Annotated in this window: 101 protein-coding genes (1 of these 101 only partly in view); 51 read left to right on the top strand and 50 right to left on the bottom strand. The window is 72.3% G+C overall.

Going from position 1 to position 112,932, the window contains the following annotated elements:
- On the bottom strand, window positions 1-543 hold the beginning of the coding sequence (locus ACWCQK_RS04940; RefSeq protein ID WP_451151999.1) for a bifunctional 3'-5' exonuclease/DNA polymerase. Its footprint begins 1,152 nt before the window's first position; 543 of the gene's 1,695 nt are visible here — the first part of the coding sequence; its start codon is at window positions 541-543; the stop codon falls past the left edge of the window.
- Window positions 544-672: 129 nt separating this feature from the next.
- Entirely contained in the window at window positions 673-1,482 is an 810-nt protein-coding gene (locus tag ACWCQK_RS04935) for a Clp protease N-terminal domain-containing protein (protein WP_451151997.1), read from the bottom strand.
- A 107-nt stretch (window positions 1,483-1,589) separates the two neighbouring features.
- On the opposite strand from ACWCQK_RS04935, the gene ACWCQK_RS04930 reads away from it, so the two are divergent.
- Window positions 1,590-2,705: a DUF2786 domain-containing protein gene (locus tag ACWCQK_RS04930; protein ID WP_451151995.1), complete on the top strand. Its 1,116-nt coding sequence runs from the start codon at window positions 1,590-1,592 to the stop codon at window positions 2,703-2,705.
- Window positions 2,706-2,888: 183 nt separating this feature from the next.
- Here the strand turns inward: ACWCQK_RS04930 and ACWCQK_RS04925 are convergent, their stop codons facing one another.
- Window positions 2,889-3,416, bottom strand: coding sequence for a DUF4232 domain-containing protein (locus ACWCQK_RS04925; RefSeq protein WP_451151991.1), 528 nt, complete (start codon window positions 3,414-3,416; stop codon window positions 2,889-2,891).
- Between the two features lie 79 nt (window positions 3,417-3,495).
- Window positions 3,496-4,035: a hypothetical protein gene (locus ACWCQK_RS04920; protein ID WP_451151989.1), complete on the bottom strand. Its 540-nt coding sequence runs from the start codon at window positions 4,033-4,035 to the stop codon at window positions 3,496-3,498.
- A gap of 700 nt (window positions 4,036-4,735) precedes the next feature.
- Here ACWCQK_RS04920 and ACWCQK_RS04915 point away from each other — a divergent pair.
- The gene (locus tag ACWCQK_RS04915; protein WP_451151987.1) at window positions 4,736-4,996 is read left to right on the top strand and encodes a DUF397 domain-containing protein; all 261 of its coding nucleotides are present in this window, start codon (window positions 4,736-4,738) and stop codon (window positions 4,994-4,996) included.
- A 110-nt stretch (window positions 4,997-5,106) separates the two neighbouring features.
- Here ACWCQK_RS04915 and ACWCQK_RS04910 read toward each other — a convergent pair whose 3' ends face one another.
- Window positions 5,107-5,607 carry an ATP-binding protein gene (locus ACWCQK_RS04910; protein WP_451151985.1) on the bottom strand — a complete coding sequence of 167 codons (501 nt, stop codon included), beginning with the start codon at window positions 5,605-5,607 and terminating at the stop codon, window positions 5,107-5,109.
- A 343-nt stretch (window positions 5,608-5,950) separates the two neighbouring features.
- Between ACWCQK_RS04910 and ACWCQK_RS04905 the strand changes: the two genes are divergently transcribed.
- From ACWCQK_RS04905 to ACWCQK_RS04895, 3 genes are all read left to right on the top strand, one after another.
- Window positions 5,951-6,775 (top strand): helix-turn-helix domain-containing protein, encoded by an 825-nt coding sequence (locus ACWCQK_RS04905; RefSeq protein ID WP_451152946.1) that lies wholly within the window; start codon window positions 5,951-5,953, stop codon window positions 6,773-6,775.
- A gap of 165 nt (window positions 6,776-6,940) precedes the next feature.
- Complete coding sequence (locus ACWCQK_RS04900) at window positions 6,941-8,401, top strand: aldehyde dehydrogenase family protein (RefSeq protein WP_451151983.1); 1,461 nt, start codon at window positions 6,941-6,943, stop codon at window positions 8,399-8,401.
- A gap of 22 nt (window positions 8,402-8,423) precedes the next feature.
- Window positions 8,424-9,065 (top strand): PadR family transcriptional regulator, encoded by a 642-nt coding sequence (locus tag ACWCQK_RS04895; RefSeq protein ID WP_451151981.1) that lies wholly within the window; start codon window positions 8,424-8,426, stop codon window positions 9,063-9,065.
- 57 nt (window positions 9,066-9,122) lie between these two features.
- Here ACWCQK_RS04895 and ACWCQK_RS04890 read toward each other — a convergent pair whose 3' ends face one another.
- Window positions 9,123-10,529, bottom strand: a complete 1,407-nt coding sequence (locus tag ACWCQK_RS04890) for a glutamate decarboxylase (RefSeq protein ID WP_451151979.1) — start codon at window positions 10,527-10,529, stop codon at window positions 9,123-9,125.
- A gap of 33 nt (window positions 10,530-10,562) precedes the next feature.
- A complete protein-coding gene (locus ACWCQK_RS04885) occupies window positions 10,563-11,846 on the bottom strand; it encodes an ion channel protein (RefSeq protein ID WP_451151977.1) in 1,284 nt (427 codons plus the stop codon).
- A 108-nt stretch (window positions 11,847-11,954) separates the two neighbouring features.
- On the opposite strand from ACWCQK_RS04885, the gene ACWCQK_RS04880 reads away from it, so the two are divergent.
- Both ACWCQK_RS04880 and ACWCQK_RS04875 read left to right on the top strand, forming a co-directional pair.
- Complete coding sequence (locus ACWCQK_RS04880) at window positions 11,955-12,716, top strand: MerR family transcriptional regulator (RefSeq protein WP_451151975.1); 762 nt, start codon at window positions 11,955-11,957, stop codon at window positions 12,714-12,716.
- Between the two features lie 166 nt (window positions 12,717-12,882).
- Complete coding sequence (locus ACWCQK_RS04875) at window positions 12,883-13,857, top strand: DedA family protein (RefSeq protein ID WP_451151973.1); 975 nt, start codon at window positions 12,883-12,885, stop codon at window positions 13,855-13,857.
- Between the two features lie 58 nt (window positions 13,858-13,915).
- Here ACWCQK_RS04875 and ACWCQK_RS04870 read toward each other — a convergent pair whose 3' ends face one another.
- Together ACWCQK_RS04870 and ACWCQK_RS04865 are read right to left on the bottom strand one after the other, a co-directional pair.
- Window positions 13,916-15,583, bottom strand: coding sequence for a threonine/serine exporter family protein (locus tag ACWCQK_RS04870; protein ID WP_451151971.1), 1,668 nt, complete (start codon window positions 15,581-15,583; stop codon window positions 13,916-13,918).
- Between the two features lie 105 nt (window positions 15,584-15,688).
- Window positions 15,689-16,180: an inorganic diphosphatase gene (locus ACWCQK_RS04865; protein WP_351615513.1), complete on the bottom strand. Its 492-nt coding sequence runs from the start codon at window positions 16,178-16,180 to the stop codon at window positions 15,689-15,691.
- Window positions 16,181-16,259: 79 nt separating this feature from the next.
- Between ACWCQK_RS04865 and dacB the strand changes: the two genes are divergently transcribed.
- The 6 genes from dacB (at window position 16,260) to folE (ending at window position 24,078) form a co-directional block, all read left to right on the top strand.
- A complete protein-coding gene (gene dacB, locus ACWCQK_RS04860) occupies window positions 16,260-17,855 on the top strand; it encodes a D-alanyl-D-alanine carboxypeptidase/D-alanyl-D-alanine endopeptidase (protein WP_451151969.1) in 1,596 nt (531 codons plus the stop codon).
- A gap of 99 nt (window positions 17,856-17,954) precedes the next feature.
- Window positions 17,955-19,079, top strand: coding sequence for a zinc-dependent metalloprotease (locus tag ACWCQK_RS04855; protein ID WP_451151967.1), 1,125 nt, complete (start codon window positions 17,955-17,957; stop codon window positions 19,077-19,079).
- 260 nt (window positions 19,080-19,339) lie between these two features.
- Complete coding sequence (tilS, locus tag ACWCQK_RS04850) at window positions 19,340-20,467, top strand: tRNA lysidine(34) synthetase TilS (protein ID WP_451151965.1); 1,128 nt, start codon at window positions 19,340-19,342, stop codon at window positions 20,465-20,467.
- Window positions 20,468-20,545: 78 nt separating this feature from the next.
- Complete coding sequence (gene hpt, locus ACWCQK_RS04845; RefSeq protein WP_451152944.1) at window positions 20,546-21,106, top strand: hypoxanthine phosphoribosyltransferase; 561 nt, start codon at window positions 20,546-20,548, stop codon at window positions 21,104-21,106.
- 183 nt (window positions 21,107-21,289) lie between these two features.
- Complete coding sequence (gene ftsH / locus ACWCQK_RS04840) at window positions 21,290-23,329, top strand: ATP-dependent zinc metalloprotease FtsH (protein WP_451151963.1); 2,040 nt, start codon at window positions 21,290-21,292, stop codon at window positions 23,327-23,329.
- A 143-nt stretch (window positions 23,330-23,472) separates the two neighbouring features.
- On the top strand, window positions 23,473-24,078 hold the full coding sequence (gene folE, locus ACWCQK_RS04835; RefSeq protein WP_451151961.1) for a GTP cyclohydrolase I FolE: 606 nt from the start codon (window positions 23,473-23,475) through the stop codon (window positions 24,076-24,078).
- A 99-nt stretch (window positions 24,079-24,177) separates the two neighbouring features.
- On the opposite strand, the gene ACWCQK_RS04830 is transcribed toward folE, so the two are convergent.
- From ACWCQK_RS04830 to ACWCQK_RS04805, 6 genes are all read right to left on the bottom strand, one after another.
- On the bottom strand, window positions 24,178-24,663 hold the full coding sequence (locus tag ACWCQK_RS04830) for a DUF3180 domain-containing protein (RefSeq protein WP_451151959.1): 486 nt from the start codon (window positions 24,661-24,663) through the stop codon (window positions 24,178-24,180).
- 83 nt (window positions 24,664-24,746) lie between these two features.
- Window positions 24,747-25,358 carry a 2-amino-4-hydroxy-6-hydroxymethyldihydropteridine diphosphokinase gene (gene folK / locus ACWCQK_RS04825; protein ID WP_451151957.1) on the bottom strand — a complete coding sequence of 204 codons (612 nt, stop codon included), beginning with the start codon at window positions 25,356-25,358 and terminating at the stop codon, window positions 24,747-24,749.
- The gene (folB, locus tag ACWCQK_RS04820; RefSeq protein WP_385775804.1) at window positions 25,355-25,714 is read right to left on the bottom strand and encodes a dihydroneopterin aldolase; all 360 of its coding nucleotides are present in this window, start codon (window positions 25,712-25,714) and stop codon (window positions 25,355-25,357) included. The genes folK and folB overlap by 4 nt, the downstream gene beginning before the upstream one ends.
- Before the next feature lie 266 nt (window positions 25,715-25,980).
- Window positions 25,981-26,493, bottom strand: coding sequence for a nuclear transport factor 2 family protein (locus tag ACWCQK_RS04815; protein ID WP_451151955.1), 513 nt, complete (start codon window positions 26,491-26,493; stop codon window positions 25,981-25,983).
- Window positions 26,490-27,431 (bottom strand): dihydropteroate synthase, encoded by a 942-nt coding sequence (gene folP, locus ACWCQK_RS04810; RefSeq protein WP_451151953.1) that lies wholly within the window; start codon window positions 27,429-27,431, stop codon window positions 26,490-26,492. Before folP ends, ACWCQK_RS04815 begins: the two co-directional genes overlap by 4 nt.
- Before the next feature lie 110 nt (window positions 27,432-27,541).
- Complete coding sequence (locus ACWCQK_RS04805; RefSeq protein ID WP_451151951.1) at window positions 27,542-29,353, bottom strand: phosphatidylglycerol lysyltransferase domain-containing protein; 1,812 nt, start codon at window positions 29,351-29,353, stop codon at window positions 27,542-27,544.
- A 238-nt stretch (window positions 29,354-29,591) separates the two neighbouring features.
- Here ACWCQK_RS04805 and ACWCQK_RS04800 point away from each other — a divergent pair, with 238 nt between their 5' ends.
- Together ACWCQK_RS04800 and ACWCQK_RS04795 are read left to right on the top strand one after the other, a co-directional pair.
- Complete coding sequence (locus tag ACWCQK_RS04800) at window positions 29,592-30,719, top strand: alpha/beta hydrolase (RefSeq protein WP_451151949.1); 1,128 nt, start codon at window positions 29,592-29,594, stop codon at window positions 30,717-30,719.
- Window positions 30,720-30,793: 74 nt separating this feature from the next.
- Window positions 30,794-32,626 carry a hypothetical protein gene (locus ACWCQK_RS04795; protein ID WP_451151947.1) on the top strand — a complete coding sequence of 611 codons (1,833 nt, stop codon included), beginning with the start codon at window positions 30,794-30,796 and terminating at the stop codon, window positions 32,624-32,626.
- 6 nt (window positions 32,627-32,632) lie between these two features.
- On the opposite strand, the gene ACWCQK_RS04790 is transcribed toward ACWCQK_RS04795, so the two are convergent.
- Together ACWCQK_RS04790 and ACWCQK_RS04785 are read right to left on the bottom strand one after the other, a co-directional pair.
- Window positions 32,633-33,967, bottom strand: coding sequence for a PH domain-containing protein (locus ACWCQK_RS04790; RefSeq protein WP_451151945.1), 1,335 nt, complete (start codon window positions 33,965-33,967; stop codon window positions 32,633-32,635).
- Window positions 33,964-34,470, bottom strand: a complete 507-nt coding sequence (locus ACWCQK_RS04785; protein ID WP_451151943.1) for a PH domain-containing protein — start codon at window positions 34,468-34,470, stop codon at window positions 33,964-33,966. The genes ACWCQK_RS04790 and ACWCQK_RS04785 overlap by 4 nt, the downstream gene beginning before the upstream one ends.
- Before the next feature lie 31 nt (window positions 34,471-34,501).
- Between ACWCQK_RS04785 and ACWCQK_RS04780 the strand changes: the two genes are divergently transcribed.
- Window positions 34,502-35,650: an NADH-quinone oxidoreductase subunit D gene (locus ACWCQK_RS04780; protein WP_451151941.1), complete on the top strand. Its 1,149-nt coding sequence runs from the start codon at window positions 34,502-34,504 to the stop codon at window positions 35,648-35,650.
- On the opposite strand, the gene ACWCQK_RS04775 is transcribed toward ACWCQK_RS04780, so the two are convergent.
- On the bottom strand, window positions 35,615-36,685 hold the full coding sequence (locus ACWCQK_RS04775) for an SAM-dependent methyltransferase (protein WP_451151939.1): 1,071 nt from the start codon (window positions 36,683-36,685) through the stop codon (window positions 35,615-35,617). The two genes, ACWCQK_RS04780 and ACWCQK_RS04775, sit on opposite strands and share 36 nt — an antisense overlap.
- Before the next feature lie 118 nt (window positions 36,686-36,803).
- On the opposite strand from ACWCQK_RS04775, the gene ACWCQK_RS04770 reads away from it, so the two are divergent.
- The 3 genes from ACWCQK_RS04770 (at window position 36,804) to ACWCQK_RS04760 (ending at window position 39,672) form a co-directional block, all read left to right on the top strand.
- A complete protein-coding gene (locus ACWCQK_RS04770) occupies window positions 36,804-38,006 on the top strand; it encodes a sensor histidine kinase (RefSeq protein ID WP_451151937.1) in 1,203 nt (400 codons plus the stop codon).
- Between the two features lie 117 nt (window positions 38,007-38,123).
- Window positions 38,124-38,798, top strand: a complete 675-nt coding sequence (locus tag ACWCQK_RS04765; protein WP_451151935.1) for a response regulator — start codon at window positions 38,124-38,126, stop codon at window positions 38,796-38,798.
- Between the two features lie 241 nt (window positions 38,799-39,039).
- Window positions 39,040-39,672, top strand: a complete 633-nt coding sequence (locus ACWCQK_RS04760; RefSeq protein ID WP_451151933.1) for an AAA family ATPase — start codon at window positions 39,040-39,042, stop codon at window positions 39,670-39,672.
- 62 nt (window positions 39,673-39,734) lie between these two features.
- On the opposite strand, the gene ACWCQK_RS04755 is transcribed toward ACWCQK_RS04760, so the two are convergent.
- Window positions 39,735-40,841, bottom strand: a complete 1,107-nt coding sequence (locus ACWCQK_RS04755) for a DUF5937 family protein (RefSeq protein ID WP_451151931.1) — start codon at window positions 40,839-40,841, stop codon at window positions 39,735-39,737.
- 71 nt (window positions 40,842-40,912) lie between these two features.
- The gene (locus ACWCQK_RS04750; RefSeq protein WP_451151929.1) at window positions 40,913-42,229 is read right to left on the bottom strand and encodes a threonine aldolase family protein; all 1,317 of its coding nucleotides are present in this window, start codon (window positions 42,227-42,229) and stop codon (window positions 40,913-40,915) included.
- Between the two features lie 173 nt (window positions 42,230-42,402).
- Between ACWCQK_RS04750 and ACWCQK_RS04745 the strand changes: the two genes are divergently transcribed.
- The 10 genes from ACWCQK_RS04745 to ACWCQK_RS04700 all read left to right on the top strand — a co-directional run bounded on the left by ACWCQK_RS04745 (window position 42,403) and on the right by ACWCQK_RS04700 (window position 51,009).
- On the top strand, window positions 42,403-43,350 hold the full coding sequence (locus tag ACWCQK_RS04745) for a Rossmann-like and DUF2520 domain-containing protein (protein ID WP_451151927.1): 948 nt from the start codon (window positions 42,403-42,405) through the stop codon (window positions 43,348-43,350).
- Window positions 43,347-44,336, top strand: a complete 990-nt coding sequence (gene panC, locus ACWCQK_RS04740; RefSeq protein WP_451151925.1) for a pantoate--beta-alanine ligase — start codon at window positions 43,347-43,349, stop codon at window positions 44,334-44,336. Before ACWCQK_RS04745 ends, panC begins: the two co-directional genes overlap by 4 nt.
- The gene (locus tag ACWCQK_RS04735) at window positions 44,333-46,090 is read left to right on the top strand and encodes an L-aspartate oxidase (protein WP_451151923.1); all 1,758 of its coding nucleotides are present in this window, start codon (window positions 44,333-44,335) and stop codon (window positions 46,088-46,090) included. The genes panC and ACWCQK_RS04735 overlap by 4 nt, the downstream gene beginning before the upstream one ends.
- A 5-nt stretch (window positions 46,091-46,095) precedes the next feature.
- The gene (nadC, locus tag ACWCQK_RS04730; RefSeq protein WP_451151921.1) at window positions 46,096-47,073 is read left to right on the top strand and encodes a carboxylating nicotinate-nucleotide diphosphorylase; all 978 of its coding nucleotides are present in this window, start codon (window positions 46,096-46,098) and stop codon (window positions 47,071-47,073) included.
- Between the two features lie 16 nt (window positions 47,074-47,089).
- Window positions 47,090-47,887, top strand: coding sequence for a type III pantothenate kinase (locus ACWCQK_RS04725; protein WP_451151919.1), 798 nt, complete (start codon window positions 47,090-47,092; stop codon window positions 47,885-47,887).
- 191 nt (window positions 47,888-48,078) lie between these two features.
- Window positions 48,079-48,798 carry a hypothetical protein gene (locus ACWCQK_RS04720; protein WP_451152942.1) on the top strand — a complete coding sequence of 240 codons (720 nt, stop codon included), beginning with the start codon at window positions 48,079-48,081 and terminating at the stop codon, window positions 48,796-48,798.
- Between the two features lie 70 nt (window positions 48,799-48,868).
- Complete coding sequence (locus ACWCQK_RS04715) at window positions 48,869-49,051, top strand: hypothetical protein (RefSeq protein ID WP_451151917.1); 183 nt, start codon at window positions 48,869-48,871, stop codon at window positions 49,049-49,051.
- A 265-nt stretch (window positions 49,052-49,316) separates the two neighbouring features.
- Window positions 49,317-49,781, top strand: a complete 465-nt coding sequence (locus ACWCQK_RS04710) for a BlaI/MecI/CopY family transcriptional regulator (RefSeq protein ID WP_451151915.1) — start codon at window positions 49,317-49,319, stop codon at window positions 49,779-49,781.
- Window positions 49,782-49,790: 9 nt separating this feature from the next.
- Complete coding sequence (locus tag ACWCQK_RS04705) at window positions 49,791-50,321, top strand: amino-acid N-acetyltransferase (RefSeq protein ID WP_385775847.1); 531 nt, start codon at window positions 49,791-49,793, stop codon at window positions 50,319-50,321.
- A 352-nt stretch (window positions 50,322-50,673) separates the two neighbouring features.
- Window positions 50,674-51,009, top strand: coding sequence for a histone-like nucleoid-structuring protein Lsr2 (locus ACWCQK_RS04700; protein ID WP_451152940.1), 336 nt, complete (start codon window positions 50,674-50,676; stop codon window positions 51,007-51,009).
- Here ACWCQK_RS04700 and ACWCQK_RS04695 read toward each other — a convergent pair.
- The gene (locus ACWCQK_RS04695; RefSeq protein ID WP_451151913.1) at window positions 50,988-51,632 is read right to left on the bottom strand and encodes an SCO3374 family protein; all 645 of its coding nucleotides are present in this window, start codon (window positions 51,630-51,632) and stop codon (window positions 50,988-50,990) included. The genes ACWCQK_RS04700 and ACWCQK_RS04695 overlap by 22 nt on opposite strands.
- Window positions 51,633-52,073: 441 nt before the next feature.
- Between ACWCQK_RS04695 and ACWCQK_RS04690 the strand changes: the two genes are divergently transcribed.
- Window positions 52,074-54,599: an ATP-dependent Clp protease ATP-binding subunit gene (locus ACWCQK_RS04690; RefSeq protein WP_451151911.1), complete on the top strand. Its 2,526-nt coding sequence runs from the start codon at window positions 52,074-52,076 to the stop codon at window positions 54,597-54,599.
- Window positions 54,600-54,666: 67 nt separating this feature from the next.
- Here ACWCQK_RS04690 and ACWCQK_RS04685 read toward each other — a convergent pair whose 3' ends face one another.
- Entirely contained in the window at window positions 54,667-55,284 is a 618-nt protein-coding gene (locus tag ACWCQK_RS04685) for an HAD family acid phosphatase (protein WP_451151909.1), read from the bottom strand.
- A gap of 593 nt (window positions 55,285-55,877) precedes the next feature.
- Between ACWCQK_RS04685 and ACWCQK_RS04680 the strand changes: the two genes are divergently transcribed.
- The gene (locus ACWCQK_RS04680; protein WP_451151907.1) at window positions 55,878-56,471 is read left to right on the top strand and encodes a M23 family metallopeptidase; all 594 of its coding nucleotides are present in this window, start codon (window positions 55,878-55,880) and stop codon (window positions 56,469-56,471) included.
- 16 nt (window positions 56,472-56,487) lie between these two features.
- Here the strand turns inward: ACWCQK_RS04680 and ACWCQK_RS04675 are convergent, their stop codons facing one another.
- Window positions 56,488-57,075, bottom strand: coding sequence for a TetR/AcrR family transcriptional regulator (locus ACWCQK_RS04675; protein WP_451151905.1), 588 nt, complete (start codon window positions 57,073-57,075; stop codon window positions 56,488-56,490).
- 121 nt (window positions 57,076-57,196) lie between these two features.
- Between ACWCQK_RS04675 and ACWCQK_RS04670 the strand changes: the two genes are divergently transcribed.
- A complete protein-coding gene (locus ACWCQK_RS04670; protein WP_451151903.1) occupies window positions 57,197-58,783 on the top strand; it encodes an MDR family MFS transporter in 1,587 nt (528 codons plus the stop codon).
- 549 nt (window positions 58,784-59,332) lie between these two features.
- Here the strand turns inward: ACWCQK_RS04670 and cseC are convergent.
- From cseC to ACWCQK_RS04645, 5 genes are all read right to left on the bottom strand, one after another.
- Entirely contained in the window at window positions 59,333-60,682 is a 1,350-nt protein-coding gene (cseC, locus tag ACWCQK_RS04665) for a two-component system sensor histidine kinase CseC (protein WP_451151901.1), read from the bottom strand.
- An 11-nt stretch (window positions 60,683-60,693) separates the two neighbouring features.
- Window positions 60,694-61,398 (bottom strand): two-component system response regulator CseB, encoded by a 705-nt coding sequence (gene cseB / locus ACWCQK_RS04660; RefSeq protein WP_451151899.1) that lies wholly within the window; start codon window positions 61,396-61,398, stop codon window positions 60,694-60,696.
- A gap of 38 nt (window positions 61,399-61,436) precedes the next feature.
- Entirely contained in the window at window positions 61,437-62,093 is a 657-nt protein-coding gene (locus tag ACWCQK_RS04655; RefSeq protein WP_451151897.1) for a hypothetical protein, read from the bottom strand.
- Window positions 62,081-62,620 (bottom strand): SigE family RNA polymerase sigma factor, encoded by a 540-nt coding sequence (locus ACWCQK_RS04650; protein WP_385775869.1) that lies wholly within the window; start codon window positions 62,618-62,620, stop codon window positions 62,081-62,083. Before ACWCQK_RS04650 ends, ACWCQK_RS04655 begins: the two co-directional genes overlap by 13 nt.
- 285 nt (window positions 62,621-62,905) lie before the next feature.
- Window positions 62,906-63,841, bottom strand: coding sequence for an A/G-specific adenine glycosylase (locus ACWCQK_RS04645; protein WP_451151895.1), 936 nt, complete (start codon window positions 63,839-63,841; stop codon window positions 62,906-62,908).
- 195 nt (window positions 63,842-64,036) lie between these two features.
- Between ACWCQK_RS04645 and ACWCQK_RS04640 the strand changes: the two genes are divergently transcribed.
- Window positions 64,037-64,882 carry a hypothetical protein gene (locus ACWCQK_RS04640; protein ID WP_451151893.1) on the top strand — a complete coding sequence of 282 codons (846 nt, stop codon included), beginning with the start codon at window positions 64,037-64,039 and terminating at the stop codon, window positions 64,880-64,882.
- 499 nt (window positions 64,883-65,381) lie between these two features.
- Here the strand turns inward: ACWCQK_RS04640 and ACWCQK_RS04635 are convergent, their stop codons facing one another.
- The 6 genes from ACWCQK_RS04635 to ACWCQK_RS04610 all read right to left on the bottom strand — a co-directional run bounded on the left by ACWCQK_RS04635 (window position 65,382) and on the right by ACWCQK_RS04610 (window position 74,441).
- On the bottom strand, window positions 65,382-68,792 hold the full coding sequence (locus ACWCQK_RS04635; RefSeq protein WP_451151891.1) for an AfsR/SARP family transcriptional regulator: 3,411 nt from the start codon (window positions 68,790-68,792) through the stop codon (window positions 65,382-65,384).
- Window positions 68,793-68,912: 120 nt separating this feature from the next.
- Complete coding sequence (locus tag ACWCQK_RS04630; protein ID WP_451151889.1) at window positions 68,913-70,409, bottom strand: hypothetical protein; 1,497 nt, start codon at window positions 70,407-70,409, stop codon at window positions 68,913-68,915.
- A 101-nt stretch (window positions 70,410-70,510) separates the two neighbouring features.
- Window positions 70,511-70,912 (bottom strand): DUF4913 domain-containing protein, encoded by a 402-nt coding sequence (locus ACWCQK_RS04625; protein ID WP_451152938.1) that lies wholly within the window; start codon window positions 70,910-70,912, stop codon window positions 70,511-70,513.
- A 266-nt stretch (window positions 70,913-71,178) separates the two neighbouring features.
- Window positions 71,179-72,156 (bottom strand): hypothetical protein, encoded by a 978-nt coding sequence (locus ACWCQK_RS04620; RefSeq protein ID WP_451151887.1) that lies wholly within the window; start codon window positions 72,154-72,156, stop codon window positions 71,179-71,181.
- Window positions 72,157-72,288: 132 nt separating this feature from the next.
- A complete protein-coding gene (locus ACWCQK_RS04615) occupies window positions 72,289-73,173 on the bottom strand; it encodes a hypothetical protein (protein ID WP_451151885.1) in 885 nt (294 codons plus the stop codon).
- Between the two features lie 221 nt (window positions 73,174-73,394).
- Window positions 73,395-74,441, bottom strand: coding sequence for an NlpC/P60 family protein (locus tag ACWCQK_RS04610; RefSeq protein ID WP_451151883.1), 1,047 nt, complete (start codon window positions 74,439-74,441; stop codon window positions 73,395-73,397).
- Between the two features lie 202 nt (window positions 74,442-74,643).
- On the opposite strand from ACWCQK_RS04610, the gene ACWCQK_RS04605 reads away from it, so the two are divergent.
- Window positions 74,644-75,036, top strand: a complete 393-nt coding sequence (locus ACWCQK_RS04605) for a hypothetical protein (RefSeq protein WP_451151881.1) — start codon at window positions 74,644-74,646, stop codon at window positions 75,034-75,036.
- Window positions 75,033-76,241, top strand: a complete 1,209-nt coding sequence (locus ACWCQK_RS04600) for a DUF418 domain-containing protein (RefSeq protein ID WP_451151879.1) — start codon at window positions 75,033-75,035, stop codon at window positions 76,239-76,241. The genes ACWCQK_RS04605 and ACWCQK_RS04600 overlap by 4 nt, the downstream gene beginning before the upstream one ends.
- Here ACWCQK_RS04600 and ACWCQK_RS04595 read toward each other — a convergent pair.
- The 8 genes from ACWCQK_RS04595 to ACWCQK_RS04560 form a co-directional block, all read right to left on the bottom strand.
- Window positions 76,156-77,964 (bottom strand): type IV secretory system conjugative DNA transfer family protein, encoded by a 1,809-nt coding sequence (locus ACWCQK_RS04595; RefSeq protein WP_451151877.1) that lies wholly within the window; start codon window positions 77,962-77,964, stop codon window positions 76,156-76,158. The genes ACWCQK_RS04600 and ACWCQK_RS04595 overlap by 86 nt on opposite strands.
- Window positions 77,952-79,715, bottom strand: a complete 1,764-nt coding sequence (locus ACWCQK_RS04590; protein ID WP_451151875.1) for an ATP/GTP-binding protein — start codon at window positions 79,713-79,715, stop codon at window positions 77,952-77,954. Before ACWCQK_RS04590 ends, ACWCQK_RS04595 begins: the two co-directional genes overlap by 13 nt.
- Window positions 79,712-81,205: an SCO6880 family protein gene (locus ACWCQK_RS04585; protein ID WP_451151873.1), complete on the bottom strand. Its 1,494-nt coding sequence runs from the start codon at window positions 81,203-81,205 to the stop codon at window positions 79,712-79,714. The genes ACWCQK_RS04590 and ACWCQK_RS04585 overlap by 4 nt, the downstream gene beginning before the upstream one ends.
- Window positions 81,206-81,381: 176 nt before the next feature.
- The gene (locus ACWCQK_RS04580; protein ID WP_451151871.1) at window positions 81,382-82,599 is read right to left on the bottom strand and encodes a hypothetical protein; all 1,218 of its coding nucleotides are present in this window, start codon (window positions 82,597-82,599) and stop codon (window positions 81,382-81,384) included.
- 1 nt (window position 82,600) lies between these two features.
- Window positions 82,601-83,350, bottom strand: a complete 750-nt coding sequence (locus tag ACWCQK_RS04575; RefSeq protein WP_451151869.1) for a hypothetical protein — start codon at window positions 83,348-83,350, stop codon at window positions 82,601-82,603.
- Window positions 83,351-83,367: 17 nt separating this feature from the next.
- Window positions 83,368-83,673: a hypothetical protein gene (locus ACWCQK_RS04570; RefSeq protein WP_451151867.1), complete on the bottom strand. Its 306-nt coding sequence runs from the start codon at window positions 83,671-83,673 to the stop codon at window positions 83,368-83,370.
- Between the two features lie 103 nt (window positions 83,674-83,776).
- Window positions 83,777-84,064: a hypothetical protein gene (locus ACWCQK_RS04565; protein ID WP_451151865.1), complete on the bottom strand. Its 288-nt coding sequence runs from the start codon at window positions 84,062-84,064 to the stop codon at window positions 83,777-83,779.
- Window positions 84,061-84,675, bottom strand: a complete 615-nt coding sequence (locus tag ACWCQK_RS04560) for a hypothetical protein (protein ID WP_451151863.1) — start codon at window positions 84,673-84,675, stop codon at window positions 84,061-84,063. Before ACWCQK_RS04560 ends, ACWCQK_RS04565 begins: the two co-directional genes overlap by 4 nt.
- A gap of 350 nt (window positions 84,676-85,025) precedes the next feature.
- Here ACWCQK_RS04560 and ACWCQK_RS04555 point away from each other — a divergent pair, with 350 nt between their 5' ends.
- From ACWCQK_RS04555 to ACWCQK_RS04545, 3 genes are all read left to right on the top strand, one after another.
- Window positions 85,026-85,901, top strand: coding sequence for a lytic transglycosylase domain-containing protein (locus ACWCQK_RS04555; protein ID WP_451151861.1), 876 nt, complete (start codon window positions 85,026-85,028; stop codon window positions 85,899-85,901).
- 11 nt (window positions 85,902-85,912) lie between these two features.
- Window positions 85,913-86,839 carry a hypothetical protein gene (locus ACWCQK_RS04550; protein WP_451151859.1) on the top strand — a complete coding sequence of 309 codons (927 nt, stop codon included), beginning with the start codon at window positions 85,913-85,915 and terminating at the stop codon, window positions 86,837-86,839.
- 184 nt (window positions 86,840-87,023) lie between these two features.
- A complete protein-coding gene (locus ACWCQK_RS04545; protein WP_451151857.1) occupies window positions 87,024-87,569 on the top strand; it encodes a sigma-70 family RNA polymerase sigma factor in 546 nt (181 codons plus the stop codon).
- 9 nt (window positions 87,570-87,578) lie between these two features.
- Here ACWCQK_RS04545 and ACWCQK_RS04540 read toward each other — a convergent pair whose 3' ends face one another.
- From ACWCQK_RS04540 to radA, 3 genes are all read right to left on the bottom strand, one after another.
- Complete coding sequence (locus tag ACWCQK_RS04540; RefSeq protein ID WP_451151855.1) at window positions 87,579-90,566, bottom strand: AfsR/SARP family transcriptional regulator; 2,988 nt, start codon at window positions 90,564-90,566, stop codon at window positions 87,579-87,581.
- Between the two features lie 193 nt (window positions 90,567-90,759).
- Window positions 90,760-91,884 carry a DNA integrity scanning diadenylate cyclase DisA gene (gene disA / locus ACWCQK_RS04535; RefSeq protein ID WP_385775875.1) on the bottom strand — a complete coding sequence of 375 codons (1,125 nt, stop codon included), beginning with the start codon at window positions 91,882-91,884 and terminating at the stop codon, window positions 90,760-90,762.
- An 81-nt stretch (window positions 91,885-91,965) separates the two neighbouring features.
- Window positions 91,966-93,375, bottom strand: a complete 1,410-nt coding sequence (gene radA, locus ACWCQK_RS04530; protein ID WP_451151853.1) for a DNA repair protein RadA — start codon at window positions 93,373-93,375, stop codon at window positions 91,966-91,968.
- Window positions 93,376-93,593: 218 nt separating this feature from the next.
- Here radA and ACWCQK_RS04525 point away from each other — a divergent pair, with 218 nt between their 5' ends.
- On the top strand, window positions 93,594-95,303 hold the full coding sequence (locus ACWCQK_RS04525) for a BACON domain-containing protein (RefSeq protein WP_451151851.1): 1,710 nt from the start codon (window positions 93,594-93,596) through the stop codon (window positions 95,301-95,303).
- Between the two features lie 38 nt (window positions 95,304-95,341).
- Here ACWCQK_RS04525 and ACWCQK_RS04520 read toward each other — a convergent pair whose 3' ends face one another.
- Window positions 95,342-96,190: a hypothetical protein gene (locus tag ACWCQK_RS04520; protein WP_451151849.1), complete on the bottom strand. Its 849-nt coding sequence runs from the start codon at window positions 96,188-96,190 to the stop codon at window positions 95,342-95,344.
- A gap of 83 nt (window positions 96,191-96,273) precedes the next feature.
- Between ACWCQK_RS04520 and ACWCQK_RS04515 the strand changes: the two genes are divergently transcribed.
- From ACWCQK_RS04515 to ilvD, 4 genes are all read left to right on the top strand, one after another.
- Window positions 96,274-97,206: a Ppx/GppA phosphatase family protein gene (locus tag ACWCQK_RS04515; protein ID WP_451151847.1), complete on the top strand. Its 933-nt coding sequence runs from the start codon at window positions 96,274-96,276 to the stop codon at window positions 97,204-97,206.
- A 115-nt stretch (window positions 97,207-97,321) separates the two neighbouring features.
- Window positions 97,322-98,146 carry a sugar phosphate isomerase/epimerase family protein gene (locus ACWCQK_RS04510; protein WP_451151845.1) on the top strand — a complete coding sequence of 275 codons (825 nt, stop codon included), beginning with the start codon at window positions 97,322-97,324 and terminating at the stop codon, window positions 98,144-98,146.
- Window positions 98,143-98,748, top strand: a complete 606-nt coding sequence (locus tag ACWCQK_RS04505; protein WP_451151843.1) for a TetR/AcrR family transcriptional regulator — start codon at window positions 98,143-98,145, stop codon at window positions 98,746-98,748. The genes ACWCQK_RS04510 and ACWCQK_RS04505 overlap by 4 nt, the downstream gene beginning before the upstream one ends.
- Window positions 98,749-99,070: 322 nt before the next feature.
- Window positions 99,071-100,924, top strand: coding sequence for a dihydroxy-acid dehydratase (gene ilvD / locus ACWCQK_RS04500; protein WP_451151841.1), 1,854 nt, complete (start codon window positions 99,071-99,073; stop codon window positions 100,922-100,924).
- Between the two features lie 46 nt (window positions 100,925-100,970).
- On the opposite strand, the gene ACWCQK_RS04495 is transcribed toward ilvD, so the two are convergent.
- The gene (locus ACWCQK_RS04495; protein ID WP_451151839.1) at window positions 100,971-103,058 is read right to left on the bottom strand and encodes a protein kinase domain-containing protein; all 2,088 of its coding nucleotides are present in this window, start codon (window positions 103,056-103,058) and stop codon (window positions 100,971-100,973) included.
- Between the two features lie 179 nt (window positions 103,059-103,237).
- On the opposite strand from ACWCQK_RS04495, the gene ACWCQK_RS04490 reads away from it, so the two are divergent.
- From ACWCQK_RS04490 to ACWCQK_RS04475, 4 genes are all read left to right on the top strand, one after another.
- Window positions 103,238-103,549: an SH3 domain-containing protein gene (locus ACWCQK_RS04490; RefSeq protein WP_451151837.1), complete on the top strand. Its 312-nt coding sequence runs from the start codon at window positions 103,238-103,240 to the stop codon at window positions 103,547-103,549.
- A gap of 28 nt (window positions 103,550-103,577) precedes the next feature.
- The gene (locus ACWCQK_RS04485; RefSeq protein WP_451151835.1) at window positions 103,578-103,919 is read left to right on the top strand and encodes a hypothetical protein; all 342 of its coding nucleotides are present in this window, start codon (window positions 103,578-103,580) and stop codon (window positions 103,917-103,919) included.
- A 43-nt stretch (window positions 103,920-103,962) separates the two neighbouring features.
- A complete protein-coding gene (locus ACWCQK_RS04480) occupies window positions 103,963-104,481 on the top strand; it encodes an EamA/RhaT family transporter (protein WP_451151833.1) in 519 nt (172 codons plus the stop codon).
- A gap of 99 nt (window positions 104,482-104,580) precedes the next feature.
- Window positions 104,581-105,354, top strand: coding sequence for a class I SAM-dependent methyltransferase (locus tag ACWCQK_RS04475; RefSeq protein WP_451151831.1), 774 nt, complete (start codon window positions 104,581-104,583; stop codon window positions 105,352-105,354).
- Here ACWCQK_RS04475 and ACWCQK_RS04470 read toward each other — a convergent pair.
- On the bottom strand, window positions 105,321-106,757 hold the full coding sequence (locus tag ACWCQK_RS04470) for a SulP family inorganic anion transporter (protein ID WP_451151829.1): 1,437 nt from the start codon (window positions 106,755-106,757) through the stop codon (window positions 105,321-105,323). The genes ACWCQK_RS04475 and ACWCQK_RS04470 overlap by 34 nt on opposite strands.
- 237 nt (window positions 106,758-106,994) lie before the next feature.
- Between ACWCQK_RS04470 and ACWCQK_RS04465 the strand changes: the two genes are divergently transcribed.
- The 3 genes from ACWCQK_RS04465 (at window position 106,995) to proC (ending at window position 109,657) form a co-directional block, all read left to right on the top strand.
- Entirely contained in the window at window positions 106,995-107,831 is an 837-nt protein-coding gene (locus ACWCQK_RS04465; RefSeq protein ID WP_451151827.1) for an ABC transporter ATP-binding protein, read from the top strand.
- Window positions 107,828-108,598, top strand: coding sequence for an ABC transporter permease (locus ACWCQK_RS04460; protein WP_451151825.1), 771 nt, complete (start codon window positions 107,828-107,830; stop codon window positions 108,596-108,598). The genes ACWCQK_RS04465 and ACWCQK_RS04460 overlap by 4 nt, the downstream gene beginning before the upstream one ends.
- Before the next feature lie 249 nt (window positions 108,599-108,847).
- Window positions 108,848-109,657 (top strand): pyrroline-5-carboxylate reductase, encoded by an 810-nt coding sequence (proC, locus tag ACWCQK_RS04455; RefSeq protein WP_451151823.1) that lies wholly within the window; start codon window positions 108,848-108,850, stop codon window positions 109,655-109,657.
- Between the two features lie 53 nt (window positions 109,658-109,710).
- Here the strand turns inward: proC and ACWCQK_RS04450 are convergent, their stop codons facing one another.
- A complete protein-coding gene (locus ACWCQK_RS04450; protein WP_451151821.1) occupies window positions 109,711-110,295 on the bottom strand; it encodes a cysteine hydrolase family protein in 585 nt (194 codons plus the stop codon).
- 150 nt (window positions 110,296-110,445) lie between these two features.
- On the opposite strand from ACWCQK_RS04450, the gene ACWCQK_RS04445 reads away from it, so the two are divergent.
- Window positions 110,446-111,423 carry a GlxA family transcriptional regulator gene (locus tag ACWCQK_RS04445; protein WP_451152936.1) on the top strand — a complete coding sequence of 326 codons (978 nt, stop codon included), beginning with the start codon at window positions 110,446-110,448 and terminating at the stop codon, window positions 111,421-111,423.
- On the opposite strand, the gene trpS is transcribed toward ACWCQK_RS04445, so the two are convergent.
- Window positions 111,363-112,388: a tryptophan--tRNA ligase gene (gene trpS / locus ACWCQK_RS04440; RefSeq protein ID WP_451151819.1), complete on the bottom strand. Its 1,026-nt coding sequence runs from the start codon at window positions 112,386-112,388 to the stop codon at window positions 111,363-111,365. The genes ACWCQK_RS04445 and trpS overlap by 61 nt on opposite strands.
- Window positions 112,389-112,932: the final 544 nt, after the last annotated feature.

Below are 112,932 nucleotides of genomic sequence, written 5' to 3'. Positions count from 1 at the left end.
CCACGGCAGCCCCGCGCGGTTCATCTCGGCGGCCACCAGCATCCCCGCGGACTCGGAAGCCGTCAGCAGCCGGAGCCGGTCGGGGTGGGCGGCCCTGTCGTGCCGCCGCTGCTGCTCGGCGTAGACCTCGACGAGGTCCGTCAGCGGCAGGCGGCGGGAGCCCTGCGGTTCGAACAGCGGGGACTGCGCGCCGGGTTCGGCGGAGCGCTGGGGCGGGTCCGGTGGTACCGGGCCGCCGCGCAGCCGGGCCAGCGCGGCGGACGCCGACCGGGGTTCGCCGGAGCGGCCCTCGTGGCCGAGGAGGAGCGTCTCCGCGTCCTCCATGTCGTAGCACCGCTCTACTCGCACCCCCGTGGCGAGCAGCCGCGGATAGACCTCGGCGGTGGAACGCCACACCCAGCGGGTGACGTCCGGTCGGCGGCGCACGGCCTCGGCGAGGTCCGGCTCCCGCAGCACCGGCCCGGCGGGCAGCCCGTCCGGACCGAGGGGGGCGACCTCCGCGCCACCGTCCTCGGCCGGAGCGAGCGCCCATCGGTCGGCCATGTCGAGAGTGTGGCAGGGGGGTCTGACAATGGCCTTGACCTGCGGTTTCTCGCCTCGCTGCGGATGCCTGCCCCAGCCCCCGGTCCCTGCCCCAGCCCCCGGTCCCTACTCCTGCTCCTGCTCCTGCTTCTACTCCTGCTCCTGCTCCTGCTCCTGCTCCTGCTGCGGAGTCTGCCCCTGCCCCGGAGCCTGTCCCTGTTCCCGGTGTTCCTGGCGTTCCCGGGTGCGCAGCACCTCGTCCAGGACCTCCGCCACGAACTGCTCGGACCGGGCCTTGTCGATGCCGAGGCCGCTCAGTACGCCCTCGCCGTTCTCGAACTCCAGCAGGGCCAGCAGGATGTGCTCGGTGCCGATGTAGTTGTGGCCGAGGCGGAGGGCCTCGCGGAAGGTGAGTTCCAGGACCTTCTTGGCGGCCGGGCCGTACGGGACCAGTTCGGGGCCCTTCTCCGCGGCCGGCGGGAGCGCCGCGGCCGCGGCCCCGCGGACCGCCTCCAGGGAGACGCCCTGCGCGGTGAGGGCCTTGGCGGCGAGTCCCTCGGGCTCGGCGAGCAGGCCGAGGACGAGGTGCTCAGGGAGGCCCTCGGTGCCGCCGGCTGCCTTGGCCTCGCTGTGGGAGGCCATGATGACGTTGCGGGCCCGCGGGGTGTAGCGGCTGAAGCCCTGACTGGGGTCGAGGTCGGCCGACTCCTTCGGCACGAACCGCTTCTGCGCCGCCTGCCGGGTGACGCCCATGCTCTTGCCGATGTCCGTCCAGGAGGCGCCCGAGCGGCGCGCCTGGTCCACGAAGTGGCCGATCAGATGGTCGGCGACCTCGCCCAGGTGCTCGCCGGCGAGCACCGCGTCCTGGAGCTGTTCGAGGGGCTCCACGTGGACCTTCTTGATCGCGGAGATCAGGTCGTCGAGACGTACGGATGACGTGATGGTCGGTTGCGTCGACATGTGTCAACCGTAGGTTGACACCCGGATCGCGTCAACCCTCGGTTGACAGTACGGTCGCCGATCATCGGCAGTCGTGTGGGTCGACGACCTCGTGGCACGATCGACGGGTGAGCAGTACGACCAGCACCGTCGGGCGCGCCTTCGAGGCCGCTCTCTACGACGGCACCGACACCTCCCTCGACACCGGCGCCTCGCTTCTCGCGTCCGACCCGGCGGCCGACCCCGAACTCGACTCCCGGGGAAGGGAGTTCGTGGCCACGGCCTGGCGGCGCGGCTGGCAGCCCGCCGACCTGGTGCGCCTGGTGCGGCGCGACCTGGATGACGTACACGTACGTCTCATATCGGTGTTGGTTCGCGCGCAGGCGCCCGACGACGGGCCGCGCGGCCCCCGTTGGGCGGCACAGCTCGACGAGCTCGCCGCCGTCGAGGAGCCACCCCGCGCCGACCGGTTCTCGCACGCCACCGCCGTCCTGGAGCTGTACCGGCTGCTGCTGCGGCTGCCCACGCTGGAGCCCTTGGCGGAGCCCGCGCCACGCCAGCCCGGAGCCGGCTCCGACACCCGCATGCTCGGCCGGATCCGTGCGCTGCTCGCCAAGGCGGAGGCGACCGGGTTCCCGGAGGAGGCGGAGGCGCTGAGCGCCAAGGCGCAGGAGCTCATGGCCCGGCACAGCGTCGACGAGGCGCTGCTCGCCGCCCGCGCCCAGGCCCCCGACGCCCCCGGCGCCTGCCGGATCGGGGTCGAGCCGCCGTACGAGCAGGCCAAGGCGGTGCTGCTGAACGCGGTCGCTGACGCGAACCACTGCCGGGCCGTGTGGAACGAACCCCTCGGCTTCTCCACGGTCGTCGGATTCGAGGCCGACCTGGAGGCCGTCGAACTCCTCCACACCTCCCTGCTCGTGCAGGCCACGACGGCCATGACCCGGGCGGAGGCCGCCCAGCGGGCGGGCGGCCGCAAGCGGACCAAGACCTTCCGGCAGTCGTTCCTGGCGGCCTACGCCCACCGCATCGGCAGCCGCCTGGCGGCAGCGGCGGAGACCCAGGTGAGCGACGACCTGCTGCCCGTCCTCGCCTCCCGCGAGGTCGCGGTCACCGCGGCGACGGACCGGATGTTCCCGGCGACGACGACGACCCGCCTGCGCGGGGTGAGTGACGAAGCGGGCTGGACGGAGGGCGCCGAGGCGGCGGACCGTGCCCAGGTGCGATCCCGCCCCCGGCTGCCCTGACTGCCTTGGCCTGACCCGGCTGCCCTGACCTGGGCCGCCCGGCCGGTCTCCGCCCGTTCCCTTGTCCGCGGTACGCAGCCGGCCGCAGGTCTGCCCGCGAGAGCCGCGAGCCGTCCGCAGCCGTCAGCCGCCCGCGGCCGTCAGCCGCCCACCCGCTGGCCCCGTGGCCCGTCGGCCCGTCCGTCAGTCGCCCGCCTGCTGGAAGGCGCTGACCGAGGCGTCCGGCTGGTCCGTGCCGTTCTTCAGCGCGACATCGCCGTACGACCAGTCGAAGCCGTGGGTCGCGTCGGCGCCGGGCAGGGCGAACTTCACGGCCTCGACGGCGAGGCTCTTGGTGCCGCCCGCCGCGCCGCGCACGTAGGTGAGGGTGAAGGTGGCGGTCGCGTCCTTGGCGAGGGTCAGCTTCTGCGCCTGCGCGGCCTCGTCCTGCGCCACGGCGGAGGAGGTTCCGCCGGCCTGGAGGGTGACGGCCGGGAAGCCGTCCAAGGCGCACTCGGAGCCGGTGTTGGTGAGCGTGACGGAGACGTTGCCGCTGTCCCCGGCGGCCGGGGCGGCGTTGACCGGCCCGACCTCCACGCCGATCGCGTCGATCGCGCAGGCGCCGCCGCTGCCGGTGGTCTTCTCGTCGTTGGTGTCACCGCCGCCGCTGTCGCACGCGGTGAGAAGGAGGGCCGCGGCGAGGGCGGCGACGGTGATCGGCATGGCGCGCATGAGGGGTCCCCTGAGATCGTGACGGTGCTCATGGATCATCACGCATGAACCGGCCGTCCCGTTGCGCGCCCCCCGGGTGTCAGGACCCGAGACTCGCCGTGGGCAGCCCGGAGGGCAGCTGGCCGCCCTCGGACCGGGTGTAGGTCTCCTTGCCGAGATCACCCTCCCAGGTGACCTTCAGTGTTCCCTTGTTGACGGAGTCGACCATGCCGGTCGCCCGGTCGTCGCTGCCGTCCGTGCACTTGAGGCGGATCATCCGCATCCCGGCCTCCTCGCCCGCGGTACCGCTGCACACGGTGCCGTTCGTGGCGAACAGCCCCGCCTGCTTGCCGGTGATCACCAGCGCCACGGCGTGGCCGTCGGTCGTGGCGAGCCAGCTGCCTTCCAGGTCGGTGTCGGTCGTGGTGGTCCCACCGGTACCGCCGCCGGAGTCCGCCGTCGCGGTCGTGGCCGAACCGGGGCTCGTGGAGGACTCGTCCGCGGAATCGCCGCCACCGCCGCACGCGCTCAGCGCGAGGACACCCGCGAGCCCCGCACCCGCGGCCGCGAGCCGCACCCATCGGCGCGACGAGCCGCGTGCCGTGCCGCGTGAAGGTCGTGCGAAGGTCGCCGTAGTCACTGGAAGCTCCCAAGCAAGTAGCCGGCCGGCCCACGGACCGAGGGACCGCAGCAAGCTACCAGGACGGGTCCGGAGGACGGCCGTCCGTGGCACCGCCGATCCACGTACAGCCGACGTACACGGCCCACTCCATCCGACGTACGAGGATCACCCCATCCATATGAGAAGTTCCGGTCCGACCGCTCGAACAGCGTCCGTGAACTGCTCGACCGAGGGCCCGCCGAAGGGCTGATCCGGGCGCCGCACCGATTTCGAGGCCTGGCCCCGCATTCGGTGACGACTCCCCGGTCATCCGCGTGAATGAGTACTTCCGGCCGCCGACCCGCCGGGCCTGCGTCGAGGAGTTGCGGTTCCGGTGTCGTAGAAGGGGAACATTTGGCCTACGCCTAAGAGCGGATGCTGTCCGTCCGCCCGACCGAGCCCGCTCCGCCATCCTGCTGATCGGACGATCATGTGGACGGTGGAACACAAGGGGCCCGTCGCGCGTCTGTTCCTCATGCACGCGCGAATGCCGCGCGTGCCGCGGGGCACATGCTGGAGACGGCGTCGGTAAAGGGGTCGTCAAAGCTGTAATCGCGAGACCACCCCGCGTGCACGTGCATATGCCCATGCATCTGCACATGAACAGAGCTATGATCCGGGTCAGTTGACCACTGCATCAATGGCCACACCAGCCAAGTGCACCACCTGGGAGCGACCTGTGGACCACGACGTTGACGGGGGGTACGACGTGTACAACGGCATGGCGGCCACACAGTTGAGCGGGGTTGCCTGGCAGAAGAGCCGGCACAGCAACTCGCAGGGATCCTGCGTGGAGTTCGCCCGGCTGCCGGGCGGTGACGTGGCGGTGCGCAACTCGCGATTCCCCGACGGTCCCGCGCTCGTCTACACGCGGGCCGAGATCGAGGCGATGCTGCTGGGCATCAAGGACGGCGAGTTCGACCACCTGATCGTGGGCTGATCACCGGCTGCCCACGGCCCCCGTCCGGCCGGGGCGCCGTCGGAGGCGGAAACTGTCGGATATTTCGTTAACGCGCGTAGAACCGCGGCGCCAGGAAGCGCCGCGGTTCGTCATTCGGCGGGCGGCGGCAGATGGAACAGCGCCCAGACCACCTTTCCGTTGAGCGTGCCCGCCAGCGGATGCCAGCCCCAGCCGTCGCTGAAGGAGTCGACCAGGAACAGCCCGCGCCCCGACTCCGCGGAGAAGTCGTCCGTCTCGCGCGCCACGGGACTGTCGTGGCTGGGGTCGCGCACCGCGCACACCAGCCGCTCGGTCCAGCACATCAGATGCAGCCGCACGGACGGCTGCTGCTCCGGTACGCGCGCGGTGTCGTGCGGCAGCGCGTGGCGCAGGGCGTTGGTGACGAGTTCGGAGACGACCAGGCAGACGTCGTCGAAGCGCTCCTCCATGTCCCACTGGTCGAGCGTCGTGCGCGTGAACCGTCTTGCCTCGCGCACCGCTTCGTAGCGGGCGGGCAGGGCGCAGGAGGCGGCGCTGGACACGGCCGAGGGATCCAGTGGCGGAAGGCCCTGCCGTAACGGCTCGAGCATGGTCGATCCATTCGTCCCCATGCGAGGCACTCCCGGGAATTCGCGGTCGTTGCGATGCAGCGGTGGCGCGGGACCATGGTTTCGGATGCGCACAGCAGATGCAAGGGCAGATGCACGTGCACGTGACCGAATTGGACCCGCCCGTACCGCTTCTTGGCCATTTTTTCCGCCATCTTCATGCGCCCCCCTTGCCGCCCGTTCGTGCTCTCCTTGCTTCTTCCTGTGCACATCCTTTGGCTTCTTTCCATCTCTGTAATCGGACGAGTACTGCTCGGAGTGTTTTAGTGGCAGACTTCGGCCCCTGAAGACGTTGGGGAGGCTGGCGAACGTGAGCGCGGGAGAGCCAGGATCGGTGGTGCGGCGCATGCTGCTCGGCTCGCAACTCAGGCGACTGCGCGAGGCGCGCGGGATCACCCGCGAGGCGGCGGGGTACTCCATCCGTGCTTCCGAGTCGAAGATCAGCCGGATGGAGTTGGGCCGGGTGAGCTTCAAGACCAGGGATGTCGAGGACCTGCTGACGTTGTACGGCATCACCGACGAGGCGGAGCGCAACTCGCTCGTCGCCCTGGCCCGGGAGGCCAACGTCGCCGGCTGGTGGCACAGTTACTCGGACGTCCTGCCCAGCTGGTTCCCCACCTACGTGGGCCTGGAGGGCGCCGCGTCCGCGATCCGCGCCTACGAGGTGCAGTTCGTGCACGGCCTGCTCCAGACCGAGGCGTACGCCCGCGCGGTCGTGCGGCGCGGTATGAAGGGTGCGAGCGAGGCCGACGTCGAACGACGGGTGACACTGCGCCTGGAGCGGCAGAAGTACCTCGTCTCCGAGAACGCCCCCGACGTCCACATCGTCCTGGACGAGGCCGCCCTGCGCCGCCCCTACGGCGAGCGCGAGGTGATGCGCGAGCAGCTCCAGCACCTCATCGAGATCTCCGAGCGGCCCAACGTCCGGCTCCAGATCATGCCGTTCAGCCTCGGCGGGCACTCCGGTGAGTCCGGCGCCTTCACCGTCCTCAGCTTCCCGGAGTCCGATCTGTCGGACGTGGTCTATCTGGAGCAGCTGACCAGCGCGCTGTATCTGGACAAGCGTGAGGACGTCGCCCAGTACGAGCACGCGCTGAAGGAACTGCAGCAGGACAGCCCCGGCCCGGACGAGAGCCGGGATCTGCTGCGGGGGCTTTTGCAGCTGTCGTAGGGATAACCCTCGATATCGCCGCCAAGGGCTTGCGCATCCGCCTTACACCACTCCAACTCGCGTGCTTCGCCCGTACGATGACGTGTGATCAGACCGACAGTCGAACGGGGGTTGACCGGGGTGTCTGGCTCGACTGCTTCGGCGGCAAGGGGATTGAGGGATCACATGTCGTCCTGCTTCACCGAACTGGCCCTGCAGTACATCGACGGCGAGTGGCGTCCGGGCACCGGCTCCTGGGACATCATCGACTTCAATCCGTACGACGGCGAGAAGCTGGCCTCGATCACGATAGCCACCATCGACGAGGTCGATCAGGCCTATCGCGCGGCCGCGCGGGCCCAGAGAGCGTGGGCCGACGTCAACCCGTACGCCCGGCGCGACGTCTTCGACCGGGCGCTGCGGCTGGTCGAGGAGCGCGAGCGGGAGATCACCGAGGCGATCATCGCCGAGCTCGGCGGCACGCATGTGAAGGCACGCTTCGAGATCCACCTCGCCAAGGAGTTCCTGCGCGAGGCGGCCCAGCTGGCGCTGCGCTCCGAGGGCCGGCTGCTGCCCTCGCCGGTCGACGGCAAGGAGAACCGCCTCTACCGCGTCCCGGTCGGCGTCGTGGGCGTCATCAGCCCCTTCAACTTCCCCTTCCTGCTGTCCATCAAGCCGATCGCCGCCGCGCTCGCCCTCGGCAACGCCGTCGTCCTCAAGCCGCACCAGGACACGCCCATCGTCGGCGGCACGCTGATCGCGAAGATCTTCGAGGACGCGGGCCTGCCGGGCGGGCTGCTGAACGTCGTCCTCACGGACATCGCCGAGATCGGCGACGCGTTCATCGAGCACCCGGTGCCGAAGGTCATCTCCTTCACCGGCTCCGACAAGGTCGGCCGGCACATCGCCACCGTGTGCGCAGCCCAGCTCAAGCGCTCGGTCCTCGAACTGGGCGGGAACAGCGCCCTGGTGGTCCTCGACGACGCCGACATCGACTACGCGGTCGACGCGGCCGTCTTCAGCCGGTACGTCGACCAGGGCCAGGTCTGCATGGCCGCGAACCGGGTGCTGGTGGACCGCTCGGTCGCGGACGAGTTCACGAAGAAGTTCGTCGCCAAGGTGCGCACCCTGAAGACCGGCGATCCCAGTGACCCCCAGACGGTCATCGGACCGGTCATCAACTCCCTCCAGGCGAACGCGATCTCGGCAGCCGTCGACCAGGCCGTCGCCGAGGGCGCCACGGTCCTCGTGCGGGGCGCGACGACCGACAACCTGGTGGAGCCCTCCGTCCTGACGGACGTGCCCGCGGACTCCTCCCTCCTGCACAAGGAGATCTTCGGACCCGTCGCCCTCCTCGTCCCCTTCGACGGCGAGGAGGAGGCGATCCGCGTCGTCAACGACACGCCCTACGGGCTGAGCGGCGCCGTCCACACGGCGGACGTGGAGCGGGGGGTCGCCTTCGCCAAGCGGGTCGACACCGGCATGTTCCACGTGAACGACGGCACCATCCACGACGAGCCCCTCGTCCCGTTCGGCGGCGAGAAGCACTCCGGGATCGGCCGGCTGAACGGCGAGACCACGCTGGACGCCTTCACCACGCTGAAGTGGATCTCGGTCCAGCACGGCCGCAGCTCGTTCCCGTTCTGAGCCGGGTCCTAACCTGGGCCCCATGTCAGCGATCCGTCTCCTCGTGCTGGGCGCCGTCCGTCAGCACGGGCGGGCCCACGGCTACCAGGTGCGCAACGACCTGGAGTACTGGGGCGCGCACGAGTGGTCCAACGCCAAGCCCGGCTCGATCTACCACGCCCTCAAGCAGATGGCGAAGCAGGGACTGCTGCACGCGCACGAGGTGGCGCCGTCCACGGCGGGCGGCCCGCCGCGCACCGAGTACGAGATCACCGGCCAGGGCACCGAGGAGTACTTCAGGCTGCTCCGGGAGTCCCTGACGTCCTACGACCAGAAGATGGACGTCCAGTCGGCGGCCGTCGGCTTCCTCGTGGACCTGCCGAGGGCGGAGGCGGTGGCGCTGCTGAAGGAGCGGATCCGGCGGATCGAGGCCTGGCGGGCCGAGGTCACCGGGCACTACCTCCCGGAGGAGGGGCCCGGTGACCTCGGCCACATCGGCGAGATCATGAACCTCTGGGTCCACACCGCCGACTCCGACGCCGCCTGGACCCGGGGGCTGGTCGCCCGGCTGGAGGCGGGCGCGTACACCTTCGCCGGGGAGGGCGAGCCGTTCGTCGGCGTCCTGGCCGAGGGCCAGGAGAACCCGTACGCGACGGGGGAGCGGCATCCGGGGGACGCGCACTGACCGCACGCGCCCGCACGCGCGTGGGGGCATCCCCCAGGCCCCCCACGCGCGGGGGCCCTAGTGGTGGAACCCCGTCGCCGCCTGCTTGTCCCGGGTCAGCGGGTGCGGCAGGCTGCGCAGTTGCGGCAGGAGGCGGGTCAGGTCCTCCAGGAACAGTTCGGCCAGGTCGGAGGAGAAGCCGTTGCGGCAGACGACCCGGATCACCGACAGGTCCTCACGGTTCGGCGGGAAGGTGTAGGCGGGCACCAGCCAGCCGTGCTCGCGCAGCCGCCGGGAGACGTCGAAGACGTCGTACGCCGTGACGTCGTCGGCCGTCGTGAAGGCGAACACCGGCAACTGGTCGCCCCGGGTGAGCAGCCGGAAGTCGCCGAGCTCGGCCACCCGCGCGGCCAGGCCCGTGGCCACGTCCCGGGTGCTCTGCTGCACGGCCCGGTAGCCCTCGCGGCCCAGCCGCAGGAACGTGTAGTACTGCGCGACGACCTGGGCGCCGGGCCGGGAGAAGTTGAGGGCGAAGGTCGGCATGTCGCCGCCCAGGTAGTTGACCCGGAAGACGAGTTCTTCGGGGAGGGCCTCCTTGTCGCGCCACAGCGCCCAGCCGACTCCCGGGTACACCAGTCCGTACTTGTGCCCCGAGGTGTTGATCGAGGCCACGCGCGGGAGCCGGAAGTCCCAGACCAGGTCCTCGTCGAGGAAGGGCGCGACCATCCCGCCGGACGCGCCGTCGACGTGCACCGGGATGTCGAGGCCGGTGCGCTCCTGGAGGGCGTCCAGGGCCGCGCAGATCTCCGCGATGGGCTCGTAGGAGCCGTCGAAGGTGGAACCGAGGATGCCGACGACCCCGATGGTGTTCTCGTCGCACAGCTCGGCCGCGCCCTGCGCGTCGAGGTGGTAGCGGTCGCCCTCCATCGGGACCAGCCGGGCCTCGACCTCCCAGAAGTTACAGAACTTCTCCCAGCAGACCTGGACGTTGACGCCCATGACGAGGTTCGGGCGGGCTCCCGGATAGCGGTCGGCGTTGCGCCGCGTCCAGCGCCGCTTGAGCGCCATCCCGGCGAGCATGCACGCCTCGCTCGACCCGGTCGTCGAACAGCCGACGGCCGCCGAGGGATCGGGGGCGTGCCACAGGTCGGCGAGCATCGCCACACAGCGCCGCTCCAGTTCGGCGGTGCGCGGGTACTCGTCCTTGTCGATCATGTTCTTGTCCCGGCACTCGGACATCAGCACGTCGGCCTGCGGTTCCATCCACGTGGTGACGAACGTGGCGAGGTTCAGCCGGGAGTTGCCGTCCAGCATCAGCTCGTCGTGCACGACCTGGTACGCCGTCGCCGGCGACAGGGGCCTGTCCGGGAGCCGGTGCCGGGGCGGGGCCTCGGTCATGCCGGCGACCGGGTTCGCCTCCCCGAAGAACGGGTTCACGGACAGGGTGCGTTCCGCGTGCTTCGCGGGGCCTTTGTGCAGCGCCATCGGGATTCTCCTCGGAGGGGATCGGCGGACGGATCAGCGGACCGGGGTTCCGTCGTCGTGCAGTTGCATCTGCGGCCGTCCGGTCACCAGCAGCCAGGCGGCGAGCGAGGCGATGCAGAGCAGGGTGAGGATGGCCGGTGAGGTCACCAGGAGCGCGGCGGTGAACAGGCTCACCCAGCCCTGCCGGGTGATCGCCAGGAGCATGCCCAGCACCCCCGACGCCACGCCCAGCGCCGGCGGCACCGCGGGCACCAGGGCGTGGGCGCACAGGCCGAGCGCGGTGCCGACGAAGACGGCCGGGAAGATGCGCCCGCCCCGGAAGCCGCAGGACGCGGCGACGAGCAGCGCGGCCAGCTTCACCACCGTCATGGTGGCGAACTGTGCCGCCGTCCAGCCCTCGGGATCGCTCGCCAGTTCCCCGATCTCGTCCAGCCCCTTGAACAGCGTCAGATGGCCGCCCAGCGCGCCCAGCGCCCCGAGGACGACACCGCCGGCCGGAAGCATCAGCATCGGGTGCCGCAGCCGCCGGAAGGCGCCGTGGACGTAGGGGAAGGCGTAGACGGCGCACATGCCGAGCAGCGCGGCCACCGAGGCGATCACGACGGCCGCCAGGACGTCGCCCGCGCCGGGCGGGCCGAGCGGGGGCAGCGGGAGGTCGAAGGTCGGGTGGGCCACCAGGCTGGTCGTGACGGCTCCGGCCGCGGCCGCGAGCAGCGGCGCGAAGAGCTTGTCCCAGAGCCGCCCCCGCGCCGGGTGCCCGGTGAACGCCTCGGAGATGACCAGCGCCGCCGCCACCGGGGTGCCGAACAGCGCGCCGATGGTCGCCGCCTCCGCCAGCAGTCCCCACAGCTCTCCGGGCTGCCGGGGCAGGGCCAGATGGCCCAGCCAGCAGGCCAGGCCGACGTTCACGGCGATGATCGGGTTCTCCGGTCCGAGGCTCGGCCCGCCGGCCAGCATCAGCGCGGCCGCCAGCAGCAGGCCCGGCAGCACCACGGGCGGGAGCGTGGGGGCGTCCAGGCCGGTGGTGGCGGGGTCGGGCCCGGCGTGCCCCGGAACCTTCCACACCACCAGCCCGACCGCGATGCCGGTCGCGGTGAGCATGACGAACGTCCACAGTACGGAGTACCTGCCGATCCCCAGGGCGTCCGGCAGGTTGTTCCACAGCACGTCCTGGAATCTCTCGGCCGCGGCGCTCACACCGACGAACAGCAGGCTCGACCCCACGCCCACGACGACAGCGGGCAGGATCTGCGGCAGCAGCGCGCGTGCGGGGGTCGCCAGGGCGACGGGTTCCTGCTGCGCGGTGTCCTGAGCCACGCGCTCACCATAAGCGGACATAACGGACTCAACATCCCGAAGATCCGGGCTTGCACCTCACGTGGCGTGAGGGCTCAGCGTGGAGCGCGTACCGAGAAGGGAGCGGAAGTGGGCTACTCCGTGGGACAGGTCGCCGGATTCGCCGGAGTCACGGTGCGCACGCTGCACCACTACGACGACATCGGCCTGCTCGCCCCGGGCGGGCGCAGCCACGCGGGTCACCGGCGCTACAGCGACGCCGACCTCGACCGGCTGCAACAGATCCTGTTCTACCGAGAGCTCGGCTTCCCGCTCGAAGAGGTCGCCGCCCTGCTCGACGACCCGGCCGCGGACCCGCGCGCGCACCTGCGCCGCCAGCACGACCTGCTGACCGCCCGGATCGGGAAGCTCCAGCAGATGGCAGCGGCCGTCGAACACGCCATGGAGGCACGCGAGATGGGCATCAACCTCACACCCGAGGAACGGTTCGAGGTCTTCGGGGACAAGGACCCCGAGCAGTACGCCGACGAGGCGGAGCGGCGCTGGGGCGGCACGGAGGCGTACGCCGAGTCGCAGCGCAGGGTCGCCCGCTACACGAAGGACGACTGGCGGCGCATCCAGGACGAGTCGAAGGCCTGGGGCGAGCGCTACAGCGCCCTGATGGCCACCGGTGAGCCGCCCACCGGTGAGCCGGCCATGGACCTGGCCGAGGAGCACCGGCGGCACATCAGCACCTGGTACTACGCGTGCCCGTACGACATGCACCAGGGCCTCGCCGAGATGTACGTCGCCGACGAGCGCTTCAAGGCGTTCTACGACTCCATGCGGCCGGGTCTCGCCGAGCACCTCAGGGACGCGATCGTCGCCAACGCGGCGCGGCGGACGTCCTGACCCGGGCGATACCGGGGGTGCGGCTGTCCACGGCTTTGCCGCAGCGGGGGCACAGTGCATCCTGGGGGCAGCCCTGGGAACCTGGTCCCGTGGCGTCGCGTTGATAGCTTGGGCGGTCGCACCGCCGCACCGACCGCCCTCCCCCGTCCTCAGGAGCCCGGAACCCGTGACTATCGCCCTCGGCCCCGAGTGGTTTACCCCGGACTATCTGATCTCGACCTTCGGGCTGATCGGCATCCTGGTCATCGTCTTCGCCGAGTCGGGTCTGTTCGCCTTCCTGCCGGGCGACTCGCTGCTGTTCACGGCGGGTCTGCTGGTGGCCGACGGCAAGTGGATCCACCAGCCCCTGTGGCTGGTGTGCACGCTGATCGTGGCCGCCGCCGTCCTCGGTGACCAGGTCGGCTTCCTGATCGGGAAGTTCTTCGGGCCGAAACTCTTCAGCCGCCCCGACTCCAAGCTCTTCAAGCAGGAGAACCTGGACAAGGCCCACGAGTTCGTCGAGAACTACGGCCCCAAGGCCATCGTGCTCGCCCGCTTCGTGCCGATCGTGCGCACGTTCGCCCCGATCATCGCGGGCGCCGGCCGGATGAAGTACCGCACGTTCATCACGTACAACGTGATCGGCGGCATCCTGTGGGGCACGGGCGTGACGGTCGCGGGTTACTTCCTCGGCCAGATCGATCTCATCAAGAACAACGTCGAGGCCATCCTCGTCCTGATCGTCCTGGTCTCCGTGATCCCGGTGATCATCGAGGTGCTGAAGGCCCGCAAGGAGCGGCGCGAGGCCCCGCCCGCCACGCAGCCCCAGCAGCAGGCGTACCCGCAGCAGCCGCAGGCCATGGACGACGCGACGACCCAGCTGCGCCGCATCCCGTCGGCGGAGCAGCCCCAGAACCAGCCCCAGCACCGGAGCCAGCCCTACGACCAGGGCACGGACCAGGGCTACGACCAGGGATACGACAACCAGTACTACGGCCAGGAGTACGGCCAGGGCCAGGGGTACGGCCGGCCCCAGCAGCCGTACGCGCAGCAGTACCCGCAGGGCCAGGGACACGGCCACGGTCAGGGCTACGGGCAGCAGCCGTACGGCTCGCAGCAGGACTACCAGCAGGGCGGGCAGTACCCCTACAACCAGGGCTGAGCGACCCCCACGACCAGGGCGGAGCCGCGCACCGGGACCGGGGCGCGGCTCCCGACGCTCAGAAGCCCCGTGTCCGCTTGGCGGCCCGCCGTCCCCCGGTGGCGCCGCCCGGCACCCGCAGGAACAGCCGCGAGATCTCCGACCCGAGGTTGACCCCGATGGCGATGGCCATGGCGAGCGCCGCGGCCTTCGTCAGGGAGACCAGCCCCTTGTCGACCTCGTTCTGCGCGATCGACAGCAGCCCGAAGTAGGTGGCGGAACCGGGCAGCAGCGGCCCGATCGCCGCGGTGGTGTACGGCAGGGCCGACGCGAACCGGTAGCGCGACAGCAGCTGCCCGAACAGACCCACCAGGCCGGCCGCCACGGCCGTGGAGGCGACGGGGGAGATCCCGCCGGGGTAGTGCATCGCGCCGTACACCGACCAGGCGACGCCCCCGTTCAGGGTCACCGCCAGCACGGTGGACCGTTCCTGCTGGAGCAGCACCGCGAAGGTCAGCGACAGCAGCATGGACGCGGCGATCTGGAGCAGCGGCCGCTCCGCGATGCTCAGCGCCGCGTCCGGATTGAGCTGGGCGCCCAGCTTGACGCCGAAGTACAGCACCACGAGCACACCGACGACGATGCCGACGAACAGGTACAGCACCTCCAGCAGCCGCGCCGCCGCCGTGATGTAGAAGCCGGTCAGGCCGTCCTGGACCCCGGCGACCAGCGCCCGCCCGGGCAGCAGCGCGAACAGCCCACCGGTGATCACCGCGGACGCCTTCACATCGACGCTCGCCAGGGTCAGCGCGACCCCCATCGCGGCCGGGGGCATCGCGGCGACCGTGAACTGGTAGAACTCCGGCAGCCCGCGCCCGGCGCACAGCCACGCCAGCCGGTCGCCGAGCATGGCGCCGATCGCCGCGGCGACGAAGACCAGCAGGTCACCGCCGACGAGCACGGAGGCCGCGCCCGCGAGCAGCCCGCTGGCCGAGGTCAGCACCCAGGTGGGGTAGGGGTGCCGGTTGCGGCGGATCTCCGCGAGCCGCCGGTAGGCGTCCTCCAGCGAGAAGCTGCTCTCCGGGTCGCTGAGGTCGTCCACGAGCCGGAAGACGGCCGCCAGCCGGGTGTAGTCCGTGCCGCGGCGCCGCACCGTCCGCGAGGCCGTCAGCGGGTCGTCCACCAGCGACGGCTGGTACGAGATCGACAGCAGGGTGAAGGTGACGGTCGGCTCGCAGCGGTCGAGGCCGTAGGAACGGCACACCGCGAACATCGCCGCCTCCACGTCCTCGGCGCCCTCGCCGCCCGCCAGCAGCAGCTCCCCGATACGCAGGGTCAGGTCGAGCACGCGCGGTACGGCGGGCGCGACCTCCTCGGCCTTCTGCGCCACCTCCAGCGCCGGCCGCTCGGCCACCGGCATGCGCAGCATCGTGCGCATCCGGTCCTGCCAGGGGACGTCCTTGGTCAGACTGACCCGCGGGACACCTTCGGGCGGGGTGAAGGCGGGCGGGGCCTGCCGGGCGCTGTAGGTCCGCGGCGTGCTGAACGCCGACCCCTCGGACTCCCCGGCGGCCGGGTGGTCCATGTCGAGACCGTCCGGGACGGCGAACTCCGACGTGGCCTCCGGCTCCGGGCCGCCCTTGGGGACGGCCAGACCCTTCGGAATCGCGAACTCGGACGTGATCTCGGAGTCGTACGCGCTCCTCGCCTCGTCCGACTGCGGTTTGCGGTCCTCCGCTTCCGTCACTGACGCAACGCTCCCTGCACGACGTCTTCCTCGGACCTCAGTATGCGCACAGACATGCCAACGGGCCGCACGCCTGCGCGTGCGGCCCGTTGAACGGCTGCGGGATCAGTGGCCGCCCTGGTCCTTGAAGCGCTTGTAGGACCGCTCGATCTCGGCCTCCGCTTCGGTACGGCCGACCCAGTCGGCGCCCTCGACGGACTTGCCGGGCTCCAGGTCCTTGTAGACCTCGAAGAAGTGCTGGATCTCCAGGCGGTCGAACTCCGACACGTGGTGGATGTCGCGCAGGTGCTCCACCCGCGGGTCGGACGCCGGGACGCACAGCAGCTTGTCGTCGCCGCCGGCCTCGTCGGTCATCCGGAACATGCCGATGGCCCGGCACTTGATGAGGCAGCCGGGGAACGTCGGCTCCTCCAGGATGACCAGCGCGTCCAGCGGGTCACCGTCCTCGCCGAGGGTGTTCTCGACGAAGCCGTAGTCGGCCGGGTAACTGGTCGAGGTGAAGAGCCGACGGTCCAGTCGGATCCGACCGGTCTCGTGGTCCACCTCGTACTTGTTCCGCGAACCCTTCGGGATCTCGATCGTGACGTCGAACTCCACCGGTGGCTCCTCCATGATCAACACATAGTTCTGGTGGTTAAGTGTCCCTCACGCTGGTGGGTGATCGCGAAAGGGGCTGGTGGTCGTGCCAGAGCTGAGGCCTTGGCAGGCCGCGAGACCGCATGTGGTGCGGATCGCGGGCGCCGTACGACCGCGTCTGGTACGGGCCGCGACGGCTGTGAGGCCGCGACTCGCACGCCTGGCGCAGGCCGCGAGGCCGCGGGTCGCACGGACGCCCAGGCCGAAGACCTGGCAGTACACCGCGGTCGCCGCCACGGCCGGGCTGGCACTGGCCGCCGGCGTGGTGACCGCCGCCGGTCCCTGGGACTCCTCAGGTCAGCGTACGGCCGAGCGGGACCGGGCCGCCGCCCGGGAGCGCGCGGGTGGCGCAGATCACGGCCGTGACGCCGGCCCGTCGGACACCGAGGCCGGTGCGCCGCGGCCCGCGCCGAGCGCCCTGTCCGTGCTGACCGGCCTCGGCGACGGAGTGAACACCGTGAAGTCGGCACCGGACGGACAGTCCGTCGCCGACGTGCTGGACCCGCTCCTCGCGGACGCGGCGCTCGGCGCCCGGCACACGGCCGTCGTCGTCGACATGGGCACCGGCAAGCGCCTCTACGGCACCGGCGCGGACGACGCGCTGACCCCCGCCTCCACGACGAAGATCGCCACCGCCGTTGCCGCGCTCTCCGCGATGGGCGCCGACCACCGCTTCACCACCCGCGTCGCCTTCGAACCCGACACGAAGGAACTCGTCCTCGTCGGCGGCGGCGACCCGACCCTGACGGCCCGCAAGGACGCGCAGGGCTGGGCGAGCCTGCGCGCCCTCGCCACCGACACGGCCGCGGCCCTGAAGAAGCGCGGCCTGGCCAAGGTGACGCTGTCGTACGACACCACCCTCTTCTCCGGCGCCGCGCTGCACCCCATCGGCGTCAACGACAACATCGCCCGCGTCAGCGCCCTGGTGGCCGACGAGGGCCGTACGGACACCTCCACGAGCGGTCCGGCGCCCCGGGTGGCCGACCCGGCGGCCGACGCGGCCCGCCGGTTCGCCGAGTTCCTGAAGTCCGCGGGCGTCACGACGACCCCGCCCGGCCCCTCCAAGGCGACCAGCCGCGCCGCGACCCTCGCCACCGTCTCCTCGCCCCCGCTGTCCACGGTGGTCGAGCGGATGCTGACCAACAGCGACAACGACATCGCCGAGGCGCTCGCCCGCCAGACCGCCGTCGCGACCGGCGCCCGCGCCGACTTCGCCGGCGGTGGCAAGGCGATCCTCGCCCAGCTGAAGAAGCTCGCCCTGCCCGTCGCCGGCGCCGGCTTCAAGGACGGCAGCGGCCTGAACCGCGAGGACCGGCTGACGGCGGACCTGCTGACCGCTCTCCTGGTCGAGGCCGGCGACCCCGCCCACCCCGAACTCCGCCCGGTCCTCACCGGCCTGCCCGTCGCCGGTTTCACCGGTACGCTGACCGACCGCTACACGGAGGGCGCGGCCGGTGTCGTACGCGCCAAGACCGGCACCCTGACCGGCGTCAACACCTTGGCCGGCACGGTCGTCGACCAGGACGGCCGACTGCTGGCCTTCGCCTTCCTGACGGCCGACACGACCGACCCGACGGCGGCCCAGTCGGCGCTGGACCGCACGGCGACGGCCCTGGCGGAGTGCGGCTGCGGCTGAGCCGTACCCGCGACGGCGCGGGCCGCTCGGACGGGCGCGGCCCTCGTGCCCGCGTTCCGCGGCCTGCCCCAAGTGGGACAGCTCACGTACCGTTGAGCCATGACGAGCATCGGTGGTGCCGAGATGGTCGACTGGAATCTCGCGGTCGCGACCGCGACCCGGCTCGTACGGCCGGGCCCCGAGGTGAGCCGTGACGAGGCCAGGGCCGTCGTCGCGGAACTGCGCCGGTACGCCAAGGCCTCGGAGGAACACGTCCGGGGCTTCACCCGTATGGGCACGGAAGACATCCACGACACACCGGTACTCGTCGTCGACCGCCCCGGCTGGGTCCGGGCGAACGTCGCCGGGTTCCGGGAGGTCCTGAGGCCCCTGCTCGAGAAGATGCAGGAACGGCGTGGCAACACCCCCGGCGGCGCGGTCCTCGGCGCGGTCGGCGGCAAGGTGACCGGCGTCGAAGTGGGCATGCTGCTGTCGTTCCTGGCCTCGCGCGTCCTCGGCCAGTACGAGACGTTCGCCCCGGCCACCCGAGAACTCCCGGCCGGCCAGAACGGCGGCGGCCGCCTGCTGCTCGTCGCGCCGAACATCGTGCACGTGGAGCGCGAACTCGACGTGCAGCCCCACGATTTCCGCCTCTGGGTGTGCCTGCACGAGGAGACGCACCGCACCCAGTTCTCCGCGGTGCCGTGGCTCCGCGACCACCTCGAGGGCGAGATCCAGTCGTTCCTGGCGGAGACCGACGTCGACCCGTCGACGTTCCTGGAGCGCATCCGGGAGGCCGCCCAGTCGCTGGCCGGCGGGCGCCCCGAGGGCGAGGAGGACGACGGCGGGCGCTCCCTGGTGGAGTTGGTGCAGAGCCCGGCCCAGCGGGAGATCCTCGCCCGCCTGACCGCCGTGATGTCCCTGCTGGAGGGGCACGCCGACTTCGTGATGGACGGGGTCGGACCGGCGGTCGTCCCGAGCGTCGCGGAGATCCGCGAGAAGTTCCAGCAGCGCCGCGCCAAGGGCGCCTCGCGGCTGGACACCACCCTGCGCAAGCTGCTCGGCCTGGACGCCAAACTCCGGCAGTACCGCGACGGCGAGCGCTTCGTGCGGGCCGTCGTCGAGGACGTCGGCATGGACGGGTTCAACCGTGTCTGGACGTCTCCGAACACGCTCCCGACGAAGGCGGAGATCGCCAAACCGGCGGACTGGGTCGCGCGGGTGCACCGCAAGGCCGAGTCGTGAACCGCACGCGTGCGTCGTGAACCGTACTCGTGCGTCATGAACCGTGAACCGCACGCGCGCGTCGTGAACCGTACGCGTGAGTCGTGAAACGAATCCGGCCGACGGCAGGCGAACGCCCCTCCAATCACCCGTCCGAGGGACCGTGAGCCATGGGTAGGCGTGCAATGCTCGGGGAACGCCCCGGTTCTGTCACCATCTACACACTCTGAGTGACCGAACCTCGGGCTCACCCCCCGAAAACTTCATGAAGGGAACCGGACATGGGTCCCCATCCTGCGGTCGCGGCGATACGCCTGGCGGTCCGCCGCGTCCTCCACGACATCCTCATCGAAATCGAACACAACAGAATCAGCAGAACAGCCGGCACCCCCGGCGCGCCGGGCGTCCCCGGCTCCGTCGGCCAGCCCTGCGGCCCCCGGTACTCCGACCAGGTCCCGGCCCAGAGCACCGACCGCACGCCGCACGAGCGCCCGGCTCAGCCCCTCGTGCTCGTGGCGTGCTCCGGCGGCGCCGACTCCATGGCGCTCGCCTCCGCCCTCGCCTTCGAGGCCCCCAAACTCGGCATTCGCGCCGGCGGCGTCACCGTCGACCACGGACTGCAGTCCGGATCCGACCTGCGGGCCGACGAGGTCGTCGTGCGCCTGCGCGAACTCGGCCTCGATCCCGTCGAGTCGGTCGCCGTGACCGTCGGCCGCGAAGGCGGCCCGGAAGCCGCCGCACGCGATGCCCGCTACGCCGCCCTCGACGCCGCGGCCGAGCGCCACGGCGCCGCCGCGATCCTGCTCGGGCACACCCGCGACGACCAGGCCGAGACCGTCCTGCTGGGCCTCGCCCGCGGCTCCGGCATCCGCTCGCTGTCCGGCATGGCCGCGGTCTCGGGGGCCGACGGCCGCTACCGCCGCCCCTTCCTCCACGTCGACCGGCAGACCGCGCGCAAGGCCTGCATGGTCCAGTCGCTGCCCGTCTGGGACGACCCGCACAACGCCGACCCGGCCTACACCCGCTCCCGGCTGCGGCACGAAGGCCTGCCCGCACTGGAGAAGGCGCTCGGCAAAGGAGTCGTCGAGGCCCTCGCCCGTACGGCCCAGCTCTCCCGCGACGACGCGGACGCCCTCGACGCCTGGGCCAGCCAGGCGGAGGCCTCCGTACGCGACGCGACGGGCCTGCTGGAGTGCGCCAAGCTCTACGCGCTGCCGCCCGCCGTACGCCGCAGGATCCTGCGGCGCGCCGCCATCGAGGCGGGCGCCCCGGCCGGATCGCTGTTCGCCCGCCACATCGAGGAAGTCGACCGGCTGATCACCGGCTGGCGCGGTCAGGGGGCCATCAACCTCCCGGGCCGAGTCGTCGCCCAGCGGCAGGGTGGCAGACTGGTGATCCGGCAAGGCTGAATCTCCCTCCTCGGGGAGACGGCCGGTCTTCCCTCCGGGGAGGGGCCGGGCAGCCGGTGGGACGACCGACCGAAAGTGATGCGGGTGGACGCGAACGACATGGGTGCCGACCTCAAAGAGGTACTCATCACCAAGGAAGAGATCGACGCGAAGCTGGCCGAGCTGGCCGCGCGGATCGACGCGGAGTACGCGGGCAAGGACCTGCTGATCGTCGGTGTCCTCAAGGGCGCGGTGATGGTCATGGCCGACCTCGCCCGGTCGCTGTCCACCCCCCTCACCATGGACTGGATGGCGGTGTCCTCGTACGGCGCGGGCACGCAGTCCTCCGGCGTCGTGCGGATCCTCAAGGACCTCGACACCGACATCAAGGGCAAGCACGTCCTGATCGTCGAGGACATCATCGACTCCGGCCTGACCCTGTCCTGGCTGATCTCCAACCTCGGTTCCCGGGAGCCCGCCACCCTGCGGGTGTGCACGCTGCTGCGCAAGCCGGACGCCGCGAAGGTCGCCATCGACGTGGAGTGGGTCGGTTTCGACATCCCCAACGAGTTCGTCGTGGGCTACGGCCTCGACTACGCCGAGAAGTACCGCAATCTCCCGTTCGTGGGTACTCTCGCGCCGCACGTCTACGGCGGCTGACCCGGACGGGCCAAGACCTGTAGGACGATCGGGAACCCCAGCGGCCCCCGCGCCGTTGGAGCATGCAGACGGATCGCCAGCCGTCCCGTGCGGCTTCGGTCCACAATGCTGGGGTACCGTCAGAAGAACTGTCTTATCAAACTCACTATGGCAGGAGGGACGGGGCGACACCGCTCCGTATGGATGGACGTGAAGCGATACTTCCGTGGGCCGGTCATGTGGATCGTGCTGGCCGTCCTTGCCGTGGTCGTGTTGATGCAGGTCGTCGGCTCGTCCGGCGGCTACAAGACGGTGGACACCGGCCAGGTCGTTCAGGCGATCAACGACAACAAGGTCGAGTCGGCCAAGATCACCACCGGTGACGAGCAGACCATCAAGGTCACGCTCAAGAACGGCGTGAAGGTCGACGACAGCTCGAAGATCCAGGCGAGCTACATCGGCGACCAGGGCGTGACCATCGCCAACACGCTGCAGACCAAGTTCCAGGACAAGCAGATCCCCGACGGTTACACCGTCGCCCCGACCAAGCAGAACGCTTTCGTCGGCATCCTGCTCTCCCTGCTCCCCTTCGTTCTCATCGTCGTCGTGTTCCTGTTCCTGATGAATCAGATGCAGGGCGGCGGCTCCCGGGTCATGAACTTCGGCAAGTCCAAGGCGAAGCTCATCACCAAGGACACCCCGAAGACGACGTTCTCGGACGTCGCGGGTTCGGACGAGGCCGTCGAGGAGCTCCAGGAGATCAAGGAGTTCCTCCAGGAACCGGCGAAGTTCCAGGCGGTCGGCGCCAAGATCCCGAAGGGCGTACTCCTGTACGGCCCTCCCGGTACCGGCAAGACCCTGCTCGCGCGCGCCGTGGCGGGCGAGGCGGGCGTGCCCTTCTACTCGATCTCCGGTTCCGACTTCGTCGAGATGTTCGTCGGTGTCGGTGCCTCCCGGGTGCGTGACCTGTTCGAGCAGGCCAAGGCGAACGCCCCGGCGATCGTCTTCGTCGACGAGATCGACGCGGTCGGCCGCCACCGCGGTGCCGGCCTCGGCGGTGGTCACGACGAGCGCGAGCAGACCCTGAACCAGCTGCTCGTCGAGATGGACGGCTTCGACGTGAAGGGTGGCGTCATCCTGATCGCCGCCACGAACCGCCCGGACATCCTCGACCCGGCTCTGCTGCGTCCCGGCCGCTTCGACCGCCAGATCGCGGTCGACCGCCCCGACATGCTGGGCCGTCTGGAGATCCTCAAGGTCCACCAGAAGGGCAAGCCTGTCGCGCCCGACGTCGACCTGTCCGCCGTCGCCCGCCGCACCCCCGGCTTCACGGGTGCCGATCTCTCCAACGTGCTGAACGAGGCCGCGCTGCTCACGGCCCGCAGTGACCGGAAGCTGATCGACAACGTGATGCTGGACGAGGCGATCGACCGTGTGGTCGCGGGCCCGCAGAAGCGGACCCGGATCATGTCGGACAAGGAGAAGAAGATCACCGCGTACCACGAGGGCGGTCACGCCCTGGTCGCGGCGGCTTCGCCGAACTCCGACCCGGTCCACAAGATCACGATCCTGTCCCGGGGCCGTGCCCTCGGCTACACGATGGTGCTCCCGGACGAGGACAAGTACTCGACCACGCGCAACGAGATGCTCGACCAGCTGGCCTACATGCTGGGCGGCCGCGCTGCCGAGGAACTGGTCTTCCACGACCCGACCACGGGTGCCGCGAACGACATCGAGAAGGCCACGGCCACCGCTCGCGCGATGGTCACGCAGTACGGCATGACCGAGCGGCTCGGCGCGATCAAGTTCGGCGGCGACAACACCGAGCCCTTCCTCGGACGTGAGATGGGTCACCAGCGCGACTACTCGGAAGAGGTCGCCGCGCTGGTGGACGAGGAAGTCAAGAAGCTCATCGAGAACGCGCACAACGAGGCCTGGGAGATCCTGGTCGAGAACCGCGACGTGCTCGACAACCTGGTGCTCCAGCTGCTGGAGCGGGAGACGCTCGGCAAGGAGGAGATCGCCGAGATCTTCGCCACGATCGTCAAGCGGCCGCCGCGGCCCGCCTGGACGGGCTCCTCCCGTCGTACGCCGTCCACCCGTCCGCCGGTGCTCTCCCCCAAGGAGCTGGCACTGACGAACGGCGCGAACGGCGCCACGCCGGCCATCAGCACCGCGAAGTCGACGGCGGCGGAGCCCGCCCCGGCGACGGAGCCGGTCACGGAGGACCGCCCGGAGAGCTGACGCTCTCGGCCCGGTGACCTCTCACCCGGCCCGGAATGGATGCCGCGGCCCCCAGGTTTTAGCCTGGGGGCCGCGGCATTTCGCTTGCCCGCAGCTGAGATGCGTGAGCCGCACGCACGACAGGCACAGGAACGAGGCTTCAGATGACCGACCCCGTGACGCTGGACGGCGATGGCTCCATCGGCGAGTTCGATGAGAAGCGCGCCGAGAACGCCGTACGCGAGCTCCTGATCGCGGTCGGTGAGGACCCGGACCGGGAGGGTCTGAGGGAGACGCCGGCGCGGGTGGCGCGGGCGTACAAGGAGATCTTCGCGGGGTTGTGGCAGCACCCCGAGGACGTGCTGACGACGACGTTCGATCTGGGCCACGACGAGATGGTGCTGGTGAAGGACATCGAGGTGTACTCGACCTGTGAGCACCACCTGGTGCCGTTCCGGGGCGTCGCGCACGTCGGCTACATCCCGGCCACCTCCGGCAAGATCACCGGCCTGTCCAAGCTGGCCCGGCTCGTCGACGTCTACGCGCGCCGTCCGCAGGTGCAGGAACGGCTCACCACCCAGATCGCGGACTCCCTGATGTCGATACTGGAGCCGCGTGGCGTGATCGTCGTCGTGGAGTGCGAGCACATGTGCATGTCGATGCGCGGTATCCGCAAGCCCGGCGCCAAGACCCTCACCTCGGCGGTGCGCGGTCAGCTGCGGGACGCCGCGACGCGGAACGAGGCCATGAGCCTCATCATGGCGCGCTGACGCCCGGAGGCGTCAGGCCGCCACACACCGCGGCGGGACCGCCTTCAAGCCGCTGTCAGGCCGCTCTCAGGCCGCCTTCGAGCCGCCTTCGAGCCGCTTTCAGGCTGTGGTGGCCGCGCCGTTGTCGTGCTCGTCGTCGTCCGGGAGCCGGCAGACGCGCTCCAGGAAGAGGGCCGCCGCTATGACGGCGATGCCCGCAAGGACCGAGAAACCGGCGTAGATGGCCTGGTCGCGGCGGGCGGGGATGTCGAGGGACTCCAGGAGGAAGACGCCGGCGCCGCCGTACATGCCCGCGACCAGGGCGGCCACCAGGGCGCTGGCCTGGCCGAAGACCACCGCCCGGGCCGCCATGAGCGGGTCGACTCCCTTGGCGTCGGGGCGGCGCTCGCGCTGGGCCTTGAGGCGGGCGCGGATCGAGAGGGCCGTGGCGAGCAGGATCACGGCGATCACGGCGAGGACGATGGGGGCGGCCAGGGGGACGCTGGGGAGGGTCCCCAACGCGTTCCACAGGCGGGCCCCCGCCCACGAGAGCACTCCGGCGACGACGAACACGCCTGCCAGCACCCTGATACGAAGCTCTCTCACGGCGTTCCTTCAGCTCCCCCGGAGTACGGTCGTGGACGGCCTGCCGTGGCGGGCCGTCCCTGTGGTCGTCCTGACCTTAACGACTACTCGGGCAGCCGGAGTTCCAGGTCCTTGCGCGGTGCGACTCCGTCCCTGGTGACGAGGTCGAGGAGGTCGGCGACCGGGCCGTGGCCGGGCAACTGGGCCTCGGGGTCGACGTCGTGCCAGGGGGCGAGGACGAAGGCGCGTTCGTGGGCGCGCGGGTGGGGGAGGGTGAGCCGCGGGTCGTCGGAGACCACGCTCGCGTACGCGACGATGTCGACGTCGAGGGTGCGCGGGCCCCACCGCTCGTCCCGTACGCGGTTGAAGGCCTCCTCGATCGCGTGGGCGCGTTCCAGGAGCGAGGACGGGGGGAGTGTCGTCTTCAGCACGACGACCGCGTTGAAGTACGACGGCTGGCTGCCGGGCTCGACGCCCCACGGCTCCGTCTCGTACACGGGCGAGACGCCCTTGACGCGCAGGCCGGGGGTGTCCTCCAAGGCGTCGATGGCGCCCTGGAGGGTCTCCAGCCGGTTGCCCAGGTTCGAGCCGAGGGAGATCACGGCCCGTTGCGGGTTGTGGAGGGTGGTGTCGGCGGCGTCGACCTTCTCGACGACGGAGGCGGGTACCGGCTGTACGGTCGGGTCGCTGTGACCCTCGGTGAGGAAAGCGGTCATACTCGGCTCCGGGTGATGGTGACGGTCACATCGTCGAAGGGGACGGTGATCGGTGCGTCCGGCTTGTGGACGCAGACCTCGACCTCCTCGACCCCTTCGTGCTTCAGGCAGGTCTGGGCGATGCGCTCGGCGAGCGTCTCGATGAGGTTGACGGGCTCGCCCTGGACGACGGCCACGACCTCCTCCGCCACGATGCCGTAGTGCGCGGTCTTCGCCAGGTCGTCGTCGGCCGCGGCCGGGCGGGTGTCCAGCCCGAGGACGAGGTCCACGATGAAGGTCTGGCCCTCCTCGCGCTCCTTGGGGAACACCCCGTGGTGCCCGCGGGCCTTGAGGCCGCGCAGCGCGACACGATCCACGCGAATCACTCCTGCAATCGTCGGTGGTAGCCGGGTCGTACCGCGTGCGGGCGGTACACCGGCCTCGGACGAATCTACCTGCGAGCACTGACAGTGCCGGGCCGCACCGGCGGCGACCCGGCCGGGTCCCGAAGGTTTCACCGGGCGTTTCCCCCGGGAAACCCGTCGACTCACGGCCCGGTAGCCGCCCCTACCCACGGTCCGTGATTCCAACCACTTCTTGGTCCCGGCGGGCCTGCCGGGACACCCAGGAGGGTGCGCCGGACTCAGGAGGGTGTGCCGGGGGTGTCCTCCTCCTCTTCCTCGTCGGTCTCGGCGAGGACCGGCGAGGCGTGGTGCGACCAGAGTTTCCAGCCGGTGGACGTACGGCGGAACACGTTCGTGGCGACGACCAGCTGGCCGACGAGCGGGCCCAGCTCCTCGCTGCCCTCGGGGGCCGGTCCGCCGCTGAGGATGTTCTCGGTGCAGTTCACCAGGGCGGTGTCGCCGGTCACGGAGACGTGCACGTCGGTGAGGATGAACTGGATGTACTCGGTGTTCGCCATGATCAGCGCGTACGACCTGAGGACCTCGCCGCGGCCGGTGAGCACCGGCCAGCCGGGGTGCACGCAGGAGATCACGCCGGCGTCCGCCGGGTCGTGGTACTCCTCGTCCACGCCCAGGTCGGCGGGGGTGAGCCAGAGTGAGGTCAGCTCCTCGAAGTCGCCGCGTTCCAGCGCCTCGTAGAAGGCGGTGTTGGCGGCCTCGACCTGCTCGACGTCGGTGTGGGGGGCGCTCACCGGGCTCCCTCGGCGGTGTCGGCGCCCGGCGCGTGCTTCGCCGTACGCGCCCCTTCCGCGACACGCGCTTCGTCCGCGACGCGCGCTCCCTCCACGGCGCGCGCGACGCGCACCGCGTCCGCCGTCGCGCGCACCTCGTGCACGCGCACCGCCCAGGCGCCGGCCTGGGCGGCGAGCGCGGAGACGGCGGCCGTGGCCGCGTCGCGTTCGCGCGCGGGCGGCGGCGCGCCCTCCGGTCCCGCCAGTACGTGCCCGAGGAACCGTTTGCGGGAGGCGGCGACCAGCAGGGGGTGGCCGAGCGCGTGCAGCCGGTCGAGGTGGGAGAGCAGGGTCAGGTCGTGCCCGGCCTCCTTGGAGAAGCCGAGGCCGGGGTCGACGACGACGCGGTCGGGGGCGACGCCGCCCGCCAGAACGGCGTCCACGCGCGCGCGGAGTTCGTCGACGACCTCGGTGACGACGTCGTCGTACGTGCCGCGGACGGTGTGGCCCTGGAGGAAGCCACGCCAGTGCATGACGACGAAGGGGGCGCCCGCCTCGGCCACGACGCCGATCATCGCGGGGTCGGCGAGGCCGCCGCTGACGTCGTTGACCAGGGCGGCGCCGACCGCGAGGGACTGCGCGGCGACGGAGGCGCGCATGGTGTCGACGGAGACGACGACGCCTTCGGAGGCGAGCGCGCGGACCACGGGGACGACCCGCCTGAGCTCCTCCGCCTCGTCGACGCGGGTGGCGCCGGGGCGGGTGGACTCTCCGCCGACGTCGACCAGGTCCGCGCCCTCGGCGACCAGACCGAGCCCGTGTTTGACGGCGGCCGTGGTGTCGAACCAGCGGCCGCCGTCGGAGAAGGAATCGGGGGTCACGTTCACGACTCCCATGACCGCGCAGCGATCCCACTCCGGAAGGCCCGCCACGTGCCCGCGTCCGTTCTGCTTGCTCATACGTTCAGCGTAGGCCTACGAAGAGGCCGTCGGACCGGGCAGGTCCGCGGCCCGGGCGGAGGCCCTGGGCCGGCCCGGGCGGGGGGCCGCCCGGGGGCCGGCTCGCGCGCTCAGGCCGCGCGGACACCTCTCTCGGCGAGCCCGTGCGCGCACGGACGGGGCGTGGCCGCGCGACGGCGCAGGAAGCGCGGCAGCGGGAGGGCCAGGTTCACGAAACCCTCGGCCTGCATCGCGGCGAAGCCGATGCGGGGCAGGTCGGCCGAGGCGCGGTAGACGACGAAGCGCGGTTCCCAGCGGGGCTGGAACTTGGCGTTGAACTTGTACAGGGACTCGATCTGGAACCAGCGGGAGAGGAACACCAGCAGTCCGCGCCAGACGCGCAGCACCGGGCCCGCGCCGATCTTCTCGCCGCGGGCCAGCGCCGAGCGGAACATCGCGAAGTTGAGTGACACGCGCGCGATGCCGAGCTTCGGTGCCGCCTGGAGCGCGGCGACGATGAGGAGTTCGTTCATGCCCGGGTCGGCCGCGCGGTCGCGCCGCATGAGGTCCAGCGACACGCCGTCCCTGCCCCAGGGCACGAAGTGCAGGACGGCCTTCAGATCGCCGTGCGGCCCCGGTTCGGCCTCGGCCTTGTGGGCGGTGGCGATGAGGCAGTCGCCGTCGGAGGCGTCGCCGATGCGGCCGAGCGCCATGGAGAAGCCGCGCTCGGTGTCGGTGCCACGCCAGTCCTCGGCGGCCAGCCGCAGCCGCTCCAGCTCGGCCTGCCCGAGGTCACGTACGCGCCGGACCCGGGTCTCGTAGCCGGCGCGCTCGATGCGTTTGACCATCTGGCGCACGTTGCGCATCGCGCGGCCGGCGAGGGAGAAATCCGCGACGTCCACCACCGCCTCGTCACCGAGTTCGAGGGCGTCGAGGCCGGTCTCACGGGTCCACACCTCGCCGCCCGTCTCCGAGCAGCCCATGACGGCCGGGGTCCAGGAGTGGGCCTTGGCCTCGTCCATGAACCGTTCGATGGCGCCGGGCCAGGCCTCGACGTCCCCGATGGGGTCGCCGCTGGCGAGCATCACGCCGGAGACGACGCGGTAGGTCACCGCGGCCTTGCCGCTGGGCGAGAAGACGACGGCCTTGTCGCGGCGCAGCGCGAAGTGGCCGAGCGAGTCGCGGCCGCCGTGCTTGGCCAGCAGGGCGCGCAGCCGGCTCTCGTCCTCCTCGGTGAGGTGGGCGGCCGGGTGTTCGGGGCGGAAGGCGAAGTAGACCGTGGTGACGGCGGTGAGCAGGCCGAGGGCGCCGAGCGAGAAGGCGACCGTCCAGGTGGTGCTGCCCTGGTAGTCGACCGGTCCCTCGAAGCCGAAGAGGCCGTACAGGACGTGCGCCAGGCGATCGGCCAGGCTCGGGTCGCCGATCAGACGGTTCGGGTGGACGCTGACGATGACCAGTCCGAGGGCCAGGGAACCGGCGCCCATGAGGACGAAGTTGGCGAGCGCGCGCCACCGGCTGCGCGGATCGGGCAGGGCGTCGAACTGGTCGCGATGGCGCAGCAGCGGCGCGAGCAGCGCGAGCGAGATCAGCGCGCCGACCAGGGAGTGCCGGTAGGTGAACTGCGAGACCGCGCCCGCCGGCAGCAGGGCCACCGCGGCCCGCCAGGCCCGGCGCTTGCCGCGCTTGAGGCCGTGGGCGAGCAGCAGCAACAGCATGCCGCTGCTGAGCGAGAGCGCGGCCGCGAAGGGCCCGAACGAGCCGGGCAGCACCTCGGCCATGGTGTGCATACGGCTGTGCCGGAACCGCGGGAAGACCCCCGAGGCGATGTCCATGATCCCCACCAGGGCACACGCTCTGCCGATGATGACGGGTACGGACTCCGGGCGCGGTCCTCGCAGGACCCGGCGCACCCGGCTTGATCGGTTCGGAACCCCGCCCGACATTTCCCCATCTTCCCTGACAGACATCGCATCCCCGTGGTTCTGCGAGAGACCTTGAATCCGGTGCCGATCTTTCGGGCATCCGGCGACATTGCGCCCTCTAGGACGGTGTCTTGGGGGGAGAGGTTCATTCTCCCCGACAAAGCTGCCTCAAAGGCGAAGGAAAGTCCGGGACAAGACCTCGCGAAAGATCGCGGGGAAGTGCGGGAGACCGTGCGGAAAGCGCAGGCAGGAAACCCTGATGGGGCTCACGAGCGACAAGATGCTGGTGCTGGCGATCGTGTGCGCCGTACTGCTGTTCGTCGGCACGGTCCTGCTGTGGCCGCGGCTGGCCCGGCGCGGCTGGCGGGCCGTCACCGGGAGGGTGGTCCTGCTGCTCGCCACCCAATTGACGTTGTTCGTCTGTGTGGCGCTCGCGGCCAACCAGGCCTTCGGGTTCTACGCGAGCTGGGCGGACCTGTTCGGGCGGGAGACGGAGCAGGGGGTGGTCGTCGACCACACGGCCGGCGGAGGTTCCGGCGGCCCGCTGGAGGTGGTCGACACCCGGCGGGTGACGTCGGGGAGCGGTTCCCGGCCGGAGGTCGGCGGGCAGATCCAGAAGGTCTCCGTGGTCGGCCGTACGACCCGCATCTCCACGCCCGCCTATGTGTACCTGCCGCCGGAGTACTTCCAGGCCGCGTACCGCTCGCGCACGTTCCCGGCGGCGGTCGTCCTCACCGGATATCCGGGCACGGCCGAGGCGCTGGTGGACAAGCTGGACTATCCGCGCACGGCCAGGGAGCTCGCCGAGGACGGCCGTATGCAGCCGATGATCCTGGTGATGCTGCGGCCGACGGTGGCGCCGCCGCGGGACACGGAGTGCGTGGACGTGCCGGGCGGTCCGAGGACCGAGTCGTTCTTCGCCGAGGACCTGCCCGACGCCGTACTCGCCCACTATCGGGTGGGCAGGAAGCCGGGCAGTTGGGGCATCATCGGCGATTCCACCGGCGGTTACTGTGCATTGAAGCTCGCTCTGCACCATCCCGGCGTGTACGCGGCGGGGGCGGGTCTGTCGCCGTACTACAAGGCGCCGATCGACCCGACCACCGGTGACCTCTTCCACGGCGACGAGCAACTCCGTCACCGGGCCGACCTCATGTGGTACCTCAAGCACAGCCCCGCGCCCGACACCTCACTGCTCGTCACCAGCAGCAAGGTGGGCGAGGCCAATTACACATCGACGCTGAGGTTCATCGAGCGGGTGAAGGCCACGAACCGGACGCGGATCTCGTCGATCATCCTCGAAAGCGGCGGGCACAACTTCAACACCTGGCGGCGGGAGATCCCGCCGACGCTTCAGTGGATCAGCGGGCGGCTGAGCGAACACTGAAAAGGCCTCGTTATGGTTGCGATTTTTACGGGCCGGGGCACCACTGTTCGCCTACGCGCGGTAAGTTTCTGGCCATGCCACGTGGACGTCACCGCCATTCCCCGCCCTTGCACAGGCTGTTGCCGCCTTCGGTGATCGCCGGCGTCTCCGTTGTCTGTGCGCTCGCCCCCTGGGTGTTCACACAGGCGACGGCGCTCCGCGCGCTGGCCGCGGCGGCCGCCCTGACGGCCGTCCTGGGCGCGGTCGTCATGCGCCGCTGGGACAGCCAGGCGGGCAAGCAGGTCGCCGACCTCACGCGCGCGCGGGTGAGCGACGACTGGCGGCACGAGGAACGGGTCGCCGAACTGGAGACCGACCTCGAGGAGTCCCGCGAGCTGCGCGTCAAACTGGAGCAGCGGCTGCGGGCCAAGCGCGCGGAGCTGGCGGGGCTGCGCAACGAGCACGCGGCGCTGCTGCGGCGGTACGCCACGGCGGAGACCGAGCGCGCGACCGCCCTCGAGGGCCGTCGGCTGCTCGAGATAGAGGCCACGGTCCCGGCCCGTGCCCTGCCGCCCGCGCCGGTGCCGCCCACCGGGGAGGAGACCGGGGCTGTGGCTGCCCCGGCCGGGACGGAGACCGAGGCCGACACCTGGGCCGAGGACGCGGAGTACGACGAGGACGCGGAGTACGACGAGGACGCGGAGTACGGCGAGGACGCCGGGGATCCTGAGGACGAGGACGCCGAGGACACGGCGACGGCGGAGGGTGTGGACAGGGCCGAGGACACCGAGACCTCCGCCGGGGGGCCGTCGGCGGCCTCGACCGTCTTCTCGCCCGAGGGCTCCAAGCTGTTCCTGCGCGCGAAGGCGGCGCTGACCCGGTTCGACGGCGAGGCCGTCACGGACCCGGCGTCCGAGCCGTCCAGGTCGTCGGAGCCGTCCGAGCCGACCCGTTCCGCCGGTCGGGTCGCCGACGGTGGCGCCACCAAGGCGGAGGCCGCGCAGGAGGACGAGGCGCAGGGGAAGCCCGAGGCGGTCGACGGGCACCAGCGCGCGGCCGCCGAACCCCTGGCCCACACGGAGGACCAGCCCACCGCCCGGAACGCCGCCACCGGCGCGGCGACCCCGGCGGACGCCGCCGCCCGCGTGCGCACGGTCACCTCGACGCGCACCGCCGCCCAGGAGGCGACGGCGCCCACCCGGGCGCGTGCCGCCGACGTGGCGGAGACGCCCGCCCCGGCGGACGCCGCCACCCGCGTGCGCGCGGCCGCCCCGGCGCCGACCGCCACGCGCGCGGAGACGGCCGCCCCGGCGCGGAACGAGACCCCGGTACGGAACGACGCTTCGGCGCGGACCGCGGCTTCGGCCGACACGGTCGCCCCCGCGCGGACCGCGCCCCGGGCGGAGCCGGCCGCCTCGACGGTGGTCGCCGTCCAGGCGAAGCCCCTCGCCCAGGCCGCCATGGCGGCCCCTGCGGCCACCGGCACCGCCTCGGAGGCGGTCGCCCAGGCTCGGGCCGCCACCCTGCCGGAGACCACCGCCGTCGCCGCGACCCCGGCCCCCGGCGAGACCGCCGCCCCGGTGCGGTCCGGTGCCCCCGTGCAGCGGCCCTCGGGACACTTCACCGTGCCGACCGCGGTGGCCGTCGTACCGGCGGCCACGCCCGTGCGGCGGCCGACGGCGGAAGGCGGGTTCGACTTCTTCGGTATGGCGAAGTCGGCGGAGTCCGCCGCCCTGGAGGCCGTGCAGAACGAGGACCTCGCCGACGTCGTCGGTCAGGAGGCTCTCGCCCTGCACAAGGCGGAGGCGGAGGCGGAGTTCAAGCCGGTGGACCCGCAGGCGCGCGGTGTCGGCCAGGTCATCGACCTGACGGCGCACGACGAGACGGAGCAGATCGACCTTCAGGGGCTGCGCAGCGCGGCGTCCTGACGCCGCTCAGGTCATCCACCGGTCCGGCCGAGCGTCACGACGTCCCGTACGCGAGCGCTCGGCCTGCCCGCGCAGCAGCTCCGCGGCCTCGTCCGCGTCCCGCAGCCGGGCTGTCACCGACTTGTTCGCGCCGGTGTCCACGTGCACGTCGGCGACCCGCCACAGCCGCTGCCAGGGCCCCTGCGTCAGCCGTACGCTCTGCACCTTGGCGTGCGGCACCAGTGCCAGGTTCCGCCGCAGCAGCCCGCGCCGGGTGGCGAACACCGCGTCGGTGACGACGAGCCCGTGCCCGCGCCACCACACCGGCAGGCACCGGCCCGCCCGGCGCGGCGGCCGGGACAGCGCGGTGGCCGCCGGCACGGTCACTCCGGGCAGCACGCGCGCGACGACCACCTCGGCGAGCTCCCGCGGCGCGACCGGCACCAGCACGGAGTTGGACGAGCCGGCCACGTCCAGCTCCACCCGCACCCAGTCGCGCCGCCGCCACAGCAGCGGCTGCACGAGCCGTACGGTCTGCACGCGTCCCGGCGGCACCGTCTCGTGGCTGCGGTCCAGCAGCCCGTGGTCGATCCGCAGCCCGTCCGGCGAGTCGCCCAGCGTCCAGTCGTACTCGCCGACGAACCGCCCCATGCTGCTGGCACCGGCCGCGCCGAGCAGCGGTACACCGGTCGCGAGGACCGTCCACACGCTGTGGGTGGCCAGCCACAGCACCGGCGGCACGACGAGCGCGGCGGCCAGCGAGCCCCAGGTCGCGCCGGTCAGCAGCAGGGAGACGGCGAGGTCGCCCGCGGGCACGCGCAGCAGTTGCCGGGACGGTGCCTCGCCGACCTCGTGGGCCGTCTCGGGCGCGAAGCCGGCCGCCCGGGCGAGCAGTTCGGCCCGCAGCGCCCGCGCGTCGTCCTCGCCCAGGAAGGCGAGTTCGTCCTTCTTGTCCGTGCCGACGACGTCGATCCTGAGCTTGGCGACACCCGCCACGCGCGCGAGGAGCGGCCGGGTGACGTCGACGGCCTGGATGCGTTCCAGCCGGATGTGCGCGGTGCGCCGGAACAACAGACCGGTGCGTATGCGCAGTTCGGAGTCGGTCACCGAGAAGTGGGTGAACCACCAGGTGAGGAAGCCGTAGAGGGCGGCGGCCGGGACGAACACGGCGAGGGCGAGCAGCAGGGTCGTGGTGGTCAGCCGGGTCAGTTGTTCCTGGGCCTGGTTGGGGTCGTGCACCGCCCATCCGACGATCACCGCGACGGGAGCCCAGGCCCGTCTGAACGGTGTGACGGGGTGCAGCCGCCGCTCGGTGACGGGCCGGTCCTCGCGTACGTCCCGGTCGACGTCCGGCGCGGTCACAGCCCCGCCGATCGGGCCTCGCCGAGCTCGGTGAGCCGGTCGCGCAGCCGTTCCGCCTCGGCCGGGTCGAGGCCGGGGATGGTCGCGTCGGTGGCGGCGGCCGCCGTGTGCAGCTGCACGCTGGCCAGCCCGAAGTGCCGCTCGACGGGCCCGGAGGTGACCTCGACCAGCTGCATCCGCCCGTACGGGACGACGGTCTCCTCGCGCCACAGCACGCCTTTGCTGATGAGCAGGTCGTCGGCGCGCTCGGCGTAGCGCCAGGAGCGCCAGTTGCGGCCGAGCATCACCCAGCCCCAGACGGTCAGCGCCGCCGGCAGCAGCGCGAAGGCGGCCCAGGCGGGGCCCGCGAGCAGGCCGAGCAGCAGTCCGGTGGCGAGGGTCGCCAGTCCCAGCCACACCACCAGCAGCAGCCGTCGCATCCGCAGCAGGCCGGGCGGCAGCCCCGTCCACTCCGGCCCGCTCCCGGTCGTCGCTCCGGTGTTTTCCCGGCTCCCCGTTTCCATGAGGCCAGCGTACGTAGGGGAGACTGTGTCCATGACTCCTACGGAGACCACGGTCGGGATCGGCGGTGCCGCGGAGAGCACCGACATGGTGCTGAACATCGGACCCCAGCATCCCTCCACGCACGGTGTGCTGCGGCTGCGGCTCGTACTGGACGGCGAGCGCATCGTCAGCGCCGAGCCGGTGATCGGCTACATGCACCGTGGCGCCGAGAAGCTCTTCGAGGCGCGCGACTACCGCCAGATCATCATGCTCGCCAACCGCCACGACTGGCTGTCGGCCTTCTCGAACGAGCTCGGCGTGGTCCTCGCGGTGGAGCGCATGCTCGGCATGGAGGTCCCGCGGCGCGCGGTGTGGACACGCACACTCCTCGCCGAGCTGAACCGGGTGCTGAACCACCTGATGTTCCTGGGGTCGTATCCGCTGGAACTGGGCGGCATCACCCCGGTCTTCTACGCGTTCCGGGAGCGCGAGGTCCTCCAGAACGTCATGGAGGAGGTCTCCGGCGGGCGCATGCACTACATGTTCAACCGCGTCGGGGGCCTCAAGGAGGACCTGCCGGCCGGCTGGGCCGCACGCGCGCGTGGGGCCGTCTCCGCGGTGCGCTCGCGCATGGGCGTCTTCGACGACCTGGTGCTCGGCAACGAGATCTTCCGGGGGCGTACCCGGGGCGTGGGCGCCCTCGCGCCGGAGGCCGTGCACGCGTACGGCGTGAGCGGGCCGATCGCGCGCGCCTCGGGCGTCGACTTCGACCTGCGCCGGGACGAGCCCTACCTCGCCTACGGGGAGCTCCAGGACACCCTGAGGGTGGTCACCCGGCGCGAGGGCGACTGCCTGGCCCGCTTCGAGTGCCTCCTGGAGCAGACGCACAACGCGCTGGAGCTCGCCGACGCCTGCCTCGACCGGCTCGCCGAGCTGCCGCCGGGGCCGGTCAACCAGCGGCTGCCGAAGGTTTTGAAGGCGCCCGAGGGACACACGTACGCGTGGACCGAGAACCCGCTCGGCATCAACGGCTACTACCTGGTCAGCAAGGGCGAGAAGACCCCGTACCGGCTGAAGCTGCGCTCCGCCTCGTACAACAACATCCAGGCGCTGACCGAGCTGCTGCCGGGCACGCTGGTGGCGGACATGGTGGCGATCCTCGGGTCACTGTTCTTCGTCGTCGGGGACATCGACAAGTAGGTCGCCGGCCGGGCCGAGCGGGTCCGCGACGCCCACCGGCTGGAGCAGCCAGCCGAAGTCGCCGAGCCCGCCGGACGCCGTCAGCTCGGCGGCCTCCCCGGCGCTGGCGAGGGCGCGCACGTACGCCGCGGGGTCGGAGGAGGCGAGCGCGAGCGGAGGGCGGGCGCCGGTCAGGCCCAGAGCGCTCAGCGCCTCGCGCTGCGGCAGCCGGCGTGCGCCGGGCCGTGCGCAGGCGTCCAGCGCGACATGCGCCGTCAGATCGCAGGACCCGTCCGGTACGGGCGCCGTCCCGCGCCCCTCCCGGAAGCCGGTGAGCGTCCCGAACGGAGGGCGTGCGCCCGCGGTGTGCGCGTAGTCCACGGCCACCGCGAGACCCCGCTCGACGTGGGCGACGGCGGACGCCCACGCGATGTCCCGGGGGAGCCCGATCTCCGCGCGCAGCCCTTCCTCCCGCGGCAGCGGCCACCACCGCGCGAGCCAGCGCGCCGCGGCGCCCCCGACCGGCTCGCCGAGCCGCTCGGTGCCGTCCCGCCGGACCAGGACCAGCCGCGGTACGCCCGCCGGGTCCACCTCGACGACGTCCACGGGTACGTTGTCCAGCCACTCGTTGGCGAACAGCAGCCCGGTGACGTGCCGCGGCGGCTCGGGCAGCCACGCGATCCGCGGGTCGAGGCCCCGCGGGCGGTCCGCGACCTCGACGGCGGACACCCGCGTGCGGACGGCCACCTCGGCGGGCAGCGCGCCGAGCACCCCGCGGGCCAGTTCGCCCCGTCCGGCGGCCATGTCGACGAAGTCGAGCGCGGCGGGCCTGCCCAGGGCCACGTCGACCCGGCACAGCAGCCGGGCCACCGCGCCGGCGAACAGCGGCGAGGCGTGCACCGACGTACGGAAGTGTCCGGCGGGGCCCTCCGGCCGCCGGTAGAAGCCGTCCGGCCCGTACAGGGCGGCCTCGGTCGCCGCCCGCCAGCCACGCCACTCGCCGTCCGTGCCGGCGGCGTCCGCCCCGCCCGTGACGCCTGTCGTTTCCGCCTCCATCCGGTCAGACTAGGCGCCCTGGTGATCAGGGCCTCCACCTTGCGGAGTACATGCGCCCGGTACGGATCGGTCCTCCGGTTGACCCCTGCACGCATCTTGCTTCCCTACGCTGGGTTACGTGCAGCGCCTCTACGACTTCCTCCGCAGACACCCGACCTGGGTCGACGGCTTCTGGGCCGCCGTCCTGTTCGGGATCTCGATGGCGAGCGAGGTCACCCGCCAGGAGTCCGCGGGCACCGACTCGCAGGCCGTGATCATCCCGGTGACGCTCCTGCTGAGCCTGGTGGTCGCGCTGCGCCGGCGTATGCCGGAGAAGATGCTGCTGCTGACCGCCGGGCTCGGGGTGGCGCAACTGGTGCTCGACGTCGAGACGGCGCCCGCCGACTTCGCCATGCTGGTGATCGTCTACACGGTCGCCGCGACCGGCGCGCGCTGGGCGTCCTGGCTCGCGCTGGCCATGAGCCTGGTCGCGGCCTCCCTGGCGCAGCTGCGCTGGCCGAACCAGGAGACGAGCACCGCGGGGAACGTCGCGATGGTGGTCTTCCAGACCGTGCCGTTCGCGCTCGCCTGGGTGCTCGGCGACTCGATCCGCACCCGCCGCGCCTACTTCGCGCAGTTGGAGGAGCGCGCCGCGCGCCTGGAGACGGAGCGCGAGGCGCAGGCGAAGGTCGCGGTCGCCGCCGAGCGCGCCCGGATCGCGCGCGAGCTGCACGACGTGGTCGCGCACAACGTGTCCGTGATGGTGGTGCAGGCCGACGGCGCCGCCTACGTCCTCGACGCGGCGCCCGACCAGGCGAAGAAGGCCCTGGAGACGATCTCCTCCACCGGCCGCCAGGCCCTCGCCGAGATGCGCCGCCTGCTGGGCGTACTGCGCACCGGTGAGCACAAGGAGGTCGGGGAGTACGTGCCGCAGCCCGACGTGCAGCAGATCGAGGACCTCGTGGAGCAGTGCCGGACCTCGGGCCTGCCCGTCGATTTCAAGGTCGAGGGCACCCCGCGCCCGCTGCCCAGCGGCGTCGAGCTCACGGCGTACCGCATCGTGCAGGAGGCGCTCACCAACACCCGCAAGCATGGCGGCCCGAAAGCGGGCGCGAGCGTGCGCCTGGTCTACTTCGACGACGGCCTCGGCCTGCTCGTCGAGGACGACGGCAAGGGCGCTCCGCACGAGCTGTACGAGGAGGGCGGTGCGGACGGCCGGGGCCACGGTCTGATCGGTATGCGCGAGCGCGTGGGCATGGTCGGCGGAACGCTCGACGCGGGCCCGCGTCCGGGCGGAGGATTCCGTATCAGTGCCCTGCTCCCGCTCAAACCGGCGCATTGACGCGCAGGCACGCCCCTCGTTGACACCTGTCACGCACACTCGTCACCGACACAAGTCACGGACACTAGTCACGCCCCACGCCCCGCGCCCCACGCCCCACGAAACGGAAGAGGCCTCATGACGATCCGCGTGATGCTCGTCGACGACCAGGTGCTGCTGCGCACCGGGTTCCGGATGGTGCTCGCCGCCCAGCCGGACATGGAGGTCGTCGCGGAGGCGGGCGACGGCGTCGAGGCCCTCCAGGTGCTGCGCGCCACCGCTGTCGACGTCGTCCTGATGGACGTCCGCATGCCGAAGCTCGACGGTGTGGAGACCACCCGCCGGATCTGCTCGGAACCCGAGCCGCCGAAGGTGCTGATCCTGACCACCTTCGACCTGGACGAGTACGCGTTCTCGGGGCTGAAGGCGGGCGCGTCCGGGTTCATGCTCAAGGACGTGCCGCCCGCCGAGCTGCTCACCGCGATCCGCTCGGTGCACAGCGGCGACGCCGTGGTCGCGCCCTCCACCACACGGCGCCTCCTCGACCGCTTCGCCCCGATGCTGCCCGCCACCGGCAAGGAGCCCCAGTACAAGGAGCTGGAGCGGCTCACCGACCGGGAGCGCGAGGTGATGGTGCTGGTCGCGCAGGGGCTGTCCAACGGCGAGATCGCGGCCCGGCTGGTGCTGTCCGAGGCGACGGTCAAGACGCACGTGGGCCGCATCCTGACGAAGCTGGGGCTGCGGGACCGGGTGCAGGTGGTGGTCCTGGCGTACGAGACGGGGCTGGTGCGGGCCGGCGGCGGACGGGGCTGAGCCGGGCGGACGGCGGGAGCGGAGGCCTGGAGCGGGCTTCTGGGCGGGCCTCGCTTGTGGGGGAGGCTTCTGAGCCGGCCTCGCTTGTGGGGCGGGCCTCTGGAGCCGGCCGCGGAGAGTGGATCACAGGGCGTGGGCTGCGGGGCGTGGATGGTGGCACGTGCGCCACGGGGGTGCGGACCGGGCGCGGATCACGGGGAATCGTGACCCGGGCGCGACCGGCGGCCACTAGGGTCTGCGCATGCTCCTGTGGATCAACGGCCCCTTCGGGGGCGGCAAGACACAGACCGCACACGAGATCCGGCGCCGGCTGCCCGGCAGCGTGATCTGCGACCCCGAGCACGCCGGTTTCGGCCTGCGCCGGATGCTGCCGCCCGAACTGCGCGGCGACTTCCAGGACCTGGTCTCCTGGCGGCGGGGTGTCGTCGAGATCCTCGACCGGGCCCTCACCGAGCAGGACGGCGTGGTGATCGTCCCGATGACGGTCACCGACTCCGGCTACTTCGCCGAGACCGTGGGCCGGCTCCGCGAACTCGGCCACGACGTGCGCCACTTCACGCTGCTCGCCCAGCGCGAGACCGTACTGCGACGGCTGCGGGAGCGCGGGATCGGGCGCCTGCTCTCCCACGTCACCCGGAAGAGCGCGGCGCCGCGCGGGGAGAGCTGGGCCGTGCGGCGGCTCGACCACTGCCTGGTGCGGCTGAGCGAACCGGAGTTCGCCGAGCACCTGTGGACCGATCACTCGACCGTGCCGAAGACGGCGGACCGCATAGCCGTGCTGGCCGGACTGACGCTGCGGCCCAACACCGAGGGCGCGCTGCGGACCCGGCTGCGGCAGGCACGGGTGGGGATCGGGCACATCCGGTTCGACTGACCGTCCGGCCGCCGGGACGTCCGCCCGCCGGGACGGTCCGGGGGTGTCCCCGGCCGCCGCGGTTACCTGAGGATCCCCTCCAGGAAGTCGCTGCCCAGCCGTGCCACCACGGAGACGTCCAGCTGGTGCAGGACGTACCGGCCGCGCCGGCGGGTGGTGACCAGGCCGGCCTTCTTGAGCACCCCGAGGTGGCGGGATATCTCGGGCGCGGTCATCCCGTGCACCTGGGCCAGCTCGCTGGTGGTGTACCCGCTGCGGGCCAGATGACGGCACAGGCGCATCCGGACGGGGTGGGACAGGGCGGTCATCCGCAGGGCGAGCTGGTCGACCGACGGGGGCGAGGCCGGTTCGGGCGACCCGACCGGGTAGTGCAGCAGCGGCTGCCAGCCGAAGCGGAACAGTACGTTCAGATGCGGGAGGCCGAGGCTGGTCGGTACCAGGAGGAGGCCGCCGCCCGCCGTGGCGGTGCGGCCCTGGATCAGCTTGTCCACGACGATCCGACCGGCCGTCTCGTCCACCGTCACGACGGGGGAGACCGCGGTCAGCGCCTCGGCCGGCCCCTTGTGCCGCAGCAGCTCCGTCTTGTGCCGGGCGTCCGCCGTCAGCTGGTGGCGCAGCCGGGACCAGGTCTCCTCGAAGAACGCCTTGTCGCAGTCCTCCAGGAAGCGCCGCAGCCAGGCCCGGACACCGGGCGGGTCGTCGAGCAGCCGCCGGGCGAACCGCACCTGCTGCGGGCCGCGGGAGGCGGCGGCCTCCAGCGCCCGGCTGCGGACGGCGGGGTCGGACAGGATGTCCGGCGCCCTGGTGTCATAGGTCAGCGGACAGGTGAACTCCAGGGCCGCGTCAACGAACTGCTCGTCCGTCAGCTTGTCCAGGAGGTCCAGGTCCTCGGCGAGGGTGGCGCCCGGGAGCGTGCCGCCGCCCGGGATGCCCGCGCACGGCAGGAACACGTCCGAGAACGTCGTACGCCACAGGAAGTCGGCCTCGCACATCCGGTCGGCCAGGTGCGAGTCGAGCCGGCTGGTCACGCTCGTCACCCAGCCCTGGAGTGCCGGGTGGTGACCGGGCTCGGCCAGTGCGTGCAGCGCCATGCCGAGCTCGGCCAGGGGAGAGGGCACGACGGCGACCCTCTCCGGCCGCAGCCCCGCGATGTCGATGCTCACGCTCATGCCTCCATGGTGCACCCCGCCACCGACAACGCCGTCGACGCGCAAGGCCGCCCTGGGCGCGGCAGGTCGCCCTAGCCGCCGACGCCCTCGTGCACCCCGCGCAGCCGGGTCACGAACTCCGCGACGGCCGCCTTCACGTCCTCGGCCGTCCAGTCCAGGCCGGCGGAGCGCACGGCGACCTCGGTGAAGGCCAGCCCCGGTCCGCCGGACTGCCAGCCGGAGGCGAAGAGCAGCGTCTGCGTCTCCTCGGCCTGGAGCACCGCCGCCTCGGAGAGCACGTCCGGCCCGTACGGCAGCCACACCTGGAAATCGTGGGTGTGCGGCTCCTCGGGGTGCACGCGCGCCCACGGCACGCCCGCCTCGGCGAACCCCTCCCGCAGCGCGGCGGCCACCACGCGCGCGTGGCGCACGTACTCGGGCAGCCGGGGCAGCTCGCGGTCGAGGCCGGCGAGCGCCGACAGCACGGTGGGGAACTGCTGGAACACCATGCCGCCGTACCGGTGGCGCCAGACCTTCGCCTCCTCCACCAGGGTCGCGGGTCCGGCCAGGGCAGCGCCGCCGAAGCCGTCCAGGGACTTGTAGAACGACACGTAGACGCTGTCCGCGAGGCCCGCGATCTCCGCCAGGGGACGGCCGAAGTGGACGGTGGACTCCCACAGGCGCGCGCCGTCGATGTGCACCACCGCGTCCCGCTCGCGCGCCGCCTCCACCACCTCGGTGAGCTCGGCCCAGGAGGGCAGGACGAAACCGGCGTCCCTGAGGGGCAGTTCCAGCATCAGGGTCCCGAAGGGCTCCGGGAAGTCACGCACCTCGTCGGCCGTCGGCATCCGGGGCTCGCTCGTCACCCGGACCGGGCGCAGGCCGCTGACCTGGCTGAACGCCTGCCGCTCATGCACCTCCGGGTGTGCCAGCGCGTGCAGCGCGACCCTGGGGTCCCCGGTGCGGCCCGCCCAGCAGCGCAGGGCCACCTGCTGGGCCATCGTGCCGGTCGGGAAGAACGCGGCGGCCTCCGTGCCCAGCAGTGCGGCGACCCGTTCCTCCAGGTGCGACACGATCCGGTTGCCGTAGACGTCCGCCGGTTCGTCGAGGTCGTAGACCTGGGGTGCCGTCTCGTGCAGGTGTGCGAGACGTTCGCGGAGGGTGCCCCGTGATCCCGGGCGGGACAGGAGGCGCCGAGCCTTTCGGTAGGCGAGGGAACGTCGCTCCTGTATGCGCTCCTGGGGGTCTTGGGGGCCCTGGGACGCCTGCGCCTCCTGGTGCGGCGAAGCCTCCGTGTCCCCTGTGCCTTCTGCGCCTCCCGTGCCTCCCGGGCCTCCTGTGGTCTCCGTCCTCTCCACGTCCTCCGCCCGCCCCGCGTTCCGCGCGCCCTGCTCCACCGTGTCGTCCATGCCCCGGATCATGCCGTGCGCCGATCGGGGAGGCACACGGACCCACCGGATGCCGAGGCGCCCCGGAACTCCACAGCCTGTGGACGGCCGGTCGCCCCCGGGGCGGATAGCGTTAACATGACGAGAAATCGTCCGGTACCCAGAGCGGACTGGAACGGGAAGGCCACGGTCGCGTGAGTACAGTCCAACAGCCAGATCCCAGGGACCGCCCCGCGCGGCTCACCGTCGGCGTGGTCGGTGCCGGTCGCGTGGGCCCCGCGCTGGCCGCGTCCCTCGAACTCGCCGGGCACCGCCCGGTGGCCGTCTCCGGCGTCTCCGACGCCTCCAGGAGGCGGGCCGCGCTGCTGCTGCCCGACGTGCCGGTCGTCCCGCCCGCCGAAGTGCTCCGCCGCGCCGACCTGGTGCTGCTGACCGTCCCGGACGACACCCTGCCCGACCTGGTGACCGGCCTCGCCGAGACCGGTGCCGTACGGCCGGGACAGCTCCTGGTGCACACCTCCGGGCGGTACGGCGCGAAGGTGCTGGACCCCGCCCTGCGCGCGGGCGCTCTGCCGTTGGCCCTGCATCCCGCGATGACCTTCACAGGCACCGCCGTGGACGTGCAGCGACTGGCCGGCTGCTCCTTCGGCGTCACCGCCCCGGACGAACTGCGACTGGCCGCCGAGGCGCTCGTCATCGAGATGGGCGGCGAGCCGGAGTGGATCGCCGAGGAGAACCGGCCGCTCTACCACGCGGCCCTCGCCCTGGGCGCCAACCACCTGGTCACGCTGGTCGCCCAGTCCATGGAACTGCTGCGCACGGCCGGCGTCGAGGCGCCCGACCGGATGCTCGGCCCGCTGCTCGGCGCCGCCCTCGACAACGCCCTGCGCTCCGGTGACGCGGCGCTCACCGGCCCCGTCGCGCGCGGGGACGCGGGCACGGTCGCCGCGCACATCGGCCAGCTGCGCGAGCACGCCCCGCAGACCGTCGCCGGCTATCTGGCGATGGCCCGCGCGACCGCCGACCGGGCGCTCGCCCACGGACTGCTGAAGCCGGAACTCGCCGAGGACCTGCTCGGGGTACTCGCCGACGGGACGGGCCGGACCGACGGGACCCACGGCACCGAAGGAGCCGCCGGATGACCACCACCCTGCGCACCGCCGGCGAACTGCGCGCACGCACGCGTGCGGGCCGCCGGGCCGTGGTGATGACCATGGGCGCCCTGCACGAGGGACACGCCACCCTGATCCGTACCGCGCGGGAGAGCGCCGGTCCGGACGGCGAGGTCGTGGTCACGGTCTTCGTCAACCCGCTCCAGTTCGGCGCTGGCGAGGACCTCGACCGCTACCCGCGCACCCTGGACGCCGACCTCAAGATCGCCGAGCAGGCGGGCGCGGACGTCGTGTTCGCCCCGTCCGTGGACGAGGTCTACCCGGGTGGCCGGCCCGAGGTCCGCATCAGCGCGGGCCCCATGGGCGAACGCCTGGAGGGCGCCACGCGCCCCGGCCACTTCGACGGCATGCTCACCGTCGTCGGCAAGCTGCTGCACCTCACCCGGCCCGACGTGGCCCTGTTCGGGCAGAAGGACGCCCAGCAGCTCGCCCTGGTCCGGCGGATGGTGCGGGACCTGAACTTCGGCATCGAGATCGTCGGCGTGCCGACCGTGCGCGAGGAGGACGGCCTGGCCCTGTCCAGCCGCAACCGCTACCTCTCGCCCCGGGAGCGGAGCACCGCCCTGGCCCTGTCCCAGGCCCTGTTCGCGGGCTGCGACCGGCACGCGGCCCAGGAGGCGCTGCGCGCGCGGGCGCGTGAAGTGCCCGCGACGCACGCGCGTGCCGAGGCCCTCAGCGCCCTGGGCGAGTCCCGCGCTGCCGCCGACACCCACGCGGTCGCCAAGGCCGTGCCCGGCTGCGCGGCGGGCGTCCGCGCCGCCGCGCGCCTCGTGCTCGACGAGGCCGTCCGGCTCGACCCGCCGCTCGCACTGGACTACCTCGCGCTCGTCGATCCGTCCGACTTCACCGAGATCGAGGACGACTTCACCGGTGAGGCCGTCCTCGCCGTCGCCGCCCGGGTCGGTACGACCCGGCTGATCGACAACCTTCCTCTCACCTTCGGAGCCGCCTCGTGACCAGCACAGGCATACGACTGCACGCGCCCGCCCCCGGGTGGTCCATCTCCGCGGACGTGGTGGTCGTCGGCTCCGGCGTGGCCGGACTGACCGCGGCCCTGCGCTGCGAGGCCGCCGGTCTGACGACGGTCGTCGTCACCAAGGCCAGTCTCGACGACGGCTCCACCCGCTGGGCCCAGGGCGGCATCGCCGCGGCCCTCGGCGAGGGCGACACCCCGCAGCAGCACCTGGACGACACGCTGGTCGCGGGCGCGGGCATGTGTGACGAGGAGGCCGTGCGGATCCTCGTCACCGAGGGGCCCGACGCCGTACGGCGGCTGATCGAGACCGGCGCCCACTTCGACGAGTCCTCCGAGGGCCGGCTCGAACTCACCCGGGAGGGCGGCCACCACCGCCGCCGCATCGCGCACGCGGGCGGCGACGCGACCGGTGCCGAGATCTCCCGGGCGCTCGTCGAGGCGGTGCACGCGCGTGGCGTACGCGCGATCGAGAACGCGCTCGTGCTGGACCTGCTGACGGACGCCGAGGGCCGCACCGCGGGCGTCACCCTGCACGTGATGGGCGAGGGCCAGCACGACGGCGTCGGCGCGGTGCACGCCCCCGCGGTGGTCCTCGCGACCGGCGGCATGGGCCAGGTGTTCTCCGCGACCACCAACCCGCCCGTGTCGACCGGCGACGGAGTGGCGCTCGCCCTGCGCGCGGGGGCCGAGGTCTCCGACCTGGAGTTCGTGCAGTTCCACCCCACGGTGCTGTTCCTGGGCGCCGACGCCGAGGGACAGCAGCCGCTGGTCTCCGAGGCGGTGCGCGGCGAGGGCGCCCACCTGGTCGACGCCGGTGGCGTGCGCTTCATGGTCGGGCAGCACGAGCTGGCCGAACTGGCGCCCCGGGACATCGTCGCCAAGGGCATCATGCGCCGCATGCAGGAGCAGGACGCCGAACACATGTTCCTCGACGCCCGGCACTTCGGCGCCGACATGTGGGAGCACCGCTTCCCGACGATCCTCGCCGCCTGCCGCGCCCACGGCATCGACCCGGTGCGCGAGCCCATCCCGATCGCCCCCGCCGCCCACTACGCCTCCGGCGGGGTGCGCACCGACCCCCGGGGCCGTACGACGGTGCCCGGCCTGTACGCGTGCGGCGAGGTCGCCTGCACCGGCGTGCACGGAGCCAACCGGCTCGCCTCCAACTCGCTGCTGGAGGGGCTCGTCTACGCCGAGCGGATCGTCGCCGACATCACGGCGAGCCGGACGGCGGACGGCCTGCACGCGCGGGTGCCCGCCCCGGTGACGCAGCCCGAGAAGCCGGCGCACCCGCTGCTCGCCCCCGAGGCCCGGTTCGCGATCCAGCGGATCATGACCGGCGGCGCCGGCGTCCTGCGGTCCGCGTCATCCCTCGCCGGGGCCGCCGAACAGCTCCAGCGACTGCACGCCGAGGCCCGCGACGCCCTCGACGAGAACGGCAAGACCGCCGAGCCCGGCGTCGACACCTGGGAGGCCACCAACCTCCTGTGCGTGGCCCGCGTCCTGGTCACCGCCGCCCGGCAGCGCGAGGAGACCCGCGGCTGCCACTGGCGCGAGGACCACGCCGACCGCGACGACGCCGCCTGGCGGCGCCACATCGTCGTACGGCTGAATCCGGACCGCACGCTGGCCGTGCACACCACGGACACCGCAGACTTCCCCCCGACCCTCCCCCCGGCTCCCGGCTTCGACCGGGCAGGGGGAACCTCCCCGCACCGTCCCCAGGAGCAGTGACAGCAGTGAGCACCCCCGACCTTCCCCTCGCCTCCTCCGGCGGCTGCGGCGACGGCTGTGCCTGTGGCGCAGACACCGGCGAGGAATATCTGGAGTGCGGGCTCGACCCCGCGCTCGCGCAGCTCCTGACCGACGCGGGACTCGACCCCGTGGAGGTCGAGGACATCGCCAACCTCGCGATCGAGGAGGACCTCGACCACGGTGTGGACGTGACGACGGTCGCGACCATCCCCGAGGAGGCCGTGGCCACCGCCGACTTCACCGCGCGCGAGGCGGGCGTCGCGGCGGGCCTGCGGGTCGCCGAAGCGGTGATCTCGGTCGTCTGCACGGACGAGTTCGAGGTCGAGCGGCACGTGGAGGACGGCGACCGGGTGGAGGCCGGGCAGAAGCTCCTGTCGGTCACCACGCGCACGCGCGACCTGCTGACCGCCGAGCGCAGCGCGCTCAACCTGCTGTGCCGGCTGTCGGGGATCGCGACCGCCACGCGCGCGTGGGCGGACGCCCTGGAGGGCACGAAGACCAAGGTCCGCGACACCCGCAAGACGACGCCGGGCCTGCGCTCCCTGGAGAAGTTCGCGGTGCGCTGCGGCGGCGGCGTCAACCACCGCATGTCGCTGTCCGACGCGGCCCTCGTCAAGGACAACCACGTGGTCGCGGCGGGCGGTGTCGCCCAGGCTTTCGAGGCCGTACGGGAGGCGTTCCCGGACGTGCCGATCGAGGTCGAGGTCGACACCCTGCACCAGCTGCGCGAGGTCGTGGACGCGGGTGCCGACCTGATCCTGCTGGACAACTTCACGCCAGGCGAGTGCGCGGAGGCGGTCGGCATCGTGCACGGGCGCGCGCTGCTCGAGGCGTCGGGCCGGCTGACCCTGGACAACGCCAAGGCCTACGCCGACACGGGTGTCGACTTCCTGGCCGTCGGCGCGCTGACCCACTCCTCGCCGATCCTGGACATCGGCCTGGATCTTCGAGCGGCGGAGTAGGGAGCGGGAACCGGCCATGCTGCTGACGATCGACGTAGGCAACACGCACACGGTGCTCGGCCTGTTCGACGGCGAGGACATCGTCGAGCACTGGCGGATCTCGACGGACGCGCGCCGTACCGCCGACGAGCTCGCGGTGCTCCTCCAGGGGCTGATGGGCATGCACCCGCTGCTCGGGGAGGAGCTGGGTGACGGCATCGACGGGATCGCGATCTGCGCGACCGTGCCGTCCGTGCTGCACGAGCTGCGCGAGGTCACCCGCCGGTACTACGGCGACGTGCCCGCGGTGCTCGTGGAGCCCGGGGTGAAGACGGGTGTGCCGATCCTCACCGACAACCCCAAGGAGGTCGGCGCCGACCGCATCATCAACTCGGTGGCGGCCGTCGAGCTGTACGGCGGCCCGGCGATCGTCGTCGACTTCGGTACGGCGACGACGTTCGACGCGGTCAGCGCGCGCGGGGAGTACGTGGGCGGTGTCATCGCGCCCGGCATCGAGATCTCGGTGGAGGCGCTGGGCGTCAAGGGCGCGCAGCTGCGGAAGATCGAGGTCGCCCGGCCGAGGAGCGTCATCGGCAAGAACACGGTCGAGGCGATGCAGGCCGGGATCGTGTACGGCTTCGCCGGGCAGGTGGACGGGGTCGTGAGCCGGATGGCGCGGGAGCTGGCCGACGATCCGGACGAGGTGACGGTGATCGCCACGGGCGGGCTGGCGCCGATGGTGCTGGGCGAGGCCTCGGTGATCGACGAACACGAGCCGTGGCTGACCCTGATCGGTCTGCGCCTGGTCTACGAGCGGAACGTCTCCCGCATCTGAGACGGGCAGGGCACGGCCCGCCGCCTGGGAGTCCGCCCGCGAGGCCCTCGGGAGCCACCCCGGAGCTTGCCGGGAGCCACCCGGGGAGCCAGCCGGGTGGCTCCCCGCGACGCGCGGGTCCGCAATGACGGATTTGTCTGATTAGCGCGTACCGTCACTCCATGCCCACGCCATACGGATCCCGCGGCGGCATGGCGTTCGGTGCGGAGGAGCTGCGTGTGCTCCGCCGTGCTCTCGCCCTCGCCCTGAACCCCGCCCCCGCCTCGGCCGAGGACGTCCAGGACTGTCTTCGCGTCGCCGAGTCCCTAGACGAGGCGATGCGCGAGGGCGCCCGGCTGCGTGCCTTCCTGGTGGCCGATCTCGCCCGGTACCGTGCCGCCCTCCCCGGCACCACCGCCGGATACTTCACGCTCCTGGAGGAGGCGCTGGGCGCCGGGTACCGTCCCGACCCGGACGACCTCGCCGCACTCCGGGCGCTGCGGGGCAACCCGGTCGCGGCGGTCCTCCTGGACCGCTGCCGGACGCTCGCGGAACAGGACGTACGTGCCCGGCTCGCCCGGGGTGCCGCCCGGAGGTCCGCCGCGGCCTCCCAGGAGCTCTCGGCCGCGCCGAGGCACGTTCCGTCCGCCGCGACCGTCCCGGCCTCGCGCACCCGCCTCCTGGCCCTTCCCGGGGGCCGCTGCGGCGACTCCGTCGGAGGTCTCCCGTGGGGTGCCGAGGCGGCCGCCGACGGTCCGGCCGACAAGCCCCGCAAGGAGCCCGCCGTGAAGCCGGCCCCCGCCGCCCCCAAACCCGCCCCCGACGAGCCCACGCCGGCCAGACGCCCCGTCCCGACCCCGGGCGAGGTCTTCCCGCGGCGCAAGCCGTCCCCGCCGCCCGCGAACCCGGCCCAGCGGCTGGCCGCGGGCTGATCGGGGCACGGGACGGGGCCGGCGCCCACCCGCCCCCGTCCCGCCGTCCCGGCGTGGCTACTCTGGGTCCATGGACTATGTCTCCGCGCTCCTGCCCCCGGTCGTCATGGCCGTGTTCTTCATCGGCGTGATCAGGGTGATCGTGAAGACCCAGAGCGGCGCCGCCAAGGCCAGGGAGGACGCGGCCGTCGACGCCGCCCTCGCGCGCGCGGAGGGTGCCCGCCAGGTCACCTCCGCGAATTCCGAGGCCTGACGCCGGGCGCCGCCGCGCCTCCCGGCCGCCGCGCGCCTGCCCGCCTCCGCCTGCCGCGGAGTGCTCTCCCGCATCCGCCCGCCGCGGAGTGCTTCGCCGCCTGCGTGACCCCCGCGCACGTCCCCCTCGGCGTACGACGCATGCCCGCGCACCTCGTGTGCGAACCCGGCATTTTCCGCGTCGTACGTCCTTTTTGTTCTTGTTTGCTGCTGAAAGCGCACGTCCGGCACGCCATTACCGAGATCTCCCACTATTGTTCTGAGCTGTGCCTCGCCCATTGGGAGAACTCGAAGACGCGGTCATGACGCGGGTGTGGAAGTGGAACCGCCCGGTCACCGTTCGGGAAGTCCTGGAAGACCTTCAGCAGGAACGGTCCATCGCGTACACCACGGTGATGACCGTTTTGGACAATCTCCATCAGAAGGGCTGGGTGCGCCGAGAAGCCGAAGGCCGGGCCTATCGATATGAAGCGGTCTCCACGCGTCCCGCCTACGCCGCAGCGCTGATGAACGAGGCCTGGGGGCAGAGCGACAACCCCGCGGCCGCTCTCGTGGCCTTCTTCGGCATGATGAGCGACGAACAGCGGCAGGCACTGCGGGACGCCGTACGCATCGTCCAGGTACCGGAAACACCCGAACCCGCCCCGGCCCCCGATACCGCGGCCGATACGGCCGCGCCGGATACGTCACGCGAGAACCCCGGCTCGGCGGGGGAGGCCGACGGGCGATAGCGTCCGCACATGTCGGAGAGCCCCGAAGTCACCGCTAAAGCCATCACCGTCCGGCGGGCCCGGACCAGCGATGTCCCGGCCGTGCGCCGGCTCCTTGACGCGTACGTCCGTGACGGCATCCTCCTCGACAAAGCGATGGTGACGCTTTACGAGGACATCCAGGAGTTCTGGGTCGCCGAACGGGACGACAACGCCGAGGTGGTCGGCTGCGGCGCGCTGCACGTGATGTGGGAAGACCTCGCGGAAGTCCGCACTCTCGCGGTCAAGCCCGGTCTGAAGGGCGCGGGCGTCGGCCATCAGTTGCTGCGGAAGCTGCTGCACACCGCGCGCTGGCTCGGTGTTCGCCGGGTTTTCTGTCTGACCTTCGAAGTGGACTTCTTCGTCAAGCACGGCTTCGTGGAGATCGGCGAGACGCCGGTCGACACCGATGTGTACGGGGAACTCCTGCGCTCCTATGACGAGGGCGTCGCGGAGTTCCTCGGTCTCGAACGAGTGAAACCGAACACCTTGGGCAACAGTCGGATGCTTCTGCATCTGTGATCGCGGGGCATCGCGAGGTTCGCCAAGACATATTCCACCGGCGGGCAAGACGACGACTAGTCACGGCCGGCGACGACTAGCGCTGACTAGCACTGGACTGACGCCGGACAAGCTCCGGACCGGCCCAGGACAAGCGCCGTACAACCGGGCAGGCCCTGCCCGGGTTCCCTATGTCCGAAACGCGCATGTTTCCGGTACCGGGCCGGTCCTTCGGTCTCTGTCGGGGGTTTGTGTTTTTCCCGCAAAAGCGGTTTGCTTTCCGACGTAGTGCAGTACTGCATATAACAAGGGGCGGCGAAACGGCGGACGCCGCAGACCCCCGGCCCTCACGTTTTCGATGAAAGGAAATCCGGTGGCACAGAAGGTTCAGGTCCTTCTTGTCGACGACCTCGACGGCGGCGAGGCGGACGAGACTGTGACGTTCGCGCTGGACGGCAAGACGTACGAGATCGATCTCACGACTGTCAATGCGGACAAGCTGCGCAGCCTTCTCGACCCCTATGTGAAGGGTGGCCGGCGCACCGGCGGCCGTGCCGCGGGTGGGCGTGGAAAGGCGCGCGCCGCCACGGGCGGCAGCCAGGACACCGCGCAGATCCGTGCCTGGGCGAAGGAGAACGGTTTCGAGGTCAACGACCGCGGCCGTGTTCCCGCGATCATTCGTGAGGCTTACGAGAAGGCCAACGGCTGAGCGCACGCGCGCCGCAACCGGACCCGGTGGCACTGTGTGGCCACCGTGTCCACGAGCCGTGCGAGATCGGGGGCGCCCCCAACGTCCCCGCCGCCCCCCATGGCCGGGCCGCCCACGGCCGACAGCGTCGGCAGCGAGGTCTCGACCTCGCACCCCGGCACGGGGGGCCGCAGCCACACAGCGGCCCCCTGAAGAGGTCCGGAGGGGTCAGGCGGGTACCGCCGGGCGGCGACCCGTCCCGGAACCGGCCCATGGCCCGGTCCGGGCAGCAGTGGCGCCTCCATGCGCCCGCCCGCGCCGAGCGCCACCAGATCCAGCGCCAGCGTGCCCCACTCCAGCCAGTCCAGGAGCCCCGGCAGCTCGTCCGCGGCGCCCGCGGCCACCAGCAGCCGCATCCGGTCGGCCCGCAGCGCCACCGGAGAGCCCGGCGCCAGCCGCCGCAGCGCGCCGAAACCCGCCTCGGCCGGCACGTCCAGGACGTCGAAGCGCAGCCCGGTGACCAGCTGCACCGGCTCCCCGGGCACGGTCCGCCAGCCCAGTTCGTTCTCGTACCAGTGCCGCGTCCGGTCTCCCGGGGTGAGCGGCCGACGAGGAAGGGGGACGGTGGTGACTGAGCCAACCATGCCAAGCGCAACCTTCCGAAACCCCCGCGAGTTACGCTGAGTGTTCGTGCGATTGCCCAGCGTGCGGAAAAAGGTAGCGTGTGGGGGTGCGGGGAGGCGCAAGGTTGTTCGCCCGTAGCGGAGGGATTCGGTGCGCGCGGCATGGAGTGTCCGTCCCAGCGGGTAAGACATCCCTAGTGGGAGGGGGCGACACGCAGGAAAAGCCGTCTTGCGTTCGCCATCGGCGTACTGCTGGTGCGGGTATCTGCCTGGCCTGCGGGAACATCGTCTCGCACCATCGGGTTGGAGCATATGTCGGCGTTCGGGGTCAGGAGGCAGAGTTGGTTCTCGGTCCGGTGTCGGCAGTTGGAATGAGCGGTCCCCGCTTGCGGGACTAAGCTGCGGAAGGACAGGGAGGGGAAGTTCCCCCCACTGCCTGACCGCTCTGAGGAGCGATTAACGATGTTCGAGAGGTTCACCGACCGCGCGCGGCGGGTTGTCGTCCTGGCTCAGGAAGAAGCCCGGATGCTCAACCACAACTACATCGGCACCGAGCACATCCTCCTGGGCCTGATCCACGAGGGTGAGGGTGTCGCCGCCAAGGCCCTTGAGAGCCTCGGGATTTCGCTCGAGGCGGTCCGCCAGCAGGTGGAGGAGATCATCGGCCAGGGCCAGCAGGCCCCGTCCGGGCACATCCCCTTCACCCCCCGTGCCAAGAAGGTCCTGGAGCTGTCGCTCCGCGAGGCCCTTCAGCTGGGCCACAACTACATCGGCACGGAGCACATCCTGCTCGGCCTGATCCGTGAGGGCGAGGGCGTCGCCGCCCAGGTCCTGGTCAAGCTGGGCGCAGATCTGAACCGGGTGCGGCAGCAGGTGATCCAGCTGCTCTCCGGTTACCAGGGCAAGGAGACCGCCACCGCCGGCGGCCCCGCGGAGGGCACCCCCTCGACGTCCCTGGTCCTCGACCAGTTCGGCCGGAACCTCACCCAGGCCGCCCGTGAGTCCAAGCTCGACCCGGTCATCGGGCGCGAGAAGGAGATCGAGCGGGTCATGCAGGTGCTGTCCCGCCGCACCAAGAACAACCCGGTCCTGATCGGTGAGCCCGGCGTCGGCAAGACCGCCGTCGTCGAGGGCCTCGCCCAGGCCATCGTCAAGGGCGAGGTGCCCGAGACCCTCAAGGACAAGCACCTCTACACCCTGGACCTCGGCGCGCTGGTCGCCGGCTCCCGCTACCGCGGTGACTTCGAGGAGCGCCTGAAGAAGGTGCTCAAGGAGATCCGCACCCGCGGCGACATCATCCTGTTCATCGACGAGCTGCACACGCTGGTCGGTGCGGGTGCCGCCGAGGGCGCCATCGACGCGGCCTCCATCCTGAAGCCGATGCTGGCCCGTGGTGAGCTCCAGACCATCGGTGCGACCACGCTGGACGAGTACCGCAAGCACCTGGAGAAGGACGCGGCCCTCGAGCGCCGTTTCCAGCCCATCCAGGTCGCGGAGCCGTCCCTGCCGCACACCATCGAGATCCTCAAGGGTCTGCGCGACCGCTACGAGGCGCACCACCGCGTGTCCATCACGGACGAGGCGCTGGTCCAGGCCGCCACCCTGGCCGACCGGTACATCTCGGACCGCTTCCTGCCGGACAAGGCGATCGACCTGATCGACGAGGCCGGTTCCCGGATGCGCATCCGCCGGATGACCGCGCCGCCGGACCTCCGCGAGTTCGACGAGAAGATCGCCGGTGTCCGCCGGGACAAGGAGTCCGCGATCGACTCGCAGGACTTCGAGAAGGCCGCCTCCCTGCGCGACAAGGAGAAGCAGCTCCTCGCCGCCAAGGCCAAGCGGGAGAAGGAGTGGAAGGCCGGCGACATGGACGTCGTGGCCGAGGTCGACGGCGAGCTGATCGCCGAGGTCCTCGCGACCGCCACGGGCATCCCGGTCTTCAAGCTGACCGAGGAGGAGTCCTCGCGTCTGCTGCGCATGGAGGACGAGCTCCACAAGCGGGTCATCGGCCAGATCGACGCCGTCAAGGCGCTGTCGAAGGCGATCCGCCGTACGCGCGCGGGTCTGAAGGACCCGAAGCGTCCCGGTGGTTCGTTCATCTTCGCCGGCCCGTCCGGTGTCGGTAAGACCGAGCTGTCCAAGGCGCTCGCGGAGTTCCTCTTCGGCGACGAGGACGCGCTGATCTCCCTCGACATGTCGGAGTTCAGCGAGAAGCACACGGTCTCGCGTCTCTTCGGTTCGCCCCCCGGCTACGTGGGCTACGAAGAGGGCGGTCAGCTGACCGAGAAGGTCCGCCGCAAGCCGTTCTCCGTCGTCCTCTTCGACGAGGTCGAGAAGGCCCACCCGGACATCTTCAACTCGCTGCTGCAGATCCTGGAGGACGGTCGCCTGACCGACTCCCAGGGCCGGGTCGTGGACTTCAAGAACACGGTCATCATCATGACGACCAACCTCGGCACCCGGGACATCTCCAAGGGCTTCAACCTGGGCTTCGCGGCCTCGGGCGACACGAAGACCAACTACGAGCGCATGAAGAACAAGGTCTCGGACGAGCTCAAGCAGCACTTCCGGCCCGAGTTCCTCAACCGCGTCGACGACGTGGTCGTCTTCCCGCAGCTGACCCAGGCGGACATCCTGCGGATCGTCGACCTGATGGTCGGCAAGGTGGACGAGCGCCTGAAGGACCGGGACATGGGCCTCGAGCTCTCCCAGTCCGCCAAGGAGCTGCTGTCGAAGAAGGGCTACGACCCCGTGCTGGGTGCCCGGCCGCTGCGCCGCACCATCCAGCGCGAGATCGAGGACACCCTCTCGGAGAAGATCCTCTTCGGCGAGCTGCGCCCCGGCCACATCGTGGTCGTGGACACCGAGGGCGAGGGCGACGCCAAGACCTTCACCTTCCGGGGTGAGGAGAAGTCGGCGCTGCCGGACGTCCCGCCGATCGAGCAGGCGGCCGGCGGTGCCGGGCCGAACCTGAGCAAGGAGGCGTAAGCCCCCAGGGCGACGCCAGAAGGGGCCGGTGCGAAAGCACCGGCCCCTTCCGCTTGCCCGGGTGCGGTTACGACAGCTGACCGTCGTAGTCCGGCAGCTTGTACGTCTGCTCGGCGTGGCCGCCCGACAGGTCGGTGGCGCTGTTGCCGATGTTCGCGATGATCGTGTAGCCCCTGGACTCGATGTCGACGCGCTGGGCGGTCTTGTACGTGGCGACGTTCTTGAAGAGGTCGAACAGTCCGCGCACGTAGAGACCGGAGACCTCGTAGCCGTCGTGTTCCAGGTTGTACTCGGTGGGCAGGGAGATGATGCCCGGCCGCGCGGTGACGAAGAACAGGGAGACGCCGTGCTCCTGGGCGTACTTGGCGACCGATAGGACCGGCTTGTTGGCCGGCTGCGGGAAGCTGAAGCCGAAGTCGGTCTCCAGCGTGGTGTTGTCGATGTCGAAGACGATCGCCTGCTTCTCACCCGGCTTGGTGGCGGCGATGCGCTGCTTCAGGTAGGGCAGTGCCTGGTCCATCACGGACCGGCAGTCCTGCTGCCAGGTCGCGTAGTCGACCTCCGCGGCGGCGGAGGCGGTGCTTGTCGACGTCGCGGCCTCGGCGGGGGCGGCCATGGCGACGAGTGCGGCCGCCGCGACGGCGGTCGCGGAGATGCGGCGAGTCCAGGGGCCTCGTCTGTTCATCGGTGGGGGTCCTCTCACATCCGTACGCTGCCGTGTCGTGAGCATGATCGTGCGTGAGGGTGGCGCGAGAGGAACCGTAGGGTTACCGGACGGTAGGTGTACAGAGAGGTGCGTCACAACACCCCTTGGATTTCGGTGACTTGGAGGGGTGACGGGCGAAGGGGGCACGGAGGTCCCGCGGTACGGCCGTCCCCTCGGGGGCGAGCGTGACCGTCATTTCGCGCGGGCCGGGTGAGAGCGCCGGATCCCGTCCAGCCGACGTAGCCCGCGTCACATTCCCAAGTTCCCCGATATGCGGGGCCGGTGACATGGGGCACAGGTGATATGTCCGGTACTACCGGAGATAGTGGAATTACCAAAAAAGGCAAAAAGGACATTACGCATAGAACCTCTAGGATTCCGCCCCGTTCGGCAGGCTTCTGCGGTGAATGGGCGATGTGTCAAGAAGTGCACGATTTGGGGATTACGTACGACCTTAGGTCGTAGATAACGGGTTTGAGTGCTCATGGGATCCCGGGTTACCAAGAGATGCCCCACCCGGCAGCCGTCCGTGCGCCGGGTGGCTCTTCCGTCCCCGTCCCCATGAGGTTTCGATGTTCCAGCGCGTCACGTCCCGCTCTTCCCGTACGTCCCTGCTCCGCAACCGCGCCGCCGTGCTGGCCGCCGGTCTGGGAACGACGGCCGTACTGGGGGCCGGGGTCGCGGCCGCCGCACCGGCTGTCGCGGCCCCCGCCGCCGCCCCGGCCGCCAGGACCGGCGCGCCGGCCGCCGCGTGGGTCGACCCGGTCCAGCGGTACACGCTGTCCGCCGCCTTCAACCAGGTCGGCGGCATGTGGTCGCACAAGCACTCCGGCCAGGACTTCGCGGTGCCGACGGGCACCAACGTCGTCGCCGTGTGCGGCGGAACGGTCGTCAAGGCCGGCGGCAACGGCGCCGGTGACGGCCCCGCCTACGGCAACGCCGTCGTCATCCGGCACAGCAACGGCATGTACTCGCAGTACGCGCACCTGTCGCGCATCGACGTACGGGTCGGCCAGAGCGTCGGGACCGGTCAGCACATCGCGCTGTCCGGCAACACCGGCAACTCCAGTGGTCCGCACCTGCACTTCGAGATGCGGACCACCCCGAACTACGGCTCGGCCGTCAACCCGGTCGCGTTCCTGCGTGCCAAGGGTGTGGGGGTCTGAGTCCGACCGCTCCCGGTCACGAGCCCTGGTGGGCTCGCGTGACCTGATCGACGGCGACCTCCAGGACGGCCTTGCGCTTGTCCTCGGGGTCGCCTTCGAGGTCCTGCATCACGAACATGCCGGCGTGCAGCGTGAAGATGGCGCTGAGGCAGCGCACCTGGTCGACCAGTGGGGCGTCCGGATCGATGATGATGTCGCGCAGGCCGCGCATGCGGTCCTTGAAGGTGTCGCCGATCCGCAGTTCCCGTACCGTCGCCTGGTTCTCCTGCATGAAGCGGAACAGGGGTGACGCGTCGGAGAGTGCCTGGTGGTAGCGCCGGACGATCTCCTGCTTGGTCTCCAGCGTGTGCGGCTGCCCCTTGCCCCACTCGATGAGCTCCTCGATGGGTCTTGTCAGGTCCTCGAAGATGCTGACCAGGATCTCTTCCTTGGTCTTGAAGTGGTAGTAGAGGGCGGCCTTGGTGACGTCCAGTCCCTCGGCGATCTCGCGCAACGAGGTCTTCTCGTAGCCCTGCTCGGCGAAGAGTTCGAGCGCGACGTCCTGGATGCGCTGGCGGGTGTTGCCGCGGCGCTGCTGCTTGGTGCCGTCCATGATGCCGCCCATCCTCGTACTCCTCGCGCTCCCAGGAAACTTACTTGACGACCGGCTAGTTCCAGGTCTATTTTCCCCAGTGTAGTCAACTAGCCGGTCGGCAAGTAAGTGGCAGACTGGGGGAGCGGGAATGATGGCGGACACACAGACGGTCGACACGGTCGGCGCGGACGACGAGAAACAACCCAAGAGCGTGCGGGTGGTCCTGCTCGCGCTGATGATCACCATGATGCTCGCGATGCTCGACAACATGATCGTGGGCACGGCGATGCCGACGATCGTGGGTGAGCTCGGCGGCCTCGAACACCTCTCCTGGGTCGTGACGGCGTACACCCTCGCCACCGCGGCCTCCACCCCGATCTGGGGCAAGCTCGGCGACATGTACGGCCGCAAGGGCTCCTTCATGTCGTCGATCGTGATCTTCCTGGTCGGCTCCGCGATGAGCGGCATGGCCCAGAACATGGGCGAACTGATCGGTTTCCGGGCCGTCCAGGGTCTCGGCGCCGGCGGTCTGATGGTCGGTGTCATGGCGATCATCGGCGACCTCATCCCGCCCCGGGAGCGGGGCAAGTACCAGGGCATGATGGCCGGCATCATGGCGCTGGCCATGATCGGCGGACCGCTGGTCGGCGGCACCATCACCGACAACTGGGGCTGGCGCTGGTCCTTCTACATCAACCTGCCGCTCGGTGTGGTCGCGCTCGCCGCGATCAGTGCCGTCCTGCACCTGCCGAAGAAGCGGTCCAAGACGCGCATCGACTACCTGGGCGCCGCGCTGCTGACCGTCGGCATCACCTCGATCGTCCTCGTCACCACCTGGGGCGGTACGGAGTACGCCTGGACGTCCGCGCGGATCATGGAGCTCATCGGGATCGGCGTCGCCTCCCTGATCGGGTTCGTGTACTGGCAGACCAGGGCCGCCGAGCCGATCGTCCCGCTGCACATCTTCCGCAGCCGCAACTTCACGCTGATGTCGATCATCGGCTTCATCACCGGCTTCGCGATGTTCGGCGCCACGCTCTTCCTGCCGCTGTACCAGCAGGCGGTGCAGGGCGCGTCCGCGACCAACTCCGGTCTGCTGCTCCTGCCCATGCTGGGTGCCATGCTCGTGACCTCGATGGTCGCCGGGCGGGTCACCACCAACACCGGCCGGTACAAGATCTTCCCCATCGCCGGCGGTGTGCTGATGACGGCCGGTCTCTATCTGCTGTCCACGATGGACACGGACACCACCCGGTTCATCTCCAGCGTCTACATGGCCGTCCTCGGTCTGGGCATGGGCTGCCTGATGCAGATCACCATGCTGGTGGCGCAGAACAGCGTGGAGATGAAGGACATGGGCGTCGCGTCCTCCTCCACCACGCTGTTCCGTACGCTCGGCTCGTCGTTCGGCGTGGCGATCATGGGCGCCCTGTTCAACCACCGGGTCCAGGACGTCATGGCGGAGAAGGCCGGCGCGCTGGGCTCGAAGATCACCGAGCAGTCCGCGCAGCTGGACGCGGCCAGCCTGGCCAAGCTTCCGGCGGCGGCCCGTGAGGCCTACCAGCACGCGGTGTCGGCCGGTACGCACTCGGCGTTCGTGCTGGGTGCCGCGGTGGCCGTGATCGTGATGGTGGCGTCGGTGTTCGTGAAGGAGGTCCCGCTCAAGGGTGCGGGGCCGAAGCCTGACGGTGCCACGGACGAGGCGACGCCGACGGCGCCGCTGGCCGAGGCCATCTGAGCCGAACACCTCCCGAAGGCCCCCGGCGCGTGTCCGCCCCGGGGGCCTTCCTCCGTGCCGGGCTGGGGCGGTTCGTCCGTGCCGAGCTGGGGCGGTTCGGGAGCGGAGACGCTCCGGCGGACGCCCTGGGCCGCGGGGTGCGTTCTGAGAGGCGAGGGCCCGGCACGTTCGGGGGCGGGACGATCCCTGAGGCCGGGTTGCGGGACCAAGTCGGCACGGGGGCGGAGACGCCCCCGTGCCCGGGGCGAGCCGCCGTCCGACGTCCGAGGCCAGGCTGCTTCCCGGACCGAGCCGCCCTCCGGAACCGAGCCGACACCCCGGCCCGTTGCACGCCACCGGGCGGTGGGATCGAGCCGGCCTTCGGGGCCGAGACACGCCCGCCCCCAGGAGCGAAGCCCCCGCACCGAGCGCCCCGAGGGGCCCCGACCCGATGTGCCCCCGGCCCCAGCCGGCCTCGGGGGCCACGATGTGCGAGCGCCCGAGCCGGCCTCGGGGGCCCGGATGGGACCTGGGACAGGCCCGCCCCTGGGAACCCGGACGCGCCCGGCTCTACTGGCCCGGCAGCATCGGGTAGCTTCCCGTGTTGGTCGGGGCGTGTTCCGGCAGCCACAGCACCGCGACCGCGCCCTCGGCCGGGACGTGCGCCGGTGCTCCGGCCGGGCGGACGTTGCGGAAGGTCAGGCGGGCGCCCAGCACCCGGGCCTGGCCGGCCGCGATCGTCAGACCCAGGCCGTGGCCGCGCCCCGAGCGGTCGCTGCTGCCGGTGCGGAACCGGCTCGGGCCCTCGGCGAGCAGGTTCTCGGGGAAGCCGGGTCCGTGGTCGCGGACCCGGATGACGCGGCCCTCGACGGTGACCTGGATCGGCGGTCTGCCGTGCCGGGCGGCGTTGGCCAGCAGGTTGAACAGCACGCGCTCCAGGCGCCGCGGGTCGGTGGTCACCTCCGACTCGTGCACCACGCGCACTTCGACCGAGGGGTCCTTCGCCGCCACCCGCCGGGTCACGAACTCGCCCAGGACGATGTCCTGCAACTCGGCCCGCTCGGAGGCGCCGTCGAGCCGGGCCACCTCCAGCACGTCCTCGACGAGCGTGCGCATCGCCTTCGCCCGGTCCAGGACGAGTTCCGTCGGGCGGCCGGGCGGCAGCAGCTCGGCCGCCGTGAGCAGCCCGGTGACGGGGGTGCGCAGCTCGTGCGCGATGTCGGCAGTGACCCGGCGCTCCGCCTCGATCCGCTGCTGGAGCGCGTCCGCCATCGCGTCCACCGCCCGCGCCAGGTCGTCCGTCTCGTCCTGGACGACCCCGCCGATCGCCTCCCGCACCCGTACCTCGGTCTCGCCCTTGGCGACCCGGTTCGCCGCGGCGGCCGCCTTGCGCAGCCGGCGCGAGAGCTGGCCGCCGATGAGCACGCCGAGCGCGCTTCCGGCGAGGACCACCGCGATGGAGCCGATCACCAGGGCCTGGTCGAGGTCCTTGATGATGTCGGTGCTGCGGTCGGTGAACCCGGTGTGCAGGGACAGTACATGCCCCCCCTTGACCGGCACGGCCGCCCAGATGTCGGGCACCCCGCCCGTCCGGTCGGAGACGAAGGTCGCCCGGCGCCCCTCGGCGACCTTCGCCCGCAGCTCCGGCGGCAGATCCGCGTCGTCGATCTTGATGTTGGGGAAGTTCAGCCGCCCCGACACCTCGTAGTTGCGCTCGGCGATCAGCACCCGCTCGTCCGCGAGGTCGCGCGCGTTGTCCAGCATCGAGACCCGGGCGGCGTTGTGCACGACCAGGCTGAGAGCGATCGCCACCAGCGCTCCGACCAGCGCGATGGCCGCGCTCAGCTTCCACCGCAGCCCGGTGCGTATGCCCGAGCGCTCCACGTCCGCCGGGAAGAGGCGGCTGATGATTCCGCGCATGCCGGCCCCGCTCAGGCCTTCAGCTTGTAGCCGAAGCCGCGGACCGTCTCGATGCGGTCCTGGCCGATCTTCGTACGCAGCCGCTGCACATGGACGTCGACCACGCGGGTGTCCCCGCCCCAGCCGTAGTCCCACACGCGCTCCAGGAGCTTGTCGCGGGAGAGCACCGTGCCGGGCGCCGAGGAGAACTCCAGGAGCAGCCGCATCTCGGTCGGGGTCAGGCCCACCGGCTGACCGGCGCGCCGCACCTCCATGCCTTCCGTGTCGATCTCCAGCTCGCCGAAGGTCAGCGTTCCGCCGGTGGCGGCGGAGGCCGCCTCGTCCGTGCGGTCGGCACCGCCGGCGTGGCCGAAGCGGCGCAGTACCGCGCGGATGCGGGCGACCAGGACAGCCCCGTCGAACGGCTTGGTCACGTAGTCGTCGGCGCCCGCCTCCAGGCCCAGGACGACGTCGATGGAGTCGGCGCGCGCCGACAGCATGATCACCGGGACGGTGGACTCGTCGCGGATGCGCCGGCACAGGCTGACGCCGTCGAGGCCGGGCACCATGACGTCCAGCAGCGCGATGTCCGGACGGTCCGCCCGGAACGCCTCCAGCCCCGACAGCCCGTCGGGCATCGCGGTGACCACGAAGCCGTCCCGTTCCAGGGCGAGTTGGGTGGCCTCGCGGATGACGTCGTCGTCCTCGACGAACAACACGTGGGTCTGGTCTGCCATCCCGGTGTTCTCAGTCCTTCCGGGTGTCCTGGTGGGGGTCAGTTGCTCTCGGGCACCGGGGTCGGCTCCGCGCCGACCGCGTTGCTGTAGTCGTTGTGGGTGCGGTACTCCTCGGCGAACCGGCCCGCGGCCCAGCGATAGGTGATCACGTTCTCGCCGGACGGACTCGACACCGGGTCGCCCTTCTCGTACACCTGCTTGGTCACCACCAGGTCGCCGCGGTCTATCTCCGCGTACACCGGAGGCTCCTCGGTCTTGAAGACGTTCGTGTACCGGCCGCCCCGCTCGCGATACACGTACGCGCCCACACCGACCGCGTCACCGCAGGTCAGCACGTTGACGACGACGTCGCTCGCCGATCCGCCGGTCAGCTCGCCGTACGACACGTCCACCGGGTACTCGTCGCCGACGCACGGCTTCAGCTCCCGCTTGACCTCCGCCGAGACCCGAGGGTCGTCCTTGACGAGCCGGACCGCGTCCACCTGGTCCCGGGTGACGGAGGGCGAGGCCGCGGGGGAGGGGGCGGTGCCCGCCACCGCGTCGGCGTGGGCCGGTCCCTCGTCCCGGGCGCCGGTGCCGCCGGTGGCGCAGGCGGCGGCGAAAAACCCGAGGGCGGCGAGCACGGCCACCGCCGTGATCACCGCCTGGAAGGTCCCGCGGGCCGCCGTGGGCCCGGTGCCGGTCAGGCCGCGCAACGCTCCTGCTCCTCACGCTCCAGCGCGCGTGCGTCCAGATCGCGGCTCTCCAGCTCCTCGCGGAGCCGGGCGAGCGCCCGGTGCAGCGTGCTCTTGACCGTACCGGCCGACATGCCCAGGGCGGCGGCCGTTTCCTCGGTGGACATCTGCTCCCAGTGTCGCAGCACGACGACACTGCGCTGCTTCGGGGCGAGCACCTTCATGGCGTCCATCAGCAGGGCGCGGTCCGCGTGCTGCTCGGTGGAGTCGTCGACGCAGGCGTCCGGCAGCTGCTCGGTGGGCACCTCTTCGAGCTTGCGCGCCCGCCACCACTCGGTCCGCGTGTTGATCATGACCCGTCGCAGGTAGGCGTCCGCGAGCCGCTTGTCGGCGATGCCGTCCCAGCGGCCGTACGTCCGTGCCAGCGCCGTCTGGAGCAGGTCCTGGGCGTCGACCGGGTCCGGCACCAGCCGACGTGCGCTGCGCAGCAGCGCGTCCTGTCGGGTGCGGACGTACTCCTCGAATTCGAGCACCTCGCCCTGCGCCATGATCAACCGCCTCCGTTCCCCGTTTTTCTCCGGCCCGTGTCCGTCGTCCCCGTGGTTCCGCCGGGCACGCAAATGAAGCTACGGAGGTGTTGTCACGGGGCTGTCCGAAGCAGCCAGCGGAGAGCGCTCGGCTGTCCGTCGGTTGTGTAACGGAAGTAGGTCCGGGGTAAGGCGACGGGGTGACTGATCCCTATATGGGGCGATTTGGGCTTGGCGGAGGCGAGGTGCGTGCTGAGGGTCGGCTGTGGAGAAGGCCCGTTCGCTGTGATGTGACGATGCGTCAGGTCACAGCGGCAGCCGGTACCGGGCGCCCGGCAGCGGCTCCACCAGACCGTCCGCCACGAGCCCGTCCAGGGCTCGCGCGCGCTGCACCGGCTCGTGCCACACGCGGTCGAGCGCGGCCTGCGGGACCGGCATGTGGGCCTCCCGGAGGACGGCGAGCAGCTTGCCGCGGACCTGCCGGTCCGTGCCGGCGTAGGTCTGGCCGCGCCGCGGCGGTCCCTCGTGCTCCGGCTTGCCCGCCAGCCGCCAGGCGCACTGCGCGGCGATCGGGCAGCGATGGCAGGTCTCGTTCTTCGCCGTGCACACCAGCGCGCCGAGCTCCATGGAGGCGGCGGCCCAGCGTGCGGCGGTGCGCTCCTCCTCGGGAAGCAGGGCGCGGGCCAGTCTGCGTTCGGCGGCGGTGGTGGCGTTGGGCGGATACCGGACGCCGGCGACCGCGCGGGCGAACACCCGGCGGACGTTGGTGTCCAGCACGGCGTGCCGCTGTCCGTACGCGAACGACGCCACGGCGGCCGCCGTGTACTCGCCGATCCCGGGCAGCGCGAGGAGCTGGGCGTGGTCGGACGGTACGTCGCCGCCGTGGCGTTCCGTTATGGCGACCGCGGCGCCGTGCAGCCGCAGGGCGCGGCGCGGGTAGCCGAGCCGGCCCCAGGCGCGCACGGCCTCGCCGGGAGCCTCCGCGGCGAGGTCGGCGGGGCGTGGCCAGCGGGCCATCCACTGCTCGTAGACCGGCAGGACGCGGTTCACGGGTGTCTGCTGGAGCATGAACTCGCTCACCATCACGCCCCAGGGGCCGGCCTCGGGGTGCCGCCAGGGGAGGTCGCGGGCGTGTTCGTCGAACCAGGTGATGACGGGGGTGTGCAGATGCTTCCCGTCGGGCGAGCGGTCGGGGGAGCCGGGGGCCGGGACGGTGTGCGGGGGTTTCGTGGGCGCAGTCATGGCATTTCCGATCCTGCCATGGGTCGACCGGACGTGGTTCGAGGCTGGCCCGGGAGGGGGGCTGTCCCGTCATCGGGTTGACCGACGCCCAAAACGGACACGGAACCACCGCTTCCGGGATGATGATCCGGAAAAGTTGCGTACGGGCGGCGGGTGGGGCAGGCGGAGGCAGCGATCTCTCGTACAGTTTGCGCCGTGGGATCTCTGCGCAATCCGGTCGGGCCGCTTCCCTCCACCATCTACTGGCGACGGAGGGCCGTACTGCTGTCCGTGGTCGCCCTGTTGGCGCTGCTGATCGCGTGGATCGTCAGCACGGGCGGCGGAGGCGCCGACCACGGCGCCGACGGGTCCAACGGCAAGAATCCCGCCTCGTCGATCACTCCCGGACCGTCCGGATCCGGGCCCGCGATCAGCCAAGCGCCGGGCGGACGCGACGAGTCGGGCGGCGGGGACTCCAGTGGCTCGGGCGCGAGCTCGGGTTCCGGGTCGGACTCGGGGTCGGGGTCCGGCTCCGGGGGAGACGACTCCGGCGCGTCGGACGGTGCGGACGGCGGTGACGCCTCGGGGTCCGGCGACGGTTCGGACGACGGTTCCGGCGGCGGGGGAGGTACGGGCACCCTGCCCGCCGGTTCCACGCTGCCCAACTGCACGGCCAGTGTGGTCACGTTGACGCTCAGCAGTGTGCAGAACCGCTACTCGCCCGACGAGACGCCCGCCTTCCGGCTGACGGCGAAGAACTCCTCCGCCAACGACTGCAAGGTCGATCTCGGGCCGAAGAACGCCGTGTTGACGATCACCCCGACCGGGAGCAGCGACGCTTACTGGGTGTCGGACGACTGCCCCAAGGTCTCCGGAAGGCAGCTGTACCGGGTGCCGGCGGGCAGCAGCGCCACGTACACCGTGAAGTGGGACCGCAAGCCGAGCGCCGCGCAGTGCGCGACGCCTCCGGCGGGGTCGGCGGCGACGGGCACGTATCTGGTGGAGGCGAAGGCGCCGGGGTTCGCGAAGAAGCAGACGTCGTTCGTGCTGTCCGCGGACTGAGCGCGCCGCTCGGAGCGTGTGGCGTCCGGGGTCCGTCCGGTGGCCGAGTGGCGTGTGGCGTCCGGGTGCGGTGCGGCGTCCGCGTATCCGGTTGAACCCCCGGGGCCCGGCAGCCGTTGTGCGGTCGTGACCGGCCCAGGGTGCCGGCCGTCCGAGCCGGGGAGGTTCACCCATGCCCACGTCACCGGAGTCGTCAGGCCCGTCAGGCCGCCCGAGGCTCGGGCCGTACGGTCTGCTGAGCCGGCGCAGGACCGGCCCGGACGCGGACGGGCCCCCGGCGCGACCGGCGCGTCCGGTGCAACCGCGCGGACGCGTCCCGGAACCGCCCGCGTCCCCGCTGCCCTCCGCGCTGCTGCCGCTGCCGCCGGGGTTCGAGCTGAACCGTGACCCGGTCGGGTCCGTCGCGCCCGCGCAGGCGAGATATCCGCTCGCCGATCCGGCGCCCGCGCGGCCCGGGGCCGGCGCGCTCGCACCTCCTCGCCGGACGGGAACGGTGCGGCTACCGCGTCTCGAGCCGTAGGGCGTCGAGCTTCTTCGCGATCTCCGCCGCGTCCGGGTGATCGAACTCCGCGAAGATCGCCAGGGCCTGCCGCCAGCTTGCGGCGGCCGACTCCGGCTCGCCCGCGGCCAGCTGGACCTCGCCGAGATGGCCCAGGGTGTGTCCCTCCCCCCACCGGTTGCCGATGTCCCGGTGGGTCGCGAGGGCCTGCCGGTAGTGGTCGACCGCGCGGTCATGGGCGCCCAGCCGGTGGTGGACCGTGCCGAGCACGTCGAGGGCGATACCCTCGACCCACCGGTTGCCGCCCGCGCGCAGAACGGTCAGCGCCTGCTCCAGGCAGCGGACGGCGTCGTCGTACCGGCCCAGCCGCTGGTAGGCGTCTCCGAGGTTGCTCAGGGCGATGCCCTCGCCCCAGGAGCTGCCGACCTTCCGGTCCAGCGCCAGCCCCCGGCGGCTGTACTCGACCGCCTTGGCGTACTGGCCGGCGTGCAGATAGGCGTCGCCCAGGTTGCCCACGGCCCGCAGTCTGCCCTCCGCGTTCCCGAGATCCCGGAAGACGGTCATCGCCCGGTGGTAGTGGTCGATGGCCTCGTCGTAGCGACCCGCGCTGCGCAGCGCCGCGGCCGTGTCCGCGAGGGCCTGGGCCTCGCCCGGACGGTCGTGGGCGGCTCGCGCGGCGGACAGGCCCGCGCGGGCGGCGGCGTACCAGTCGCTCAGATGACTGCGCAGGTAGAAGAACCCCCACAGCACGGCGGGCAGCCGCCAGGCGATGCCCGGCTGCCCGGCCGCGGCGGCCTGGTGCACTGCGCCGACCAGGTTGGACCGTTCGGTCTCGCACCAGTCCAGGGCCTGGTCGTGGGTGGTGAACGACAGGGGTCGGCAGAAGGCCGGCGGGGGTTCGAGGGGGACCCGGTCGCGGTTCGGGGTGATCAGCGGGTAGGCGGCGTCCGCGGTGTGCAGATACCAGGACAGCAGCCGCCGCACCGCCGCGTCCCGGTCCTGCGGGGTCTCCTCGGCGTGGACGCGTTCGGCGGCGTACACCCGCAGCAGGTCGTGCAGGGTGTAGCGGCCGGGGAAGTGCTCGGTGAGCAGGTGGGCGTGGGTCAGTTCGACGAGCGGCCCACGGGCCTCCCGCGGGGCGAGTCCGGCGAGGGCGGCCGCGGCGGGCGCCGAGACGTCCGGGCCGGCGTGCAGGCTCAGCAGCCGGAACAGCCGCGCGGCCGGCGCGGACAGGGCTTCGTACGACGACGAGAAGACAGTCCGTACGTCGATGCTGGTGTCGTCCCCGGTGAACGCGTCGAGGCTGTCGTGGCTGTCCCGCAGTTCCGCGGCGATGGCGGCGAGCGGGAAGTCCGGGTGGGTGGCCGCGCGGGCGGCGACCACCGCGAGAGCCAGCGGGAGCTGGGCGCACCGCGCGACGATCTCCCGGGCCGCGGCCGGTTCCTCCGCCAGTCGCCCGGCGCCGAGCCGGCGCGCCAGGAACTCGTGCGCCTCGGCGGACGTCAACTGGTGCAGCGTCAGCGGGTGCGCTCCCTCGCCGGCGACCAGGCCGGTGAGCTGGTTGCGGCTGGTGACGATGACGAGGCAGCCGGGAGAACCGGGCAGCAGCGGGCGGACCTGCTCGCTGTCGCGAGCGTTGTCGAGGAGGATCAGCATCCGGCGCTCGGCGAGCATGCTGCGGTAGAGCGCGGTCTGGGCCTCCAGCCCGGCGGGCAGCCGCTGCGGGGGGACGCCGAGGGCGTCGAGCAGGACGCGGACGGCCTCCGCCGGGGGCGTCACCGAGCCGCTCGGGTCGAAGCCGTGCAGGTTGACGCAGAGCTGTCCGTCGGGGAAGTGGGCGGCGACCTGGTGGGCCAGGTGCACCGCCAGCGTGGTCTTGCCGACGCCCGCCATGCCGCCGATCGTGCAGATCACCACCGTGGCCGGGGCGCTGCCGCCGAGGGGCAGCAGGTCCCGGGTCCGCGCCAGTTCGGCGTGGCGTCCGTTGAAGGAGGAGAGATCGGCGGGGAGTTGGGCGAGCCGAGGGGAGAAGGGAGGCCGGGCGGCGGATGGTGCGGCGGCCCGGGCGGCGGTGGGCCGGCCGGCTGGGGAGGACTGCCGGGGCGGGCTCCGGTCCGCGCCGGTCGTGATCGGACCGGGCGGTTCTTCGCGGGCGGCGCCGCGGGCCGCGTCCGCGGTGCCGGAGACGGCGGCCCTGCCGTACGCGGTGCCGGAGACGGCGGCCCTGCCGTGCGCGACGCCCCGCGCGGGCGGCTCGACGGCCGACGGGTCGGCCGGGTGACGCGGTCCGGGACCCGGGGGTCCCTGGAGTCCCGGGGGTCCCTGGGGTCCCTGGAGTCCCGGGGGTCCCTGGGGTCCCGGGGGTCCCTGGGGTCCCTGGGGTCCTGGGGTGGCCGCCGGGATGTGTGTGGTGACCGGGGGCGGGTCTGTCGCGGGTGAAGTGGCCGGGGCCGGGGCCGGGGCGGAGGGTGGGGCGGTCGCCGGGGCCGAGGACGGGATGGTCGTCAGGCTTGGTGTGGGGAGCGGGGACGGGTCGCCAGGCAGGCCTGGTGTCGAGATCAGGGGCGTGTTGGCCGTTAGGCCTGGTGTGGAGACCAGAGACGGGTCGGACGCCAGGCCTGGTGTGGAGAGCAGGGACGGGTCGGATGCCAGGATCCGTGCGTGCAGATCGCGCAGGGGCGCGCCGGGCTCGACGCCCAGTTCGGTCACCAGCGTGGTGCGTGTTCGGCGGTAGGACGCCAGCGCCTCGGCCTGTCTCCCGGACCGGTAGAGGGACAGCATGTGCAGCCGGCACAGCTCCTCCCGCAGCGGGTGCTCACCGGTCAGCGACATCAGTTCCGCGATCACCCGGCCGTGGCGGCCGAGCCGGACGTCGAGGTCCAGCCGTGTCTCCAGCGCGCTCAGCCGTTCCTCGGCCAGCCGGGAGCGCTCGGCCTCGGCCAGCGGGCCGGGCAGGCCGGCCAGCGCCACGCCCCGCCAGCCGTCGAGGGCGCGGTGCAGCAGGCCCGCGGCGGTGGCCGCGTCGCCGGCGGCGGCCGCCCGCGCCGCGTCCGCCACGTGTCGTTCGAACGCGGCCAGGTCGAGGGCGTCCTGCGCCAGCTCGGCCCGGTATCCGTCCGCCACGGAGACGATCGTCCGCGGCGGCACGTCCGGGTCGCGGCCGGGCTCCAGCACCTTGCGCAGGCGCGAGACATAGGTGCGCAGCACGGACACGGCGGCCGTCGGCGGCTCCGCGCCCCACACGGCGTCGACGAGTTCGGCGAGGGTGACGGCCCGCCCCCGGCGCAGCAGCAGCGCGGCCAGCACGGCTCGCTGCTGGGGCGAGCCGAGGTCGAGCTCCCGGCCGTCGCGCCAGGCCCGGACGGGCCCCAGCACGGTGAAACGTAAGGAAAGCGGGTCGGCTCCGGTCACCCTCCGGACTTTAGTGACACTTGACGTGTCCATGGGGCAGCGGTGGGTGAACTGTGGCCGACCGGCGACCGTCGCGATACACGGGACCGCGCGGCCCGCGCCCTCGTGCAGGGGCGCTGCTCACACGGTGAACTTGACCGCCTCCAGCCAGAGGTCGTTGCCGAGGGTGCCGCCGAAGATGTACTCGGGGCGCGGGCCGACGCAATCCGTCTGGCCCCAGCCGACGTTGTGGACGTGGGCGAGCCGGCAGATCCGGCCGCCGCTGCCGATGCTGATGGCGAAGCCCAGCATGTCCGGGGCGCCCTTCTTCGTGCTGCCGATGTAGACGTCCTTGCCGTCGGGGGTGTCGGCGGTCCAGTGCGGCTTCCAGATGCCCCGGCCGTCGGTCGAGTCCGGATTGTGCACAAAGGCGTTGGCGGCCGCGCCGCCGGTGCCGCGCACCGCGATGTCGAGCGCCTTGATCGGCCGGTTCTGGCCCGTCGTACCGGCCACCGTGCCGTCGCACACGGGCTTCTGCCAGCCCTTCCCGGAGACGTAGGCGCGGTAGCAGATGTGCCGTCCCGGATCGTTGACGGCGAGCCGGTTCACGGCGGTCGCGGCGGTGTCCTTCGGGGGCGCGGTGGTGACGGTCGCCGTGGCCTTCGGGGGCCGCACGGTCACGGTGACGGTGGCCCCGGCGCCACCGCCGTGCGCGGTCCGCTTCGGCTTGGCCGTCGCCTTCGGTGACGTGGCGGACGGGGACGGGGACGGAAACGGGGACTGGGACTGGGACGGGGTCGGGCCGGGCGGCCCGGAGACGATCGGCGTCGACTCCGGGCCGTGGCCCGCCCTGGATCCGGCGGTCTGGGTGTGCGCACCTGCGGCGGTGTTCTGCTGCCCGCCGTCGCTCGAACCGCCGCCCGACATCACGAGCGGCACGATGACGAGGGCGGCCACGCCGAGCGCCACCGGCCCTACGACCAGGGGCCGGTGGAGCAGACCGGACGGCTGGTACTCGTCGTCCGACTGACGCGACGCCTTCCCCGCGCCGGTGGCCGGGCGCCGCGGGGACACGCCGGGCAGGGGGGCCGCGCGCCGAGGCGGGGAAGCCGGCGCCGACGGATGCGCCGACGGATGCACCCCCTGCCCCACGGCCTCGCTCTCGTCGGCCTCGCTCTCGTCGTCGTCGGCCTCGTCCGCGTCCCCGTCGTCCTTGGTGCCCGCGTGACCGGGCGGTACGGCGTCCGGCCCGTCGTCGGCCGCGATCGGCACCGTCATCGCCTCGATCGCCGTCGGGCCCGGCGCGGGCGGCGGCTCCACGACCCTGCTCGAACCGTCCGGGGCGACCTCGACATAGGTCACGTCCGCCACGGCGGGATCGGAGACGGCCGCGGTGACGGGCAGGTTCCGCCGGCTCGCGTAGGCGTGCAGCGTGTCGAGGATCGCCGTGTCGACCGTCTCTCCCCCCGTGACCGGCACGGGCATCCCGTCGATGGCTGCGGAGCCGTCGGCGGCGATGATCACCGAGAAGAGCGGGGGCGTCGCGGAGGGGGCGTCGTCGGCCAGGCCCGCGGCCGCCTGGTCGGCGGAGAGGCGCTCCCCGGTCGTCGGCTCGTCCGACTCTGCGTCGCTGCTCATGGCCGTCCTTCCCTGGTGTTCCGGCCGCGTCCTGCGAACGGGGCCGCGGTCTGCGTCGTACAACGGGGCCGCGACGCGCGCGGTTCAACCGGGCGCGGGGCTCACTCCGGGAACGCGTCCATCTCTGGTGCCGCCTTGGCGCGGTGGCCACCGGGCTTGCAGCCCGCGAACGGGCCGTTGGGGTCGCGCAGCGTGGCCATGACGTGGGAGAGGTGGTCGCGGTGCCAGGCGGCGGGGCCGCCGAGCCCGGCCTCGGGGACGGTCAGGTCCTGCCAGGCCATCCACAGCCCGTAGAGCTGGGCCACGGCCTCGGGGTGCAGCCACCAGCGGGAGCACCACGGTGCCGTCGAGGTGACCTCCCGTCCGTACACCGGCAGCAGGAGGTGGCGTACCCACAGGGTGAGCCGGTGGAGGGCTTCGAAGTGGTCGGGGCCGCTCAGGTACAGGATGAACGGGGGGACCGGGGGCGGGCCCTGGGCCTCTGGCGGCGCGGGGACGGGCACGGGAGACGCGGGGCCGGGCACGGGAGACGCGGGGCCGGGCACGGGAGACGCGGGGCCGGGTGCGGGAGGCGCGGGGCTGTCGGACTGGTCCGGCGGGACCGGCTGGACCGGGGCGAGGGACATACGGGGCTCCAGGTGCTGCGGGGCTCGGGCAGGGGCCGGGGCCCGCGGTGGGGGGCCGACGCCCGCCGGTCGCGGCGGGCCGGATCCGCGACCGCCGGGCGCCTCGGCTCACTTCTGCCGGGAGGTTCGCCGGCAGGAGGTGTTCAGCGGGCGCCGCCGACAGGGCCGCCGCCGCGCCCGCGACCGCCGTTGGGTCCGGGACCGGGCGGCGGCAGCGGCTGCGCACGGCGGAGCCGCTGGGTCTGCATCGGATCGTCGGCGGCCACCTGCATGGAGGTCGTGCGGGTGATTCCCGGGCTGGGGTCCGCCGAGACCGGCTGCGGCGTCGAACTCTGCCCCGGGAGAGGTGACATGGGGATGGGCGACTGCGACAGCGCCGCGCCGGAGGTGTTCTGGGGCGGCGGCTCGTAGTTGTATCCGGCGGCGGCCGCCCCGGACTGGATACCCATGCCCACCGACTGGTAGAGGTTCTGCTGGCCCACGTTGAGGTCCGCGCGCTGACCGTTCGCGGCCAGACCGGCACCGGTGATGTTCGATGCCGCCAGTGCCGCCTGCGCGGCCGCGTCCCAGTAGTTCCCGCTTCGGTAGGCCTGTGCGCCCTGGTACGCCTGGTAGGCGCCCTTCAGCGCCCCGAACGCGTTGCCCGCGACGTTCAGATTGGCGCCGAGGGTGGTCAGGTTGCCGTCCGCGTCCATCTGGGACTTGCCCGCCGCCTGGAGCAGCAGGGGGGTGGCCTCCATGATGAAGCGCTTGATCGGCTCCTTCTTCTCCGCCACCCAGTCGCCGGCCTTCTTGCTCCACCGGTAGAAACCCGACTGGTTAGCGGCCAGGTACCTCTGCGCCTCGACGTCGTAGATCCCGGCGCCGCCGTCGTGGCCGGGCGGGTCGACGGTGGGGCTGTTGTTGCTGCCGTCGGGCATGAAGGAATCGGTGACACGGATGGCGTCGGCGGGGTCGGCCTGTCGCCGTGACCGGGAGGAGCGGCTGGAGGAGGCCCGGGACGCGGGGGCCGCCTCGAAGCCGCTGGAGCCGGTGACGCTGTAGAAGACGGTGGAGGAGCCGCTGGAATTGGCCGACTCGTGTCCCTCGCTGTCCGAGCCGTTGCCGTTGCTTCCTGGCATTCTGCATGTCCTTTCCTGTGGCAGGAAACCTGCTTGCCGGTGGGCACAACGGGTCCGGGCGGGCGCAGGGTTCAAACGGAGCCGGAGGGCGTGCGCCCCGCGCGTCGGCCCGACGGCCCCTACTGGCGGCCCCTACCGACGGCCCTGCTGTCCGCCCGGCCCGCCGGGCCGTCGGCCGACGGCCGGAGTCGTGGTGCGGGAGGGCCGGGTGGAGGCCGTCGAGCTCTGCCTGCTCGGCGTCGGCGACACGGGGCTCACCGGAGAGACAGAGGCAGGGGGCGAGGGAGTGAGCGCGGGGGACGGGGGCGCGGTGATGGTCGCGGCCTCCGCGGTCAGGCGCTGCGACGGCTCGGCCTCCCGGCCGGGAGCCGGCAGGCCTTGGGCCGGGGGAGCGGGTGCCGCGGGTGCGGCCGTGGGCGGGACGTCGCCCAGTGCTTCCCTGGCATGCGCGCTGACGGCGAAGCGGGCGATCGCCGGCGGCAGGCTCAGCGGGTCTCCCTCGAAGGCCCCGCGCAGCTTGTCGTCGGACCTGACCAGGTGCAGGACCGCGTCCTCGAAGGCCTTCAACTGGTCCGCCGACAGGCGCTGGACGCGGTCCATGACGCCGGCCATCCGGTCGATCGCGGCCTGTTCGGCGGCGGCCGGCTGCCGCCGCCCGGCGCCCTGCCCGGGCGTGGTCCCGGCACCGGGGCGGTGCGCGGCCCAGGGCCCGGGCGGCGTCCACGGTTCCGGTCCGGCGCCCGCTCCCGGCTCGGGTGTGTTTCCTCCCGGCGCGGCTGCGTCGCCTCCCGGCGCAGGTGCGGTGCCTCCCTGATCCGTCCCTGCCCTGCGGCGGCCCCTGAGGCGGCGCAGGGCGGCCCGCAGCATCCGCCAGAACCGCTCCGTCCTGTCGATCCGCTCGCGGTCGCCGCGCTCGTCCCTGAGTCTGGACTCGGCGCGCAGCAGCTCACGGGCGAGGGCGTTGGCGCTCTTGGTCAAACGGTTCCGGTCCCGGGGCCCCGCTTCCGTGCCGGCCATGACACCCCTCTCCGTCCGAAGTGCTCACGCGGGCTACAACGGGGCGGGTAGTGCGGACGGTTCAGCGGCGCGGCCGCGTCCGGCACGTGAGCGTCCGGTACCTAAGCGTCCGGTACCTAAGCGTCCGGTACCTAAGCGTCCGGTACGTATGCGTCCGGTACGTATGCGTCCGGTACGTATGCGTCCGACACGTACACGTCCAGCACGGCCGCGGCCGGCGCTCACGCGTCCGGCCGCACCACCCCCAGAATCTCCATCGACCCCGCCGGGGACACGTACACGAACCGCCCCGGACGAGGGGCCGAGATGATCTTGCCGTCGCCCGTGTAGAGCGCGACGTGGCTGGCGTCGGAGAAATAGATGACGAGGTCGCCGGGGCGCATCCGGGAGACGGGGACGCGGGGGAGCCGGGCCCACTGCTCCTCGGCGGTGCGGGGGATGACGACACCCGCGTGCAGCCAGGCCTGGGAGGTGAGGCCGGAGCAGTCGAAGGAGTCGGGGCCCTCGGCGCCCCAGACGTAGGGCTTGCCCAGTTGCCGCGTGGCGTAGGCGATGGCCTTCCGACCGGCCGCGCTTCCCTCGGTGCCGACCTCGCCGAGGATGCCGGTGCCGACCCACTTCGCCTGGGACCGGTCGGCGGCCCGCTTCTCCAGCGCGGCGAGCCGTTCACGTTCCTTCTTCTGGAGCCGTGACTCCAGCGCGCGGGCCGTGTCGATGCGATCCTCGATCGTCTCGCGGTTCTCGTCCATGGCACGCCGGTCGGCCCGGAGCCGGTTCAGTTCGGCCGTGGCCTCGGCGGTGCGCGTACGCAGCTCCTCGCGGGCCGCCTCCAGCGCCGTCAGCTGCTCCTGGGTGCCCTGCTGCGCCTGCCGGGCCAGCCCGGCGTTGTCCAGCGCGCGCTCCGGGTCGGAGGCGAGGGCGAACTGGATCTCGGCGGGCAGCCCGCCACCGCGGTACTGGGCCCGGGCCGCCGCACCGAGCAGCCGCTTCAGCCGGGCCTCCCGCTGTCCGGCCTGCCGCACCCGGCCGCCCAGGGCGTCGACCTTCCGCTGCTGGGCCGTGGCCCGCTCGTCGGCGGCGTTGTACCGGTCGGTGGCCACCTCGGCCTGGTGGTACAGCGTGTCGAGCTGCTTGCGCACCCCGTCGAGGGTGGTGGGGCCCGGATCGGGGGCCGCCAGCGCGGGTGACGGGGCCGTCGCCGTCAGGGCGCACAGCAGGGTGAGGGCCGCCGCCGTCCGGCGGCCGTGTGCGCGCGGGGTCCGTGTCATGCCGTCCGAAGCTCCCTTCGCAGCCGACGTGGTGACGGCTTCCATGGCACAACGGGGCCGAGGCGCACGGTGGTTCAAGCGGCCATGAGCCCTGTGAACCGGGGCGGGACGACGGCCGTTGTGACCTGTCGTGGTGGCCCACGCCCGACGTGGCGTCGTGGCGACCCGCGCCGGGAAGGCACGCGGACGACAAGGAGACCGGATGGATACGGAGTTGGTGCTGCTCGCCCTGTGCACGGGGATCGGCGGCGGCTTTCTGCTGCTCGCCGTCCGCGCGGTGCTGACGGCCCTACGGCTGTGGGCGCGCGGGGTGCGCGTGACGGGAGCCGTCGCCGCACGGGCCCCGGCGGACCGGAGGCGCGGCGGGCTCGTCGTCTACTCCGATCACCTCGGGCGCGACCGCGTCGTCGATCCGGGGGTGTACGCGGCGCTGTGCGGGCTGCCGCCGGTCGGTGCCGCCGTGCCCGTGGTCTACGTACGGTCGCGGCCCGCGGCGGCCCGGCTGTGGACGCTGCGGCATCTGCTCGCCCCGTCTTTCGGATGGTTCCTGTCCTCGACCGTCGCGTTCGGCACGGCGGTGGTGGTGTCGCCGTGACCGGCGAGGAGCCCGAGCGGGTCCGGGAGCTCGACGTGCTGCGCGGGTTCGCGCTGCTCGGCATCCTGCTCGTCAACGCCCAGATGATGGCGGGCCCGTACACGTCGCTGGGCGGCGGCCCGACGGCCTCCACGCTCGACCGGGCGGCCGCCTGGTCGGTGACCGCGCTGGCCTCCGGCAAGTTCTATCTGCTCTTCTCCTTCCTGTTCGGCTACAGCTTCGTGCTCCAGCGGCGGTCCGCCCACCGGGCCGGCGCCGCGTTCGCGCCGCGTCATCTGCGGCGCGCGCTGGGACTGTTCGGGCTGGGGGCGCTGCACGCCGTGCTGCTCTACCCGGGCGACATCCTGATGACGTACGCGGCGCTGGCACTGGCGCTGTACGGACTGCGCGACCTCGCCCCGCGCACCGCGCTGCGCCTCGCGGCGGGGCTGGTCGTCACCCTGGCCGCGCTGCTGCTGGGGTACGGGCTGCTGACCGTCGCCGCCACCGAGCCGGTCACCCCCGCCGCGTACGCGCCCTACGCCGCCCGCACCGTCGCCGCCTACCGCGGGGGCGTGTCGTCGGTGCTCGGCGCCCATCTGCGCGAGCTGCCGATGATGCTCCGCGCGGACCTGACGTACGCGCCCGACATGCTGGCCGCCTTCCTGGCCGGGCTCGCGGCGGCGAAGGCGCGGCTCGTCGAGCGGCGCGGGCGGGACGCCCGGTGGCTGCGCGCGGTCACCGTCCGCCTGCTGCCGGTCGGCCTGGCCGGCGGGGTGGTGACCGCCTGCTGCGTGAACGGCCCGCTGGACAGCCGCTGGTTCCTCGTCGGGCACGCGGTCGACGTGCTCACCGCACCCGCGCTGACCGCGTCGTACGCCTGCGGGCTGCTGTTCCTGGTGCGCGGCCGGGCGGCCGGAGTGCTCGCCGCGGCCGGGCGGACCGCCCTGACCCACTACCTCAGCCAGTCGCTGGTCCTCGCCCTGGTGTTCACCGGGTACGGCCTCGGGCTCTACGACAGAGCGGGCGCCGCCGCCGTGACGGCGGGCTGCCTGCTCCTCTACTCGCTCCAACTCGCGCTCAGTCACGTCGTGTTGTCCCGAGCGCGCTACGGTCCCGTCGAACTGCTGCTGCGCACCGTCACGCTGGCGCGGCGTCCCGCTCCCAGCGGCTCCGCTTCTCCAGCCGCACCCCACCGGCGGCCCGCGCGGCGGCCCGTGCCGTGATGGCCGCCGACTCCGCCTTCGCCTGCGCGGAGATGGCCTCCGCGCCGGGCTCCTTGTACCAGGGGCGCAGCCGGATCAGCGCCGGGCGGATGCCGGTGGCCAGCAGCAGGGCGGTGCCCTTGGGCAGCGCGCGGATCTTGTCGGGCGGCAGGATCGACTCCTGGCGGTAGGAGTACGACCGCGAGGTGCCCTCCTTGCCGCGGGACAGGCTCGGCGTCCTCACGTCGTGCTGGCCGACCAGGGTCGAGATCTTCTGCACGAAGTCGGCGTCGTCCAGACCGGCGCCGAGCAGCTTGACGGTCGCCGCGCTCCACAGCGCGTCCATCCCCACCTCGCCCCACACCCGGGCGCCCTGCCGGTAACTCTGGAGCAGCGTCACGACGTTGATGCCGCGAGAGCCGAAGTGCGAGTACAGATCGGGGAGGTCGGAGATCCGGCACACGTTGGCGGCCTCGTCGAGGACCGCGGTCAGCGGCGGGTCGAGACGGCCGCCCATGCGTTCGGCGGCCACCACGCCCGCCCGCATCGTCGCGTCCGCGAGGCCCGCGATGACCCCGGCCGCCGAGCCGCCGCCGTCCTTGGACAGCAGGTAGAGCGTGTCCGTGCCGACGACATGCCGGTCGGGGCGGAACTCGGGCAGATAGGGATCGGGGGTCACCCAGGCGAGGATCTCCGGGTCGAGCAGGCAGGACACGGTCTGCCGGGTGGTCTCGTAGATGCCGTCCCTGGTCTCCACCGCGCCGCGCACCGTGCCCTGCAACTGCTCGGCCATCGCGTCCAGTCCGGCGTCGCGCAGCAGGTCCACCGGGGTGCGGTCGGCGGGGTCGGCGAGCCAGCCCAGCAGGTCCTGCACCGAGGCCCCGCAGCGGGCGGCGGCCAGGAACAGCGCCGTGAGGGTGTTCTGCGCGGCCGAGATCCAGAAGTCCTTCTTCGCGTTGTCGTCGTTGACGGACGCGACGAAGTGCCCGGCCAGCCGGCGGGCGCCCTCGATGGTGTGGCAGTCGCCGAGCAGGTTCCACCACATGCCGCGCTCGGTGTGCGCGATGCCCTGCGGGTCGAAGGTCCAGACCCGGCCCGCCCTCGCGCGTTCGGCGCGGGTGACGGCGTACACGTCGGACTTGTTGGACGTGAGCAGGACGGCGCCCTGCGCGCGCAGCACGCGCGGCACCGCGATGCCGGTGGACTTGCCCGCCCGCGGCGCCATCAGGTCGAGTTCGACGTCCTCGTGACTGCTGCGCAGCTCCGGCCCCTTGGGGTCGAGGTCGCCGAGCAGGTTGCCGGTCTCGTCCGGGTGGAGCTGCGCCCGCCCCTTGAGGCCGGGGCGCAGTTCGCGGGCGCGGGCCTCGATGCCCTTGGGGCACATGCTCGCCAGCTCGCGCCGCCCGGCCAGGCCCTTGGTGCGGCCCGCCCGCTCGACGATCAGGCGTACGGCGAGCGCCGCGGGCACCGCGAGCACGGCGAGGAGGGCGATCATGCCGCCGTAGACCGCCACGGGCGGGGTGCCCGGCCACAGGGCGCCGGGCCCCTCGCCGGTCAGCCGGCCGGCCGTGGACAGGGCGAACGGCGGGGCGTGCCAGCCGTGGCCGGTGATCCCGGCGCCCAGAGTGCCGCCCGCCCAGCCGACGGTGAACACGGTGAGGGCGGCCGCGGCGAGGGCCGCGATCGCCCAGGGGGCGAGATCGTGCGCCCCGCTCGCGGAGGGGGATCTGTTCACGCGGTCCACCTCCCGGGCAGGGCCCGCGGCCCCTGCTGGGCGGCCCGCGCCACCTGCGCGGCGGCGCGCGCGACGGACTGTTCCACGGCCGTCTCGTCGGGCGTCCAGCGGGTGTTGGTGTTGTGCAGTTCGCGCTCGGCGTCGGTGATGGCCACCTTGATGGGGATGCCGGGCCGGCCGCCGACCTTGATGAGGAAACGGCCCCGGCCCGGCGGTTCCTCGTGCTCGCCGGTGACGCCCCAGCCGGGCGGCGAGGACCAGGACGACACGAGTTCGATCTCGCGCCGGGACAGGCCCACCACCTTGCCCAGCTCCTCCATCTCGGCTTTCGGCAACCCAGCGCACACCACCATCCCGGCTCGCTCCACGAAACCGCGGGCCTTGGCCCGGTCCGAGTCGGTGCCGAGCGACTCGGCGTCCTTGAGGGTGTGGGTGATCTTGGCGTCGCCGAGGCCCAGGGAGCGGTTGAGGCGGGTCAGCGCGTCGATGCGGTCGACGATGCCGGAGGCGGCCCGCAGCGGGCGCCACAGCTCGTCCAGCACGGTGAAGAACCAGCGCCGGGGCGCGAGTCCGGCGTCCGCGAGGGCGTGCGAGGCGGCCACCGTGCCGAGCCCGTCGGACCAGGCGGCGAGCATCGCGGCGGCGGTGAGCTGGGTGTCGGCCTCACCGATGCCGGAGATGTCGATGCACACGGCGGGCGCGTCCGGGTCGATCCGGGTCGAGGTCTCGGAGGCGAAGGTGCCGCCGAGCGGGCCGTCGAGGATGCCGAGCAGGGAGCGGTGCAGCGGGTCGACCGCGTCCCGGTAGCGGGCGTCGTCCCCACGGTCCAGGGTCACCGCGCGCACCCGGTCCGGGCCCTCGGTGAGCACGCGCAGCAGGTCGGGCAGGAGCGCGGGACGGCCCGGGGTGGTGCGTTCGCGCAGGTGGTGCAGGACCGCGGAGAGCACGGACTGCTCGTGGTCGTCCATCGGCCGGCCGCGCACGATGGTCACCAGCGCGGCCACCATGTTCAGCACCCGGCCGTGCGTCTCCGCCTTCAGCACCTCGCCCGCCTCGCCGCCGATCCGTACCGCCGCCGCGCCCATGGCGCCCGGGTCCAGCACGTTGATGCCGCCCCGGCCGCGGCCGATGGAGATCACCTGGCCGCCCAGGGCGCGCACGGTGTCGGCGTAGTCGGGCTTGAGGTCGCCGAGAACCAGCGGTACGACGCCGGTCGCGCTCAGCCCGATCAGCATCCGGTTGACGAGGGTGGACTTGCCCAGGCCCGGCATGCCGAGCATGAACAGGGACGGGTTGGAGATGTAGCGGGCGCGGGTGAACCAGTTCAGCGGGTCACCGCAGACGGTGGCGCCGGTGAACAGGTGCTGCCCGAGCGGCACTCCGGTCATCGGCGAGCCGGAACCGGCGGCGAACGGCCACATGCCGCAGGCCTGCACGGTGGTGGCCCGCCACATGGTCGGCGGATCCAGGTAGCCGACCCGGCCGCCGCCGGGGCCGTACCAGCCGCGGGGCGGGACGTACAGCTCCCTGGGCCGGGACGCCTTCTCCTTCGTGGTGCCGGACTTCTGCCTTCCCGAGGCGGACTTCTCGGCTCCGGATCTCCCGGAGCCGGACTTCGGGGCCGTCGGCTCTCCGGGCTTCCTCCCCTCCCACGACGGGTCGAGCGGCGCCGGCAGCCCGCCGGGCCCCGCCCGCCACGCCGCCTCCTCGGCGAGCCGGTCCTCGCGTTCGGCCTTCTTCTCCTCGCTCCGGCGGCTCACAGCGCCTCCTGAAGTTCGTGCGGGATCAGGGTCTGCTCCCACGGGAGGATCCCGGCGGGCAGCGTGCAGGTGAACGCGGCCGCCTGCATCCGGTCCGCGGGCCGCATCAGGACCCGGGACGCCGCGGTCAGATTGCGTACGGCGACGGTCGCGTCGGCGAGCTGGTCCAGGTCGTCGACGGTGACCGTCAGCATCAGCGAGAACTCCACGAGGCCCGCGCCCGACGCCTCCTCCATGGCGGTCTGCTCGGCCGCCCGCATCTCGGAGGCGGCCCGCGCCTGCACCATGCCCCGGCCCGAGGTGGCCATGAACTGGGCGGCGCGCCGGTCCGCCTCGACGATCCGCGCCGAGGTCGCCGGGTCGATGGGCCGGTAGACCAGCGCCACCCGCTTGCGGCGGGTGCCGGAGGTGACCTCCAGCAGGTTCCTGAGCACCGAGGACCGTACGGTGCCGCGCGGCGCCAGGGTGAGCAGCCAGGTCCGGGAGACCCCGGAGTCGTGCTGGTAGTTGCCCACGGTCTCCACGGCGGCGGCCGGTCCGGCGTCCTCCCACTCCAGGCCCGTACCGCCGTACTGGGCGCGGGCGTCGAGGACGTCGGGGGCGACCGCGGGGTCGTAGGCGACCCGGACGACCTCCGCGATCCGCTCGGCCGACAGCGGGTACGCGGCCCCGCCGCCGGCCGCGACGAGCCCGCTGAGCAGGCCCGGGATCCGGATGGCGAGGTCGGTGATGACGTCATCCCTGCTGCGCTTCTGGCCGGGCGGCATGCCGTAGGTGAGGGTCACGTAGGTGTGCATCTCCGAGGACGCGGTCGGGTAGCGCTCGACGACCTCCTCCATCACCGCGCGGGCGGCGGGCGGCGCGTCCGGGCGGATGCGGGGCAGCACCTCGTGGGCGAGGGCGGTGCCGGGGTCGGGCGCGGTCTCCACGATCAGGGAGGCGCCGCGCAGCCCGGGTTCGTGGGCCAGCCGGGCCAGCCACTCGCCCCACAGCGCCACCCACACGTCGACCTGGTCGGGGTCGACCAGGGAGCCGCCGTCGGGGTCGCAGCCCAGCACGATCGTGTACAGGTTGCGCACCGGGTGGTGCAGGACGCCGAAGGGCCGGTCGTAGGCGTCCCGGCCCTCGACGGCGGTGACCTTGTTGAGCAGTCCCGGCGGCCGGAACCGTCCGCCGGGCCGGGCGGACAGCGGTCCCGAGACGTACAGGTGCGCGCCCTTGGCCTTGCGGTTGCGCCAGCCGATGCGCAGGGCGAGCAACTGGTAGACGTTGCGTCCGTCCTGGGTGCGGACGGCGAGCGGGGTCAGCAGCACCACGACCGGGACGAACACGACCAGCGCCGCGTACAGCGAGATCAGGGACGCGAGCAGGGTGACGACGAGGCCGCCGAAGACGCCGAACGTGCCGACGAGCCCGAGCGGTCCGAGTCCCGGCCGCCGGGGGCGGCGCCAGTTTCCGTAGGTGGGACGGGTGACGGCTTCCGTGGACATGGGGTTCGGTCTTCCTTCCTGAGGTGGTGGGTCACGACGCCGGGGCCCCCGGAGACCCGGGAGCGGGGAGGGCCGCCGGACCCCGCGGGGGGAGCGGTGGTCCGGCGGCCCGTTCAGGGGCGGCCACGAGCGGGCCCGGGCCCCTGGGACAGGGCCCGGCCGCCCGGCCGCCGGGGTCAGCGGTGCGAGCCGTGGCTGGGGTTGTGGCCCTGGTCGCCGTCGGCGCCCTCCAGGGATCCCGAGGCGGCTCTGCCGACCACCTGGGCCGCGGTCACCGCCGCGGCGACCACCGCGCCGGCCGGTCCGCCGGCCGCTGCCGCCGCCCGTCCGGCACCGGCGCCCGCGGCGCCCGCCCCGGCTCCGCCGCCCGAGCCGCTCGCGCCCGCCGAACCGGAGCCGCTCGCGCCCTTCGAGGCGGCCGGACCCGAGCCGCCGGACAGGCCGGACGCGCCGCTCGGACCCGTCCCGCCGGAGCCCGATCCGCCGCTGCCGCCGAGTGACCGGGCGCCGCTGGCCAGGGCACCGCCCGCCGCCTGCGCCCCGCTGCCGTACGCGGAGGCACCGCCGAGCGCGGCGGTGGCGGGCACCACGAGTTTCAGCAGGGCCGGCAGGGCGACCGCGGACAGCAGCATCACGCCGATACCGGCGATGCGTTCGTTGACCGCGCTGCCGCCCTGCGCGCTGTCCCCGCTCGCCACGAGCATCTCCGAGCCCGCGTACAGCACCAGACCGGCCGCGGGCTTGTACAGCAGCCAGGCGATCATCCAGCCGATGTGCTTGCGCCACCAGCCGCCGCCCCAGTCGGTCATCGACGCCGCGGCGGCCAGCGGGAGGGTGCCGAGCAGCAGGATCATGACGCCGAGCCGGATGTACATCAGGATCGTCTGGATGATGCCGGCGATCAGCAGCAGGAAGGCGAGGATCAGCAGCAGGAAGGGTTCGATCCCGGAGCCGTCCGAGCAGGCGCCGACCTTGCTCAGCGCGTTCTGGGCGCCCGCGTTGAACAGGTGGGTGGCGTAGCTGTCGGCGACGGCGGCGGCCGCGGTGACGACGGTGGTGGCGGCACCCGAGACCACGATGACCCGGAGCATCCCCTTCAGCGCGGTGGTGCCCGCGGTGCCGCGCCGTTCGATGGCCATCCGGGCGGACGCGAAGAGCATCGAGCCGACCGCGAGGTAGACCACCAGCCACTGCGTCTGGCCGTTGACGTTCTTCGCCGTGGTGGTCCCGGTCAGGGTGGGCACCCCGGTGGTCAGGGCCCCGAACACCGCGATGGCGCCCGCGAGGACGGTATTGGCGATCAGTTGGACGATGGTGCCGATCGGGTTGCCCAGGAAGTCGAAGAAGCCCTTCACGAGGTCGAGGACCGGGCTGCCGGTGGAGCCGCAGTTCATGTCACGCTCCCCACAGGACGTAGCCGGCGGGGTTGCCCTGGACCGCGGTCACCGGGGTGTGCAGGGAACCGCCGTCGTCGGGCAGCACCTTCCAGTCCCCGTCGCTCCAGCGCAGCGCGATGGTGGTCTGCGCGTAGCCCTGCCCGGTCCTGATCAGCAGGCTGACGTTCGCCGCGCGGCCGGTGTACGAGGTCACCGTGAAGCCCGCGTACGAGCCGACGGAGGCGCCGGGGCTCTGCTCGGCGCTGTCGATGTTCTGGACGGTCGCGCGCTGGAACTCGAACAGGTCGCGTCCGCGTCCGGCCACCACCTGCTGCCGGCTGGCGGTCCTCCAGCCCGACCCGCTCATGGTGGAGGGGATCACGGTGGCGGCCAGCGCGGCCCCGACGGGCGTGTGGGCGTAGCACCAGCGCAGCGGTCCGCTCGTCCGGGTCGGTCCGGAGGAGGCGGAGACGGGCACCCGCGCGATGCCGAGCGCGTGCCAGCTGATGTCCCGCGGTGCGGAGCCGGGCAGCGCGTCACCCGCGCTGTCGTCGGTGCGGCAGCCCTCGGGGCGGCCGTTCAGGGGCACGGAGGTGCCGGACAGCGGGCCGTCGGACGCCGGCGCGCTCGTGTCGTCGCGGTCGGACGTCAGCGCGACGAACCCGCCCACCAGCACCACGAGGCCGAGGAATCCCGCCGACAACCGCCAGTTGCGTTGCTTCCAGTACGGACCGGACTCCTCGGCCCGCCGCTGCCTGCGTATGCGCATCCCGACCGTCCGCCCGCTCATGCGAAGACGAAGCTGACCAGCGGCCCGGCGGTGGCGACCAGCACACAGCCGCCGAGCACCATGCCGAGACGGCTCATGTGTTCCGAGCTCTCGCCGCGCTTGAGGGAGACGGCCATCATCGCGCCGGTGATCAGCACGCCGAGCACGCCGGCCGCGGTACCCGCCCAGGCCACGATGCCGAGGACCGTGTTGACCTTGCCGGTCAGCGCGTCGGGGGCGTTGCTCACCGGCTGGGGCACACCGCCGGAGGGGGCGGCTGCGGCGCTGATGACGGTGGAGGCTTCGAGGAACAGTGAGGACATGACATCTCCGTGGAGTCGGTGCCCCGCGTGCGCGGGAGCGTGACCGGCGGTGGGGGAAGGTGCGCGAGGGCCTACGGCCCGGGAAGGACGGATCGCCGAGGGCTCACGGCCCGAGGAGGGACAGGTCGCCGAGGAACGACACGAGGGGACCGGCGGTCGCGGCGAGCAGGCAGGCCAGGGTGACGAAGAAGACGCCGCGGAAGTGTGCGCCGCCCTCGCCCGGTTCGCCGCGGTTGAGCTGGACGGCCATGTTGATGCCGACGACCATCAGGCCGAAGACGCCGCCCGCCGTGGCGCACCAGGCGAGGAGGTTGATGATCGTGTGCGCGCCCTCGGGCGGGGTGTAGGTGTCGGCCAGCAACCGGGCAGCACTGGACAGGGCCGGGGTCATGACCTGGCCTCCTTGTCGTGGCGCTCGCCGCCCACCAGTTCGGCGAGCGCGTCGAACTGCCGGGGCAGCACCTTCGGGGTGCCGCCCCGGCGCCAGGCCGGTATCCACGGCACCCGCCGTACCGGGACGGCCGACCGCAGGACGCGGATGCGCCGCAGCAGCGCGAGCGGCAGGCGGCCGGGCGCGTCGGCGACGAGGACCACGGCGAGCAGGTCGAGTCCCTGCGGGGCGCGCCCGTCGTTCAGCGCGCCGAGCGCCTGGGACACGGACCGCAGTCCGCGGGCGCTGGTCCGTCCGACGAGCACGATCCGCCGTGGCTCGCCCCGCGACGGGTCCGGCCAGCGGGATCCCACGTCGGTCCCGCCGAGCACCTCGATCAGCGAGGTGACCCCGGCACCGCCGTGCGCCTTGACCCAGCCGACCTCGTCCCGCGACCTGCCCCGGACCGGCCCGGTCCGGCGGGGCGCGCCCCAGGCCGGCTCGGGGGACGGGGCGGCGGAGAGGCGGCTCGGGGACTGCGGGGCGGACCCGTTCGCGGACCGCGGGGCGCTCCGGCCGGGCGCTTGCGCAGGTACGACGGTCTGCGCCGGTACGACCGCTTGCGCCGGCACGGCGGTCTGCGCAGGTACGACCGCTTGCGCAGGTACGACCGTCTGCGCCGGCACGACCGCCTGCGTCGATACAGGGGCGGGGGCTGGGGCGGAGGCGGGCGGGGGTGCCGGCCGAGGGCTGCTCGGCCCCCGGACCCAGCCTCCCGCCCGGCCCGACGGCGTCACCGAAGGCGTTTCCATACCTGCCCCGCCCCCTCTTGCCTCGTGTGTCCGCTGCTCTGGCTCATTTGGTTTCCACTGGTTTGAACTTATTCGTCCCGTGGCCCGTTTCGATCTGCCGAGCCCGTCGGACAGCACAACGGGCCGTCCTGGCACAGCGGTTCAAGGTGAGGGGAAGAAGGCGGACAGCCATGGGCGTGGACACGGGAGACAAGAGCGGCACTTCATCGCGGGCGCCGGCTCAGCAGGACGAGGAGGGCGGGTCGAACGCCGTCAGGAACACGGCGATCGCCGCCGGCGGCGCCGGTTGCCTGCTCTTCCCGCTCGGCCTGGCCGGCGGGACCGTCATCGTCATCGTCTTCTGCGGGTTCGGGGTGCTGCTGGCCCCGCTGATCGCGATCTATCTGCTCTTCCACAGCATCTTCGGCGGTGGGGGCGGCGGAGACATCCCGGGTCCGAGCGACGCGAGTTCGGTGCTGGCCGTCTTCCAGGGCGACGGGCAGGGCGACCTGGACACCTCGACGGTCCCCGAGAACCTGGTGGATCCCATCCAGAAGGCCGGCGCGATCTGCAGCGCCATCGGCCCGATCGTGATCGCGTCCCAGATCGAGAGGGCGTCCGGCTTCAACGCCTCCCTGGTCGGCCCGGACGGCAGGCAGGGCATCTCACAGCTTCCGCCCGCCGTCTTCACGCAGTACGGCAAGGACGACGACGGCAACGGCAAGACCTCCGCGCTGGACGCGAAGGACTCGATCATGGCCCAGGGACGCTACATCTGCGATCTGGCCGGCCAGGCGCAGAAGATGATCGACGCCAACGAGGCCACGGGCAGCGTCCTGGATCTCGCCCTGGCCGGCTACGACGTGGGGATGGACGCCGTCCGCGCGGCCAAGGGTGTGCCGAAGACGGCCGAGGCGCAGGGCTATGTCGCGGCCGTCCGCGCCCAGTTCGCCAAGTACGCGGGGGTCGCGGCCATCCCGTCGGGCACGCCCACGCCCACCGGCATCCAGACCGCCCTGCCCGCCGCCGTTCCCACCGAGTCCCTCGACCCGACATCCGCCTCATGAGGAGGACGGCCATGACCCGCTACGAGGTGTTCATCTCCGACGAAGGGCTCGCCACGATCGACGGGGAACCGCTCGTCCCCGCGACGGGGCAGTCCGTGCACGAGGCGGTACTGGATCAGTTGCAGCGGTACGCCGCGGAACGGGCCGCCGCGGTCGAGGCGACCGTGAACGAGGGCCCCGAGGACGGCCACTTCGTCCTGGAGGTGTCCCCGGACGGCTCCAGCCGCCTCCTCACCACCACGGCGGCGGATCCCGGCCCCGACTCCGGACCCGACCCCGTACCCGAATCTGTATCCGCGCCGGAGCCGGAGCCGGAGCCGGAGCCCGGGCCCGGGCTCGAATCCGGACCCGCGCCCGCGCCCGTGCCGGAATCCGAACCACAGGCCGCGGTCGGCGGTGCCGGTGCCGGTGCCGGTGGCGCTAAGGCCGTCGCCACCGCCGTGGCCCGGGCCACCGCCGCCGCCCGGGCCGCCGGCGTCGCGCCCGCCGTGGACGTGCCCTCCGAACTCGCCGGCCGGATCGGCCGTATCCACGAACTCGCCGCCGCCGGCCGGCTGGACGAGGCGTACGTCCTCGCGACCGCACTGCGCGAGAGCCTGACCGACGAGGCGGGCGCCGACCATCCGCACGCGCTGGAGGCGCGGGCCGTGGAGGCCTACATCGCGCACCTGTGCGGCGACCACCGTGAGGCCGTCGTGCTGGCCCTGGCGGTGGCCCGCATCCGGTGCCGTGCCGGGGACCGGCGGGCGCCGGAGGAGGTGGCGAGGGCGGCGGCCGCCTGGCAGTGGCTCGACGACGACCGCGCGGCCGCGGCGCACGGGCGTGAACTGCTCTACATGTGGGACCGGTTGGAGCCCGGCGGCCTGCCGCCGGGGCACGGGGAACTCGCCGGGCGGGTCCGCAGGCGCGTCGACGCGCTGGAGGCCGCCTTCGTCTGACCTGCCCCGCACACGGCAGGGCCTGCGCGTATATCGCCGTCCCCGTCGTGTGGACCGATCGTCGATCGCCTCGTGGACCGCATGTCAACCGAACATGCATCACCCGTCGCGACACTCCGAGCTCAGGAGACCCGGACCCGGGCGGCGTACCGGGGCGGGCCACCCCGAGGAGCAGGAGCACACCATGAACGTGACGGTCATCGGATCGGCCCGCGCCGTCTCCGCCGAGGAGCGGGCGCTGCGCGACCTCTACCTGGAACACGGCCCGGCGCTCTACTCGTACGTGCTGCGCATGCTGGGCGGGGACACGCACCGCGCGGAGGACATCATCCAGGAGACGTTGCTGCGCTGCTGGAACAAGCAGACCCTGGCGGACGGCGAGGGGATGGCGGTCCGCCCCTGGATGTTCCGGATAGCCCGCAACCTCGTCATCGACGCGCACCGCACGCGCACGGCCCGGCCGACGGAGATCGGCGGCAACTCCTGGCTGAGCGACATGTGCGCCGAGGTCGACGACATCGACCGGATGCTGTCGGCGATGGTGGTGCGCGACGCCCTGCGGTCGCTGACCCCGGCGCACCGCGAGGCGCTGGGGGCGACGGTCTTCGCGGACCGCACCACCCAGCAGGCGGCCGAGTTCCTGGGCGTCCCGCAGGGCACGGTGAAGTCCCGGGTGTACTACGCCCTGCGCAGCCTGAGGTCCGCGCTGGAGGACAACGGGGTGAGCTGAGCGGCCCCGTCACACGGCTGGTTCCGCCTCCCCCGCCGCCAGCTCGCGCAGCCGGCGCCGTACCACGTCCGCCTCCGGGTGGGCGAGTTCCTCCAGCCGGGTGACCGCCGTCGCCAGGGCCGTGCGAGCGGCGTCGCGATCGCCGGTGGCGAGATGCGCGTCGGCGAGGTGGCGCAGCACGTCGGCCTCGAGATACCGGTCGCCGATCCCGTGGAACAGGCGTGTCGACAGCTCGAAGCGTTCGATGGCCTCCGGGTGGCGGGCGAGGTGGTGCAGGGCGTAACCGAGGGTGTCCTGGGTGGACGCCTCGCCGTAGGGGTCGCCGAGCTCCTGGTAGAGCACGACGGCCTCCGCGCAGTGTTCGAGCGCCTTCTCGTGCTCGCCGATGAGGATGTACGTCCACGCGACCTGGTTGAGCACACCGGCCTCGCCGCTGACGTCGCCCTCGGACCGGTACAGCTCGACGGCCCGCGCGTAGTGGTCGAGCGCCGCGCCGCGGCGGTCCGTCCGGTTGCACAGGTAGGCGAGGCCGCGGTGGGCCCGGGCCTGGCCGCTCGCGTGGTCCGCCGTGCGGAACAGCTCCAGCCCGTGTTCGAGGTGCTCCCGCGCCTGTGCCGCGTGATCGAGCTGCGAGTGCGCCACCCCCAGCCCGCACAGGGAGTAGGCCTGGCCGGTCACGGAGCCCAGCCGCCGGGCCGACCGCAGTGCCGCGGTGTTGATCTCCAGGAGGTCGTGCCAGTAGCCGAGCCGGTTGAAGTAGACGTCCAGGGCGGCCGCGGTGCACCAGGCGTGGGTGTCGAAGCCGTGCGCGGCGGCGTGTCCGACGATCTCGCGCAGGACGGACCGCTCGGTGCGCAGCCATGCCGTCGCCTGTGCCCGGTCGCTGAACCGCAGCGGTGCCACGTCCGTTGTGCCCGGTGGCAGGGGGATCACCTCGCGGAACGGATCGAGGACGGCGGCGGCATGGCGGGCGGTGAGCAGGAAGTGATCGTGCATCCCCAGCAGCGCCGCGCCCCGCTCCGGTTCGCCGTCCTCGTCCTCCATGAGCTCGGTGGCGTACGCGCGCAGCAGGTCGTGGACGTCGAACCGGCCGGGGGCCCGCTCGATGAGCAGACTCGCCCCGGTCAGTTCGGTCAGCACGGAGCGCACCCGGCGCAGCGGGACGCCGGCCAGCGCGGCGGCCGCGTCGGTGGTGATGTCGGGGCCCGGGTGCAGCGCGAGCCGGCGGAAGAGACCGGCGGCCTCGGGCGACAGGGCGCGGTAGGACCAGGAGAAGACGGCGCGGGCGTCGGTGCCGAGATCGCCGCCGGAGAAGGCGTCCAGGCTTCCGTGGTCCTGGCGCAGCTCCGCGGCGATGTCGGCGAGCCGGAAGCCGGGGTGCAGGGCGGCGCGCGCCGCCACGATCGACAGGGCCAGCGGCAGCCGGGCGCACAGGCCGACGATGACCCGGGCGGCCTCCGGCTCGGCGTCGACGCGTGCGTCGCCCAGCCGCCTGGCCAGCAGTTCGAGGGATTCCCCGGCGGACAGCGGGCCCAGCGTGACGGGATGGGCGCCGTGCCGGGCGACCAGGCCGCTGAGCCGGCTGCGGCTGGTGACGATGACGAGACAGCCGGGGGTGGCGGGCAGCAGCGGTCCGACCTGCTCGGTGTCGACCGCGTTGTCCAGCACGATCAGGACGCGTCGGCCGGCCAGCACACTGCGGAAAAGGGCGGCCCGCGCGTCGAGCCCCTCGGGGACCGCCTGCGGGGCGAGGCCGAGCGCCACGAGGAACGTCTCGATCGCCTCGCCGGGATCCATCCGGGAGGCGGACGGGCCGTGACCGCGGAGGTTGACGTAGAGGCTGCCGTCGGGGAACCGGTGGGCGATCCGGTGCGCCCAGTGCACGGCGAGGGTGGTCTTGCCCGCGCCCGCCATACCGTTGATCAGGCCGATCACCGTGGTCCGCGGATGCTCCCGGTGCGGCAACAGTGCGCCGACAGCGTCAAGTTGGGCCCGGCGGCCGGTGAACGTCGCGAGGTCGCTCGGCAGTTGGCTCGGTCGTACGGCGCCGAGGGGGAGGGCGGGATCGCCCGGGCCGGTTCCGGTTCCGGTGCCCTGGCCGACGTCCGTGTCGAGGCCGCCCGCGTCCTCGTCGAAGGGCGGACCGGCCCCGCCGCCTCCCGTCGTCGTACCGGAGGCGGTGCCGGTGTCCGACGCCACGTGCCGGGACGGCCCGGGCGGACCGGGATCGTCCGCGAGGAACCCGGCGTGCAGGGCGCGCAGCAGCGGGCCGGGTTCGATGCCGAGTTCCTCGGCGAGGGTGCGGCGTGTGCGGTCGTACACGTCGAGGGCCTCGGCCCGGCGCCCGCTGCGGTACAGCGCGACGAGGAGCAGCTCGCAGAGCGCCTCGCGCAGCGGGTAGGTCTCGTGCAGGGCGGTCAGTCCGGGCAGCACCTGGGTGTGCCGGCCGAGGTCGAGTTCGATGCGCAGCCGCAGCTCCAGCGCGGCCAGCCGCCGTTCCTCCAGTTGTCTGCGCTCGATCTCGGCGCGTGGACCGGGTACCCCGGCGAGCGCGGTGCCCTCCCATAACTCGAGCGCACCGCGCAGCAGTTGTGCGGCGGCCTGGTCGTCTCCCGCGGTGCGCCGGGTCTCGGCCCGGGCCATGAGGTCCTCGAATTGGTCGATGTCGCCGAGGACGGTGTCGCGGCGCAGGGCGTACCCGTCGCCGAGGGACACCAGGAGCCGCGGCGCCTCGTTCGCGGGCCGGTCGGGTTCGAGGAGTCCGCGCAGCCGGGAGACGTAGGTCCGCAGTACGGAGACCGCGGCCGTCGGCGGTTCGGAGCCCCAGATCCCGTCCACGAGTTCACCGACGCCGACCGCCCGGCCGCCGCGCAGGAGCAACAGCGCGAGGACGGCGCGCTGCTGGGGCGGTCCGAGCGCCAGCTCGGTGTCCTGCCGCCAGACGCGCAGCGGCCCCAGCACGCAGAACCGGAACGATTCCTTCGCACGTGCGTCCACGCGCAGGACAGTAACGCCCGAGGGCTAAGGCCGTCAGGTCGAACACACATTCCTGGACACGCGTACGACGGCCCGCCGTGGCGCATGGGCCCGTACGGCGGCGGTCCCGGCCGTGTGGCCTGCGCCACGTCGGCCCTTGAACCGTGTCCGGCGGGCAGCACCTGGCGCCGCGAGGGGACTTTCGAAGAACGCCCTAGACGTACCGCTCCAGGATCGACGACTCCGCCAGCCGCGACAGGCCCTCCCGGACGCTGCGGGCCCTCGCTTCGCCGACGCCGTCGACCGTCTGGAGGTCGTCCACACTGGCGGCGAGCAGCTTCTGCAGGCCGCCGAAGTGCTCCACCAGGCGGTCGATGATGGCGCCCGGCAGGCGCGGGACCTTGGCCAGCAGCCGGAAGCCGCGAGGGGACACCGCCGAGTCGAGGGCCTCGGGGGAGCCGGTGTAGCCCAGCGCTCTCGCCACCGTGGACAGTTCGAGGAGCTCGGCGTGGCTGAGGGCGTCGAGTTCGGCGAGGGCCTCGTCGACCGTGCGGGAACGCTTGGCGGTGGGCTCCGGGACATAGTCCCGGACGACCAGTTCGCGCTCGGGTTCCACGCCCGCGATCAACTCGTCGAGCTGAAGGGCGAGAAGACGGCCGTCCGTGCCCAGTTCGACCACGTATTCGGCGATCTCGGTGGCGATGCGGCGCACCATCTCCAGCCGCTGGGAGACCGCCGAGACGTCCCGGACGGTGACCAGGTCCTCGATCTCCAGCGCTGACAACGTTCCCGCGACCTCGTCGAGGCGGAGCTTGTAGCGCTCCAGGGTCGCCAGGGCCTGGTTGGCGCGGGACAGGATCGCCGCCGAGTCCTCCAGGACGCGGCGCTGGCCGTCGACGTAGAGGGCGATCAGCCGCATGGACTGGGAGACCGAGACCACCGGGAAGCCGACCTGTTTGGAGACCCGGTCCGCCGTGCGATGCCGGGTGCCCGTCTCCTCCGTGGGGATCGTGGGATCCGGCAGGAGCTGCACGCCCGCGCGCAGGATCTTCGACAGGTCCGAGGACAGGACGATGCCGCCGTCCAGCTTGCACAGCTCACGCAGGCGCGTGGCGGTGAACTCGACATCCAGGACGAATCCGCCCGTGCACATCGACTCGACGGTCTTGTCGGACCCGAGCACGATGAGTCCGCCGGTGTTGCCGCGCAGAACCCGCTCAAGGCCGTCACGCAGGGCCGTACCGGGAGCCACGGCGCTCAGCGAGGCGCGCATCAGGCCATCGGTACCGGAACTCCCACCGGACTTTCCGGGAGCTGCCACCCGGTCGTTGGCTGCCACTGCACTCCTCCGGTCGCAGGTTCTGGTGCGCTCCCGTTTCGCGCACTCTTTTCGTACGGACGGGCGAGACCAGGGCAAAGTCTACCGGCGGTCCTCCTCCTCCCGTGGGGCGTCTCGGCGACGCGAGCGCGGAAGGACCCGCAGGGCGTCCCCTATGTCGGCGACTTCCAGGACCTTCATGCCGGCCGGGACCTTGCCGGGGTCACCCGGCACGAGCGCGTGGGTGAAGCCCAGACGGTGGGCTTCGGAGAGCCGGCGCTGGACGCCCGTGACCCGCCTGACCTCCCCCGCGAGGCCCACTTCGCCGATCGCGACGAGGTTCTTCGGCAGCGGGGTGTCGCTCGCCGCCGACGCGAGGGCGAGCGCGATGGCCAGGTCCGCGGCGGGCTCCGTGAGCTTCACCCCGCCCACCGTCGCGGAATAGATGTCCCGCTTGCCGAGGGCGCTGATCCGGCCCCGCTGCTCCAGGACCGCGAGCATCATCGAGACGCGGGAGGTCTCCAGACCGGAGGTCGTACGGCGCGGGGAGGGGATCTGCGAGTCGACGGTGAGGGCCTGGACCTCGGCCACCAGCGGGCGGCGGCCCTCCAGGGTGACCGTGAGGCAGGTGCCGGGCACCGGTTCGTCGCGACGGGTCAGGAAGAGTCCACTCGGGTCGGTGAGACCGGTGATGCCCTCGTCGTGCAGCTCGAAGCAGCCGACCTCGTCCGTGGCGCCGTAACGGTTCTTGACGCCTCGCACCAGGCGCAGGCGCGCGTGCCGGTCGCCCTCGAAGCTGAGGACGACGTCCACCAGGTGCTCCAGCAGGCGCGGACCCGCGATCGCGCCGTCCTTGGTGACATGGCCCACCAGGAGGGTGGACATCCCGCGCTCCTTGGAGGCCCGGATCAGGGCTCCCGCCACCTCGCGCACCTGGGCCATGCCGCCGGGCGCGCCGTCGATCTCCGGGGAGGCCACCGTCTGCACGGAGTCGAGGATCAGCAGCGACGGCTTCACCGCGTCCAGGTGGCCGAGCACGGCGGAGAGATCGGTCTCGGCGGCGAGGTACAGATGGTCGTCGATGGCCTTGATGCGGTCGGCGCGCAGCCGGACCTGGCTCGCCGACTCCTCGCCCGTGACGTAGAGCGTGCGGTGCTCGTCGCTCGCCGACTTCGCGGCGACGTCGAGGAGCAGGGTCGACTTGCCCACGCCGGGCTCGCCCGCGAGGAGGACGACCGCGCCGGGCACGAGTCCGCCGCCGAGGACCCGGTCCAGCTCGGGCACCCCGGTCGTCCGGGCGGTGGCCTGGCGGCTGTCGACCTGCCCGATGGGCACCGCGGAGGTGGTGACACGGCCCGGCGCCGTCGTACGGACGGCGGGCGCGCCGTACTCCTCGACCGTGCCCCAGGCCTGGCACTCGGAGCAGCGGCCGAGCCATTTGGCCGTCTGCCAGCCGCACTCCGTGCAGCGGAAGGACGGACGGTCCTTGGTGGTCTTCGTACGGGCAGCCATGACGAAACCGTAGCCGTACGCGCTGACAACACGGCCACGGCCACCCCGCCGCCGTCCCACGGTCCCCGCGCACCCCGCCGGAACCGGCCACGCCCTGTCACGAACGAGCCATGGGACGGCCCCTTGCTGTCCCCTATTGAGGGATCGTTTCACCCGTCCGGATTAAAAGTGCTCAAGGGGACGGAAGGGACCTGCTCGCGCCGCCTACGGTCGCACGGGTGACAAGCAGCAGTCCGGAGACCACGACCCGCACCACCGGCGCACACCGGGCGCAGCCGCAGGCGCGCGGCCGCGCCGGCACGCGCACCCCGGCCCAGCGGCCGCCCGCGTGCTACGAGCCCTACCTGGACGGCCTGTTCACGTACTGCCTGTCCGTGCTCTGCGACCACGACAGCGCGACCGCCGCCCTGGGCGACGTCCTCGTGCTCGCGGAGCGGCGCGGGCAGCGCGTCCCGGAGGCCGCCGGGGACCTCAGGGCCTGGCTGTACGCGCTGGCCCGCTGGGCGTGCCTGCGCAAGCTGGCCGAGGCCAAGCAGAAACGTCAGAACACGCACGCGGCTGGCCGCCACGGTCCTCGGCAGCCGCAGCCCGCCGTGCCGTCCGGCGCGCAGCCCGTCCCCGACGAGGTCCAGGAGCGGCGGCGGCGCGAGCTCGCGCTGCTGGCCTGGCCCGAGGCCGCCGGCACCACCCCCGAGCAGCGCGAGGCGCTCGAACTCGCCGTACGCCATCACCTCGCCGCCCACGAGGTCGCCGCCGTCCTCGGCCTGGACCTCGCCGCCGCCCGCGAACTGCTCGCCTCCGCCGCCTGCGAGGTCGAGCGCACCCGCGCGGCCCTCGCCGTCGTCGAGACCGGCGGCTGCCCCGGCGTCTCCCACCTCACCGGCGACCAGCGGCTCGTCCTGAGCGCGACCCTGCGCCGCGAACTGGTCCGCCATGTCGACGACTGCCCGCTCTGCCGCCGCGCCGCCGAGCGGGCCGTCTCCGGCCGCTGGCCCGGCGTCATGATCACGCCCGCCGAGCTGCCCGTCCTGGAGGCCCCCCGCGCGGCCCTGACCACGGCGATGGCGCACCTCCCGCGCGCGCGGGGAGCCGCCGCGCCGCGCTTCGACCGGCGCGGCTTCCCGATGGACCCCAAGGACCGCGCGGCCCGCCGGGACCGGCTGCGCGCGCGTGCCGTCACGACCACCGTGGTCGCCACCGTCGTCGCCGCTCCCGTGCTCGCGCTGTGGGCCGCCTACCGGGGCACCCCGACCGGGGAGGGCACCGGCGACCGCTCCCCGAGCGCCAGCGAGGCGCAGGGCCCCGGCAGCCTGGACGGCGAGTCGGCGGGCGGCTACGAGAACGCGGGCAACGCCCGCACCAGGCCGGGCGCCCGCGCGGACGGCACCGAGCCGGACGTCTCCGTGGAGGTCATCAGCGTCGCCGGGGCCGGCAACAAGGACGCCGCCCGCCTCGACGTGACGGCGGGCACCAGCGGCGACACCACCCTGATCACCCTCACCGCGACCGGCGACTCACCGGTCCGCTGGTCCGCCACGACCGGAGCCTCCTGGCTCTACCTCAGCCGCTCGTCGGGCACGCTCGCCCCCGGCACGTCCGTGACGATCAAGGTGTACGTCGACCAGCTGCGCGAGCCGTCCGGACACTGGAACGCGCGCGTGGCGATCGCCCCGGCCGGCGCCGTCGTCTCGATCGAGGGCTACGGCACCGCCCCCGTGCCCTCCGACCCCGGCGGTCCCGGCGACCCGCCCGCGACCGGCGACCCGGACCCGACGCCCACCGGCTCCGCCTCCTCCGACCCGACACCCAGCGACCCGCCCACGACGTCCGACCCGGACCCGACGCCCACCGGCTCCCCGCCCCCGGACCCGGGAAACTCCTCCCCGCCCCCCGACGGCGGGGAGGACCCGAGCCCGTCGACGTCGTAGAGGGGCCGCGCGCACGCGGCGCGCAATCCTGGAGGCTCTCAGATCACCGGGTCCGCCGGATGCGGGGCCAGCAGCGGTAGCTGTGAGGCCAGCCGCTCCTCGCAGAGCTCAACCAGCCGGTCGTAGCCCGCCTTGCCCATCAGCTCGATCAGCTCGGGGCGGTAGGAGACGTACACCGGGTCGCCCGCGCCGTGCGCCGAGGTCGCCGACGTGCACCACCAGTGCAGGTCGTGGCCGCCCGGACCCCAGCCCCGGCGGTCGTACTCACCGATCGACACCTGGAGCACACGCGTGTCGTCGGGCCGGTCGATCCAGTCGTACGTGCGCCGCACCGGCAGCTGCCAGCAGACGTCCGGCTTCGTCTCCAGCGGCTCGCGGCCCTCCTTCAGGGCGAGCAGATGCAGCGAGCAGCCCGCGCCGGCGGCGAAGCCGGGCCGGTTCTGGAAGATGCACGAACCCTGGTAGGGACGCGTCTGCCGGGAGCCCTCGTCGTCCTCGGAGACCCAGCCGGTCTCGGTGCCCACGGCGTGGTTCTGCCATGTCTCCGGAGTGAGCCTCGCCACGTGCTCGGCGACCCGCTTCTCGTCGTCCTCGTCGGAGAAGTGCGCGCCCAGCGTGCAGCACCCGTCGTCCGCGCGGCCGGCCTGGATGCCCTGGCAGCCGCTGCCGAAGATGCAGTTCCAGCGCGAGGTCAGCCAGGTCAGATCGCACCGGAAGACCTGCTCGTCGTCCGCGGGATCCGGGAACTCCACCCACGCGCGCGCGAAGTCCAGCCCCTTCTCGTCGCCCACCGCGGAATCCCGCATCGACCGGGGCGCCTTCGCCTGCGAAGAACCCTTGGCGGATTTGGCCGACTTCTCGTCCTTCGCCTTTTTCGTCTTTGGCACCCGTCCAGGGTAAGTCGCCCGGGGCTCCGTCCGGGACCGCACCGAGACCGGAGCACAGCGTGCCTGGCAGTAGCGTTTCCCGTATGAGACTCGGTGTCCTCGACGTGGGATCGAACACGGTGCATCTGCTGGTGGTGGACGCGCACCGCGGCGCACACCCCCTGCCCGCGCACTCGCACAAGGCGGAACTGCGCCTGGCCCAACTCCTGGACGCGGACGGAGCCATCGGCCCGGACGGGATCGAGAAACTGATCTCCGTGGTCCGGGAAGCGCTCCAGGCCGCCGAGGACAAGGGCGTCGAGGACCTGCTGCCGTTCGCGACCTCCGCCGTGCGCGAGGCCAGCAACGCCGACGACGTCCTCGCGCGCGTGCAGACCGAGACGGGCGTCGAGCTGCGGGTCCTCACCGGGGCCGAGGAGGCCAGACTCACCTTCCTCGCCGCCCGCCGCTGGTACGGCTGGTCGGCCGGGAGGCTGCTGGTCCTCGACATCGGCGGCGGCTCCCTGGAGATCGCCTACGGCATGGACGAGGAACCGGCCGCGGCCGTCTCGCTGCCCCTCGGCGCGGGCCGCCTCACCGCCGGCTGGCTGCCCGGGGACCCGCCCGCCCCCGAGGCCATAAGGTCGCTGCGCCGCCATGTCCGGGCCGAGATCGCCCGCACGGTGGGGGAGTTCAGCCGTCTCGGCACCCCCGACCACGTCGTGGCCACCTCCAAGACCTTCAAACAGCTGGCCCGTCTCGCGGGCGCCGCGCGCTCCGCCGAGGGCCTGTACGCCCAGCGCGAGCTCAAGCGGGAGTCCCTGGAGGCCTGGGTGCCCCGGCTGGCCGGCATGACCGCCGCCCAGCGCGCCGAGCTGCCCGGCGTCTCGGAGGGCCGCTCGGGCCAGCTGCTCGCGGGTGCGCTGGTCGCCGAGGGCGCGATGGACCTGTTCGGGGTCGAGGCGCTGGAGGTCTGCCCCTGGGCGTTGCGGGAGGGCGTGATCCTGCGCAGGCTGGACCACATGGGGGCGGCGTGAGGGGCTGACGCCGGGCGGCGACGCCCGTACGCCCCACCCGAACGCATGGCCGGTTGCCGTGCCTGCCCTTCGGCCCGCTCCCCGGCGCGAAGCCGGGCCCCGTACGCTGTCCTTCGTGGCAGAACCAGTCGTGCGCATCCCGGATGCGAAGGTCGCGCTGTCGACGGCTTCCGTGTATCCGGAGTCGACGGCGACGGCCTTCGAGATCGCCGCGCGCCTCGGCTACGACGGCGTCGAGGTCATGGTCTGGAACGACCCGGTCAGCCAGGACATCGAGGCGCTGCGCCGGCTCAGCGACCACCACCGCGTCCCGATTCTCGCCGTGCACGCTCCGTGCCTGCTCATCACTCAGCGGGTGTGGTCCACCGACCCCTGGATCAAGCTCCAGCGCGCGCGTGCGGCCGCCGAGAAGCTGGGCGCGAGCACGGTCGTCGTCCACCCGCCGTTCCGCTGGCAGCGGCAGTACGCGCGTGATTTCGTCGCCGGTGTCTGGCGGATGGCGAACGAGACGGATGTGCGGTTCGCCGTAGAGAACATGTATCCGTGGCGCTACCGCGACCGCGAGATGCTCGCGTACGCCCCCGACTGGGACGTCACCAAGGACGACTACCGTCACTTCACGATCGATCTCAGCCACACCGCCACCGCCCGCACCGACGCGGTCCAGATGATCGACCGCATGGGCGACCGTCTCGGTCACGTCCATCTGGCCGACGGCACCGGCTCAGGGAAGGACGAGCACCTGGTCCCCGGCCGTGGCGGCCAGCCCTGCGCCGAACTGCTGGAGCGGCTCGCCCGGATCGGCTTCGACGGGCACGTCGTCATCGAGGTCAACACCCGCCGCGCCATGTCCAGCGCCGAACGCGAGGCCGACCTGGCGGAGGCGCTCGCCTTCACCCGTCTGCACCTGGCGTCGGCGGCGAAGGTGCCCCGCCGGTGACCGGCGCCACGGCCCGCGGGCGCGGCCGGCCCCCTCGCGCGGAGTCCGCCGACACCCGCGAGCGGATCCTGGCCGCCGCCCGGGAGGAGTTCTCCGAGCGCGGCTACGAGAAGACGTCCGTGCGCGGTATCGCGAAGGCGGCCGGCGTGGACTCGGCGCTGGTGCACCACTACTTCGGCACCAAGGAACAGGTCTTCGAGGCCGCGATCGAGGTCGCCTTCGCCCCCGCGCTGAACGCGCCGACGGCCCTGACCGACAGCCCGCCGGACGAGGTCGGCGAACGCCTCGCCCGCTTCGTCTTCGGCGTCTGGGAGAGCCCCGTCACCCGTGCGCCCCTGCTGGCGATCCTGCGTTCCGCGGTGAGCAACGACACCGCGGCCGCCGTCTTCCGCCGTCTCGTCGCCTCCCAGCTGCTGCGCCGCATCGCCTCCCAGCTCGACCTGCCGGACGCGGAACTGCGGGCCGAACTCGCGGCCGCCCAGCTCGTGGGCTGCGCGATGCTGCGGTACGTGATCAAGGTGGAACCGCTGGCGTCGGCGGACCTGGAGCAGATCATCGCGCGCGTGGCGCCGGTGGTGCAGGGCCACCTGACCGGCCCCTGACCGGCCCCCGATGAGCCCCTGACCGGGGCCCTCGCCGACCCCCTGACGGCCCCTGACCGGCCCTTTGCTGGTCCCCGAGCGGTTCCCGACCGGTTCCTGACCGGCCCCTTGCCGGTCCCCGGGCACGCCTCCCCGACGGCCCCCGACCGGCCTCCTTGACCCGCCCCGACCGGTTCCGCGGGCCGCCGCCGGCCCCCGGTGTCACGGGCCAGTGAGACATGTGTCCCGCATTCCGGACACCCTGTCCCGACCCCTGGATGACCGGCGTACGCTCGTTAGCAGTCAGAAGTCTCTGATCGCAGTCTCTGAAGGAGCGAGCGCGATGCCCGAGCTGAGGTCCCGCACAGTCACCCACGGCCGCAACATGGCGGGCGCACGCGCCCTTATGCGCGCCTCCGGTGTACCCGGTGCGGACATCGGCCGTAAGCCGATCATCGCCGTCGCCAACAGCTTCACGGAGTTCGTCCCGGGCCACACGCACCTCCAGCCGGTCGGCCGGATCGTGAGCGAGGCCATCAGGGAGGCCGGCGGCATCGCGCGCGAGTTCAACACGATCGCCGTCGACGACGGCATCGCGATGGGTCACGGCGGCATGCTGTACTCCCTGCCCTCCCGCGACCTGATCGCGGACAGCGTGGAGTACATGGTCGAGGCGCACTGCGCCGACGCCCTGATCTGCATCTCCAACTGCGACAAGATCACGCCCGGCATGCTGATGGCGGCCCTGCGCCTGAACATCCCCGCGGTCTTCGTCTCCGGCGGCCCGATGGAGTCCGGCCGCGCGACCCTCGTCGACGGCACGGTCCGCACGCTCGACCTGGTCGACGCGATCTCCGACGCCGTGAACGACAAGATCTCGGACGAGGACATCCTCCGTATCGAGGAGAACGCCTGTCCGACCTGCGGTAGCTGTTCCGGCATGTTCACCGCCAACTCGATGAACTGCCTGACCGAGGCGATCGGCCTCTCCCTCCCCGGCAACGGCTCGGTCCTGGCCACCCACACGGCCCGCAAGGCGCTCTACGAGAACGCGGCCCGTACGGTCATGGACATCACCCGCCGCTACTACGAGCAGGACGACGAGACGGTCCTGCCGCGCACCATCGCGAACTTCGCGTCCTTCCAGAACGCCATGGCGCTCGACATCGCGATGGGCGGCTCGACGAACACGATCCTGCACCTGCTGGCCGCGGCCCAGGAGGCGGGCGTCCCCTTCGGCCTGGAGGAGATCAACGAGGTCTCGCGCCGCGTCCCCTGCCTCGCGAAGGTCGCCCCGAACGTCGCCAAGGACCGCACGTACTACATGGAGGACGTGCACCGGGCCGGCGGCATCCCCGCCCTCCTCGGCGAGCTGCACCGCGCCGGTCTGCTCAACGAGGACGTGTACTCCGTGCACAGCCCGTCCCTGGCCGACTGGCTGAAGACCTGGGACGTGCGCGGCGGCTCCCCGTCCGCCGAGGCGGTGGAACTGTGGCACGCGGCCCCCGGCTGCGTCCGCTCCGCCGAGGCCTTCTCCCAGTCCGAGCGCTGGGCGGCCCTCGACCAGGACGCCGAGAACGGCTGCATCCGCTCCGCCGAGCACGCGTACTCCAAGGACGGCGGCCTCGCGGTCCTCAAGGGCAACCTGGCGGTCGACGGCTGCGTGGTGAAGACGGCCGGCGTCGACGAGTCGATCTGGACCTTCGAGGGCCCGGCGGTGGTCTGCGAGTCCCAGGAGGAGGCCGTCGAGAAGATCCTCAACAAGCAGGTGAAGGACGGCGACGTCGTCGTCATCCGCTACGAGGGTCCCAAGGGCGGCCCCGGCATGCAGGAGATGCTCTACCCGACCTCCTTCCTCAAGGGCCGGGGCCTAGGCAAGACCTGCGCGCTGATCACGGACGGCCGCTTCTCCGGCGGCACCTCCGGCCTGTCCATCGGCCACGCCTCCCCGGAGGCCGCGTCCGGCGGCACGATCGCCCTCGTCGAGGACGGCGACCGCATCCGCATCGACATCCCGAACCGCACCATCGACCTGCTCGTCGACGACGCGGAGCTGGCCCGGCGCGAGCAGGCCCTCGGTGGCGTGTACGCGCCGAAGCAGCGGGAGCGCAAGGTGTCGGCGGCGCTGCGCGCGTACGCGGCGATGGCGACCAGCGCGGACAAGGGCGCCGTGCGCGATGTGAGCAAGCTGGGCTGAGGCCCGGTGACAGGGGGCCGTCTCCTCGGAGACGGCCCCCCGCGTCTCACCAGTCCGAGGGCCGCCGGGCGTCCACGGCGAAGACGCTGCCGTCGGGGGCGGTGGCGTACACGTGCCCGCCCTCGACGACCGGCTCGGGGAGCGCGGCGACGACCTGCCCGGAATTCGCGTTCAGCCGCGGCGGAGTCTGCCCGAGCAGCTTGCCACTACGGACATCGGCGGCGAGGAGACGTCCGTCGGGGGTGGTGATGTACACGTGCCGACCGTCGGAGACCGGCGTCGAGCCCCGGAACACTCCCGTCTCCAGGCTCCACAGCTGCCGCCTCGCCTCCATGTCCACGACCACCAGTGATCCGCCGGTGGCCATGAGGTGGACGAGGTTCCCGCGCACGGTGACGTGGACCTGTTCGAGCGGGACGGTGAGCGCCACCCGCCGCGTCGTGTGGGAGGCGGGGGTGTAGCGCACCACGGACGTCGTTCTCCCGTACACCGAGTCGTCGGCGACGAAGGAGACCGAGCCGTCGCCCGCGCCGACGACCGTCAGGGTGCCCTTCAGCACCGCCTCCCAGCGCACATCACCCGTACCCGGGTCCACCGCCGTGACCCGGGTGCTCGTCCCGTCGTCGGACGGGCTCGCCGCGTACGCCAGCGGGTCACCGGTGAACGTGGTGAAGTACGGCGTGCTCTGGCCCGGGATCCGGCGGTTCCACTTCGTGGTGCCGGAAGCGCCGTCCACCCCGCTGACGTTCCCGTCGGCGCCGGTGACCAGGAGCATGTCACCCGCGCGCACCAGCCCGCTGTACACGGGCAGGTCCCGCCGCCAGGCCGCGCGGCCCGAGGCCGGATCGAGCGCTTCAAGACGTCGGTCGCTGCCCAGTGCGGGCTGTACGAGTCCACCCGACATCACCGGCGGTCCGTTCCTGGGCGTCCGTGCGACGGTGTGCCGCCACAACAGGTGTCCGTCGGACGGTTCGAGGGCGAAGACCACGCCCGGCTGCGCGCAGAGCAGCCTTCCTGCCCCGTACGAACAATGGGGGGTGCTCGTCCCGGACACGGGTGTCGCTCCCCACGGGCTGAACTCGGCGGACGGCGTCGGTGAGGCACTCCTCGGGGCGCCGCTCTCCCCGGCGGCGAGCTGGGTCGCGACCAGCGCGCCGATCACGGCGAGGCCGAGCGCCCCGGCCCGCAGAGCCGTCGGCCTGCTCATCCGTCCGACGCGGCGCCGCTTCGGCTCTTCGACACGGCGCTCCGGCTTCGACGCGCCATCGGGCCGCCGCCCCGGTACGAAGGACTGCGTGTCGTACGAGGCCGCCACCGACCGCAGTTCCCGCATGAGTTCGTCCGGCGTGGGCCGGTCCTCGGGCTCCTTGGCGAGGCAGCGCAGCACGAGCGGCGCGAGGTCCTCCGGCACGTCGGTCAGGTCGGGCTCGTCGTGCACCACCTGGTAGGCGACGACGTAGGGACTGTCGGAGTCGAAGGGCCCACGCCCGGTCGCCGCGTGCACCATCACGGAACCGAGCGCGAAGACGTCGGCGGCGGGACCCACCTCGCGGGGCCTGCGGAACTGCTCGGGCGCCATGAACGGCGGCGTCCCGATCAACTTTCCGGTCTCTGTGCGCAGTTCGCTGTCCTTCGGCCGTGAGATGCCGAAGTCGATGACCTTCGGACCGTCCTCGGCGAGCAGCACGTTGCTCGGTTTGAGGTCCCGGTGCACCACGCCGACGCGATGGATGTCGCGCAGGGCCTCGGCCAGTCCGGCCATCAGCCGGCGCAACTGGGCCGGATCCATCGCTCCGTTCCGCTTCACCTCGTCGGAGAGGGTCGGGCCGGGGATGAACAGGGTGGCCATCCAGGGCCGTCCGGCCTCCGGGTCGGCGTCGACGACGGACGCGGTGAAGGCTCCGCTCACCCGCCGCGCCGCGGCCACCTCCTGCCGGAAACGCCCTCTGAACTCGGGATCCCGGGCGAACGCGGCGTGCACCACCTTCACCGCGACCTTCATCCCGGAGGTGCTGCGGGCCAGGTGGACGACGCCCATGCCGCCGGAGCCCAGACGTGACTCAAGGTGGTAGTGACCGGCGTACTCGGGAAGTTCCGCTTCCGCGCCCGCTCCGATGTTCTGCTGTGGCGCCATGGAACCACCCCCGTGCTGATCGTCGGCGCGCGAGCACGGAGCCTAGTCGATGACTCGTACGGGACAGAGGCGGCTTGCTGGCTGATGCGTACGAGTTACGTACGTATGTTTCACCGTGTGATTCCAGGGAATCAACGGGGTCCCATGGCAGTCATGGGGTGCAACAGGGGGAGATTTCCATGTCTGTTGACCGTGTCGAAGAGACGGCGGCCGCAGCCGAGGCTGCGGCCGTCACCGCGGGGTTGACGTACTACTCGATCGCGCCGGGGGTCCGTCTCAATGTCCGCAGCGGTCCCGGCACCGGCTACACCGTCGTCCGCGTCCTGGCCGAGGGTGCCAAGGTCCCGATCTTCTGTCAGACGCCGGGCTCGACGGTCGCGGGTCCGTACGGCACCAGCAACATCTGGGACAACGTCGACGACGGCGAGTACGTCTCGGACTCGTACGTGCACACGGGCAGCGACGGCTACATCCGGCCGCGCTGCTCCTGAGAACGCCACCATCACCCAGGGGGAACCGATGACATCCCGCAGACGTAGATCCGTTCTTGTGGCGGGTACCGCCGCCGGAGCCCTCCTCATGGTGGTGGGCTCCGCCACGGTGGCCAGCGCGGATCTGCGCTACTACACGACCGCCGACGTCCGCGTGAACGTCCGCAGCGGTCCCGGCACGGGCTACAACATCACCCGCACCCTGCCCGGCTCGTCCAGGGTCGTCATCTACTGCCAGACGCCGGGCACGACCGTCACGGGCACGTACGGCACGACGAACATCTGGGACAACATCAGTAACGGCGAGTTCGTCTCCGACGCCTACGTCAACACGGGCAGCGACGGCTACGTCGCCTCACGCTGCGCCTGATCCCACCCACGGAGCCCGCGGTCCGCCCAGCCATAATCAAAGGGTGAGCGACAAGACCGACACCCCACCCACCCCCGCGGGCTCCCCGGGGGACCCGGCCGGTGCCCCCCGCCCCGAGCCCCTCCGTTTCTTCGGTACGGGCTGGGTGAACCACGACAACGGCTACCCGGCCCGCCGCGTCGGCGTGGCCGTCGGCTCGCTCGCCGCGGCGGTCGTCTCCTGTCTGGTCCTCCGCTTCGCCTACCAGGGCCTGCGGATCGCCGACATCGGCAGCTTCGTGACCGTCCTCGTCATCGTCATGTTCGCGATCTGCAGCGCGCTGGCCTTCGGCCACACCTGGGAGGCGTTCCGCAAGCGTCCCGACCCCGACCGGCAGGCGTCCCTGCGCGGTCTGCTGGCCATCGGCTTCGTCGGCTCGCTCCTCGCCTACTTCTTCCGCTCCCTCACCGAGGCCCCCGGGGAGAAGCTCCACCGCGAGGAGTACGAGGCGGCCCGGCAGCGGTTCGAGCAGCGCACGACCCGCCGCACCGGCAACCCGTCGAAGAAGCGCCGCCGCTCCTAGCCCTGTCGGTCCCAGCGCCCGGGCCGGTCCTTCCCGGGGCCTTTCACGCTCTCGGCAGAAGCGGATGTACTCCGCAGTCATCGGCGTCAGCATGGCGGTATGACGGCTTTCTCGCATGCCAGTCGGGCCCACTCCTTCAACGCCGCCGCGGCCCAGTACGCGGCGAACCGTCCCGCCTACCCGTCCACCCTTTTCGACGCGGTCGAGGCGCTCGCCGGCCGTCCGCTGCGTGGCGCCCGTGTCGCGGACATCGGCGCCGGCACCGGCATCGCGACCGCCCTGCTGCACGCCCGCGGCGCCGACGTGATCGCCGTCGAACCCGGTGAGGGCATGGCGGCGCAGTTTCGCCGCACCCTGCCCGACGTGCCCCTCGTCCGCGGCGACGGCAACGCCCTTCCCCTCGCCACCGCCTCCGCAGACTTCCTCACCTACGCCCAGGCCTGGCACTGGACCGACCCCGCGCACGCGATCCCGGAGGCCCTGCGCGTACTGCGTCCGGGCGGTGCGCTGGCGCTGTGGTGGAACACGGATCCGCACGACGTCGGCTGGATCACCGACCAGGCGGACCGCATCGGACGCCACTTCGGCGGCGAGCACACCGCCAGGCAGGGCTCGTCAGGGGACCGGACGCCGCGCGTCTTCGAGGGCGCGCCGGCCGTCCCGGACCATGCGCGCCGCGTGGTCCGCTGGAGCCGCACGGTCCCGCTCGACACGCACCTCGCCAACCTGGGCAGCCACTCGACCTTCCTGGTGCGGGGCGAGGCGGCGACGAACGCCTTCCTCGCCCACGAGCGCGAGCACCTCCTGAAGATCTTCCCGACCGGCCTGGTCGAGGAGGTCTACGACGTCCTGCTGATCGTGGCCACCCCCTGACGACCCTCCCGCTCGGCGGCCCAGCCCTCCAGGGCCGCCGTGCAGGCATGGTCCACATGGCGCAGCCCGCCCAGTTCCAGCCGCACCTCGCGGTCCCGCGGCAGCGCCTCCAGGGCGTCCAGCAGCTTCGGCAGCCGCAGGAACGTCGCATGCCCCAGCACCCGTACGACGAGCCCCGCCTCGCCGCGATCCTCGGTCTCGACGTGCACATGGCTGATCTCCCAGGCCGTCTTCGCCACGGCCAGCGCCAGCCCGACCAGCACCCCCTCGAAGAGGTTCCCGGCGACGATCGCGACCGCCGTCACGCCGAGCACCACCACCTCCCCGCGGTGCCCGCGCCACAGCGCCCGCACCTCGCGCACCGGCACGAGCTTGCACCCGGCGTGCACCAGCAGCCCGGCCAGCGCCGCCACCGGGAGCACCCCGAGCACCCCGGGCAGCGCGGCGGTGAACAGCAGCAGCCACACCCCGTGCAGCACCCGCGACGCCTTGGTCCGCGCCCCCGCGCGCACGTTCGCGGCGCTGCGCACGATCACCGCCGTCATCGGCAGCGCCCCCAGCAGGCCGCACACGGTGTTCCCCGCGCCCTGCGCCATCAGCTCCCGGTCGTAGTCCGTGCGCGGTCCGGTGTGCAGCCGGTCCACCGCCGCCGCGCTGAACAACGACTCCGCGGACGCGATCAGCGCGAAGGCCACGACGGTCCCGATCACCCCCACTTCCGTCAGCCGCCCGACATCCGCCGCCTCGGGCACCCGCACCGCGTCCAGCAGCCCGCGCACCTCGACCCGCCGCACGTCCAGGTCGAACAGCGCGGTCACCGCCGCCGCCGACGCCACCGCGACCAGCGGCGCGGGCACCAGCCGCGCACCCCGCCGCCAGCGCGGCCAGAGCAGCAGTACAGCCATGGTGGCACCGCCCACCGACAACGCCACCGGGTCCATCAGACCGGGCAGCGACACCAGCCCGGCGAGTTTCGCGAGGCCGCCCGCCGGGGCGGCCACGTCCCCGAGGGCGTAGACCTGCCCGGCGACCAGCACCAGGCCGATGCCGGCCAGCATCCCCTGGACGACGGCCACGGACACGGCCCGGAACCACCGGCCGAGCCGCAGTGCGCCCAGCCCGAGCTGCACGAGCCCGGCCGCGCACACCAACACCCCGAGCGCTTCGAGGCCGTAGGCCCGGACAGCCTCGTACACCAGCACGGTCAGCCCCGCCGCGGGCCCGCTGACCTGGAGGCTGCTGCCGGGCAGCAGCCCGGCGACCAGCCCACCGACGATGCCGGTGACCAGCCCCAGTTCGGCGGGCACGCCGGAGGCGATGGCGACGCCCACGCAGAGTGGCAGGGCGACGAGGAAGACGACGAGGGAAGCGAACAGATCGGCTTTGCTCAGGCCACGGCGCATGACAGCAGCACCTCCGGTAGACAGCAGAGATGCGTGGGCGCCGAGCCGGGGGAGGGCTCGGCGAACTGAAATCCATTGTCGGTAGCGGGAGTTGGCCCGTGGTCCGTTTCGTGTGTGCACCCGGTGAACACGGAGGCGGATGAACCGGAGAGTCCGCTTCCAATCCCACCGCCGCGCGCCTGCGCCGCCGCGCGCACCCACTTGACGGCTCCTCGGCCCGCGAGCATTATTCATCACATGATGAATTACATGCCGGAGCCGCCGGAGACCGGCACCGGAGCCGATACCGGCACCAGCGCCAAGACCGCCGCCCCACCCGCGATCCACGCCGAAGCCCTCACCGTCGTCCGTGGCCCCCGAACCGTCCTGCGCGGCATCGACTTCACCGTTCCGCGCGGCCAGATCACCGGCCTCCTCGGCCCCTCCGGCTGCGGCAAGTCGACCCTCATGCGCGCGATCGTCGGCACCCAGGCCAAGGTCACCGGCACCCTGGACGTCCTCGGCCGCCCCGCCGGCCACCCCGCCCTGCGCACCCGCATCGGCTACGTCACCCAGGCCGCCTCCGTCTACGACGACCTGACGGTCCGCCAGAACCTCGACTACTTCGCCGCGATCCTCGACCCGGGCCGATCCGCCGCCGCCCGCCGCCGTGCCGACGTCACCCGCGCCATCGCCGACGTCGACCTCACCGGCCACGCCGACTCCCTCGCCGGCAACCTCTCCGGCGGCCAGCGCAACCGCGTCTCCCTCGCGGTCGCCCTCCTCGGAACCCCCGAACTCCTGGTCCTGGACGAGCCGACCGTCGGCCTCGACCCCGTCCTGCGCCGAGACCTGTGGAACCTCTTCCACCACATCGCCGAATCCCGCGGCGCGACCCTCCTCGTCTCCTCCCACGTCATGGACGAGGCCGAGCGCTGCCACCGCCTCCTCCTGATGCGCGCGGGCGAGATCCTCGCCGACGACAGTCCCGACGCCCTCCGCACCCGCACCGGCTCCGAAACCGTCGAGGCGGCCTTCCTGCACCTGGTGGACGAGGCCGTCGCGGCCGGCCACGCGAAGGAGACAGCCCGATGAGCACCACAGCCCCCGCCCCCGCCGCCGCCCTCAACCTCTCCCGCACCACGGCCACCGCGGCCCGTGTCCTGCGCCAACTCCGCCACGACCCGCGCACCATCGCGCTGCTGATCCTGATCCCCTGCCTGATGCTGGTCCTGCTGCGCTACGTCTTCGACGGCAGCCCGCGCACCTTCGACAACATCGGCGCCTCCCTGCTCGGCGTCTTCCCGCTGATCACGATGTTCCTGGTCACCTCCATCGCCACCCTGCGCGAACGCACCTCGGGCACCCTCGAACGCCTCCTCGCCATGCCCCTCGGCAAGGGCGACCTGATCGCCGGCTACGCCCTCGCCTTCGGCATCCTCGCGATCATCCAGTCCGCCCTGGCCACGGGCCTGGCGGTCTGGTTCCTGGGCCTCGACGTCGTCGGCTCCCCCTGGCTGCTGCTCCTGGTGGCCCTGCTCGACGCGCTCCTGGGCACCGCGCTCGGGCTCTTCGTCTCGGCCTTCGCGGCCTCGGAGTTCCAGGCCGTCCAGTTCATGCCCGCGGTGATCTTCCCGCAGCTCCTGCTCTGCGGCCTCTTCACGCCCCGCGACGCCATGCACCCGGTCCTGAAGGGCATCTCCGACGTCATGCCCATGTCGTACGCGGTCGACGGCATGAACGAGGTCCTCAAGCACACCGACATGACGGCCACCTTCCTCCGGGACGTGCTGATCGTGGCGGGCTGCGCCCTGCTGGTCCTGGGCCTCGGAGCGGCCACCCTGCGCCGCCGAACCGCCTGACCCCCCCGGCTTCCGACCCTCGACCCCCGACCACCGACTTCCGACCCCGAGTCCCGACCCCCGACGTCACTCCGCTCCACTCCACTCCGCGACGTCACTCCGCAGCGCCGGCCAGGGCCCTACCGCCCGTCCGGCGCTCCTGGACGAACCGGGCCGCGCCACGTCCGCCCACCGGACGCCTCACCCGAGCCGAAGCCCCCCGGTGCGAGGATGAACCCGGACGACGCACCCCTCGGAGGCAGCCCAGCCATGACCCAGAACGTCGCAGTCCTCGGCACCGGCAAGATCGGCGAAGCCCTGCTCAGCGGAATGATCCGCGGCGGCTGGGCCCCGTCGGACCTCCTGGTCACCGCCCGCCGCGCGGAACGAGCCGAAGAACTCCGCAGCCGCTACGGAGTCACCCCGGTCACCAACGCCGAGGCCGCCAAGACCGCCGACACCCTGATCCTCACGGTCAAACCCCAGGACATGGGCACCCTCCTCGACGAACTCGCGCCGCACGTGCCCGCCGACCGCCTGATCATCAGCGGCGCCGCCGGCATCACCACCGCCTTCGTCGAGGAACGCCTCACCACCGGCACCCCGGTCGTCCGCGTCATGACGAACACCCCCGCCCTCGTCGACGAGGCGATGTCCGTCATCTCCGCGGGCAGCCACGCCACCGCCGCCCATGTCGCCCACGCCGAGGAGATCTTCGGCGCGGTCGGCAAGACCCTCCGCGTCCCCGAGTCCCAGCAGGACGCCTGCACCGCCCTCTCCGGCTCGGGCCCGGCGTACTTCTTCTACCTGGTGGAAGCCATGACCGACGCCGGCATCCTGCTCGGTCTGCCCCGCGACAAGGCCCTCGACCTGATCGTCCAGTCCGCGATCGGCGCCGCGACCATGCTCCGCGACAGCGGCGAACACCCGGTCAGACTCCGCGAGAACGTCACCTCCCCCGCCGGCACCACCATCAGCGCCATCCGCGAACTCGAGAACCACGGCGTACGAGCCGCCCTCATCGCCGCCCTCGAAGCCGCCCGCGACCGCAGCCGCGCCCTGGCCTCCGGCAACAACTGACCCACGCCGCCCCGCCCCGCCGCCCCCTGTCGTCAGGGGGCGGCGCGCGCACCTCATCCCGCCGCGTCCACGACCTCCCGCGTGGTCACCACCCGCGCGAACCCGCCGCCGTGCAGCGACACCGCCGACGTCTCCGCCAGCTCCTGCGCACCACGACGCCAGCCGAACGGCCCTTCCAGGTCGAAGGTGTACGTCGCGTCATACGCGACCACCACCTCGTACCCGAGGTTCCCGCCCATCCGTGCCGTCGTCTCCACACACATGTTGGTCTGGATCCCGGCCACGACGACCTGCGAGATCCCCGCCGCCTTCAGCCACGCGTCCAGATCGGGCGTCCCCAGGAACGCCGAGTTCACCGTCTTCGTCAGCAACAGCTCAGCCCCGGCCCCCTTTCCGCGCCGCCGCTCCACGTACTCCTTGAATCCGTTCCCCTCGTACCCCGGCCGCAGCGGCGACAGCGGGTTCGACGAGTCGTGCCGGACGAAGACGACGGGCCGCCCCGTCGCCTGCCACACGTCGATGAGCGACGCGATGTTGTCATCGGCCCCGGGATTGTTCCGCGACCCCCAGAAGTCCAGCTCCTCGAAGCCCCGCTGTACGTCGACGACCACCAGTGCTGCGTTCTCCGCGATCTCCATGTCCACGATCCTGCCGCCGGGAGCACACCGGTCCCAGCAGGGCGGAAGACAGCGATCGATGGTTTACTGCCACCCGTGGACGGCTCACACGGCCCGACGGCCGGCCCGAAGGACCGCCGGAACGACCCCTCGAAACAGCGCCCGTACCGCGTGGCGCTGGTCGCCTTCCCGGGCGTCCGCGCCTTCGACGTCTCCGTCATCACCGAGGTCTGGGGCACCGACCGCACCGACCGTGGCGCCCCCGCCTTCGTCCTGCGCCGAGTCGCCCCGGACACCACCCCCGTCCCGATGCGCGGCGGACTCACCCTTCTCCCCGACCGCCCCCTCACCTGGCTGGACCAGGCCGACCTGATCGTGGTCCCCGGCCTCGACGACCACTTCACCCCCGCACCCGCCCCCGTCCTGGCCGCCCTTCGCCGCGCCCACGCCCGGGGCACCACCCTCGCCGCCCTGTGCGGCGGCGCCTTCACCCTCGCCCAGTCAGGTCTTCTCGACGGCCGCCGCGCCATCACCCACTGGAACCTGATCGACCACCTCCGCACCCATCACCCCCTCGTCACCGTCGTCCCCGACGCCCTCTTCATCGAGGACGACAACATCTGGACCGCCGCCGGCACCGCGGCCGGCATCGACCTCTGCCTGCACCTGGTCCGCACCGCACACGGTGCCGAAGCGGCCGCCACCATCGCCCGCTCGATGGTCACCGCGCCCTTCCGCACCGGCACGCAGGCCCAGTTCATCGAGCACCCCACCCCGCACACGGACCGCGACGCCGACAGCCTCGCCGCCGTCCGCGAACACGCCCTGCGCCACCTCGACCAGCCCCTCACGGTCGCGGACCTGGCCGCCCACGCCGGCATGTCCGCCCGCTCCTTCGCCCGCCACTTCACCGCGAAGACCGGCACCACCCCCTTGCGCTGGCTCCTCGACCAGCGCATCGCCGCGGCGCAGAAGCTCCTCGAACGCACCGACCTCCCCATGCCCGAGGTCGCCCGCCGCGCGGGCTTCGGCAGCGAGGTCACGATGCGCCAGCACTTCGCCTCGCGCCTCGCCACCAGCCCGCGCGCCTACCGGGCCGCGTTCACCACGGTCTCCGGCACCGGTGGCAACAACCCGATCGCCCGATAGGCGGTATCGACGACCGGCCGGGCCATCGCCCGCGCCCGCTCCGCACCATCCCGCAGCACCCCCTCGACATACGCCGGATCCGCGCACAACTCCTTGTGCCTGGCCCGTACGGGTTCGAGCAGCTCGACCACCGCCTCCGCGGTGTCCTTCTTCAAGGCGCCGTACGACTCATATACACCGCCCAAGGCCTCGGGGTTCCCACCCGTACAGGCGGCGAGGATCTCCAGCAGATTCGACACCCCCGGACGCGCCGCCCGGTCGTACACGACGTCCCGACCGCTGTCGGTCACGGCCCGCATCACCTTCTTGCGCACCACGTCCGGCTCGTCCAGCAGATAGACGATCCCCGGCCCGGCGTCATCGCTCTTTCCCATCTTCGACGCGGGCTCCTGAAGATTCATGACCCGGGCCGCCACCGGCGGATGTGTCGCCCGCGGCACCACGAACGCCTGCCCGTAGCGCTGGTTGAACCGCACGGCCAGATCCCGCGTCAGCTCCACGTGCTGCGCCTGGTCGTCCCCCACAGGTACCTCATCGGTCCCGTAGGCCAGGATGTCCGCCGCCATCAGCACCGGATACGTCAGCAGCGACAGCCGCAGACTCCCGCCACGGTCCCGCTCCCGCGCGGCCTTCTCCTTGTACTGGATCATCCGCCGCATCTCGCCGTCGGTGGCCACACACTCCAGTACGTACGACAGCCGCGCGTGCTCGTCCACATGGCTCTGTACGAACAGGGTGCACAGCCGGGGATCCAGCCCCGCCGCGAGCAACAGCGTCGCCGCCTGCCGGCTCAGCCGGCGCACCCGGCCCGGATCGTGCTCGACGGTCAGCGCGTGCAGGTCGACGACGCAGAACAACGCGTCCGCCCGGTGCTGGTCGACCGCGGCCCACTGCCGCATGGCCCCCAGGTAGTTCCCCAGGGTCAGGTGCCCGGTCGGCTTGATCCCGCTGAAAACCCGCTTCATCTCTCCACCTCCTGGTCGAGACCGCCGCACCCGGCCGGCCGACCCTCTGGAGGGAGAAACGAGAACGGCCGCCGAAGCGGCGGCCGTTTGAGTACATACGTGTGTACGGCCGCCGTCAGGCGGCCCACCACAGCTGGGTGCACGTACGCGTAGTCACGTCCGCCAGCCTACGCACCACGGAGCCCGCGCGGGGGGAGGTTGACACACCCCGATCGGGTGCGTAATGTTCTCCGAGTTGTCCGACGTGAGCGCCGACCCCGGTCGGTCCCCGGACAGCCATCTCGCAAGTACCAACCAACATTCGACGATCAGTCGGCATGTCTGCCCGTCTGCGTTGTTTCATTGGCGTGCGTATTCGCGAAATGAGGAATCCGCGTTCGAAAGGACACGGGCCCCCGATTAGCTCGGGAGCCGGGAATCCGCTAAAGTCTCACTCGTCGGAACGGCCCACGGCCGGGAAGACAAGCCCCCTCTGACTGGGAGTCAGGCCCGAAAGGATCTGATAGAGTCGGAACCGCCGGAAAGGGAAACGCGGAAGCGGAAA

It is taken from the genome of Streptomyces sp. NPDC002306, assembly GCF_053593435.1.
Note: the sequence above shows the minus strand (reverse complement) of the source record. Positions and strands in the feature narration are given on the sequence as shown.

What these genes read in the sequence shown, in the direction of transcription:
- ACWCQK_RS04935 (WP_451151997.1), bottom strand. Translation starts at nt 1,482, where the DNA reads ATGTCGACGCAACCGACCATCACGTCATCCGTACGTCTCGACGACCTG.
- ACWCQK_RS04925 (WP_451151991.1), bottom strand. Translation starts at nt 3,416, where the DNA reads ATGCGCGCCATGCCGATCACCGTCGCCGCCCTCGCCGCGGCCCTCCTT.
- ACWCQK_RS04910 (WP_451151985.1), bottom strand. Translation starts at nt 5,607, where the DNA reads ATGGGGACGAATGGATCGACCATGCTCGAGCCGTTACGGCAGGGCCTT.
- ACWCQK_RS04905 (WP_451152946.1), top strand. Translation starts at nt 5,951, where the DNA reads ATGCTGCTCGGCTCGCAACTCAGGCGACTGCGCGAGGCGCGCGGGATC.
- ACWCQK_RS04900 (WP_451151983.1), top strand. Translation starts at nt 6,941, where the DNA reads ATGTCGTCCTGCTTCACCGAACTGGCCCTGCAGTACATCGACGGCGAG.
- ACWCQK_RS04895 (WP_451151981.1), top strand. Translation starts at nt 8,424, where the DNA reads ATGTCAGCGATCCGTCTCCTCGTGCTGGGCGCCGTCCGTCAGCACGGG.
- ACWCQK_RS04890 (WP_451151979.1), bottom strand. Translation starts at nt 10,529, where the DNA reads ATGGCGCTGCACAAAGGCCCCGCGAAGCACGCGGAACGCACCCTGTCC.
- ACWCQK_RS04855 (WP_451151967.1), top strand. Translation starts at nt 17,955, where the DNA reads ATGACGAGCATCGGTGGTGCCGAGATGGTCGACTGGAATCTCGCGGTC.
- tilS (WP_451151965.1), top strand. Translation starts at nt 19,340, where the DNA reads ATGGGTCCCCATCCTGCGGTCGCGGCGATACGCCTGGCGGTCCGCCGC.
- hpt (WP_451152944.1), top strand. Translation starts at nt 20,546, where the DNA reads ATGCGGGTGGACGCGAACGACATGGGTGCCGACCTCAAAGAGGTACTC.
- ftsH (WP_451151963.1), top strand. Translation starts at nt 21,290, where the DNA reads ATGGACGTGAAGCGATACTTCCGTGGGCCGGTCATGTGGATCGTGCTG.
- folE (WP_451151961.1), top strand. Translation starts at nt 23,473, where the DNA reads ATGACCGACCCCGTGACGCTGGACGGCGATGGCTCCATCGGCGAGTTC.
- folK (WP_451151957.1), bottom strand. Translation starts at nt 25,358, where the DNA reads ATGACCGCTTTCCTCACCGAGGGTCACAGCGACCCGACCGTACAGCCG.
- folP (WP_451151953.1), bottom strand. Translation starts at nt 27,431, where the DNA reads ATGAGCAAGCAGAACGGACGCGGGCACGTGGCGGGCCTTCCGGAGTGG.
- ACWCQK_RS04805 (WP_451151951.1), bottom strand. Translation starts at nt 29,353, where the DNA reads ATGTCGGGCGGGGTTCCGAACCGATCAAGCCGGGTGCGCCGGGTCCTG.
- ACWCQK_RS04800 (WP_451151949.1), top strand. Translation starts at nt 29,592, where the DNA reads ATGGGGCTCACGAGCGACAAGATGCTGGTGCTGGCGATCGTGTGCGCC.
- ACWCQK_RS04795 (WP_451151947.1), top strand. Translation starts at nt 30,794, where the DNA reads ATGCCACGTGGACGTCACCGCCATTCCCCGCCCTTGCACAGGCTGTTG.
- ACWCQK_RS04785 (WP_451151943.1), bottom strand. Translation starts at nt 34,470, where the DNA reads ATGGAAACGGGGAGCCGGGAAAACACCGGAGCGACGACCGGGAGCGGG.
- ACWCQK_RS04780 (WP_451151941.1), top strand. Translation starts at nt 34,502, where the DNA reads ATGACTCCTACGGAGACCACGGTCGGGATCGGCGGTGCCGCGGAGAGC.
- ACWCQK_RS04775 (WP_451151939.1), bottom strand. Translation starts at nt 36,685, where the DNA reads ATGGAGGCGGAAACGACAGGCGTCACGGGCGGGGCGGACGCCGCCGGC.
- ACWCQK_RS04765 (WP_451151935.1), top strand. Translation starts at nt 38,124, where the DNA reads ATGACGATCCGCGTGATGCTCGTCGACGACCAGGTGCTGCTGCGCACC.
- ACWCQK_RS04760 (WP_451151933.1), top strand. Translation starts at nt 39,040, where the DNA reads ATGCTCCTGTGGATCAACGGCCCCTTCGGGGGCGGCAAGACACAGACC.
- ACWCQK_RS04755 (WP_451151931.1), bottom strand. Translation starts at nt 40,841, where the DNA reads ATGAGCGTGAGCATCGACATCGCGGGGCTGCGGCCGGAGAGGGTCGCC.
- ACWCQK_RS04750 (WP_451151929.1), bottom strand. Translation starts at nt 42,229, where the DNA reads ATGGACGACACGGTGGAGCAGGGCGCGCGGAACGCGGGGCGGGCGGAG.
- panC (WP_451151925.1), top strand. Translation starts at nt 43,347, where the DNA reads ATGACCACCACCCTGCGCACCGCCGGCGAACTGCGCGCACGCACGCGT.
- ACWCQK_RS04725 (WP_451151919.1), top strand. Translation starts at nt 47,090, where the DNA reads ATGCTGCTGACGATCGACGTAGGCAACACGCACACGGTGCTCGGCCTG.
- ACWCQK_RS04720 (WP_451152942.1), top strand. Translation starts at nt 48,079, where the DNA reads ATGGCGTTCGGTGCGGAGGAGCTGCGTGTGCTCCGCCGTGCTCTCGCC.
- ACWCQK_RS04715 (WP_451151917.1), top strand. Translation starts at nt 48,869, where the DNA reads ATGGACTATGTCTCCGCGCTCCTGCCCCCGGTCGTCATGGCCGTGTTC.
- ACWCQK_RS04705 (WP_385775847.1), top strand. Translation starts at nt 49,791, where the DNA reads ATGTCGGAGAGCCCCGAAGTCACCGCTAAAGCCATCACCGTCCGGCGG.
- ACWCQK_RS04695 (WP_451151913.1), bottom strand. Translation starts at nt 51,632, where the DNA reads ATGGTTGGCTCAGTCACCACCGTCCCCCTTCCTCGTCGGCCGCTCACC.
- ACWCQK_RS04690 (WP_451151911.1), top strand. Translation starts at nt 52,074, where the DNA reads ATGTTCGAGAGGTTCACCGACCGCGCGCGGCGGGTTGTCGTCCTGGCT.
- ACWCQK_RS04685 (WP_451151909.1), bottom strand. Translation starts at nt 55,284, where the DNA reads ATGAACAGACGAGGCCCCTGGACTCGCCGCATCTCCGCGACCGCCGTC.
- ACWCQK_RS04680 (WP_451151907.1), top strand. Translation starts at nt 55,878, where the DNA reads ATGTTCCAGCGCGTCACGTCCCGCTCTTCCCGTACGTCCCTGCTCCGC.
- ACWCQK_RS04675 (WP_451151905.1), bottom strand. Translation starts at nt 57,075, where the DNA reads ATGGGCGGCATCATGGACGGCACCAAGCAGCAGCGCCGCGGCAACACC.
- ACWCQK_RS04670 (WP_451151903.1), top strand. Translation starts at nt 57,197, where the DNA reads ATGGCGGACACACAGACGGTCGACACGGTCGGCGCGGACGACGAGAAA.
- cseC (WP_451151901.1), bottom strand. Translation starts at nt 60,682, where the DNA reads ATGCGCGGAATCATCAGCCGCCTCTTCCCGGCGGACGTGGAGCGCTCG.
- cseB (WP_451151899.1), bottom strand. Translation starts at nt 61,398, where the DNA reads ATGGCAGACCAGACCCACGTGTTGTTCGTCGAGGACGACGACGTCATC.
- ACWCQK_RS04650 (WP_385775869.1), bottom strand. Translation starts at nt 62,620, where the DNA reads ATGGCGCAGGGCGAGGTGCTCGAATTCGAGGAGTACGTCCGCACCCGA.
- ACWCQK_RS04645 (WP_451151895.1), bottom strand. Translation starts at nt 63,841, where the DNA reads ATGACTGCGCCCACGAAACCCCCGCACACCGTCCCGGCCCCCGGCTCC.
- ACWCQK_RS04630 (WP_451151889.1), bottom strand. Translation starts at nt 70,409, where the DNA reads ATGAGCAGCGACGCAGAGTCGGACGAGCCGACGACCGGGGAGCGCCTC.
- ACWCQK_RS04620 (WP_451151887.1), bottom strand. Translation starts at nt 72,156, where the DNA reads ATGCCAGGAAGCAACGGCAACGGCTCGGACAGCGAGGGACACGAGTCG.
- ACWCQK_RS04615 (WP_451151885.1), bottom strand. Translation starts at nt 73,173, where the DNA reads ATGGCCGGCACGGAAGCGGGGCCCCGGGACCGGAACCGTTTGACCAAG.
- ACWCQK_RS04610 (WP_451151883.1), bottom strand. Translation starts at nt 74,441, where the DNA reads ATGACACGGACCCCGCGCGCACACGGCCGCCGGACGGCGGCGGCCCTC.
- ACWCQK_RS04605 (WP_451151881.1), top strand. Translation starts at nt 74,644, where the DNA reads ATGGATACGGAGTTGGTGCTGCTCGCCCTGTGCACGGGGATCGGCGGC.
- ACWCQK_RS04585 (WP_451151873.1), bottom strand. Translation starts at nt 81,205, where the DNA reads ATGTCCACGGAAGCCGTCACCCGTCCCACCTACGGAAACTGGCGCCGC.
- ACWCQK_RS04580 (WP_451151871.1), bottom strand. Translation starts at nt 82,599, where the DNA reads ATGAACTGCGGCTCCACCGGCAGCCCGGTCCTCGACCTCGTGAAGGGC.
- ACWCQK_RS04575 (WP_451151869.1), bottom strand. Translation starts at nt 83,350, where the DNA reads ATGCGCATACGCAGGCAGCGGCGGGCCGAGGAGTCCGGTCCGTACTGG.
- ACWCQK_RS04570 (WP_451151867.1), bottom strand. Translation starts at nt 83,673, where the DNA reads ATGTCCTCACTGTTCCTCGAAGCCTCCACCGTCATCAGCGCCGCAGCC.
- ACWCQK_RS04565 (WP_451151865.1), bottom strand. Translation starts at nt 84,064, where the DNA reads ATGACCCCGGCCCTGTCCAGTGCTGCCCGGTTGCTGGCCGACACCTAC.
- ACWCQK_RS04555 (WP_451151861.1), top strand. Translation starts at nt 85,026, where the DNA reads ATGGGCGTGGACACGGGAGACAAGAGCGGCACTTCATCGCGGGCGCCG.
- ACWCQK_RS04550 (WP_451151859.1), top strand. Translation starts at nt 85,913, where the DNA reads ATGACCCGCTACGAGGTGTTCATCTCCGACGAAGGGCTCGCCACGATC.
- ACWCQK_RS04545 (WP_451151857.1), top strand. Translation starts at nt 87,024, where the DNA reads ATGAACGTGACGGTCATCGGATCGGCCCGCGCCGTCTCCGCCGAGGAG.
- radA (WP_451151853.1), bottom strand. Translation starts at nt 93,375, where the DNA reads ATGGCTGCCCGTACGAAGACCACCAAGGACCGTCCGTCCTTCCGCTGC.
- ACWCQK_RS04515 (WP_451151847.1), top strand. Translation starts at nt 96,274, where the DNA reads ATGAGACTCGGTGTCCTCGACGTGGGATCGAACACGGTGCATCTGCTG.
- ilvD (WP_451151841.1), top strand. Translation starts at nt 99,071, where the DNA reads ATGCCCGAGCTGAGGTCCCGCACAGTCACCCACGGCCGCAACATGGCG.
- ACWCQK_RS04495 (WP_451151839.1), bottom strand. Translation starts at nt 103,058, where the DNA reads ATGGCGCCACAGCAGAACATCGGAGCGGGCGCGGAAGCGGAACTTCCC.
- ACWCQK_RS04490 (WP_451151837.1), top strand. Translation starts at nt 103,238, where the DNA reads ATGTCTGTTGACCGTGTCGAAGAGACGGCGGCCGCAGCCGAGGCTGCG.
- ACWCQK_RS04485 (WP_451151835.1), top strand. Translation starts at nt 103,578, where the DNA reads ATGACATCCCGCAGACGTAGATCCGTTCTTGTGGCGGGTACCGCCGCC.
- ACWCQK_RS04475 (WP_451151831.1), top strand. Translation starts at nt 104,581, where the DNA reads ATGACGGCTTTCTCGCATGCCAGTCGGGCCCACTCCTTCAACGCCGCC.
- ACWCQK_RS04470 (WP_451151829.1), bottom strand. Translation starts at nt 106,757, where the DNA reads ATGCGCCGTGGCCTGAGCAAAGCCGATCTGTTCGCTTCCCTCGTCGTC.
- ACWCQK_RS04465 (WP_451151827.1), top strand. Translation starts at nt 106,995, where the DNA reads ATGATGAATTACATGCCGGAGCCGCCGGAGACCGGCACCGGAGCCGAT.
- ACWCQK_RS04460 (WP_451151825.1), top strand. Translation starts at nt 107,828, where the DNA reads ATGAGCACCACAGCCCCCGCCCCCGCCGCCGCCCTCAACCTCTCCCGC.
- proC (WP_451151823.1), top strand. Translation starts at nt 108,848, where the DNA reads ATGACCCAGAACGTCGCAGTCCTCGGCACCGGCAAGATCGGCGAAGCC.
- ACWCQK_RS04450 (WP_451151821.1), bottom strand. Translation starts at nt 110,295, where the DNA reads ATGGAGATCGCGGAGAACGCAGCACTGGTGGTCGTCGACGTACAGCGG.
- trpS (WP_451151819.1), bottom strand. Translation starts at nt 112,388, where the DNA reads ATGAAGCGGGTTTTCAGCGGGATCAAGCCGACCGGGCACCTGACCCTG.